The following is a 115,343-nucleotide window of genomic DNA, read 5'->3' as shown; positions in this document are numbered from 1 at the left end:
CCAGAAACTGTTGGTCGAGAGCGTAAGGGGCTAGCGTGCTGCCCAACACACAGAGTAATAATAAACCCAGTACGCCATAAAACCCCACCATTGCCAAGCCATCGGCATAGAAAAGCCGCCAGGTATACAGCAGCGGGCTGGGCATTTTCTTCTCGCGGTAGACATTATCGAAGGGCATACCATTCCTTATGCTTTAACGGCGTCATCATCGCGCCCAGAATATCCGACAATACGTTAATGACGATAACCAACGAACCGACCACCATTACTCCGGCTGAGATTGCTGCATAATCTTGTTGTCGAATCGCATTGATTAGCCAACGACCGAGTCCCGGCCAGTTAAATACCACTTCGGTTATCATCGCCAATGTCAGCATGGTCGAGAACTGTAATCCTAATTTTGGAATGATGGGCGGTAAAGCATTGTGCAACACATGGCGGCGAATAATTGTAAATCGGGACAAGCCACGGGTTGCCGCCGCTTTAATATAGTTTTGCCCGATAACATCATCGGTACTGGTGCGCATCAGACGAATGACTTCAGTGGTGGGGGCGACGGCCAGTGCCGTGATGGGTAAAATCATATGTTGCACCGCACTGAGCATCATCTCTTTACGATACGGCGAGGGTGACAGCCACGCATCGACTAATGCCAATCCGGTGACGGGTTTGACTTGATACAACAGATCAAAACGCCCAGAAACTGGCAGCCAACCCAAATGCAGTGAAAAGAACAACATCAATAGCAGGGCCAGCCAAAATACCGGGATTGAGAAACCGATAAGTGCAATGGAGCTGATGGCAATATCAGCAAATTTACCGCGCATTACTCCGGCAATAATTCCCAGTGGAATACCGACAAACAGTGCCAAGGTAAAGGCCAGAACACACAGTTCCATAGTGGCAGGGAAAGCTTCGCGCAACTGCTCACTGATTGGCTGACCATTAATGCTGGACACACCAAAGTCCCACTGAAGCAGGCTGCTGAAATAAAAACGGTAGGCATCAAGCAGAGATGCACCATTCAAGGGAGCGTGAGGCGTAAAATAGCTCAGGCTAAAACTGACCAATGACAACATAAATAAAGTTATCAACAGCAGTAGTAAGCGCCGCAATGTGAAGATTATCATGGCTTTTTGCCCTCATCGCGAATGCTTTCGTGAGACTGGCTTTCTCGAAGCTGATTTTCTCGAAAGACCCCTGCAAAAGAAGAGTTGCCAAACGGGCTTAAAACTAAACCTTTAATATCATAGCGGTATGCTTGTAGCCGCAAGGATGACGCCAAGGGTAATAGCGGCAGTTGCTGCTCCAGAATGCGTTGGGCTTGCTGATAATATTCAATACGTGCCGATAATTGTTGGGAACGTAAGGCTTTTTGCAGCAACTCATCAAACTCAGGGTCACACCAGTGAGCATAGTTTGTTTGCGAACGGATTGCTGCACAGCTGAGTAGTGGGCGGAAGAAACTGTCGGGATCATTACTGTCGGTTGACCAGCCAGAGAGTGTCAAATCGTGATTCATCTCCATCAGACGAGCTTCCTGAAAACGGCCTTCGACCGGCACGATATTCACCGTAATCCCAACCTGCGCTAAGTCTGCTTGTATCAACTCTGCCGTTTTTAAGGGGCTGGGGTTATAGGATTGCGATGCTGTCGGCACCCATAAGTTGAGTTGTAGCTTGGTAATATCCAACTCTTTGAGGATTGCTTTGGCTTTTTCCGGATTATATTCAGTGACCTGGGCCTGATTATCATAAGCCCATGATGCACGCGGCAAAATGGATGCCGCAGTTTCCGCGGTGCCGTAATAGATTGATTGCATCAATCGTTGGTTATTAATAGATAAGGCGATAGCCTGGCGGACACGTTGATCATTCAGCGGCGGTTTGCGGGTATTAAAGGCCAAATAGGCCACATTCATCCCCGGGCGCAGTGTTAATCGCAGCCGCGGATCATCGCGTAAAATAGATAACTGGCTAGCTGCGGGATAGGCCAACACATCACATTCGCCAGTCAATAACTTGGATAAACGGCCAGTCCCACCCGCCCCGAGATCAATGACGACCTGTGGCATGCGTGGCAAACCTTTCCAATAATCACTGTTACGGAACAAACGGATATATTGCCCAGACCGATACTCGTTTAACAAAAAGGGGCCTGTACCCACTGGCTCGCGGTCTATCTGCTCTTGTCGACCTTTTTGGGTTAATACATCTGCATATTCGGCAGAAAGGATCGGCGCATAATGGGTCGCTAAATGCCAAAGAAATGATGCATCAGGCGCTTTCAGTTTAAATTCAACGGTATAGTCATCAAGCTTTTTGACGCTTTGCACCGCATCAGCAAATTGTAGACTATCAAAGTAAGGATATTCACCGCCGTTGACCTCATGATAAGGATGCTGTGAATCAAATACCCGTTGGAAGCTGAACACGACGTCATCAGCATTCATTTTGCGCGTAGGGGTAAACCAATCGGTAGTCTGGAACGGGACATCTTTACGCAAATGAAAACGATAGGTGGCCCCGTTATCCAGTACTTGCCAACTTTCCGCCAATTCAGGAACTAACCGGTAGGTGTAGGGGTCGACATCCAATAAGCGGTCATAAAGCTGTGCCGCAAGGGTGTCGATAGTTAATCCGCTACTGGCCATCTGTGGATTGAAAGTATTCAGTATCCCACTGACACAATAGACAAAACCACGCTGACGGATGTCCGGCAGAGGTTGAGTCGGTTCAGCTGCTGGGGCAGGTTGCGCCAGCGCTGGGGTCGCAAGGCAAGCCAGCGACAGCATCCAAATTAGTAGAGCACGCATAAACGCTTTCGCAGTAAGTAAGCAATACACTTAGTGTACCGTAATCTGGCACGCCTCCCAATCCATTGAGTAAAACAAGTGCGCTGTCTGCTGTTTGTTGCAGCAATTGAGAGTAATAAACAGCAAATTATTGTTTATACACCGAGAAATCGTGAATGCATCATTGGCGGAAAAGTTTTTTCACTCTGAGTCTGTGTATGATTCCATCATCATGAGTATGGGAATGAGAAAAATTCTCAACAAAGTGATTGCAAGTGCTATTGATAACTATTATCATCTATTTGCTGTTCGAGACAAAGCCAGTTGTTTCAGGCTTTTGACAGAAAAGCACGACATTGCTCACATTGCTTCCAGTGTTTTTTTAAGCCAGCTCGGGTGCTGGCTTTTTTTTTGCCTGCCGCTGACATTTCCCCTTCAAATAACATGTGTACTTACGCTCGTTCACGATTTAATTTTAAATGATAATGATATTTATCATGTATGTACCCAGATATTTTGGATTATGCGGTCAATATATTAATTGCTATATTCATACATGAAATATATGAATAGCAAAACGACATTAATATGTTATTGGGGGGCATCATGAGTCGATATCTGTTAATGATTTCATTACTCGTTTTCTGTCTGATAAGTTTTAATAGTAGATCTAAACCTCCGGATATCGTCTGGCGCGTTGATACACGTGACCATAATGAAATATTCCGTAAGGGGTTTTATTCTTCAGGTGATAATGATCTTGTGCTAGAGCATCTTAGTGGCAGGAGTTGCCGTAGTAACTACCCGCAATTGGCAGATAGTGCATTTATTTCTACTACGGCTGATAGGGCTTTCGCTTATAATTATTTAGAGCGCGTATTAAAAAACATACAAACAACCATAACCAGTAATACAAAAGCTTATATTTATCAGATACGAGCTGATACTAATATGTATAGCGCAGATCATACCCTGGACTTTTTATTACGACTTGGGGCAAGTGAAATTCAACAGGAGATTCATCGTATTTTTCGCTATGCGCCTTACTTATCAGAATGGATGGCACATCGTAGAGTTCTGTCTGAACAAATCATGTCTGCAACCTCATATCTATTAGAGGAGGGTAGCATTATCGTTGATGGATTCATGACCAACCCGCTATATCGGCAAACACGCTCGAGTGCCAGTATGAATCCTTATCATCGTGCTTTTATTTTACCTTCAACTCTGAATGTTATGCGAGTCTGGATGTTGAGAATGGGAATCAGGCCCATGATTAGGGCCTGTTTTGGTAGTATGGATTCAATTAGCTTCAAGCGGAGTATAAATTTGAATGATGAAGGAAACAAAAAAATGTTTAAACTAATAGTCGTTTTATAAGTATAAGACTAGTAATGCCTGGGGGGTGTTTTATGAAATTAATTATCTATGGCGTTGTTGTGTTTTTTTGTGCTCCTGTGCTAGCAACTAAATCAGGGGATTTAAAATCGCAATGCGATATTGATAATGGGACTATGATTTATAAGAGAGTAATTAAAAATTATAACGCGAGCATTATGTGGCGCCCTGATGATATATCTCTTGATGCAATTAATATTAAAATAGATGATAAATGGTATGGAGCCATTGCAGATGATAGAACAAATGGTAATGTATTAAAAGGGATGTCAAGTTTTGCGCAGGCTGCATATTTAATTAACCTCCCAGTTAATATTTGCGTCAAAGATAAATATTTACGAGGAATTGAGGGTGCCGACTGACATTCCAGCCAGAACCTTCGTTTTTAATAATAGGTAATTTATTTATTGTTCGCCTGCCAATATTTGATGCTTTTTCAACATGCCACGCAACTGATGATAAGTTAGCCCCAGTAAGCTGGCAGCTTTGCGTTGATTAAATCGCGCCTGCTCCAATGCCTGTATGAGCATCTGTTTTTCACTATCATGCAGCCAATCTTTAAGATTGAGCGGTAAGCTGGGCAACTTGCCGGTTTCGCTATCCGAGTCATTGCGTTGAATACCTTCGTTCTCTGCGTTCTGCTGGCGTGCAAAAGGGTCGATAATCATGTTATCCAGCGCCTTGCTGCTATCACCGTGGCGATATACTGAACGTTCGACGACATTCTTCAGTTCCCGCACATTTCCCGGCCAACGATATTCCAGTAATTGCTGTTCAGCTTGTGGGGTAAAACCGGGGAACAGTGGTAAACCTAATTCTCGGCACATTTGAATCGCAAAATGCTCTGCCAGCAGCATGATATCTTGCTGGCGTTCACGTAACGGCGGCAGTTGCACCACATCAAATGCCAGACGGTCGAGCAGGTCAGCGCGAAACTTCCCGGCGGCGGCCAGTGCGGGCAAGTTATCATTGGTCGCGCACACTAAACGAACATCCACTTGCAAGGGCTGGCTCCCACCAACACGCTCCAGATGACCATATTCAATCACCCGTAATAATTTTTCCTGTACCAGCATGGGTGCGGTTGCCAGTTCATCTAAAAATAGCGTGCCGCCATCTGCGCGTTCAAAACGCCCAAGATGACGTTTCTGCGCGCCAGTAAAGGCTCCCGCCTCATGACCGAACAGCTCTGAATCGAGTAAGTTTTCATTAAGAGCAGCACAATTGAGTGAAATAAACGGCCCTTGCCAACGGCCTGATAGATAATGTAAGCGGTGGGCTATCAGCTCCTTGCCGGTTCCCCGTTCACCAATCACCAGCACCGGCTTATTCAGCTTTGCCAGCCCTGAAACTTGCTCCAGCACTTCAACAAAAGAGTTGGCTTGGCCTAACAGATTTTCTAATTGCTCACTCATGATGAAATTCGCCAATAGTTGGTTAAAGTAATCACTCTACATTTTATCTTCAAACAGTCAAAAAAATATTTTGTTTTATTTTTCAATCCATTAACTTTATAAAAAAGTTGGCACGACTCTTGATATATCTCTACTGAAATTATGTGAATCGGCGCAATCAAACGCCAATCAGTTAAAGAGGATGTAAATTATGGGTATTTTTTCTCGTTTTGCCGATATCGTGAACGCCAACATCAATACATTACTGGATAAAGCCGAAGATCCACAGAAGTTAGTGCGGCTGATGATTCAGGAAATGGAAGATACTCTGGTAGAGATCCGCTCAACATCGGCCCGCGCATTGGCTGAGAAAAAACAACTGCTTCGCCGCATTGAGCATTGTGAAAGTCAGCAGCAAGAGTGGCAAGATAAAGCCGAATTAGCTTTGCGCAAAGATAAAGAAGATTTGGCTCGTGCCGCACTGATTGAAAAACAAAAAGTGGTGGCACTGATTGAAACCTTGACACGGGAAGTCGCAACAGTTGATGAAACGCTCACCCGCATGAAGCATGAAATCACTGAGCTTGAGAGTAAGCTGACTGAAACACGCGCCCGGCAGCAAGCTCTGACACTGCGTCATCAAGCGGCCGCATCATCTCGCGATGTTCGCCGTCAGTTAGACAGCGGCAAACTCGATGAAGCAATGGCACGTTTTGAACAGTTTGAGCGCCGGATTGATCATATGGAAGCTGAGGCTCAAACTGTGGGTATTGGTAAACAAAAGTCATTGGAAAGCCAGTTTGCCGAACTGAAGGCTGATGATGAAATTAGCACCCAACTGGCCGCACTGAAAGCAAAGATGAATTCAGCGCAATAAGTTATCGCTAAACTTCAGAAAAATACCTCGTCAGGCCGCCGCTATACAGGCGGCCCGTCATGATGAAAATGCGGATATCCGCGAGCATATATACACCAATAATTCGAGTTGCAGGAAGGCGGCAACTGAGTGAATCCCCAGGAGTTTACACAAGTAAGTGACTGAGGTGAACGAAGGCAGCCAACACACATGTAGCTTGAAGTATGACGGATATAATTGAGGGGAACGAATGAGTATCCTATTTCTTGCCATACCGCTGACCATTTTTGTGTTGTTTGTAGCACCGATTTGGTTATGGCTGCATTACAGCAATCGCCAGCAGAGCGGTGCTCAACTTAGCCATCAGGATTTGCAACGTCTATCGCAGTTAACTGACGATGCGCGCCGTATGCGTGATCGCATCCAGGCATTGGAAGAAATTCTTGATGCTGAACATCCGAATTGGAGACAGTCATAATGGGCGATATGTTTAAAAACAATTCTTTTAAGAACAATTACTTTAAAAATAACGTGTTAAGTAAGAAGAAACTCTATCGCGTGCCAGAAGAAGGTATGATCAAAGGTGTTTGCGCCGGATTAGCACACTATTTTGATATTCCGGTGCGGCTGATTCGTGTGATGGTAGTGTTATCGCTGTTCTTTGGTCTGTTCGTTTTCACCATTGCAGCTTATATCGTACTGACTTTCGTGCTGGAACCTGCGCCCGCATCCAGTTTTAGTGAGCATCGCGAGGCGACGCCGCGCCAGCTTCTTGATCAACTTGAGTATGAACTGGGGGCAGGAGAGCAACGTTTGCGCCAGGTCGAGCGCTATGTCACTTCCGAAACCTTCGGAGTGCAAAGCCGTTTTCGTCAGTTGTGATATGACTGATTCAATTAACGCTAAAGTCTGCCGGAGGGCATAAAGATGAACAATAATCCCGCCCGAAGTCGTGCAGGTGTAGTATTAACCACACTAATTAAAATTATTTTTAGTGTCGCATTGACCTATGGCCCGGCAGGTGCAGCAGGTTTTATCGTCAGAAATGTTAGCCGCAAACCCCTGCGCTGGTTGCTGCTGATGATGCTGGAACCAATGCTAAAACGTGCAATAGGGGCGGCAGCGAGGCAATTTGCCAAGGAGAAGCATGAAACGACTGCAAAATGAGATTACGTCATTGGTCAATCGCGGGGTGGATAGGCATCTGCGGTTGGCCGTAACTGGCTTGAGCCGTAGCGGGAAAACTGCATTTATCACTTCTCTGGTGAATCAATTACTTCATGTCCACAGCGGCGCGCGTTTGCCGCTGTTTTCAGCTGTGCGTGAAGAGCGTTTATTGGGTGTAAAACGAGTGCCGCAGCGTGATTTGGGCATTCAGCGCTTTACTTACGATGAAGGTCTGGCCTCGTTATATGGTACGCCGCCTAATTGGCCAACCCCAACCCGGGGTGTTAGCGAAATTCGTTTAGCTTTACGTTTTCGCTCCAACGATTCCCTGTTGCGCCATTTTAAAGACACATCAACGTTGTATCTGGAAATTGTTGATTATCCGGGTGAATGGTTGTTGGATTTACCCATGCTGGAACAAGATTATTTGAGCTGGTCGCGGCAGATGGCTGGGTTGTTACAAGGGGATCGCGCTGAGTGGGCCAAACCTTGGCTGACTCTATGTCGGCAGTGCGATCCATTGGCCCCGGCTGATGAAAATCAGCTGGAGGCGATTGCTCATGCTTATACTGATTATCTGATTCGTTGCAAAAATGAAGGCCTACATTTCATTCAACCGGGTCGTTTTGTGTTGCCGGGTGATATGGCGGGCGCGCCTGCATTGCAGTTCTTCCCGTGGCCGGATGTCAATGATCTTGGCGATTCGAGGTTGGCTCAAGCCGATAAACACTCCAATTTGGGCATGCTGCGCACCCGTTTTAACTATTACTGCAATTCGGTCGTGAAAGGTTTTTACAAAGAACACTTTGTGCGTTTTGACCGACAAATCGTGCTAGTGGATTGCCTGCAACCCCTGAATAGCGGGCCGCAGGCGTTTAATGATATGCGTCTGGCCTTGACACAATTGATGCAGAGCTTCCATTACGGAAAACGCACGTTATTCCGCCGCCTATTTTCGCCATGTATCGATAAGCTGATGTTTGCGGCAACCAAAGCCGACCATGTGACGGCCGATCAACACGCTAACCTGGTCTCCTTGCTGCAACAATTGGTGCAAGAAGCCTGGCAAAATGCTGGATTTGAAGGGATCAGCATGGATTGTGTTGGGCTGGCGTCGGTACAGGCGACACAAAGCGGCATTGTTGAACATCAGGGACAGAAAATGCCTGCATTACGCGGCAATCGGCTAAGTGATGGTGCACCGCTAACGGTCTTCCCCGGCGATGTTCCAGCACGCTTACCCGGCCCAGCTTTTTGGCAACAGCAAGGGTTTCATTTTGATGAGTTTCGTCCACAAGCTGTACATGTCGACAGCCCATTGCCCCATATTCGCCTTGATGCCGTGATGGAATTTTTATTGGGAGATAAATTGCGATGAGCGAGCCTTTAAAACCCCGGATCGATTTCGAACAGCCTCTGCAACCTATAGACGAACCGGTATTAAAAGCGGCGCAAGCTTTTGACCAACATACAGCCGAGAATTTCTATCCTGCGGATCCAGTACTGGACGCAGAGAATGAAGAAGGGCGGGTAGAAGGGCTGGTTAATGCGGCATTGAAACCTAAGCGCAGCCTGTGGCGTAAAATGGTGACGGTGGGGATAGCCCTATTTGGTGTCAGTGTGATTGCTCAGTCAGTGCAATGGGTTAATCAGGCGTGGCAACAACAGGATTGGATTGCACTAGGGGCTACCACTGCGGGGGGACTTATCGTGCTGGCGGGTGTCGGTTCAGTGGTGACGGAGTGGCGGCGTTTGTACCGGCTGCGCCAACGTGCTGAAGAGAGGGATATCGCGCGCGAACTACTGATGAGTCACGGTATTGGCCAAGGGCGTGCGTTCTGTGAAAAACTGGCACGTCAGGCTGGACTGGATCAGGGGCATCCTGCGCTACAGCGTTGGCAAGCCTCGCTACATGATACTCATAATGACCGTGAAGTCGTTGAACTGTATGCCAAATTAGTTCAGCCTTCGCTGGATAATTTGGCACGGGCCGAAATCAGCCGCTATGCCGCCGAGTCAGCTTTGATGATTGCCGTCAGTCCGCTGGCACTGGTGGATATGGCGTTTATCGCCTGGCGAAATATTCGTCTGATTAATCGTATTGCTGCTTTGTATGGTATTGAGTTGGGGTATTTCAGCCGCATCCGTCTGTTCCGTTTAGTACTGCTCAATATTGCTTTTGCCGGAGCATCCGAATTAGTGCGTGAAGTGGGTATGGATTGGTTATCGCAGGATTTAGCCGCGCGCTTATCTGCTCGCGCCGCGCAAGGTATTGGGGCTGGCTTGCTGACCGCTCGACTGGGTATCAAAGCAATGGAGTTGTGTCGCCCATTGCCGTGGTTGGGAGATGATAAACCTAAGTTGGGCGATTTCCGGCGGCAATTGATGGGTCAATTGAAGAATACCTTGCCAAAAAAAGACAAACTGGCGCAGCAGTAGCGCTATTTTAGCCGTGGATCAAAGGCAAAAGAGAGTGGTTGAACACTGCTTAAACAGGCCTGAAAATTTTTGTGTCGAGGATTGAGTAGCAGATTATTCTCTGTCGGCACCAGAGTGGATGGAACCAGTAATCCAAGTGATGACTTTGACTCCAGCCATTCTGTGCCGATATCCATTGTGGTCGCAGGTGCAGGGTCGCTGCGCCAGTCCGTGGGCCAATCCTGCGGCTGAAGCAGCATAATGTTGCTATCTTCGATTTCAATTTGGAATAACTCGAACTCACTCAGTGTTGAACTGTCCTGAATATGTACCAGCGTCTCCAACATCGCCAGTGACACACTACTGGCTAAGTAGATGGCGGCGTGTCCCTTATGATTCCAGCGGCCCCCATAGATTTCAGCGCCATAACCGGTCCAGGTTGAGGCAAGATAGCGGCGCATCACAATGCGGTAAAGCATCATAAATATAAGCCTACCGGATTTATATCCATAAGTTACTGATCCTTATAGCATACAGTTATGAAAATACGCCGTGCTCGAGGCGTCCAATCAAATCACAGACTTCCAATGCACCGGTTTCGGTTTCCAGTAAGGAATCCGGACTACGGTGACCCAGACCTTTAATCGGGGTCGACATCCACGTGATAGCTTTGCCTTTATCTCCGCCAAAGAGATCAACTGCGGCGTCCATAACCCGAACGAAACGCGCAATTCGTTCACTCTCTTCGGGAGTAAAACGGCCATCATGTGTGCGTCTGCGAGTCAAACTGCGGCTGGGGATACCGGTCGCACGCAAGATTTCAGCTTTGGGAATAGATGCCCATAGATGGATGCTGTCAATGACATCAACAGAAAAACCCATTTTGATGCTATCGACCAATACAGTACCGCGGCTGGCGGGCAAACCAAGCTCTCGCCATAGCGCCCTTGCTCTGGTCACTGGGGTGGGGTGATATGCTCTCATGTAACCTCCTCGGTCAATTGGCTACATATACTATAGCCAGTTGGCTGGTATAAAGCAAAATGTCACCGATTCTTGACGATAATGCTGGCGGCATTCGTCATTATATAATTCTAAATTATTAGTATAAAAACTAATAACTCGCTATATACGGTGCTGATAGGGGGTGATGATCTTATTTTTGTGAGTCCAATTGGAAAGAAAAACAGCAAAAAGCCGCTTCCTGTCAACTTTTGCTGACAGACTGCTTCATCAGTAAGGGGGGACAGGGTATTATCATAGGCAGATATTCCGCACCTGCCCTACATAAGGTCGATACTGATGCGCTTGGAAGTTTTTTGCGAAGACCGAATCGGTCTCACCAGAGAGTTACTTGATCTCTTGGTTTTACGCGGCATTGATTTACGTGGGATCGAAATTGATCCGATTGGCCGTATTTATCTGAATTTCTCACAGCTGGATTTCAGTATATTTAGCGCGTTGATGATGGATATTCGACGTATTGATGGAGTGACTGATGTCCGCACCGTCTCTTTTATGCCATCTGAGCGAGAACACCGCTCACTTCGGGCGCTGCTTGAGTCCATGCCAGAGCCGGTATTTTCCATCGATTTAAAAGGTAACCTTGAGTTAGCTAACCCGGCTGCCCGTGAGCTTTTCTCCCTTAATGAGGAGAAGGTTCGTCATAAAACTGCGGGTAGTTTGCTGGGTGGATATAATTTTGCTCGTTGGTTCGATGGAGGGGAAACTGCACCTCATACCGAACGCGTATTGATCAATAATCAGGATTACCTGATGGAGATCACCCCGATTCAGCTTGAAGACGAAAATCAGCAGAGTCAGACGGTAGGCGCTGTGGTGATGTTAAAATCGACCGCTCGGATGGGGAAACAACTGCAAATCTTATCAGTAAATGATGATGGCGAATTTAAACAGATTGTTGCTACCAGCGTTAAAATGCGTCAAGTGCTTGATCAAGCACGTAAATTAGCCATGTTGGATGCACCTCTGCTGTTGGTTGGTGATACTGGCACCGGAAAAGACCTGTTGGCTCGAGCTTGTCATCTACGCAGTCCTCGCGGGAAAATGCCCTTCCTCGGGCTTAATTGCGCTTCTTTACCCGATGATGTAGTAGAAAGTGAGCTATTCGGCTATGCCGCAGGAGCATACCCCAATGCTATTGAGGGTAAAAAAGGCTTTTTTGAGCAGGCTAATGGCGGCTCAGTACTGTTAGATGAAATCGGTGAAATGTCGCCTCGCATGCAGATCAAATTGTTACGTTTCCTTAATGACGGAACTTTCCGACGTGTGGGAGAGGAGCATGAGGTGCATGTTGATGTGCGGGTTATTTGTGCCACCCAAAAGAATTTGGTGGAATTAGTACAGCGTGGCGAATTCCGCGAGGATCTCTATTACCGCCTTAATGTATTGACTATCACTTTGCCGCCTTTGCGTGAACGTCAAGCAGATATCATGCCACTGACAGCACTGTTTGTTGCGCGGTTCTCTGATGAACAGGGTGTGCCACGGCCGAAATTAGCGCCTGAGCTGAGTAGTTTTCTGACCAATTACGGTTGGCCAGGGAATGTCCGCCAACTGAAAAATGCGGTTTATCGTGCTTTGACCCAATTGGAAGGGGCTGAGTTACGGCCACAAGATATCGTCTTGCCGGAGTTTGAGGTTGAAGCGGCTCTGGGAGATGAAGTGCTTGATGGTTCGCTCGACGATATTAGCAAGCGTTTTGAACGCTCTGTTTTAACTCGGCTTTATCGTAATTATCCCAGCACACGTAAACTTGCTAAGCGCCTTGGTGTTTCCCACACCGCTATTGCCAATAAACTACGTGAATATGGCCTGAGTAGTAAACGCTCCGCCAGTGATGAAAGTGAAGAAGAGTCGACCTAAAAGAGAAAACCATAAAAAACGGCTGCACCCAAGAGGGCCAGCCGTTTATTTAAAAAGTCTTAAACCAAAGTAGTACGAATTACTTCAGTGCTGCCAGTGCGGCATCATAGTCTGGTTCAGAGGTGATTTCGTTAACTAACTCACTGTAGATAACGTTGTCTTGACCATCCAGAACCACTACAGCACGAGCGCTCAAACCTGCCAATGGGCCTTCAGTAATTGCCACACCGTAAGCTTGTTTGAAATCCGCGCCGCGCAAGGTTGACAGCGTAGTCACGTTGCTCAGACCTTCAGCACCGCAAAAACGTGATTGGGCAAATGGCAGGTCAGAGGAGATACAAAGAACAACAGTATTCTCAAGTTCGCCAGCCAATTGATTGAATTTGCGTACAGATGCGGCACAAACACCAGTATCAATACTTGGGAAAATATTCAGAACCTTACGTTTACCCACGAAGCTGCTCAGAGCAACATCAGATAAATCTTTCGCAACCAAAGTAAAATCTTTAGCTTTATCGCCGGGTTGCGGTAGTTGACCTGCAACGGTCACTGGATTGCCTTGAAAATGTACTGTCTGTGTCATTATTCGATCCCTTTTACAGATGTGTAACACGAAGCTCAGTTTAAGGTAACAATAGCGGCTTGGATATGAGAAATTTGCTAAATAATTTAGATTTTACTGACATTCGGTTCTAATACTGACAGTCAACCCCTGAATTCTTCTGAGGAACCATAATGAGAACCCTGCGCTGCTATCCAGAGTCCTGGCCTCTACATTCCGCATTTGTTATTTCCCGCGGAAGCCGTATCGAAGCAAAAGTTGTGGTTGTCGAGATTGAGGACGCGGGCATTCATGCTTTTGGTGAATGTACTCCATATCCACATTATGGAGAAAGTGAATCTTCTGTGATGGCACAGTTGGCCTTAGTGACCAAGGCTGTTGAGCAGGGCGTTTCGCGTGAGGGCTTACAACAGCTATTGCCTGCTGGGGCTGCAAGGAATGCGGTCGATTGTGCGTTATGGCAGTTGGAGTGTTTGCAGAGTCAGCAGAGTTTATGGCAGTTGACGCAGACCGCACCAGTTCTCCATATATCTATGGCCCAGACAGTCAGTGTTGGTACTCCTGAAGCGATGGCGTACAGTGCAAGTGCATTGGCACATCAGGGAGCCAGGTTATTGAAAATAAAACTGGATGACCATCTGATTACTGAGCGTTTGGTGGCAATCCGCAGTGCGGCACCAGAAGTGACATTAATTGTTGATGCCAATGAATCCTGGCAGCCTGAGGGTTTAGCTGCACGTTGCCAGCTGTTAGCAGATCTTGGGGTGGCTATGTTGGAGCAGCCATTACCCGCAGGGAATGATGATTCTTTGCAGAACTTTATCCATCCTCTGCCTATTTGTGCTGATGAGAGTTGCCATACTCGCGCTGATCTGGCGGGATTGGTTGGCCGTTATGACATGGTCAACATTAAACTGGATAAAAGCGGTGGGTTAACCGAAGCATTGCTATTGGCCAAACAGGCAAAATCGCTTGGATTTGCCATTATGCTTGGCTGTATGTTGTGTACCTCTCGCGCCATTCGTGCCGCATTGCCACTGGCTCCAGGTGCCCGCTTTGTTGATCTGGATGGCCCGACGTGGTTGCAACAGGATGTCGAGGATGGGTTACATTTCTCGACCGGCGCTATCGATTTATCGGCTTAATCCAGTCTTGTGAGTAAGTCTATCAGGGCAGCCAGATAACATTCACTGGCTGCATCGGCAGAGACGGGGGGCAACTCTGCAGTAATACAAGGTAATTGGATGTCGGCGCACCAACTGCCGAATGACCCCGGAGTGGCGTAACCCACATTTGTCACCAGTGGTAAGTTAAAGTTTGTCGCCAACTGTTGCCCTAATGCTGAACTATCAGGGTCTTCAATACAGGCTAATGGTTCATGAAAAGAGACAACCCAGCGCGGAGACAACTGCATAATCAAAGCGCACAATGCTTGAGTTTCGGGTTCGGAGGCTGCGCACTCTCCAGTTGATAACACTACATCTCTTGCATCCGCCGCACTGTTCCAGCGATATACCGTTTCGCCAGCCTGCCAGTTTTTCGCCGGAAAATTACGATTAAGATCTACGCCATTGGCATTAGCCCGCAGACCCAATTGGCAGCCATCGGGATTGACTGCCAATATCACATGGTGGCGCTGTTGCTTAGGGGAAATACTACGTAACGCGCAGGAGAGGGCTACAATTGCCGCACTTTCATCGCCATGAGTCCCCGCGATAATCAGCCCGGCTCGCGCTGATGGCGCGGGTGCGGGGAAATACAGCAGCGGCGCACCTAAACGTGATGTACCGTAGTGCTGCCCTAAGGTTATCAGGTTTCCGCGTGTGGAGCGGGGGCGATATGAGGTCATGCTATTCTCTTTATGACAAATATGTACGTATTGCATTTAACATAGCATTTAACAATATTATTTTGAATCAAGAAGATAAGTTATTTTGTAATAAACCAAATACTCTTTGATCAATGCTAAGTACTGTATTTGCTGTCTGATTGCTTGGTTAACTTTTATAGGCCAACGAATACAGTATTTTTATTTTACCATCGTCATTATGGCTCTGAATCTGCTAGTTTATGTTTAATAGAGTTTGTTACTACTTTCGCTGAAATGGAACGACAACGAAAAGGTTAATCATTATGCGCTATTTCCGTTATGCATTATGTGCCGCATTGGTGGGGGCAGCGCTGGGTACAGCAAATGCTGCTGTTATCCCTGCCGGCACTGTATTGGCTGAAAAACAAGAACTTGTTCGTCATATTAAAGATGAGCCTGCATCCCTTGACCCAATGAAAGCGGTTGGGTTAATCGAAGCTCAGGTTGCCCGTGACCTATTCGAAGGGCTGGTTAACCAGGATTCACACGGACAGATAATTCCAGGCGTTGCGACAAATTGGAATACGTCAGATAACCAAACCTATATATTTACGTTACGTAAGGATGCTAAATGGTCGAATGGTGACCCGGTGACCGCACAGGATTTTGTATATAGTTGGCGTCGTCTGGTTGATCCTAAAAGTTTATCTCCTTTCGCCTGGTTTGCCGAGTTGGCCGGAATGGAGAATGCGCAACAGATTATTGCTGGGAAAATGCCACCAGAAACTCTTGGGGTCAGTGCTGTTAATGATTACACCCTTAAAGTTAAACTCAGCAAACCGGTACCTTATTTCCCCAGTCTGACCGCTAACTTTAGTTTATTCCCGGTGCCATCAACCATAGTTAAGAAATACGGTAGTGACTGGACGAAAGTCGGCAATCTGGTGGGGAACGGCGCATTCAAATTACAAGATAGAGTAGTGAATGAGAAGTTAGTATTGGTGCCAAACGACTATTATTGGGACCATGCTCATACAGTTCTCACCAAAGTGACTTTTATTCCTATCAATCAGGAAGCCAATGCCACTAAGCGTTATCAGGCAGGCGATATTGATATTACGGAATCCTTTCCTAAGAATCTGTATCAGAAACTATTAAAAGATATCCCGGATCAGGTTTATACCCCCGACCAGTTAGGCACTTATTATTACGCATTTAATACCCAGCGAGCGCCAACAAATGATGTTCGGGTGCGCAAAGCATTGTCTTATGCAATAGATCGTAAAATTATCGCTGAAAAAGTCTTGGGTACCGGGGAGAAACCTGCCTACCACTTTACTCCTGATGTCACGGCTGGCTATCATCCGGTGACCAATTTATTACAACAACAAGATCAGGACGAACTGAATGCACAAGCTAAAGCTCTGCTGCATGCTGCGGGTTATGGGCCTGATAAACCACTAAAATTATCGCTGTTGTATAACACATCGGATAATAATCAAAAGTTAGCCATCGCCATTGCTTCAATGTGGAAAAAAACATTGGGTGTGGATGTTAAAATGATTAACCAAGAGTGGAAGACCTATATTGATAGCCGCAACACCGGCAATTTTGATGTGGTTCGTGCTTCATGGGTTGGGGATTATAATGAGCCTTCTACATTCCTGTCATTACTGACCTCGACCCATAGTGGTAATATCGCTAAATTTACGAGTGTAGATTATGACCGTTTACTGAATGAAGCCGGTAAACAAACAAATCCAAAAGCACTAAGTGATGATTATAATAAAGCGGAACAAATTATTGCAGAGCAGGTACCAATAGCACCTATATATCAATTTACTAATGGGCGCTTAATTAAACCGTGGGTAAAAGGTTACCCGATTACTAACCCGGAAGACGTAGCATATAGCCAGATGATTTATATCATCAAGCACTAGCTGTTATTAGCCAATTAATCCACAAGAAAATTAAATCATGCGGATTAATTGGTTGTAGCGAAACTCTACCTGTAATTTACTTATATTTGGCTAATGATTTTTTATTTTTGTATTTCGATTATTTTATAGTGATAGGAACCTATCCGCATACATCACCTTTAAAGATCAGTGGGGGGGCGCTACACTGAGCTAATTGCATGATAAATGCTGAAATTGAGGATGTTGTCGTGGATGCAGACGAAGGAAAAGCACTTCAAGTTTCTGATGCGGTCTATTCTTATCAACTCGATGGTAAAGGGGGCGTAACATCAATCAGCCCCGATGCTGTTGCTACAGCAGATCAGCCATGTTGGCTACATCTGGATTACACTCATCCTGACAGCGCCGCTTGGCTGCAGAATACCTCGTTACTGCCTGAAGTTGTCCGGGATGGGCTGGCGGGTGAAAGTGTCCGTCCCAAAGTGACCCGCTTGGGTGACGGCACGATGATCACTCTCAGAGGGATTAACTTCAATAATGATGCCCGCCCTGACCAGCTAGTCACTATCCGGGTCTACATGACAGATAAACTGATAGTCTCAACCCGACATCGTAAAATTTACTCGATTGATGATGTACTCAACGATTTACAAAGCGGCACTGGCCCAACCAACAGTGGTAATTGGCTGGTGGATATTGCCGATGGTCTGACCGACCATACCAGTGAGTTTATCGAGGACTTGCACGATAAGATTATCGATCTCGAAGATGATTTATTGGAGCAAAAAATCCCCGCGCGTGGGCAGATGGCACTGTTACGTAAACAGTTGATTGTACTACGGCGGTATATGGCACCGCAGCGAGATGTTTTCTCTCGGTTAGCCAGTGAGCGCTTGCCGTGGATGAATGATGATGATCGGCGTCGCATGCAGGAAATCTCCGAGCGGCTGGGGCGGGGGTTAGAAGATTTAGATTCCAGTATTGCGCGAACTGCGGTGCTGTCCGATGAAATTAGTTCATTAATGGCTGATGCGATGAACCGGCGCACTTATACCATGTCACTGTTGGCTATGGTATTTTTGCCCACCACCTTTTTAACCGGGCTGTTTGGTGTCAACCTTGGTGGCATTCCTGGGAATACCTATTCTTTTGGTTTTGCGACATTTTGTATGATGTTGGTGGTGTTGGTGCTTGGTGTTGCATGGTGGTTAAAGCACAGTAAATGGCTCTAATTAGTTATTCGTGAGCGAATAAGAGAGTGTGCCAGGTCGCATGCTAATCACTGCAAAATTGAGCGATATCAAGAATTGAGAGTGATGACTCAGGCATTATCACTTTGCAGGTGAATGCAACGTCAAGCGATGGGCGTTGCGCTCCATATTTGTAATACTTTTATTTTTGAATTACTGCATAGCACATAATTGTTACGATGCCGATGTTGTCTCAACATCGGCATTTTTTTGTTTTTTAGGAAAAAAACTGGGTAGGGTAGAAATAGGGCATTGCCCCTGCACCTGAACGGCGAGAAGCAACACCCGATACTTGCTTATTTGATTTCCAGTACGTCGAGGCGAACCAGCGGTTGTGTCTCGCCATCCTCAACATCTTCTGGCTGCCAGCCCACCGGTTGTAGTGGTAACTCTTCACGATCAAAAGCCAAATCACCACCATCAACAATTTCACTATTGTGAGTGATATTTTTGAAATCAAACAATTTGTGATCATTTAAATGTGATGGCACCACATTTTGCATGGCGCTGAACATGGTTTCGATCCGCCCGGGATACTGTTTATCCCAATCACGAAGCATATCTTTGATCACTTGGCGTTGCAGGTTAGGCTGCGAGCCGCATAAATTACAAGGAATAATCGGGTACTCTCTGGCAACAGCGAAACGCTCAATGTCTTTTTCGCGACAGTATGCCAGTGGGCGAATAACCACGTGTTTGCCATCATCGCTCATCAGTTTGGGTGGCATGCCTTTCAGTTTGCCGCCATAGAACATATTTAGGAATAGCGTCTGCAGAATATCATCGCGATGGTGACCAAGTGCGATTTTGGTTGCACCCAGTTCAGTCGCGGTGCGGTATAAAATCCCACGACGTAGACGCGAACAGAGTGAGCAGGTGGTTTTCCCTTCCGGAATGATCTCTTTTACAATCCCATAAGTGTTCTCTTCTACAATCTTGTATTCAACACCTTGCTTATCCAGATAGGCTGGCAGAATATCTTCTGGAAAACCTGGCTGTTTCTGATCCAGATTAACCGCAATGAGAGTGAAGTTAATTGGCGCACTTTTTTGCAGGTTCTGCAAAATATCCAACATGGTGTAGCTGTCTTTGCCCCCAGACAGGCAGACCATGACGCGATCACCTTCTTCAATCATATTAAAATCAGCAATCGCCTGGCCGACATTGCGGCGCAGGCGTTTCTGTAATTTGTTCAAATCGTATTGTTCTTTTTGGTTAATCACTTGTTTCTCTTGCATTTGTTCTTGACTCATATCCAGTTAGGGGCATGACGGACAGTGCTGCTATGACATAAGTTTATCATTCAATAAGCATATATATTAGTGTTTTAGTTTGTGAGTGAATCTTTTTTACGTCCAATCAGAGACGTGGGTTATACGAAAACATTTGAATTCACGACTGTTTTAATTATTGCACCGTCTTCAATATCCACAAAGTCAGCAACAATGATCCCCATTTTTTGTTTTTCTCTGTATTTTTTGCAAAACCAAATATTTATTCCATCTATTAAATGATGGCCGCGAGCGCCAGTATAAGGTGTTAACATTCCGGATACGCTGGTGAAATTAATATACAGATCTTGAGGGCGATTATTTTTTGCTTCTTTAAGTAAGCTCTCAATAAACTTTCGCTTGAAATTTATACTTAGCGCTGTAAAACCATCATAATTGTCTTGAATATAGATGTTAAAATTATTGTTTTTAATATCGAAGGTTGTATCATTTTTCCAATGAGAAACATCAATACCTATCTTATCGCCAGAGTAACGGCGTAAGAGCACGATTTTTCCTCTTATATCCCGAAGAGGAGGGATCTTGTTTTCTAGATAAAATATTTTACTGTGTGGCCCCACATAACTATCACGCATAATTTTACTAAAACTTTTTGTGCTACTTTCAGTGGTATGTTCCTGTTTAACTGATAACAGAATGAATTCAGAAGGATTTCTATTTAAAAAGGCAATACAAGTGTTGAGCAGGTCGCCAAACTGCTGTTTTAGAAATACAGCTCCGTGGTGCAGCGTGAATACATCATTAATAAGGCGACATCGAGCATCCAGAAACCTGATCCCATGATCAAGCTGCTCTCTTATATTCCATGATTGTGTTTGCGTAAATCCGGCACCATATACGTTGGAGCGAAATGATGCTGAATCATGTGTTCCTGGGATAGAAAGTTGGCTTAATAACTGCGTATCGTTAATTTGGGACATCCAATTTTTCATGTTCATAATATCGTCCTTGTTTATTGAGAACTGAAAATAACGCAGATGGTTATTTTAGGGATATTACAAATTTAGACGCATGTGTCATTCATATCGTCACACAACAAAAAGCCAGTCAGTGGAAAGCTGACTGGCTTTTTGGGTTGGAGTATTATATTAGAAGATTACTCTGTTGGTGTTTTTTCGGTTTTCCCTGCAAGCAAACTTAGGAAGTCATAACGTTTTTTCAGGTCTTTTTCAGCCGCAGCATACAGCTGTGCCGCAACCTCTGGCTCTTGGGTATTGAGCCGGCGGAAACGCTGCTCATTGAGCAATGTGGTGGTCAAGTCACTGCTTGGTGGGCGAGAATCCAGAGCCAAGGCCATTTTACCTTCGTCGGTACGACGTGGGTCAAAGCGATACAGTGGCCAGAAGCCGGTGGCTGTTAGTTGCTTCATTTGGTCATGGCTGTAGGCCAAATCATAACCGTGCTCTTCACAAGGGCTATAAGCAATAATCAGAGAGGGGCCAGGGTAGGCTTCCGCTTCCTGAATAGCTTTAACGGTTTGATTCAGCTGTGCACCTAGCGAAATCTGCGCGACATAGACATGGCCATACATCATCATGCTAACGCCCAAATCTTTACGTGCTTTACGTTTGCCATGCTCGCCAAACTTGGTTACCGCGCCCAGTGGCGTGGCTTTGGATTGCTGACCACCGGTATTGGAATAGCATTGGGTATCCAATACCAGCACATTGACGTTTTCCGTCAGGCTGAGCACATGGTCCAAGCCACCGAAGCCAATATCATAGGCCCAACCGTCACCACCAATCAGCCAGATGGATTTGTCCACCAGATAATCTGCATCGGTTGCCAATTGTTGTGCGTCATTACCCGGAATATCTTTTAACAGCTGGCGTAGTTGCGTGACCTGCTCACGGCGAACTTCGGGTGCCGCCTCCTCATTCAGGAGTTGGTTGACCAACTCCTGCGGCAATTGCGCTGCCAATTGATTGATCAAACGGGCAACCCGTTGGCGATGTTGGTCAACAGTCAGGCGGAAGCCCAAGCCAAACTCGGCGTTATCTTCAAACAGTGAGTTAGCCCAAGCGGGGCCACGGCCATCAGCATTGGTGGTATAAGGCGTGGTCGGTAGGTTACCACCATAAATTGAAGAGCAACCGGTAGCATTGGCAATTAACAGACGATCGCCATACAACTGGGTGAGCAATTTAATGTATGGGGTTTCACCACAACCTGAACAAGCACCGGAATACTCAAACAGCGGCGAAATCAACTGTGAGGTACGGATATCGATACGCTCCATTTGTGTTTTATCGATTTCCGGCAATTTGAGGAAGAAATCATAGTGAGCTTTTTCTTCCACCAGATGTTCCAGCCGCGGTTTCATATTGATGGCTTTGATTTCTGGGTTCTGCCGGTCTTTCGCCGGGCAGACTTCATAACAAAGATTACACCCAGTGCAGTCTTCTGGTGCAACTTGCAAGACATACTTCTGTCCACGCATATCGCGGGCTTTCACATCCAGTGATTGTAAGCTGTCTGGTGCGCCTGACATGGCATCCGGCTGAACTACTTTGGCGCGAATTGCCGAGTGCGGGCAAGCAGCAACACAGTGGTTACACTGGGTACAGAGATCAGGCTGCCAGATAGGAATATCTTCAGCAATATTACGTTTTTCCCACTGCGTGGTGCCCACCGGCCAAGTGCCATCAGGTGGGAAGGCCGAAACGGGCAGAGCATCCCCCAAACCGGCGAGCATGGTGGCAGTCACAGTTTTAACGAAATCAGGCGCTTGATCCGAGACAATCGGTGGGCGCATCGGGCTATTTTCATCAATCGGTTGCAGTGGGATTTCGACCAATGCATCGAGGGTGGCATCCAGTGCCTGCCAGTTACGAGTAACAATTTCCGGCCCTTTATTACTGTAGCTACGGTCAATGGCCGCCCGTAATTGCTCTTGCGCCATAGCCGTTGGCAATATTTGCGTCAGATGGAAGAATGCCATCTGCATCACGGTATTGATACGCGCACCCAGTTTGCATTCGCGGGCAATTTTTGCCGCATTAATCACAAACAGACGGGCATTGCGCTGATGCAGTACCGCCTGAACTTCTTGTGGCAGACGTTGCCACATTTCGTCGGCGCTGAACGGGGTATTAATCAGGAAGATACCGCCTGGTTTAAGGCGCTCCGCCATTTGGTAGGTATCAATAAACTGTAACTGATGGCAGCCGACAAAATCGGCCTGACTGACCAGATAAGCTGAATTGATAGGGGTTTCACTGACACGTAAGTGAGAGACGGTCAGGCCACCGGCCTTTTTCGAGTCGTAAACAAAATAACCTTGGGCATACAGCGAGGTACTGTTGCCGATAATCTTAATGTTATTTTTTGTCGCAGATACCGAACCATCACTGCCGAGGCCGTAGAACAGGGCCTCCAATGTGGCGCGCTGTTCGATTTTCTCATCGGTGAGTGATAAGGATAGACCCGTCACGTCATCAAAAATCCCTACGGTAAAGCGCGGGCGAGGTAAATCAAGCGATAATTCTTTGAACACCGCCAGCGCACAATCTGGGCCAAATTCTTTGGAAGATAACCCATAGCGGCCGCCAATCACTTTCGGTAATGTAGCGCGTTCACCACGGCTATAGGCTTCAGCCAGCGCTGTCATAACATCAAGATAAAGTGGCTCGGCCAGTGCCCCGGGCTCTTTGGTACGATCCAGCACCGCAATTTTGCTGACAGATTGCGGCAAAACACTGAGCAGATGTTCAGCAGAGAAGGGGCGGAATAAGCGCACTTTCAGTACGCCTACTTTTTCCCCGCGGGTTAGCAGGCTATCAATCACTTCTTCACAGGTACCAATCGCTGACCCCATCAGAATGATAACGCGCTCCGCCTGTGGGTGGCCGTAATACTCAAATGGCTTATATTCACGTCCCGTCGCTTCAGCAAAGGCCTGCATTGCATCGGCAACATGTTGATACGTATTGTTATACCAAGGGTTAGTGGCTTCACGCGACTGGAAATAGGTATCCGGGTTAGCGGAGGTACCCCGTACTACCGGATGATCCGGTGAAAGCGCCCGACTGCGGTGGCCGTCTATGCCTTTCTGCGGCAGCAATTGGCGCAGCGTGTCATCACTGAGCGGTACAATTTTATTGATTTCGTGTGAGGTGCGAAAACCATCAAAGAAATGAATAAATGGAATGCGACTATTGAGAGTTGCTACTTGGGAAATTAGAGCGAAATCTTGCGCTTCCTGTACACTGCTGGCACACAGCATGGCACAACCCGTTTGTCGCACAGCCATGACATCTGAGTGATCACCAAAAATAGACAGAGCATGGGTCGCAATAGTACGCGCCGCCACATGCAGAACAAAAGGTGTCAGCTCGCCAGCCAGTTTGTACAGGGTCGGGATCATTAACAGCAATCCCTGCGAGGAAGTAAACGAGGTAGATAATGCGCCAGTTTGCAGTGCGCCATGCACCGTCGCAATGGCCCCGCCTTCAGACTGCATTTCAACCACGCGGGGAACATCACCCCAGATATTGACTTTACCATCACCAGACCAGGCATCAGCCTGTTCTGCCATGGTGGAGCTTGGCGTAATAGGGTAGATGGCAATAACTTCACTGGCACGATAGGCCACAGAAGCTACTGCACTGTTACCGTCAGTAGTAATCATTAATTTATACCTTCACATTGCAAGTCATGCAGAGAACAAAAGAAGTGCGGGGGTGTCTCTGACTATTTGAACTAATAATGAAATTCTAGCAGAGAGTATTTTTGCTCGTTATCGCTTTTGTGTGGCGGCGGCCGACAGGTTGTGTCGTGAATAAGACGAATTGCGGGTTTAGGCTTATATTGTGGCTTTCAGATAATAATTATTACAATTAGAAAACTATTGATAACAGCGATTAGTTATTGTTTGCCACTTCGGCGAACAATAATTGCGCGAGCATTGAGTTTGTTTGTGAAACAATGGTGAAGTGTAAATAGATTTAATGACCATTTAATCTTCAATAGGCATAATGTCGACCCAATACTGAATTGAGAGGCTGATAATGAGTGGTTTCATGTATTTAATGATGGCAATTGTTGCCGAGGTGGTAGCCACCACAATGCTAAAAGCCTCTGATGGCTTTACCCGCTTAATGCCCTCTATTGTGGTGGTAATTGGTTATGGCATTGCTTTTTGGGGATTATCACAGGTAGTAAAAACCATGCCATTGGGTATTGCTTATGCTATCTGGTCAGGATTGGGGATTGTGTTGGTGTCCGTCGCTGCCACTTTTATGTACCAGCAGAAATTAGACTGGGCGGCCATTGCTGGCATGACATTGATTATTGCCGGTGTGTTAGTCATTAACCTGCTGTCGAAGACACCGATGCATTAGTCATATGCCCGTTATACCGCCGGCTGTATAGCATTTAGCTGCTTTCCGCGTTATCGCCACAGGATACGATAACGCGGAAGGAGATCACTATGTTTTTATACTCGTCATACAATACTTGCAGTACAACTATTTAATGTCCAACTGGTGTATTCCCTCGACGGCCAATAATGATTCATAAACCTGATCCAAGTTTTTTCTGGGTGGCAAGGTGACTTCCATCGTAAGCTCACATTCATGTTCACCTTTCTCAGGTTTGTGAGTAACCGACAAATTAATAGGATGTAATTTTAATTTTTGCATCGCAATCAGAATACGTGGCACGCTGTCCGCGAGTAGCTTAATAGAAACAAAATGGTGTTGACCAATAATCCGGTTACTTAACTGGCGGAAGATCTCCAGCACAACTAATGTCACCACCGTACCGTAAATCCCAATTTCATATAGACCACTACCAATCACCAGACCAATAGCGGCGGTGACCCACATCCCGGCAGCGGTGGTAAGCCCTTTGACCATCTGTTTTTGAATCATGATGGTACCGGCACCAAGGAAGCCCATGCCACTGACGACCTGTGCCGCAACACGGCTGGGGTCAAAACTGACGTGTTCTAATGTCAGTAAATCTTCAAAACCATATTTTGAAACAATCATAAACATGGCACTACCAATACCCACCAGGATATGAGTTCTTAACCCAGCATCTTTAGCACGCAACTGACGTTCCAGCCCAATCAACCCTCCCAATGCACCCGCCAAAGTAATTCGTAGTAGTAAATCAGTGATCATAATTATTCCTGTCGTATTTTGTCCAAGCTGTAGGTGTTTGATTCTTTGCCATGATTAATATAGTTTGCTTATTTTTTGCCAAACCTTAGCGCCAGAATAGCGCGGTAACTCGATTGCCAGTTTTGATCTGAGCTAAATTTAATTAATGTATTTATGCTTATTTCTGTTGCGTTTTAATTATAACAGTTATTATATAAAACAATTATACCGCTATATATTTCTCATGCCGGAGCAAAAGAATGAAATTATTATCCTGGTTTGTGGGCGGAGCCGTATTATTTTTAGCCGCCTGTAGCAGCAATAATCCAACAGATACCGCATCCACCTCTCGATTTTTAAACAATAATGATACTGCTGAGCCAGTACAACAAGCCACTAGTGCCAATGTTCATAATCTCAATATGGCGAATCCTGCGGCCGTCAATTGTACTAATGCGGGCGGTGTATTGACCATTGCCAAGCAACTTAATGGTGGAAGCGTAGGCATGTGTCAATTGCCGGATGGGAAACGCTGTGAAGAATGGGCATTAATGCGCGGCGCTTGTCCGGTTCGCTGATACCCGTCATCTTGCAAACTGCATGTACGTTGGCTGTTCTCAATATGTGGCCCATCCATGGGCCCCGCCTCTACGAGGCCGCTGCTTGCCGCCTTCCTGCCACTCGAATTATTTAGGGTATATTAGACCGAAACAATATTCGGACAAGGTTCGCCCTTTTTCAGTTGCGCAATATTCTGCATGGTGGTGTTAGAAATGCTGGTCAGCGCTTCTTCTGTCAGGAATGCCTGATGCCCAGTAAACAGCACATTATGGCAAGAAGACAGACGGCGGAAGACATCATCCTGAATCACGTCATTAGATTTGTCTTCAAAGAATAAATCGCGTTCATTTTCATACACATCCATGCCAAGCGAACCGATTTTCTGTTGTTTCAGAGCATCGATTGCCGCTGTCGAGTCAATCAGACCACCACGACTGGTATTGATGATCATTACGCCATCTTTCATTTGTTCAAAGGATTGCTTATTGAGCAAATGGTGGTTTTCCGGCGTCATCGGACAGTGCAGTGAGATAACATCAGATTCAGCGTACAAGGTTTTGAGGTCGACATATTCAGCTCCCAAATCCAGCGCCGCCTGACTTGGGTAAGGGTCATAAGCTAACAAGCGCATACCAAAACCTTTCAAGATACGCATAGTCGCAACACCAATTTTACCGGTACCGATGATCCCCGCAGTACGGCCATGCATATTGAAACCAATCAGGCCTTCCAGCGAGAAGTTGGCATCACGGGTGCGTTGATAAGCTCGGTGAATACGGCGATTAAGGCTCATCATCATACCGACGGTATGTTCAGCGACGGCTTCAGGTGAATAGGCCGGAACGCGAACCACCGGAATCCCCAACTCTTTCGCTGCATTCAAATCCACATTATTAAAGCCGGCACAGCGTAATGCTAAAATCTCAACGCCGACTTCTTTCAATTCAGTCAGGGTTTCGCGACACGCATCATCGTTGACGAAAATACAAACCGCATCACAGCCCGCAGCCATTTTTGCGGTTTTTGGGCTTAACAGAAAATCGAAAAACTCTAATTCAAAGCCAAAATCTTTGTTGACCAATTCGAGGTATTTACGGTCATACTGTTTGGTACTGTAAACGGCTAATTTCATCATGATATCTCCGCTAAAATATTGTGATCAATCTAGCAGATTTGAATAAATCATACAATTTGCCACAATAATAAGTTAAATAAGGCGCTTGCAAGTTTCTCATGCCAATGAGGTAAGGTTTTTCTTCCCATTTTCGATGGCAGCGGTTCTGCTTATGAGTCATCAGAGCATAGTTTGTTATTATGGTATCTTGCAGTAGTTTAGTTGCAGTGATTTTAGTGGTAGAGATTAAAGTACATCGGATGTCGGGTTAGTGATTACACAAGGCAAGTCATGACTAAATGCGCAAAAACAGTGGGTTGGTTGCTATTAATCAGCGCAATTTTCTTGGTGGTTTTATGGAAAATGCTACCGCAGTGGTTACCGAAAATCGCACAATTTTGGTTGCCAGCGGGTAGCCAACTGGTTTTAACCCATCCCCCAGTTTGGCATGATGGCGCATTGCGTCTGCCACTGCTGCGCTACCGGGTACAAGATTGCACATTGGCCGATATTGACCAGTTAAGTATCGGTTTCCATCAAGGACGTTGGCAGTTAGCGGCTAATAACGTCGCCGTGGATACCGCATGTCTGAGTAAGTTACCGAGCAGCGATGAAGGTGCGCCGCAAGATTTGGCTTACTGGCAGCAGCAGCTGTCAAAGCTTGATCTAAATATCGGCAATTTGCAGATTACGCCGTGGCAGCAATACGCAGGTAAACTGACCTTAACCTCGCAAAAATTCACCCAAGAGTTGCGTTATCAAGGGCAGCAATTGAGTTTCGCTGCGACACTGGATGCGCAGCAACAACTTAGCCTAAATCAACTCTCTATTGCCGTTCCCGGCACCCCACACCCATTCGAACTGAGCGGTAAAATTAAAATCCCACTGTCGCTGGACGATTGGCCAGCGCAGGGTGCGCTCGACGGCGTATTGACGACAGGCTATCTGTCTAAACCGTTACTATTGAATTTGAGTTGGCAACAGCAAGAGGGCGTTTTAACTCTGACAGCGCGCGGTGATGACGCTCCGCTCGCGCGGTTACCTTGGCGCGTTTCCGCGAATAAAATTCAAATAGCTAACGGCCAGTGGCAATGGCCCTACCAGCTACAACCCTTGAATGGCGGCATTAATCTGACTCTCTATGACTGGGATCAGGGATTGGATCAAACCTCGATCGAGGCGCGCATTAATGTCATCACCTCGGGGAAAAGTGGTAAAGGTAATGCTGTCCTGACTCTTGGGCCAGGCAACCTAAGCATGATAAACAGTGACTTAAAATTTCAGCTCAGTGGTCAAGCTAATCTGGACAGAATGGTTTTGAATGCCACCATTCCCGGCTTACTTAGCGGTTCGATATTGAATCCGACCTGGGTACTGCATCCCGGTGCTTTGTTGCGTGCTCATGGTAATGTGACACCGGAGTTACGTATCAGAGATGCGCGCTGGCCTTTGGCGGGGGTCAAGGTGACGGCTGCTGGGGTGACAGGGCGGCTACAGGCAATTGTAGATGCACAGGACAGTTATTGGGGTGATTTTAATCTGCATTTAGATGGGCAAGCACAAGAGTTTTGGCCTGACAAAGGCCAATGGCAGTGGCGATATTGGGGTAACGGTCAGTTACCTCCTTTGGCTGCGCGTTGGGATATGGGCGGCAGGGGCAATTGGCAGGGGACGTTGATCACTGTCGATAAACTCTCAACCGGCTTCGATCGGCTGCGATATGGGGTGGTTTCAGTCGAGGCACCCCGGCTTACTTTAGCTAAGCCTCTGACCTGGCAGCGCGATAATCATCACCCCGCTTTTATTGCTGGTTTTGAACTGGGCGCCAAAAAAGTCGCGTTTAGTGACGGTGGCGGTTATCTACCTCCAGCCGTGCTTTCACTGCAACTGAATGGGCGCGAGCCGGACAGCTTTTTGTGGCAGGGTAAGTTACAGGCGCAGGCTATCGGGCCAATTGCATTGCGTGGCCGTTGGGATGGCGAGCGTTTACGGGGAGAGGGCTGGTGGCCAAAACAATCGCTGACAGTATTCCAACCGCTTATTTCAGAAGAGTTGGGCATCAGGCTGCGTGATGGTGAGCTGTATGCTCAGGCCGCTTTTTCTGCTGCTCGCCAACAAGGTTTTACTGCGGGTGGACATTGGGTTGTCAACAATGGCGGAATGTGGCTGAAAGACGGCGAACTCAGTGGGTTGGATTTTGTCATGTCTTATCGCTTTGAAAATCACCACTGGCTGTTGGGGCCGAAAGAGCCGGTTATGCTGCGTATTGCCTCAATAACTAATTTGTTTGAAATGCAGAATATCACCGCCGATTTACAGGGGACTTATCCCTATTCGGAGCAAACCCCATTGACCTTAAGTCACGTTGGCATGGATATTCTGAAAGGGCATTTAAGTTTGTCGGCTTTGCGCTTACCCCAACATGACGCGGCGGTGCTGAAATTAAAATCGATTGATTTAAGTGAATTATTTACCGTGCTCAAACCCAAGAAATTGGCTATGTCGGGCAAAGTGAACGGCGAATTACCACTTTATCTCAATAATCCACAGTGGTTGGTGCGCAATGGTTGGATAGCGAATGACGGCACAGTGACATTGCGCCTGGACCCTGATTTGGCTAATTCTATTGGTGAGAGCAATTTTGTTGCTGGCGCGGCGATTGACTGGTTGCGTTATATGGAAATTTACCAATCTTATGCCACCGTCAGTTTGGATAATCTAGGCCAATTAACGCTGCGTTCAAAGATCCATGGTGTTAATACGCAGAAAAATGCAAAACGAGAGATAGTGTTGAATTATCAGCATGAGGAAAATGTATTCCAACTCTGGCGCAGCCTGCGTTTTGGTGACAATTTACAAGAGTGGTTACAGCAAACACTTTCAATACGACCAACAGAATCTATACCGGTGAGGGCTAAGGAATGAAGATCTTAACATGGGAACCTGTGGCAATCGTGCTGGGCATTTTTATGCTGAGTGGCTGTTTGCGCCTTGAAGTAGCAACCCCGGAAAAACCGATCACGATTAATATGAATGTTAAGATTGAGCATGAAATCCAGATCAAAGTTGATAAAGATGTGGAAAATCTGCTTAAAAATCAATCTAATCTATTTTAAGGGGCCATCATGAAAAAGCTAACGTCCAGTTGGATTGGCTCATCACAACAGTTAGTTCGCGTGATAGTAGGCTGCATAATATTGAGTTGCAGTTTACTGTTTAGCTCAGGGGCCTTTGCGCTGACATTAGAGCAGGCTAAACAGCAAGGTCGGGTGGGCGAAACCCTCAGTGGTTATCTGGCTCCGGTGAAAAAGGATGCTGAAACCCTGGCGCTGGTAGAGCAAATTAACATCGCCAGAGCAGAGAAGTATCAGGAAGTGGCGCAAAAAAACCATATTTCAACCGAGGATGTCGCCAAGCTGGCGGGGCAAAAGTTGGTTAACCGCGCGGCGGCAGGGGAATATGTTCGTGGGATTAACGGCCAGTGGATGCAGCGCTGATCATCGCTATCCTGCCGCGCAATTGATAAAAACGCCCGCCAAGAGATGGGCGTTTTTTATGGTAAATAGTCCCACTTCTGCTGCAGAAAACAGCAGATTAGCGCTCAGCCTGCAAATTCGCTGCAACAGGAGGCGTATTGATGCTGTTTAGAGACTCTTTGCGGTAATAGGTATCCACATGGCCCGGTTGTTCCACTTTGACAATCAAGGTCAATACCGCTGCAATCAGGTACAACGCGGTATAAACCCACACCACGCCCACAATGTCGAAGAAAGGTAATACCAGCGATGCGATAGCCGGCGCAACAAAATTACTCAAACCGGCAGACAGGTTATAAATCGAAATCGCTGCACCTTTGTGTTCGGGCTCCAATACCGGGAAGACTGCGGTCATTGGAACAAACGCCGCCACAGTTATTCCTAGCATCACTGCCGGGATAAGTGCTGCCCAGAAGTTATGGCCAAAATGCATCGGAATATAGTAAAACGCCAGGCTGGAGATTGCGCAGCCGATGCAACCAAACCAACGCACCTGCCGCATCCAACCGATTTTTTCGCCCAAAATCCCCCACATGATGTTAGTGAAAATGGTGACAAAGAAGAATACTGCCCAGATCTGTAGCCATTCAGACATCGTGAAGCCGAGTCTGCCAACAAACAGCAGCGGCATGATCACGGCAAATCCAAACAGTGATAGTGTGTTAATGATGCGAATCAAACAGGACAAGAAAATATTCTTGTTGGTAAATAGGATGGTAACCGCCCGCGACAACTCTTTGATTTTTTCCTTATTGGACAGCGCCGCCTTTGGGCTGGCCGTACCGACATTGCGCAGCAGTATCAGGGCCATCATGCCACCGACGGCGACCCACACGATGGCCAACCACAAAGTGCCTGTTTCACCTATCATCGGAATGGTGAAGCTCGGTAAATAGCTGCCTACCACGCCAATACCGACCGAGTACATTGCCCAGAACCAGCCCATCGCCGAAGAGAGTTGCTGTTTAGGCACGTTTTGCACAATAAGCATGACAAATGAATAGATAAATAGTGGGTAGGCCAGGCCACGGATCCCATAGAATACCAGCATCAATGGGTAGCTTTTCATCCCCAGGCCAAACAGCATAAACAGGCAATGCATCACCACCCACAGGATAAAACCTATCCGCATTGCGCGTTGTGGCGTGATAATTTCAGCCACCACTCCTGAACTCCAGGCGGCAATGGCTGCCGCTAACCCATAGAGGGTAAAGACAAAGGCCGATTGCGCTGGTGAAAACCCCATATCGGTAATGTGCTTAGATAAGAAGGCCATTTCAAAGCCATCGCCGCTCATAAATATGGCAATAGCAACGTAGCCCCAGAATAAATTCATCGGCAAGCCAAGCCAATGAGTCGATTTTTCTTGCATAGTCAGTTCCTTTGGCGTTTGAGCGCCGGCTGCTTATTTGTAGGGACAGCAAATGAAAGGGCGATGTGCTCGTCCGGGCGTAGGTGTATTTTGGTTTTATCGTGTTAACGGTTGGCGAAGTTGGCGTTGCTGTTGATAGAGTCGTCGGTAGCGCTCAAGGCGGACGAATAAGGCATCTTGCCGGTTAACATCAGGGATAAAACGCTGGTCAATGTGCGGCTTGGCACACACCAGTTGTTCATCACCACCGGTCGCTAGCCAGCCTAAACGCGCTGCGCCTAAAGCACCGCCAGCCTCTCCACCGCTGTGGGTCACAATCGGCAAGCTCAGCGTGTCGGCCATCAATTGCCCCCACCAGGCACTGCGCGCACCGCCACCAATCAGTGACGATTGGCTCAGCTGAGTACCCGCTTCTTGCAATACCGCCAAACCATCAGCAATGCCAAAAGTGACACCTTCCAGCACCGCATAACCCAATGCCGCGCGATCAGTAGCATGTGTCATGCCGTGAAAAGCGCCGGTTGCCAGCGGATCGTTATGGGGGGTACGTTCGCCGGAAAGATACGGTAGGAAAAGAGGGGCCAGCCGTTGTTCAGCCCGACTGAGTTGAGCCACTTCGGATAACAATGTTGTTTCATTGGTACCCAGCAGTTGGCATAACCAGCGCAGCGCACTGGCAGCGGTGAGCATCACGCTCATTTGGTGCCAACGATGCGGCAAGGCATGGCAAAAAGCATGTACCGCCGATTGTGGGTTAGGGCGGTAGCAATCATTAACCGCGAACAACACGCCGGATGTGCCCAAAGAGATAAATCCATCACCGGGATTAATAGCGCCAATCCCAACGGCACTGGCGGCATTGTCGCCACCGCCACCGGCAATCACTACCTTATCGGACAAACCCCATTCGCGGGCGATATCCGTTTTCAGATAACCGCTGGGCTGATTACCCTCAATCAGCCGTGGCATCATATCCCGCGATAATCCACAAGCTGCCAGCAGGGAGTCTGACCAATCCCGTTTTGCTACATCCAGCCACAGTGTTCCGGCGGAGTCGGACATATCGCTGACCTTATCGCCACTCATCATCCAGCGCAGATAGTCTTTCGGCAGTAGCACGGTAGCGAGTTGTGAGAAGATCTCTGGCTCATGGCGAGCCACCCACAGTAGTTTTGGCGCAGTGAAACCCGGCATTGCCAAATTCCCAGCTATCTGATGCAACTGCGGAGCATTGCGCGTCAGCTCCTCGCACTCGTCGGCACAGCGCGCGTCATTCCACAGAATCGCTGGGCGCAAAATGTGGTCTTCGCGGTTAAGCAACACTGCACCGTGCATTTGGCCTGATAGGCCGATGGCGAGGATCTCGCCCCAGCGTTGCGGTATTTTATGACGCAGGCGGCCAATCACACGTTGCGTCGCCTGCCACCAGTCAGTCGGATTTTGTTCTGACCACAGCGGATGCGGGCGTTGTACGGTAAGCGGCTCACCTTCGCTTGCTAAGATCTGCCCATGATCATCAATCACCACGGCTTTAATTTCTGATGTGCCTAAATCAAGTCCAAGATACATAGCCATTCCTTGTCGCTGATTAACGGTTAGCCATTACCCAGGCATTAACCCGGTCAATGGATTGTCGTAATAACTGTTCAAACTGGCTGTCACTGGCCAATGCGCCAAACAATTTGTTATCGCGGGCAAACAGACCCACAGGGTCAGCCGACTGGAACATGGCATGCACGGCAGAGGCATCTAACATGCCATCTTGGTATTCATATGGCAGGGTGTCTTGGTGCCAACTCTCCATAAAGACAAAGAATAAGGCCGGCAGCATGGCGGTGGCGGCGGGTGTGCAACCTCGTTGGTAGCACTCCATCAATGTCGGTGTAATAAAACCTGGGATTTTAGAGAAACCATCGGCGGCGACGCGCTGATTGGTGTCGCGAATAAACGAGTTACTGAAGCGATCTAACACCACATCACGATAATTCGCTAAATCCAACGGGCTAGGTGATAGAGACGGGATGACATCTTGGGTCACATAGTCATAGGCCATCTGGCGAATAGCGTCTGTTTGAGTACTTTCGTGAATGTAACTCTGGCCTATCAAAGTACCAGCCCAGGCGATACAACTGTGGCTGGCATTGAGGATACGAATCTTTGCTTCTTCATATGGCAGCACCGATTCGACCATTTCTACTCCCACATTTTCCAACGCGGGTCGCCCGGCAATAAAGTCATCTTCAATAACCCACTGAATGAATGACTCACCCATAACAGGCGCTTGGTCGGCAAAACCAGTTTGCTGCAGCACGCGTGGGGCGATATCGTCAGATGGACGAGGCGTAATACGATCAACCATGGTATTCGGGCTGCGAGTCTCATCGGTTGCCCAGCTGAGCAAACTTTGCTGATCGCGCAGTGCCAGAAACTGCAATAGGCAGTGGCGAAAACGCTCGCCGTTATGGCGCAAATTATCGCAGTTCAGCAGAGTCACTGGGCCGCTGTGCAGTTGTTGGCGTTGCAGTAAAATCCGACTGATTGCGCCATAAATTGTCCGACAATCCCCATTAAGATCGGCCTGAATATCGGCGTTATCCTGTTGCAGATTAAACTGGTTATCCAGATAGTAGCCGCCTTCCGTCACGGTAAAGGAGATAACGCGAGTTTCCGGTTTACTACCTTGCTCAACCAGATTGTGCAGTTCTTTATCCCACGGAATGATTTTGCGTAGTGACGTGATTTTTTCATATTGGCGTTCACCGGCGGGTGTGACAGTTTCCAGCATGTATTCGCCATTCTGGGCCGCTAAAGCTGTCAGCAGAGGGGTTGCATCATCACGAATATTCGCCAGCGCAATAGACCAGCGATTATCACCCGCAGCCCGTAAACGATGCAGGTACCAGGCCTGATGAGCGCGGTGAAAAGATCCCGCACCAATATGTAGCCACACAGCAGGGGTTGAGTTCAGTTCAATATTCATCATGTTCTCCGCAATCTCAGTCGGCATTAAGATAATTCTTGGGCACAAGCCCTTTGGTTGGGCATTTGCTCTAATGGCGATAGGTTAGTGTAACTTTTGCCCTTAAGTTGGGCTTTAGCTCACATAAACGTTAGCTGAGATAAAAATCTGCCAAACAACGGCGTAAAATGTTTAACATTGCTCCTTCACCACTAGCGCGTAGAAAACCCATGCATAAGAGTGACAAAAAATTGGATCAAGCGGCCAGAGCGGCTTGGATGTATTACGTAGCGGGTCAAACACAGCACGAAATTGCTGAAGCGCTCGGGGTTTCTCGCCAGGTAGCTCAGCGATTGGTGGCCTGTGCCATAGATAACGGGCTAGTGAGTGTTAGCATCGCCCATCCGGTGGGGCGCTGTATGGCGCTGGCGGATCAACTGCAAAAACACTACGGATTACATCAATGCCAGGTAGTACCAAGCCAGGGAATGGACAATGCGGGCGTGCAACGGGCTATCGCCGTGGCGGGGGCCGAGGTGATGACGCAATTTCTGCGGCAAGAGCAACCACTGGTTATTGGTGTGGGCTCAGGACGCAGCTTAAAAGCGGCTATTGATGAACTGCCGGATTTTGAACGCCCTCAGCACAGCTGCGTTTCCCTTATTGGGGCAATAGCTGCTGATGGTTCTTGTACCCGCTATGATGTGCCGTTATGGATGGCGGAGAAAACCCAAGGCCGCTATTTTATTTTACCCGCGCCGCTTTTTGCGGATAGCGCCGCAGATCGTGACCTGTGGTGTAATCATCGGATTTACCGTACGGTGACCGAGAAGGCGGCTCAAGCTGATGTGACTTTTATTGGCATTGGTTCAATGGGTTATCATTGCCCGCTGCACAAAGATGGCTTTATTTCAGAACATGATGTGGCGCAACTGACGGCATCTCATGTGGTTGCTGAAATGTTGGGTAACTTCATCGATATTGATGGACAGCAAGTGAGCTATAAGCTGGATCAGCGTTTAACCAGTGCCAGCCTGCGTATTCTGCCAGAAAAACCGGTCATTGCTATTGCGGGTGGTGTAGAGAAACATCAAGCTATCAAAGCCGCTCTTAGTGGGCATTGGGTGAATGGTTTGGTGACGGATGAAGAGAGCGCCATCGCGCTGCTGGCATAGTAGCAGACAGTAGCAGACGATAAAAAAACGCGCCCAAGGGCGCGTAATGATTCAATAACACTACTGGGTAAAACGAGGGTAATACAAGGTCATTCAGTCATGTATCAACAGAGACACCTGCCGATGCATGAAAGTCATTCATTAAGCGCTAACAACCTGAGTCAGTAACTCTTTGGCATCAGCTTGCGCTTTGGTCGCTACTTCAGGACCATAAGCAATACCTTCTGCGAACACGAACTCGACATCGGTAATCCCGATAAAGCCGAGGAACAGACGCAGGTAAGGCACAACCAGATCCGTTGGTGTGTCTTTATGGATACCACCACGGCTGGTCAGAATAATGGCACGTTTACCGGTAATCAGGCCTTCAGGCCCTTTTTCGGTGTAACGGAAAGTCACGCCAGCACGAGCAATCAGGTCAAAGTAGTTCTTCAACTGAGTGGGGATATTAAAGTTGTACATTGGCGCCGCCATAACTATCACGTCATTCGCCTGCAACTCAGCAATCAATTCATCAGACAGCGCCAGTGCTTCTTGTTGACGCGGTGTCAGTTCGGCATCGGAAGGGCGTAACGCGCCCACTAATTCGCCATCTAATACCGGAATCGGCTGAGCTGCCAGATCACGTACGGTGATTTCATCGCCAGCGTGAGCCGCTTTCCATTGTTCAACAAAAAAGTCAGCCAATTGGTTAGATTGTGAATAGGTTGCCAGAATGCTTGATTTCAGAACCAGAACTTTGCTCATCGTAATTCCTTAACAGGTAACAGAGACTCAGGCGGTACGCCCTTTCAATGAGATACACTTTATTCAACTTTTTCTATCAGTGATAGCGCAATATTTTGCGTTCTTTGTTCGATTTTATTGAATGATGAGAATTAGATAGCTCAGTATCCGCCGGTTACAGCAGCAACCCTGGCTGTGTTACCCTATATGGCAAGGGTTTATACCCGTCATACTTCAAGCTGCATGTGCGTTGGCTGCTCTTGTTCACCCGAATCACTTACCTGAGTAAGTTCATCGGGATTCACTCAATTGCCGCCTTCCCGCAACTCGAATTATTTTGGGTATATATAATTAAAAACTATGGATTACTCGTAGAGGATTAGTCACTCGAAAATTGATATCAATTAATAAAAAAAACAATGGCTAATCAAATTCATAGTATGAAATCATTGAGCTGATACCTTGAGTCTCAGCCGCATCGCAACAAGGAATATTGAACGTGAAATCTTCGCTCGCAGCATTATCCTCCCAACTCGGTGAGTTGATGCTCCGTGACCAACAGCGCATGCGGCGTCGGCTGCAAGGCGCACGAAAAATCCATAATCCCGAGGCCGTAGAGGCGATTACCGGCGAAATCGAAGCTGAGATTGCTACTGCAATGCAGCGGGTTAACAGCCGTCGGGCGGCGTGTCCGGCTATCTCGTATCCTGAGAATTTGCCGGTCAGTCAAAAGAAACAAGATATCTATAATGCTATTCGCGATAATCAGGTAGTTATTGTTGCCGGTGAAACCGGTTCCGGTAAAACCACACAATTACCGAAAATCTGCCTGGAGTTGGGGCGTGGTGTCAAAGGGCTCATTGGTCATACCCAACCGCGCCGCCTTGCCGCTCGTACAGTGGCAAATCGCATAGCTGACGAGCTAGACACCGCACTTGGCAGTTGCGTCGGTTATAAAGTGCGATTTAATGATCAAGTGGGTGAAAACACCCTCGTTAAGCTGATGACTGACGGTATTTTACTGGCTGAAATTCAGCAAGATCGCCTGCTAATGCAATATGACACCTTGATTATTGATGAGGCACATGAGCGCAGCCTGAACATTGATTTCATCTTGGGGTATTTGCGGGAGTTACTGCCAAAGCGCCCTGATCTGAAAGTTATTATTACCTCGGCGACCATTGATCCGCAGCGCTTTTCCAGCCATTTTAATAATGCACCCATTATCGAAGTCTCTGGCCGTACCTATCCGGTTGAAGTGCGCTATCGGCCTATCGTGGATGATGCCGATGATGTTGAGCGTGATCAGTTACAGGCTATTTTTGATGCGGTAGATGAATTGGGGCGCGAAAGTCCCGGCGATATCCTGATTTTTATGAGTGGCGAGCGGGAAATTCGTGATACTGCGGACGCGCTGATGAAGCAGAATTTGCCTCATACCGAAGTGCTGCCGCTGTATGCTCGCTTATCCAACAGTGAGCAGAATAGGGTGTTTCAGTCTCATCATGGGCGGCGTATTGTGCTGGCGACTAACGTGGCAGAAACTTCACTCACCGTGCCGGGCATTAAGTATGTCATCGATCCCGGAACTGCACGGATTAGCCGCTACAGTTTCCGTACCAAAGTTCAGCGCTTGCCGATTGAGCCGGTTTCTCAAGCCTCGGCTAATCAGCGTAAAGGCCGCTGTGGCCGTGTCTCTGACGGTATTTGTATCCGTCTTTATTCCGAGCAAGACTTTCTTTCACGTCCTGAATTCACTGATCCGGAAATTCTGCGTACCAATTTGGCCTCCGTTATCCTACAAATGACCTCATTAGGGTTAGGGGATATCGCAGCCTTCCCATTTGTGGAAGCGCCGGACAAGCGCAACATTCAAGATGGTGTACGGCTGCTGGAGGAACTTGGGGCTATCCAGACTGCCAGTAACGGCCATCAACAATTAACACCGCTAGGTCGTCAATTGGCCCAATTACCCGTTGATCCCCGTTTGGCTCGAATGGTGTTGGAAGCCCAGAAAAGTGGCAGTGTGCGGGAATTGATGATCATCACCTCGGCATTGTCTATCCAGGATCCGCGTGAACGTCCGATGGATAAACAACAGGCCTCCGATGAAAAGCATCGACGTTTCGCCGATAAAGACTCTGATTTCCTTGCATTTGTTAATCTATGGGATTACCTGAAAGAGCAGCAAAAAGAACTATCATCGGCGCAATTCCGTAAATTATGCCGTAGCGATTTCCTGAGCTATTTACGGGTGCGCGAATGGCAGGATATCTATACCCAACTGCGTCAGGTGGTGAAAGAGCTGGGCATCCCGGTCAATAGCGTTGCCGCAGACTATCGCAGTGTTCATACCGCCATTCTAACCGGCCTACTATCGCATATTGGTCAGAAAGACGTTGAAAAGCAAGAGTATACAGGTGCGCGCAATGCTCGTTTTGCTATTTTCCCAGGCTCCGGTTTATTCAAAAAACCTCCAAAGTGGTGTATGGTCGCCGAATTGGTCGAAACCAGCCGCTTATGGGGGCGCATTGCGGCTCGTATTGAACCGGAATGGATCGAACCCTTAGCACAGCACTTGGTTAAACATCACTATAGCGACCCGCATTGGGAGAAAGCGCAAGGGGCGGTGATGGCCAGTGAGAAAGTGACCTTATTCGGGTTGCCAATCGTCACTGAGCGTAAGATCAACTATGGGCCAATTGATCCGCCGCTGTGTCGCGAGTTGTTTATCCGTCACGGCTTGGTTGAGGGTGATTGGCAGACACGGCATGCTTTCTTCCGCGCCAATTTAAAACTATTGGCTGAAGTTGAAGAATTGGAGCACAAGTCTCGCCGACGCGACATTCTGGTTGATGACGAGACATTGTTTAACTTCTATGACCAGCGTATTAGCCGTGATGTTATTTCTGCACGTCATTTTGATAGCTGGTGGAAGAAAACCAGCCAGACACAACCGGAGTTGCTCAACTTTGAAAAAACCATGCTTATCAAGGATGGCGCGAACAAAGTTAACCCGCTTGATTACCCGAACTTTTGGTATCAAGGGTCACTTAAACTACGACTTTCTTATCAATTTGAGCCCGGTACCGATGCTGATGGGGTCACTGTCCATATCCCGCTTCCTATCCTCAATCAGGTTCAGGAAGAGGGGTTTGACTGGCAGATTCCGGGGATCCGCCGTGAGTTAGTGGTGGCGCTAATCAAGTCTTTACCTAAGCCGGTTCGACGCAACTTTGTACCTGCTCCTAACTATGCCGAGGCATTCTTAGCGCGGGTAACCCCGTTGGAAACCAGTCTGCTGGATGCATTAGAGCGCGAGTTACGTCGCATGACGGGGGTGACAGTGTCACGCGAGAGTTGGCAGTGGGAGCAAGTCCCCGACCACCTAAAAATGACGTTTCGTGTGCTGGATGATAAAAATCGAACTTTACGTGAGGGGAAAGACCTTGCCGCCTTGAAGCTCCAACTCCAGGAGAAAGTACAAGAAACGCTTTCAGCGGTTGCCGATGACGGTATTGAGCAAAATAACTTACATATCTGGAGTTTCGGCTCACTTCCCGTGTGCTACGAGCAACGCCGGGGAGGATACGAAGTTAAAGCATACCCGGCATTGGTTGATGAGAAAGACAGTGTCGCGATTCGCTTATTTGATACTGAAGCCCAACAACAACAGGCCATGTGGCAGGGGACACGCCGTTTATTGCTGCTTAATATTCCTTCTCCGATTAAGTATTTACATGAAAAGTTGCCGAACAAATCCAAACTCGGTCTCTATTTCAATACTTATGGCAAAGTGATGGATCTAATTGATGATTGCATTGCTTGTGGAGTGGATAAACTCGTCGCGCAATATGGTGGGCCGGTATGGCAAGAGGCCGATTTTGCTCAGCTTCAAGAAAAAGTTCGGGCCGAATTAAACGATACTGTTGTGGATATTGCCAAACAAGTTGAACAGATCCTGACTACCGTATTCAGCATAAATAAACGTTTAAAAGGCCGGGTTGATATCTCGCAAGCATTAGCACTTTCCGATATCAAAGCACAGCTTAGCGGCCTGATTTACCGAGGTTTTGTCACGAATAATGGTTGGAAACGTTTACCGGATACATTGCGCTATCTGCACGCCATTGAGCGACGGATGGAGAAGTTAGCTGTAGATCCTCATCGTGATCGTGCCCAAATGCAACGGGTGGAACATGTACAGCAGATGTGGCAGCAATGGCTCAACAAGTTACCGCCTAAACGTCAACAAGATGAAGATGTTAAAGAAGTTCGTTGGATGATTGAAGAGCTGCGAGTGAGTTTATTTGCACAACAATTGGGAACACCGTATCCCATTTCAGATAAGCGTATTTTACAGACTATCGAACAACTCTCTGCCTGATGGCTAATCAATACGACTCCGCGCCTGAAATAATGGCTCAGGCGCGGAATGTTTCAACCGCCAGACTCCACTTCGCCGCAGCATTTATATAATTTAAATCCTCTCTTTTTTGTCTCAACTATGTAATCGATGAAACCTACTGATTTTCATGCGAAGCCACTCGAAAACTATCAATTAACACTCCTATTGTGCTGCAACGTTATTGCCTCAGCCCTTTAACTAAGGCTATATCTGCCTTGGCATTCAGGCAGCTTACTCAAAGTTTATCTGATTGTAGGTCACCATATTTGATTACATTTGGTGTGTTTGATAGAGTTTTCGGGAGCAGGGATTGCTTATGTATACGATTTGTTTGTTGAGGTTGGCGCAAAGAGAATTGTTTAAATTACCCGTGGGAATACAGGCGGCTCTGATTAAGGCTCTAGATGAGTTAGAGGTTTATGGTCATGAGTTGAGAGAACCTGTAGTGCGGGATATAGGGAAAGGGCTGAAAGAATTGAGGGTCAGTGCAAAGGAAGGTTGCGGGCGTGGTTTTTTCTTTTACCAGGCAGAACAGCAGATTTATATCATTCATATCTTGCAGAAGAAAACGCAAAAGGCCTCAAGACGGACACTGATGTTGGCTTATCAGCGTATGAAGGAACTCAAACGGAGATTGTTGCCATGAAAAGACAAGATGATTTTGACATTCTTCCTTTTTCTGAGGTTAAAGCTAACGCTTTAAATCACCCTCAAGTAAATGAAGCGTATTCTGACTTGCAGATCAGGCAAGCCATGATGACGGAGCTTAAAGCTGCCCGCCAGCGATGCAATTTGACTCAAGAAGATATTGCCAGGAGAGCGGGGTTAAGGAAACAAAATATCAGTCGGATGGAAAAAGGTATCATTTCGCCTAATCTCACGACGTTAAGTCGATATGCCGCTGCATTAGGCGGGACTTTTGTTTTTAAATTTACTCAAAAGCCCCGTTGTACCAGTAAGGAGTAGTCGCTGTTAGGTTCGTTGTTAATCCATCAATACCTTTTGCCGAATTGAGGCATGACTATTTGCTTGTCTTAGCAGTCTTAGTAGCGAGCGTTTTTAACCGATTTTTTATGGCAGTAACTGCTAGAGCCCGGTTATCTGCCAAATAACGGTCTTTAGCGGCGGGGGCTGAACTTTGAATGGCAATCAAAGACCATTTCTCGCCATTTTTCAGCAACAAGGGCGAGCCGCTATCACCTGGTAATGTATCGCATTGATGAGAAAGCACACCTTGCTGCGCCCAACCGGTGATCAGGCAATCTTCATGGCTGTAGAGGGTATCCAGATGGTCAAGTGGATAACCCGCTTGTGTTATTTTACGGCCAACTTGTTTAAGTGCTTGAGTCAATTCATTAGCGGTTCCATCCCACAATGGTAACGGCTTGATAGGAAGTGGCTTTTTATTGGTTAGTCGAATAAGAGCATAGTCATATGCAGCTGCTGCGGGTGGAACTATCCAGCCATCGCCGTCAGGTTTGAGTTTCTTACCCAACCTGGCATCAACCAGTGTTTCCAGACTCGTAACTTGATACTTCCAATGACCGTCGTGCGATATAAACCGTAAGGCTACCGCACGATCAATCTTACCAGGAGGCGCTAATACACAATGCCCAGCGGTAAGTGCTAGGCGGGGAGAGATTAAGGTCGCAGTACAAAGGTTGCCACTGGCAGTTTCAACCTGGCCAATGGCTTGCCATGGCCATTGAGAGCCATTAGTGACCGCAGTACGATCATCTTTACCAAAAAATAGAGTGGTTTGATCGGTAACACTGCTGTCGTCATTTGACGTGCCAGTGAGGGGAAGGGCATGAGCCACGGAAAGAGGTAACAGACTTAATAGTAATAATGAAGATAAACGCATAAATGATTAGCCTGCCTTATTCCCTAAAAGGGTATTTATTCACAAACCTGAGACCTACTGGTTAAGCTGTTAATCACAAGCTTCCCTATTGATAACTATAGACACAATTAGCTATGTAGTATGTTGTCAGCATTTGATTTTTCGATAATTTTAGCGCGATATAAGTCGCTTATACTCTAAGCAACCAACATGCTGCTTGAAGCATTACGGATATATATTATAAATAAAAAAACAGAGCGATCAGCCCGCAAATAATTAATGTAGCCAGAGTGATTTCAAATAAATAACGGCGCAGCATTATCAGCACTCCTGATAAAAAACACCCGGAGAACCGGGTGTTGAGCGAGTGAAGTTGTTGCAGGTCAATCGTAAAGAGCTGGCTTCAGCTAGCTTTCTCGACTTTATTTTACGGCGGGCACTGCTGCCGGGGCAGATTTAGTGTGAGTCGTTTTTTTGTGGTGTTTCTTAGCAGCTTGCGCTTTTTGCATTGGAGCGGCTTTCTCTGCTTTTTTCACCGATTTTGTCGCTTTTTTGTGATGCATGGTTTTGGCTGGAGCACTATGGGCTGCTGGTGCCTTAGCCATTGGAGCGGCAGGTGGTGTCACGGTATCGGCAGCGAATGCGATAGAAGACATACCCAAGGTTGCAGCAACAATCAGAGCTAGTACTGTTTTCATGATTTATTCCTCAGTGTTCTGTTTGTATATCGGCCCCATTGGGTCGTTGAAATGAGAATAGGACAAATGGTTAATGGCTTCCGTAAGTCATTGGTTTCGGCTTGTAACCGATTGTACAGAGTTGATTATTATGACTAATAATCAACCTTATGACGTATCGTTAAATGTATTTTACTGCGCAGATAGCATGGAAGTGTAGAAGGTTAATAATAGCTATGAGGATCATTACTTTTGTACCTTTTTAGTTACAACATACATTAAGTTGTTATCTAAAAAGTGATCTCTTTAGGCACATAGAAATTTGCAGCAAAACGGAATTTATGTTCAGCAGAACGATACTGCCCCCTCAAAGGAAGGGCAGTATTCAAAAGAATATGGGGTTCGAGCGTAATTATAAATAACGGTGTTCTAAGTGCTGACGGAAAAAACGCGGGTTAAGTGATTCACCGGTTGCTTTGGTCATCAGCTCTGCAGTTGAGTAACGGCTTCCATGTTGCCAGATATTTACCTGTAACCAATTGAATAGCTTGCTCAAATCACCATTGGCAATATTGCGATCTAATTCAGGGATAGCGCCACGCGCAGTTTGGAAAAGTTGAGCGGCATACATAGCACCCAGAGTGTAGGTTGGGAAATAACCAAAGGCGCCATCCGTCCAATGGATATCTTGCATACACCCATAGCGGTAATTACCTTCGGTATTTATCCCGAGGTATTGCTGCATCTTTTCATTCCAAAGCGTCGGGATATCATCAACCTCGATTTCACCACTAATCAATGCTTTTTCAATTTCATAGCGCAAAATCACATGGGCAGGGTAGCTTACCTCATCAGCATCAACCCGGATAAAACCGGTCTTAACGCGTTGATTCAAGGCTGTGAAGTTTTGCTCATCAAACGCAGGTTGTTCACCGAATTGCTGTATAACCAGAGGTCGAATGACTTGCAGAAACTCCTTGCTACGAGCTAATTGCATTTCAAACAATAAGCTTTGAGATTCGTGAATTGCTGTAGAGCGTGCATGCGCTATAGGCTGACCCAACCATTCACGGGGCAAATTTTGCTCATACCTCGCATGGCCCGTTTCATGAACAATCCCCATTAACGCACTGAGAAACTCTTGTTGATTATAACGAGTAGTGATGCGTACATCCTCGGGAACACCTCCGCAGAATGGATGCACACTCACGTCGACTCGTCCGCCATCAAAATCGAAGCCCAATACTTTCATCACGTTCAGCCCAAGTTGACGCTGTTTTTCCAGGTCAAATGGCCCCTGTGGTATCAAGCAGGTTTCATTTTCTTGCTTAGCGATCACTTTTTGTAATAACGTCGGTAACCATTGTTTAAGGTCGCCAAAGATACGGTCCAAATCTGCACTATTCGTTCCCGGCTCATATAAATTCAGCAATGCGTCATAGCGTGATGTCCCAGCAGCTTGAGCCCGAATTTCTGCTTCTTCACGACTTAACTTGACCACTTCACGTAGATTCTCAGCAAAACCATTCCAGTCATTAGCGATACGCTGCTGTCGCCATGCGTGCTCGCATCGAGCACCTGCTAGTGATTTTGCTTCAACTAAGTCTTCTGGAACTAGCACCGCATTATTATAATGCCGCTGCATCTCACATAGATTTGCCTGCTCAATATCATCGAGAGTTTCTTGTTCCGCTTGCTTCAACCACGCGCCAACCTGTTTGGTCGTCAGAATTTGATGTTGCAGCACATTTAGCTCAGCCATCGCTTCTGAGCGAGCAAGATTTCCTTTGGGTGGCATCATTGTTTGCATATCCCACCCAGCAATGGCTGATAAGTGCCCAAAGCGGGAAAGGCGTGTGAATGTGGCGCGCAGGGATTGATAAGCTGTGGTCATTAAGTACTCCATTTAAACTATTTTCGCCATTCTTCAAGCTGCATATATATTGGTGCTTGCATTGGTTCGATTGCGGCGTTCCTGCAACTTGAATTATTTAAGGCTATCTTGGTCGATAGTGAGTGAATAAAGCTCTTTCACCGGCCAGCAAAATCTGAAACTGGCGCCGCCCAGCGAACTGGCATCGACAGAAATGCTGCCCTGATAAGCTTGTGCGATGGAATGGACGATAGCCAGACCCAATCCACATCCACCTGTTGCTCGATCCCGACTAGGATCCAGTCTAACGAATGGTTCAAATACGCGCGCACGCTCTTCAAAGGGAATGCCCGGTCCGTCATCTTCAACTTGTAAACATGCGTTATCACCGTCAAACCATAATCCAATACGTAATCGCTGAGTCGAGTAGCGCAGAGCGTTATTGACCAGATTATCCAATACTCTTTCCATTAGACGGAGATCGACTGCACCAAAGTCGCCGCGATGAGGTATATCAAGCTCTATCTCGCGCTCACTATGAATCAAACGCATATCTATTACTTTTGCGGTGAGCCACGCCGGTAAGTCTATAGGTTCAAGATTGAGGGAGACTTGGGGGCGATCCAGCCGAGCATAGGTCAGCAATTCATCAATTAGGGCCTCTAACTGGCCAATATCATGATTCAACGCCAGTTGCTCACTTTCAGTTAGGTTATCACTCATGGCTAGCCGATAGCGCAAACGAACAAGTGGGGTGCGTAACTCGTGAGCAATTCCATCAATAAGCAGCTTTTTACTGACTATCAATGTGCTGATATTGTCGGCCATTTGATTAAACGCAACACCTAAGCGGCTTAGGCTGGAGGTGGGATCAAAATGTGTCCGTTCGTCCAGATGTCCTGCCCCAAGCCGCTGGGCGGCATTTTCCAGTTTCAGCAAGTCTTTCCAGTGAGGGCGCATCCATAGGAACACCGGTAGCGCCAGAGAAAGACCAATCAGGATGAGCAAGATTAAATCTAGTAGCCGCATTTGGTGCAAATAAAACAAATAGGGAACCGGGCCGACAGCCAGGACATAGTGGCTGCGGGGAATCCGTTGCAGGAAGGTGTATTCATCATCCAAGGCAATAATTTCACCTGCTCGCAGGCGCTTATTTAATCTTTCGCCCAGTTCCCGTTTATCCAGAGGTTCAATATGTAATTGAAACGAGAGATTTAAATCCAGTGTTGCGATGGTTTTATTCCAATCTTTTAGCGGGATCTCTCGTAACTCACTGCGCATCAATGATAGAGAGCTTTTCATCAAATCATCTAATGACTGGCGACCCGCGCGTTCAGCCGTGACTTTATAAACTAAGCCAACCAGCATCGCCATCACCATAAAGCAGACGAACAGCAATAAGAAAAACTGAATAAATAGCTTCCTCATTGCTGCACCGACTCCCAGGCATTGGGGGCGAACAAATAGCCTTTATTGCGCACTGTTTTGATTCTAAAAGGCTCGAGAGCATTGTCATAGAGTTTGCGGCGCAAACGCGAAATGGCCACATCAATACTGCGATCCATTCCATCGTAACTGACGCCCCGCAAATTTTTTAATAATGCCTCTCTATCCATGATAATCCCGGCATGTGTTGCAAGTTCCCACAACAGATCAAAATCTGAAGTCGATAATGTAATCTCTTCATCGCCAAGGTTGACTTGGCGATTAACCGGGTCGATACAAAGTAAACCAAAGTGAATGGCATTATAACCAGTGAGTGGAACATGGGGCGTTTCTTTGGTTTGTTGCTGATTATGCTGACGTAAATGCAAACGTAACCGTGCTAACAACACTGCGGGAGGCGTAGTTTTCAGGATATAGTCATTGGCGCCCATTTCCAGAGAGAGTATATGGTTCATGTCACTGTCAAGCGAGGTTAGCAGCACTATCGGGCCGTCATAGCTTGGTCGTAAATCACGGCATAACGTCATCCCATCTTTGCCGGGCAACATAATGTCGAGCAACACCAGATCGGGCTGTTGATGTTCAATAACCGCTTGTGCTGTATCTCCACGCGGTTCCACGAATACATCAATGTCATGCTTGCCCAGATAGGCTGCAATCAGTTTTCCGACCTCCGGGTCGTCTTCTACAAAAACAATTTTGGTCATGTTTTTCAGTTTTTAAAAATGCCGGAATTCAGCATAGCGCGCTGTTGGTAGCAATGCTATGCACCTTACTTTATTCTTCATGCAAATAAGTGACCAATGACTGATTGGTAGACAACGAGCAAATTATTTCATTATATTAATGAAAGTGATTATATCGTCATCTCTGTTTAGTTGTGCCCATCGTTTATATATCAATACTTATGATTAATGAATAGCTGTATCGATCAGCTAAGGACTGAGGGATGAGTGGCGAACGCATTGATGTGCCAGCACACAGTGAAAAAGTCTGCTTTGATTACACGGAATTTCTAGCTGTTTCTTGCAAAAAGCGGTGGAGTTTTATTGATGCTATTTATGGTGTCATGCCAATTTTCGGGATGGTGGTGAAGTCCCAGACTGAACTGGAGAAAACGCCTCAGGAACGGCTTACCGTCTTGGCGCTACAGGTGTTATCAACTCAGCTTAGCGATGAAACTAATATTATTAGATTGATTCATCTCGCTGAACTACAAGGAATTACTGAGTTGGATATTCAATTACCTTATCCGTTAGAAACTGCACAACTGGATCAAATCAAACAAAAATTTCCATCTTCAATGCGGCTAAATCAAAAGGATGAATGTTTATCTGTAGATATATCCGAAACAGAACACAGTTAGTTATCTGCCAATAGATGTACATATGGGCAGCCAGTTTAACTGGCGTACCCATTGATTTTGCTGGTTTTATAGGGGATTAGGTTTAATGCATAACCAGCCAGGTTGCCGGAATAGTCGCAATCAGCACCAGGCAAATAGCCGCGCGCTCCACAGTATTGAGTAACCTAAGGCCTTTATGCCCTTTGCGCGCATAAATAAAGACCAACAAACCGGGGGCGTATAACAGTGCGGATAGCAACAGGTACAGTAAGCCGGCGGCATAAATTAGCCACAAACCATACAAACACGCGCCACTGGCGGCAATAATCAATCGCCAGTCCTGGCGCTTTAAGGCCACTTTAAATAAGAATGCTCCCACTAGGAAATAGGGCACTAAAATCATCTCTGATGCAATTGTCAGCAATGTATTGTAATTGCTGCCCGTCAGCCAGATAAGGATCAGAGCGACTTGCACGGCACAGTTAGTCAACCACAGTGATTTCGCCGGAGCATTGTGCTTATTCTGATACTGGAACATCTTAGGAAATGCGCCATGTTTTGCGGCGACCATTGGAACTTCTGCAGCCATAATGGTCCAGCTAAGGTAAGCACCGCACACAGAAATAATCAGCCCAGTGGCGATAATCACTTCTCCCCAGGGGCCAATCATCTCAACCATAATGCCAGCCATTGATGGATTCCGCATCTCCGCGAGATCAGCGCGCGGCACCACGCCAAGCGACAGTAACGTAATTAGCAGATAAACACATAAAGCCGAAATCACGGCCAGCATAGTTGCCCGACCTACATCTTTCTTATTACGTGCTCTGGCAGAAACCACAACAGCACCTTCCACACCAATAAAAACCCACAGTGTTATTAGCATAGTGTCTTTCACTTGCTGCCAAACGGGGGTGTGCAGGGCCAGGCCGGTAAAATCAAAACTGAATGTGTCGAGGCTGAATGCGATACCGGCTAAAACAATAAAGCCCCCGATCGGCAACAGTTTTGCCAGTGTCGCCGCCAAATTAATACTGGCGGCGGTTTGCACACCACGCAATACCAGGGCATGAACCAGCCATAACAGGAAAGAGGCACCCAGTAGCGCCTGCCAAGTATTGCCTTCACCGAAGACAACTTCGCCAGATTTATCGGTAAAAAAGCTCAATGCGGCAAAAACAATCACCAGATAAGATACGTTGGCAATAACAGCGCAAAGCCAATAACCCCAGGCAGAGAAGAAGCCAATAAGGTCACCAAAACCTTCTTTGGCATAGGTGAATATTCCCCCATCCAGATCAGGGCGCAGACGCGTTAGCAGTAACATGGCAAACGCCAGAAAAATAATCCCGATGCCGGTAATACTCCAGCCAATAAGTAATGCCGCAGGGCTGGCAACCTCTGCCATATTTTGTGGCAGGCTGAAGACACCCGCACCCAGCATTGAGCTGAGAACCAGCGCAGTGAGCGCGGTCAGGCCGAGTTTTCTTTCCAATTATGGATCCTGGTTTTTAGAGTATTAATGAATGGTTACTGACTTGTAAGCAGCATTATATGAGGCAAAGTTATTGATACTTGACAGATAATAGCCCCAAGATTTTCGGAGGATTTTACGGAGTGGGGCGCGATCATGCAATGATTGGTTATGCGATTTAGGCAAAAAATTATTCAGTCAGTACTCATCAAGTTCATCACCATAACTAAAATATAAAAAAGGACAGCCTATGGCTGCCCTTATGGTGAGAATTTAAACAGATTTATTTGAACAAGTCAGCGCTAACTGTCAGGTTACCACCACTTTGGTTTTGCCACTGGCGGGTAATATGGTAATACTTCGCGCCTTTGGCAGCGGCACGCTTAGCCACTTCATGAGAGACGTCGGTCATGCTGTTATAACGACCATTGAAGGTCACAGAATCAAACGGAACCATCTGCGCAGCAGTGGTATTGTTTAATTCCTGGATCTGGGTACCATCATTCAAGGTGACAGTGTAACGTTTACCGGTTGATGATTGAGTTTCAAAGAAACGGCCCACATCAGCACTTGGCGTGCCGGAAGAAGCAACACCTGGGATCTCGACATTTGCAGCAGCTGCGCCGCCAGCCGCTAATGCAGCACGGCCCGCATCTGAATCCGCAGGGATAACATCAGGGCTTTGAACGGTGCGCTTAGGGGCATCTTGTTTGTAAATATAAGCCGTCACAAACTGGTTGCCGCCTTGGTTAGCATCCACCTGACGCACGATGAAGAAGGAGTATGCACCTTTCTCTTTCGCGGCTTTGGAAATGGCGTCGTTAATATCTGGCTGGCTACGGAAGAAACCATTGACAGAGACAGTGTCATAAGGTTCTAAGATGAAGGCTTCATCTTTGGGTAATTCTTTGATGCCATTAAAGAAACGATACTGGGTATCTTTGTTCACTTTCTCAGCATCTTTATGATAAACATCGGCCGTTACACGCCAGTTGCCACCATTATTGTTGCTGTTTAGATCCTGAATATAGAATGAATCAGCACCTAATTTATCAGCATGACGGGATACCGCATCAGCGGCTTCATTGATTGCATTAAATCTGCCGGTAATAGTTATACGATCAAATGGCTTAATGGCTGCTGCTTGCTCTGGTGTAAGTTCTTTTGCCGCATGTGCAGCAGAAAGCGCCGAGAGTGATAGCAATGCCGACGCGATGATCGTGTATTTCAGCTTCATAAAAAATCCTTTCGCCTTGCGCATTAACGTTGATACGTGCGGAACAATTGATGTGTAACAGAATAGCAGATGATTATTACATGTAATAATGGCGGGTGTCTCCGCAATTTATATGACTAAATAATTTATATGACTAAATATATGAATTTCGGAGTTAGGTCTGATAGCAAGTTACATCAATAATTGGGATAAGCTTTGCGAATAATGCCTTTAACGTCATAAGCGTTATTTATTTACATTTTTCTAACCTGATGCCGCGCTATGACTGGGTTGCCTTATTATACTAAAGCTTGTTATTTTGGCTCAAAGTTGCAGGACAAGCCGCTAGTAAATATTATTTTTATAGTGAATTATACAGAGTTCTTTCCGCCTGCCAGTTTTAGTGCAAAAACTGCTTCAGAACCGCATACAGATATGGATCATAAGTTACATTTTCAGTAGGTTATATGGAGCCGTAACAAAGCAGGTTGTCAGTAACCCAATAGAACATGGCAATACTTATCATCAAAGACAGGTAAAAAAGGGAACATTATGCGTATTGGTGTACCAAGAGAGCGGTTGGCCAATGAAGCCCGTGTTGCAGCAACGCCGAAAACGGTGGAACAATTGCTGAAATTAGGCTTCACCGTGGCGATTGAAAGCGGAGCTGGCCATTTAGCCAGTTTTGACGATGCGGCGTACCAGGATGTGGGTGCCACCATTACGGATACCACCGATGTGTGGCAATCCGACCTTATCCTCAAAGTGAATGCTCCACTTGAGGAAGAAATTTCTCTGATGCATGCGGGGAGCACTTTGGTCAGCTTTATCTGGCCAGCTCAAAACCCGGAATTACTGCAAAAGTTGGCAGAGCGTCAGGTTACGGTATTGGCAATGGATTCTGTGCCGCGCATTTCTCGTGCACAATCGATGGACGCCCTTAGTTCAATGGCTAACATTGCAGGCTATCGCGCTATCGTTGAAGCTGCACATGAATTTGGCCGTTTCTTCACTGGGCAAATCACGGCTGCGGGTAAAGTTCCCCCAGCTAAAGTGATGATTATCGGCGCCGGTGTTGCCGGGTTGGCAGCTATCGGTGCGGCAGGGAGCTTAGGGGCTATTGTTCGCGCTTTTGACACCCGTCCGGAAGTGAAAGAACAAGTTCAGAGTATGGGCGCTGAATTCCTTGAACTCGATTTCGAAGAAGAGGCTGGCAGCGGCGATGGTTACGCCAAAGTCATGTCTGAAGCGTTTATCAAAGCCGAAATGGCGCTATTTGCAGCGCAAGCGGCTGAAGTGGATATCATTGTGACCACCGCGTTGATTCCGGGTAAACCCGCGCCACGGTTGATTACTAAAGAGATGGTTGCTTCAATGAAGTCGGGCAGTGTGATTGTCGATCTGGCAGCACAGACCGGCGGCAACTGTGAATTGACCGTGGCCGACAAAGTGACGGTGACTGAAAATGGCGTAAAAATCATTGGTTACACCGATTTGCCAAGTCGCTTACCAACACAGTCATCCCAGCTTTATGGTACTAACCTGGTTAACTTGCTGAAATTGCTCTGCAAAGAGAAAAATGGCGAAATTGACATTGATTTCGAAGATACCGTGATCCGCGGTGTTACCGTGGTCAAAACGGGTGAGGTCACCTGGCCAGCACCGCCAATTCAAGTATCAGCACAGCCTCAGGCGGCAAAAGCCGCACCGATTGTCAAAGAAGAGGCTAAACCTTCCTCGCCTTGGCCTAAATACATCATTATGGCGTTGGCTATTGTGCTATTTGGGTGGTTGGCCAATGTGGCCCCGAAAGAGTTCTTATCTCACTTTACGGTCTTTGCACTGGCGTGTGTGGTTGGATATTACGTGGTTTGGAACGTCAGCCATGCGCTGCATACACCGCTGATGTCTGTCACAAACGCTATTTCCGGCATTATTGTCGTGGGCGCATTGTTGCAGATTGGTCATGGTGGCTGGGTGAGTTTCTTATCCTTTATTGCCGTTTTGATCGCCAGCATCAACATTTTTGGTGGTTTTACCGTCACCCAACGCATGCTGAAAATGTTCCGTAAAAACTAGGTTTCAATGAGGCCGAACTTGCCTAAAGCGCAAGTTGATAAAGCTGAGTGGATAAAACAATGTTTATAAAAACAACAATGTTTATAAAGACAACGTTATACAAAAATGAAGGGGTAACTAATGTCTAGTGGTCTCGTTACAGCTGCGTACATAGTTGCTGCGATTTTATTTATTTTCAGTTTGGCTGGGCTGTCGCGCCACGAAACATCCAAACAAGGTAATACTTTCGGCGTGACCGGTATGGCCATCGCGCTTATTGCGACCATTCTGGGGCCAGACTCGGGTAACGTTGCCTGGATTATCATCGCCATGGTAATTGGTGGCGCTATTGGTATTTATCTGGCGAAAAAAGTCGAAATGACCGAAATGCCGGAGTTAGTCGCCATTCTGCACAGTTTTGTAGGTTTGGCGGCGGTTCTGGTTGGCTTTAACAGTTATCTGGATCATGGCCCGGTGGTTATGGATGCAGTGATGGTGAATATCCATCTAACTGAAGTGTTCCTGGGTATCTTTATCGGTGCGGTGACATTTACCGGTTCTATTGTTGCCTTTGGCAAATTACGCGGGATTATTTCATCCAAACCGTTGATGCTGCCGCAACGCCATAAACTGAACTTGGTCGCGTTGGTTGTCTCATTCCTGCTGATGATTATGTTCGTCAAAACAGATAGCGTGGCTCTGCAAGTAGTCGCACTATTATTGATGACCGTAATTGCTTTAGCCTTCGGTTGGCATTTGGTTGCATCTATTGGCGGTGCTGATATGCCGGTTGTCGTTTCAATGTTGAACTCCTATTCAGGTTGGGCAGCGGCGGCGGCAGGTTTCATGCTGAGCAACGATTTGCTGATTGTGACCGGTGCGTTAGTCGGTTCTTCTGGTGCGATTCTGTCGTACATCATGTGTAAAGCGATGAATCGTTCGTTCATCAGCGTTATCGCCGGCGGCTTTGGTACCGATGGTTCTTCTACTGGCGATGCTGAAGAAATGGGCGAGTACCGCGAAACCAATGCAGAGGAAGTGGCTGAACTGCTGAAAAATGCTAGCTCTGTCATCATCACCCCTGGTTATGGTATGGCGGTTGCGCAGGCACAGTATCCGGTTGCTGAAATCACAGCAAAACTACAGGCTCGTGGGATCAAAGTACGCTTTGGTATTCATCCAGTAGCAGGGCGGTTGCCAGGCCATATGAACGTATTATTGGCTGAAGCTAAAGTGCCTTACGACGTGGTGCTGGAGATGGACGAGATCAATGATGATTTCCCAAGCACTGATGTGGTACTGGTGATTGGCGCTAATGACACCGTAAACCCAGCAGCACTTGAAGATCCTCGCAGCCCGATTGCCGGTATGCCTGTGCTGGAAGTATGGAAAGCGCAAAATGTTATTGCCTTCAAACGCTCAATGAACACCGGCTATGCTGGCGTCCAAAACCCATTGTTCTTCAAAGACAATACTCAGATGTTATTTGGTGATGCCAAAGACAGCGTGGAAGCCATTTTACGCGCGTTATAATGGTGGCAGGGTATGGATTAAGGGCCACTAAGGTGGCCCTTTTTTGATTTAATTCGAATAGCTTCTTGTGAAGGGGGTTACGCTTCATCCTCAGAATCTTCATCACTTTCCACCGGGCAGTTAAAACCTTCCGGTTTAATGGCCAACAAATCACATTTCAGATGATCAATTACATGCTCCGTGGTATTTCCGATAAAGGCGGCAGATAGGCCCGTACGGCCCAGGGTTCCGAGAACTACCACCCCAGCATGTAAATGTTCCGCCAAATCAGGTATGACCTCTTCAGGTAAACCTTTTTCAACATGAGTGAATTTCTCATCGATACCAAATTGCTGGCGCAACGCTTTCATCGCGACCAAATGTTGGCCACGAATAGCATCGTTATAAACGCTCGGATCAAAATCAGGTAATTCAATGGCAATGTTAATCGGGGTAACCGGATAGGCGCTAATCAAGTGCACCGGGGTTTGGTTGAGATTTTCAGCGAGCTCTCTGGTTTCATTAACTAAACGCAGATTAAGTGGGTCATGCAGTGGGTCTTCACTTGAGAGATTGACGGCAACCAGTGCAGTGCCATTTTCCGGCCAAGGTTGATCTTTGACCATCCACACCGGACATGGGCATTTACGCAATAAATGCCAGTCAGTGGGGGTGAAGATAATTGATTCGAGACGGTCGTGCTGATGTGCCATTTTCAGCAATAAATCGTGCTTAAATTTCAGGACCTCCTGAATAATGGCTTCGTAGGGCCGATTGTGCCACACCACTTTGATTTCAATCGGTATCCCTTCATCAAGATAAAATCGACACTGTTCACTGATCCATGCTGAACGTTGGCTGATAACCCCTTTGCGCATTGCAGTGCGCTCATCAGGCGACAATAGGGTAGTCATGTCATAGGACAAGTCGTAAATAGCCAAAAATGCTTTAATGGTGCCGCCATTACGCCGTACAAGATAAACTGCACGCCTTAATGCAGGCTGATCATCCTGATTGGGGTCAATAGCAACCAGAATATTCTGATACTTTGCCATAGAGTCTCCTTACAACCGTGAATTAACAGTATGTTAGTTAAAGAGTAAACCATGAGAGTGAAAGAGAACAGGTGAGAGCACGAACCAAATAAATTATACAGGAATGACGGTGACTGATAAATCCAATTTGTGAGTCAGAAAGTGGCGGGGCAGCTATACCGTTCGGCTCACGCCGCTACACACATCCGGTACATATCCCCGCCTACCTATTTACTGACGCCATAGAGCAATAATATTAATTACAGCTTGGTTTTGGGTTACCCGCCAGTTGAGCCAGTGCTTCGGTATTCTCGATAGTGATATATTTACCTTTCACACTCAGAATATCGCTTTTCTGGAAACGGCCCAATAAGCGGCTGATGGTTTCTACCGTCAGGCCTAAATAGTTGCCAATATCACCCCGAGTCATAGTGAGGCGGAATTCACGTGGTGAGAAGCCACGTTGAGCAAAGCGGCGCGAGAGATTATAAATAAACGCGGCCAGACGCTCTTCTGCATTCTTTTTAGAAAGCAGCAAAATCATGTCTTGATCACCTTTAATCTCGCCACTCATTAAACGCATCATCTGCTGGCGCAGATTTGGCATTTTACCGGATAAGTCATCTAAGGTATCAAACGGGATTTCACAAACCATTGAGGTTTCGAGAGCTTGTGCAAAGCTTGGGTGTTGCAAATTACTAATAGCATCAAATCCGACTAAATCGCCCGCCAGATGGAAGCCGGTAATTTGCTCATCACCTTCTTCGGTAATGGTGTAACTTTTGATGGTCCCGGAACGAATGGCATACAGGGATTTAAGCTCATCACCTGCTTTAAACAACGCCTGTCCTTTCTGAATAGGTTTTTTTCTTTCAATGATATTATCAAGCTGATCCAGCTCATTTTCATTCAAAGTAAAAGGAATACAGAGCTGACTTATACTGCAATCCTGGCAATGGATTGCACAACCGCCAGACTGAATACGTCGGATTATTCGTTTTTCCGGGATCATAGGGTATTCCCATTAATATTGATATGCGTCAATTTTAACATCTTTTCTTGCATCTGATAAGAGCAACAATAGTTAGCGCGCTAAAAGATAGCCCTCATGCATTAATAACCAACGTTTTCGTTCTACGCCTCCCGCATAACCGGTCAATGCACCTTGTTGCCCAATCACCCTATGACAAGGCACAACAATCGATATGGGGTTTAAGCCGTTGGCCATCCCTACCGCTCTGGATGCGGTGGGGCGGTTAATACGTTTTGCTAACTCGCCATAAGTAATGGTCTCACCACAGGGGATTTTACGCAGCTGCTCCCAAACTTGACGCTGAAAATCGGTACCCGCGGTTTTAACCGGTAAATTATCAATAATGTTCAGTTCGCCGGCAAAATAGCGTTGCATGCTGTCACTCAACCCACCAGGGTTGCGCTGTTCCACCAGAGTAAAAGTATTTGCACCGTAATGATTACGTAGTAATTTCATCAGGCGTTCATAGTGATCGGTCCAATCAATGGCGCGTAGCCGGTGCTCTTCGTCTGCAATTAACAACAGTTCACCCTGAGGGGTTGCCATTCTATCAATCAAAAACGTTTCCATAGTTCTCCACGATCTTGCTGCCACTGGTTGAGCGAATTGTTTGCTTAAAAACTTTGTCGGCGATTATTACATGAAAAATAACATCAATAGATGACTAACCGAGCCGAAAAGCAAAAACCTGCTTTTATTGCGGGACTAATCGCATAAACCATGAAGTTTAGATATAAGGTCGGGGTGGGCGAAGCCAGTGTAAACCGCTAGGATAAAAGTCTGTTCTTTACGAAATTAATTCATACTAGGTATTCAATTCATGTCCAACTTCACTTTGCATCCTTTATTACGTGAAAACGAACCGCCAGCTGCGGCTATCGAACGAGCTGAGAGCCGTTCGCCTTTTATCTTATTGGCAGACCATGCTGGGCAGCGTATCCCAGCTCAACTCGGGGATTTAGAATTACCGGCAGGAGAAATTGATCGTCACATTGGTTGGGATATTGGCTCATTAGCCACCGCGCAGTTACTTAGCCAGTATTTGGATGCCACATTAATTCATCAGCGTTATTCGCGTTTAGTTATTGATTGTAACCGTACTCCCGGCATCGCCAGTTCTATTCCTGAAATATCCGAAAACACAAGGATCCCGCGTAATATCGGTGTCACGGTGGAAGAAGCTCAAGCTCGTCGGGCAGAGGTATTTCAGCCGTATCATGATTTGATTACTCAGACACTTAATCAGCGACGTGATAGTGGCCAACCTAGTGTCATTATTTCCATGCACAGTTTTACACCATCATTTAAAAATATTGATCGGCCTTGGCAAATTGGTACTTTATTTCACCGAAATCCTGAGTTTGCGTTGCAGTTAGTGTCGTTTTTACAGCAAGAAGATGCCTTAAATGTCGGGATCAATGAACCCTATGCTATGACCGATGCAACAGATTACACGTTGCCATTCCATGCTGAGCAGCGGCAGTTACCTTATGTTGGCATCGAGATTCGACAAGATCTCATTACTGATGACAGCGGACAGGAGGAATGGGCCAGACGGCTGGCGCGATTATTACCGCAAGTCTTATCTGCCTATACCCGCCATGCTTCAATCTGAAGATGTGTTGGCTACACTCAATAACCCGAATCACTTACTTATGTAAGCTCATTGGAATTAATGAGCCTCGTCCATGAGGCTCACCCTGCGGCAGTATAAATGCTGTTCAAATCGGTTCCAGAACGCTTTTTATCTCGCTTACCGCCTTCCTGCAACTCGAATTATCTAGGGTAGATAATCTTGTCACCTATTTAGCGATCCCAGAAAAGTCTGCTTTACGCCAATTATTTTGCTGGGTTTATGACTGGCCACTATTAATTAGTTATTATCAGTGGCTATAGTTATTTTTATTTAATCGTTAATTATTTATTACGCAACTTTAAGGTTAATAATCTTGTGGAACCCAAACCCGCGCGTATCTTGATCAGTGCCTGTTTGATGGGCAAACCTGTTCGTTATAACGGCAGTGCCCTGTCTGTCCATCATGAAATCATTCAGCGTTGGCAGGATGAAGGGCGGTTGGTCATTGTATGTCCAGAACTGGCTGCTGGAATGCCAGTACCTCGGCCTCCTGCTGAAATTCAGCAAGGTAATGGTGAGGCGGTATTGCAAGGTCAGGCCCGGGTGATTGAAAAATGGGGCAATGATGTCAGTCGGGAATTTCTGCAAGGGGCATACCAGACATTGGCGTTAGCCCAAAAACATCAGTGCACCTTGGCTATTCTGACTGAGGGTAGCCCGTCATGCGGCAGCAGCCGTATTTATGATGGACATTTTAATGGTACTCAACGTACAGGACAGGGCGTAACAGCGGCCTTATTGCGTCGCAACGGGATCACCGTATTCAGTCATCTTCAACTTGAGCAAGCGGATGATTTTTTGCGAAGCGATTCACAGATCCAGGTTGAAAATTAATCAAAAGTCATAAAATGCCGCTATACTGTATAAATAAACAGTACTCGTATCTTTAGTCACTTAACTTTATTGAAACCATTAAGTCGAGGTAGCGATATGGCATTTAAGATAATTGAAAAACAAGCACAACAGATTGTGAGTATCCGCGTCGTCGGGCCTTATCACGAAACTATTCCAAAAGGTTTTGACCAACTATCATTACTCTATACCCAATACCAAATTCCGGGAAAAGATTGGTTAGCGCTTTACTGGGATAATCCTGAAACCAATCCACCGGCCGAGTTGCGGGCTGATGTCTCATTATCTGTTGCGGATGATTATGTCTTGCCGGCTGAGCTCAGTGATCACCTGCAATTACACGTGATTCCCGCTGGTTTGTATGCGGTGTACCACACCCGAGTATCAGATGATGATTACGCCAAAGCTTGGGGGGAATTATATAACCAGCATCTGCCACAAAGTGGCTATCGCCCAACAGAAGGGGCGTGCTACGAGGTTTACCTCAATGACGGCAGGGCTGATGGCTATTTTGATATCGATATTTATCAATCAGTTGAGAAAGCCCAATAAAGTGAGACAAGCAGCCGGGCCTGAACAGTTCGGCTGTTTATTGCTTCAGTACATTGGCCTCTAATCGCTATTTGATTTGGCCAAGAAGATCTGGCTCAACCAGTCGCTGAATGTTCGCACCCGTGGTGACAATTGCCGATTGTGCGGATATAGGAAAGAAACTGGCATTGGGGGCGGTGCATATTCTGGCAGTATCTCAACCAGCGTTCCGGCGCATAAATCAGGTTCAACGTGATAGCGTGGTACCTGAATGATCCCAAGTCCGAGCCGGGCAGCGGCAACGAAGCTCTCTGCACCACTCACCGACAGAACTGCGGGTAATTTTACTGTTTGAATTTCAGGTGTTGGACGAGGAACTGACCGTGGCGATGAGTCTTCTTTTCTGGGTTGGGGCGCTAATGTGGTGCCGACACAAAACTCTAATGGCATCAACCCACCGGTTGCGCTGGAGCGAAACCCCACCATTTGGTGCCCGGTCAATTCAGCAAGTGAGTGTGGTGTTTCGTGTTGCTGCAAATAGTGTGGTGCGGCACAAGTCACTTGGGGCAACAGGGCTACTCGGCGCGCGACCATATCACTGTCTTGTAAATTGCCGACTCGCAATACCCCGTCAATACCCTCGCGAATCAAATCAACCAGCCTATCGCCTTCACTAATAAATAATTCGATATCGGGATATTGCATTATAAAATCAGGTAGTTGTGGTAACACGAAATGTCGAGCTAAGGTTCCATGCACATCAATTCGCAGTAAACCTCGTGGCTTGGCATTGGCAAACGCCATTTCAGCATCTTCTATATCAGCAATAATACGTAGGCAGCGCTGATAATAAGCCTCACCATCCAATGTCGGACTGACATATCGGGTTGTGCGCTGTAATAATCGGATATTCAATCGCTGCTCAAGCTGTTTAATTGCATCCGTCACAGTTGACCGTGGCAAATTCAAGTCTTGGGCTGTTTGGGTAAAACTGCGTTGTTCAACGACTCTGATAAACACACGCATTGCATCAATTCTGTCCATGCCAGTGTTCGCTTTTTTCGGATAGTGTTGGCGAATAATAGGTAATTATCCGAATTGATAACAGTGGCATTCTCTCACTAGAGATTTATGTGGGCTGGAATTTAATCATTGCCCACCACCTATATAGATGATGAAACTCGTATTCAGGAGAATATTATGACAAATACCATCCAGCAGGTTGCGATTGTTACCGGGGCATCACGGGGTATTGGCGCGGCAATTGCCGAGCGTTTGGCTCAGGAGGGCTACACCGTTTTGATCAATTACTCCCGGGCTGATGATGAAGCCGAAGCCTTGGTGCGTAAAATTCAACAAGCGGGTGGCAATGCATTGAGTGCCAAAGGCGATATTAGCGACCCCGCTGCCGTATCCCAATTATTTACTAAAGCTGAAACCGCCTTCGGTGGGGTTGATGTGTTAGTTAATAATGCCGGTATTATGTCACTCAGCACGATTGCCGATAGCGACGATGAACATTTTGACCGCCAAATTGCCATTAACCTGAAAGGGAGCTTCAACGGAATGCGAGAAGCGGCGAAACGGCTCAGAAATAGCGGCCGAATTGTTAATTTCTCAACCAGTGTCGTGGGCTTAAAGTTGGAAAAGTATGCTGTTTATGCTGCCACCAAGTCTGCGGTTGAAACGATGACGGCAATTCTGGCAAAAGAGTTGCGAGGCCGTGATATTACTGTCAATGCTGTGGCACCAGGGCCGACCGCGACTGATCTTTTCCTCAACGGAAAATCCGCTGAACTGATTGAAAAAATGGCGAAAATGGCACCATTAGAAAGATTGGGCACACCAGAGGACATTGCAGCTGCTGTGGCATTTCTGGTCGGAAAAGACGGCGGTTGGATCAATGGGCAAGTGTTGCGTGCCAACGGCGGGCTAATTTAAGACTATTGTGGGGCGTTGCGGCGGGGCCAAGGAACGCCTCTGAAAGATAAGGAATAATAATTAATTGGGGTGCCATAAATACGTGGACTGTCATAAAAGCGTCATTCGCCTGTTCTAGTATCCGTTGTAACCAATCAATACAAATTGTATTACTGTTTTACAACAAGGAACTCTACTGATGCAGAATCGCGTATCCACTTTGTCCGGCATAGCGTTATCCACCTTGATATTGAGCAGCTCTCTGTTCGCACCTAATGCTGTTGCAGCCGCTACCGGTTTATACGATCGCAGCGCCCACGGTGATATCACTCAATTTGGGGGGGCTCGTCGTTTAACAGAAGACCAAACTCAGGCTCTTCGTGACTCGCTATCCAACAAAACGGTAAAAAATGTCATTTTACTGATAGGCGATGGGATGGGTGACTCAGAGATAACCTCGGCACGTAACTATGCTATGGGCGCAGGTGGCTTCTTCAAAGGGATTGATGCATTGCCGCTGACCGGACAATACACACACTATTCATTAGATAAGAAAACACAGAAACCGGATTATGTGACTGACTCGGCCGCGTCTGCTACCGCATGGTCTTCTGGTGTGAAAACCTATAATGGCGCTTTGGGTGTCGATGTGTTCGGGAAAGATCACGTCAGCCTGCTGGAATTGGCTAAAAAAGCAGGTAAAGCTACTGGCAACGTTTCAACGGCTGAACTGCAAGATGCAACGCCTGCGGCACAATTTGCTCATGTTACTGGCCGCAAATGTTACGGTCCTGAAGAAACCAGTGAGAAGTGCAGCACTAATGCGCTGGAGAATGGTGGTCGTGGTTCCATCACTGAGCAAATGATTGAAGGGCGCGCTGATGTTACCTTGGGTGGCGGCTCAAAATCATTCAGCCAACTGGCTAAAGCGGGTGAGTGGAAAGATAAATCTTTGCGTGATCAGGCACTGGCTCGCGGTTATGTGATTGTCGAAAATCTGGATGATTTGAATGCCATCACACAAGCAAACCAACAAAAACCGCTGTTGGGGTTATTCAGTTCTGGCAACATGCCGGTGCGTTGGCAGGGGCCAAAAGCCTCTTATCACGGCAATATTGATAAACCGCCGGTGGTTTGTGAGAACAATGCTGAGCGAACTCAGAGTACGCCAACCTTGGCCGTCATGACGGAAAAGGCCATTGACCTGCTCAAAACCAACAAAAATGGCTTCTTCTTACAAGTCGAAGGGGCATCAATTGATAAACAAGACCACGCCGCTAACCCTTGTGGCCAGTTTGGCGAAACCGTTGATTTGGACGAAGCAGTGCAAAAAGCATTGGAATTTGCCCGCGCAGATGGCAACACACTAGTTATAGTGACCGCCGACCATGCTCATTCCAGCCAAATTATTGAGGCTGATGCCAAAGCTCCGGGCCTAACTCAGGCTCTAACCACCAAAGATGGCGCAATAATGGCCATCAGTTATGGTAACTCAGAAGATGATTCTCAAGGGCATACCGGTACACAATTACGCATTGCCGCTTACGGCCCACATGCTGCGAATGTTGTTGGTCTAACAGACCAAACTGATTTGTTCTTTACCATACGCGATGCCATGGCGATTAAATAAGTATCCGAAATTTTTGTTTAGAATCCCGGTGCGGTAGTGGCCGGGATTTTCCATTTCTGAACGTTGCCCGACTTTCTGCATCACTAGCGAACCTTCATTTACATCACTGCCGCTTACCAATTGTTATAATTATAACATTATACTTGCTCTGGTTAAGGCCGTAACTCGGCAAACCCTGCTTTCATTGATGCGATCATTGTCACATACATAACATTTCATCCCTGCTAATGTTATTGCAATAACATTTAATGATAAAAAAATAGCATAGAGGAATAGACAATGGATATTGCAGTCATTGGCTCGAATATGGTTGATCTGATTACTTATATTGATGACATGCCACAAGTCGGGGAAACATTAGAAGCACCAGATTTTGAAATCGGGTGCGGGGGAAAAGGAGCGAATCAAGCGGTGGCAGCTGCCAGATTAGGTGCCAATGTCATGATGGTTACCCGCGTAGGTGATGATCTTTTTGCTGAAAATACCATTAAAAATCTGCAACAAGCAGGGGTAGATACCCAACATGTTAAAGCTGTAGCGGGAACCTCCAGTGGTGTGGCCCCGATTTTTGTCGATAAGTCGTCACAAAATCGCATTTTGATTATTAAAGGCGCCAATAACCATCTATTACCAGCAGATATTGACGCCGCCGCAGATGCCTTAAAAACGTGCCAACTGATTATCTTACAACTCGAGATCCCGTTAGAAACGGTTTACGCAGCCATTGATTTTGCGAGACAGAATAATATTAAAGTTATCCTTAATCCGGCTCCTGCCTCCAAAGCATTGGATATTGGCTACGCCTGCCAATGTGAATTCTTTATGCCAAATGAAACAGAACTGGCTATTCTGACAGGAATGCCAGTAGACAGTGTGGATAATATCTATCGGGCAGGGCGTAGTTTATTAGATAAAGGCCTACATAATCTGATTATTACTTTGGGGCATCGTGGTTCGTTATGGATGCATGGCGAAGAAATTCATCATGTTCCACCGGTCAGTGTTCACGCCATAGATACCAGCGGTGCGGGAGATGCTTTCATTGGGTGTTTTGCTCATGAATATGTCTTGCATGGCGATGTATTAAAAGCCATGGAAATGGCATCTGCTTTTGCTGCATACAGTGTCACCGGCAAAGGAACGCAACGTTCTTACCCTGACGCGTCGCAATTTATTGATTTTTTAAAAACCCTACACCAAGGAAAATAAAATGCGCCTTAATACCGTTCAACTGCCCGATGGCTATTTAAATAAAACACCTTTATTTCAGTTTATTTTGCTTTCCTGTTTATTCCCTCTTTGGGGATGTGCAGCCAGTCTGAATGATATTTTAATTACCCAATTTAAAAGCGTTTTTGCACTTAGCGATTTTGCCAGCGCACTGGTACAAAGTGCTTTTTATGGTGGTTATTTTCTGATTGCTATCCCTGCATCATTAGTGATCAAAAAAAGCAGTTATAAAGTCGCTATATTGATTGGGCTAACACTTTATATTGTGGGTTGTACTCTATTTTATCCGGCCTCTCATATGGCAACCTATACGATGTTTCTGGCGGCTATTTTCGCCATTGCCATTGGGTTAAGTTTTCTTGAAACAGCCGCGAATACCTACAGTTCGATGATTGGTCATAAAGATTATGCAACGCTGCGGCTCAATATAAGCCAGACTTTTTATCCTATTGGCGCCTTGATGGGGATCGTATTAGGGAAATATCTGGTATTCCAGGAAGGTGACAGTTTACAGAATCAAATGGCATCAATGACGCCAGAACAGATTCATGAATTCCGCCTAAGCATGTTAGAACACACATTAGAACCTTATAAATACCTGATTTTTGTCCTGTTATTGGTCATGCTGCTTTTTGTCATTACCCGTTATCCTCATTGTAAACCGCAAGGTGACAATAATAAAAAAGTGGTTCAGCCTTCATTAAAAGAAACACTGAAGTATCTGGCAGGAAACAGTCGCTTCAAAAAAGGTATTATGGCGCAGTTCCTCTATGTGGGAATGCAGGTTGCGGTATGGTCCTTTACTATTCGCTTAGCGCTAAACCTGGGCGCATCCAATGAGCGAGATGCATCAAACTTTATGATTTATAGCTTTATCTGTTTCTTTATCGGTAAATTTATTGCCAACTTCCTGATGACTCATTTTAAAGCTGAGAAAGTATTAATTGCCTATTCCATCTTAGGGGCGTTAACCCTGTTATATGTGGTATGCGTACCTAACTTTACTGCAGTTTATGCGGCGGTATTTGTCAGTGTCTTGTTCGGGCCTTGCTGGGCGACTATTTATGCTGGCACTTTGGACACTGTGGATAATAAATATACCGAAGTTGCTGGAGCCATCATTGTCATGTCAATAGTGGGTGCCGCCGTCGTTCCGGCATTGCAAGGCTTTGTCTCTGACCATCTGGGTTCAATGCAGCATGCTTTCATTGTCTCATTACTATGCTTTGTTTATGTAGGTTTCTATTTTTGGGGTGAACTGCGCAATAAGCAGCGGGTCAATGCGGCAATATTGGCAAATAATGAATCCTAATTAACCGGAGAGTAATCATAAATGACCGCCAAAATAATGCTGTTTCGTGAACAATTCAGCCGTCATGAGCAGGAAATTTATCACAGCGATAATTTTACTGTGACCAGTTTTAAATATGCATCAGGTATTGAAGCGTTAAAAATCACCAACTCAAGAGGTTATGTAACTCTGTTACCTTATTACGGCCAGATGATTTGGGATGCAGAATTTGATGGTCACAATCTCAAAATGGATAACATGTTTTCTCAGCCTAAGAGGGGGGAGAATATTGTCGATACTTACGGTTGTTTTGCGTTCCATTCAGGTCTGCTGCGCAACGGTTGCCCATCACCTGAGGACGATCATGTATTACATGGTGAAATGCCATGCGCCGAAATAGATCAAGCCTGGTTACTTGTTGATGGTGATCGACTGGCATTGACGGGCAGTGTGGAATATGTAAAAGGTTTTGGTGACCACTATTGTGCTCAGCCGCTAGTTCGGCTGACAGCAGATAGTGCACAATTCGATATTGAAATGAATATCACTAACTTAGCCAGTATCGCTATGCCTCTACAATATATGTGTCATATGAATTACGCTTATATTCCAGGGGCCACTTTCCGGCAAAATTTACCTGGATCAGCCTTAAAATTACGTGAGACGGTGCCCGCACATGTTCGTCCGACACCACAATGGCTGCAATACACTCAGCAATTACGGGAACGCCCGGCGGGACTTACTGATTTAAATGAGCCTGAGTTTTATGATCCGGAAATTGTATTCTTTGCTGATGATCTTTCGCAATATGTTGATAATGCAGAATTCTTTATGCTTGCCCCACAAGGACATCGGTTTGTAACGCGTTTTTCAACTGAGCAGTTTAATTATGGCACTCGCTGGATACTGCATAATGGCGATCAGAAAGTGGCTGCTTTTATTCTACCCGCAACCTGTCGCCCTGAAGGGTATTTAGCTGCAAAAGAAAAGGGCACTTTGCAGATGTTATCTCCAGGAGAAACTCGCCATTTTAGCGTAACCACAGGGGTAGTTTAATACCGGTTTTTTCTTTATTAAAGCGGGCATGGAAGCCCGCTAGTTGTCTTAAATAAAACTAAAGTCGGCCATAAAACGTCATTCTGGCGCTTTCAGATAACGAAATGTCGGGCTGTGAATTATAAGCTAGAACCACCAGCATTCGGGTGATATCACCCTGTGTTGGCGTCACTCGATGAATGGCATTTCTGCCGCGGAATAGGACTAAATCCCCCGGTTCAATGTGCAATGTTTTGGGCGCGATTTGATGGTTTAATAGTGCTTCGACTCCGGAGTAATTCATCTCACCTTTATCGGCATCTCTCATCTCTTTAATATATTCAAACACGCCACCCGCCTGAGGTTTTTGTATTAATAAGGTGATGGCAAAAGATGAATTATCAAAGTGCCAGCCTAATTCCTGACCTTGGCTGGCGTAGTGTAAATTAATTGAAGAAAGAGAATCGGCGTAGGGATAGAGCTGATCTTCGCCTAAGACAGCACAGAGAAAAAACTGAAAATCAATAGCACCATAGAGTTTTCGTAGTGCAGAACCAACGGGGATTTCCTCATCGGTAATGCAGCCTTTTGATGAGGTGACCAATCGATTCCGTGGGTGATCAGTGGCAAATTCCGGATCAGTTTTGGTCAAATAAACATTGTGTTGATTAGCCGCGTAGTAAGCTAAATGTTTATGCTCAATACCTTCTTGCTTAATACTATTCAGGGCCAGTGGTAATAAAAAATCAGATAAAACCAAGGCACCGTAGGTTTCTAAGGTACTTTTACATTGTGCAATGAATGCCGGGTCGTTGATCGGATGGGCAGTCATATCAATTATCTCAGCGAGTTTCTGCATATATCCCCACAATTGTGCTAAATGTCACTTGGTTGCTACATCTAACCATATAGGATTATTTGCAACCAGAATAATAATAAAACGTTACCGTCAGATTGAGTTTAGCTATGGGAATGGGGGTGAAGCATAAATATCTTTGCTAGCTGAATGCATAGTGAACTGGCATAATTGGTTTATGACCTTTTGGGCATGCACTCTACTGAGCGCGCCATTATATAAAATATAATACGACTTATTATTTAACCTATAAATTGGACTTAAGTGCAATTTATAGGTGACCTCTGTGTTTTTACGGTGCTTAATTTGTGTAAAGAGAATCAGTAAGAAGAATTATTTATTAAAAATTGCCCTTAAAGGCAGAATAAAAATTATTATTTTAAGATAGGGGCATATAAACCATCGTGGCTAAGAGAAAATCTACTGGTACCGTCTGGGTTATCCTACTGATCGTTGCTTTAGGGCTGATGACAGGGATCCCAAGAGAGGCGTGGATTGCACTGAGTGCGGCTATCTTATGCATGTTTTTTGTCTGGCAGAATCTCAACGGAACCAAGAAGCCCGCAATTCCATCGATTAATACTGATATGCAAAAAACCGCGGCGGTTCCGGACCTGGGTGATTATCAAGTTGCCGCTTCTCAATTAGAATCAGAGCAAACCATCACGCCAGACGAAGTCAAGAAGAAACACACTGTTGATGAAACAAAAAAAGACAAGAAAAAACAGCCTGATGTATCGCGAGGTTCTTTAGCTCGTGCGTCATGGTTACGCCCTGGGGAACTGGCAGTGGTTGCCGGAATAAACTTACCTGATGGTATGATTTATATTGGTAATAAATACAAAAGTAATCGCACCGGCGCAGAGCCAGCATTTATTAATCCATCAATGGATGTGGCGACAGAAGAAATAGATATCTCATTGCCACTTATTGATAGTGCACCTGATTACTCGACTTGTTCGCCTGAAGCGAGAAGAGGGTATTTACAATGGCTAGCCGAAGGACGCAAATCTCCCACAGCAGATATTGGCTATGTTTTCTTATTTTTCTATGGCTTAGAGCATCGTGTACTCATTGATGCGGCTATCGACCCAATAGCAAAGAAAGAACTTCCTATTATTGAAGCTGAAATTAATCGCCTGCTGAATATTTATGGGAAAAATAACGCGTTTAATCATTATGCACAGAATTTATTAGTTTATATCTCCCGAGTGAATATAGATGAAAAACTCTATCTCTCAGCTCCTCCTACAACTCGCGAAGCTTCAACTGAACTGCCACTAGCTTTATTGGTTGGGTTGGGGCAATTAGCCCTTGACCAGAAACCACTACCGGCACCATGGGCACTTGCATGGGGAGAAGCTGACCCGGCAATTAACCAAAATATTTCTATGGCACATTGTGCGGATGTTTTTGCCACTCTGTTCTTTCAGCGTTATCAGGAGCAGTATGGCGACGGATTTTTATTACCGGTTAATAAAACCAAGTTGCAAATATTCTATCGGCCTGCATCAGCGGGTTTGATGGGGCAAGAGTTCTTCCAACAAATTGCCGATCTACCCAATGTTGCTGTGTGTAAAGCGCATCGCGATAAGTTGCGAGCGATATTTGAAGCATGCCAACAAGAGCTTGATATTTATAACCGCTTTGCCAGTGTTAATCCGAAGAAAAAAATGTCACTGGAAGGGCAGTTATTAATGCCGGGGGCATTGTGGTCTGTGGCATTAAAAACTGAATTAGAGAATATCAAAGCTCGAGTCGGTTATGGGTTATTGATGGTCACATTGGGTGAGCTGTTTCTTCAACTCACTACGGCCTGTGGCATCAAGCCATTAGAGCGCTTATCACGCAGCCATGTTATGGCATTAACTTATGCATTAGCGTCTTTGCAAGTGGGTATTGAGCCTGATGTCCGGGCAGATAATCGCACGCCTGTATTACAAGATGCTGTTGCACTGTTTCCTATTGAATCTCTGGTTGCGGAGTCGGCAACCTTCGATACCTACCGTGTCACGATGCTGACTGTCGAACTTGCCTGTGCTGCGGTGATGTTTGATGGAAGTATCGGTGAACCTGAATCGCAAATATTGACCCGACATATTGATGCATGGGGCTTCCTGAGTCCCGGTCAACGGATGCGCCTGAAAGCCTATTTGCAACCGGGTATTCGGAAAACTAATACACTGCTAGCGCTGAAGAATAACTTAGAGCCGCTTTCACTGGAAAATCGCCGAATTATAGCGCGGTTCCTGGCTCACTTGATTCAGGTCGAAGGTACTATTACGCCACCAGAAGTGAAGTTCCTTGAGCGGGTATATAAACGTTTTGGTCTGGGCAGTAAATTGGTTTATACCGACCTTGATAGCCGTGCAACGCCAATGACATTAAGTCTACCGTCTGCGGCCATTGATGTGGTGACTGATGTCGATCGCGTCAATCTGCTGAAAAAGGAAAGCCAAGGGTTGGTAACATTACTTGAGGATCTGTTTGTGACGCAAATGGCTGCGGTGCAAACAGCAGAAGAAATTAATCCACGCTCGATGGCAGCAATAACAACTAATTTAACTGATAGCGTTGCGACATTCTTAAGACTACTGATTTCACGCGATTCTTGGGAGCGCGAAAAATTGGTGGATATCGCCGCTGATATGGAAGTTAAACTTGATGACGCGCTGATTGAAATTAACCGAAAGGTATTAGCTGCGTTTGATACCCCGTTAATTACCGGTGATGCCACTATCATGATAGATCGCGATATATCCGCTGCGCTGCTGCTATGAAAGGTCTCTATCTATACACCAACCGCAATACTCGCTACCATGGCGCGCCTAATAATGCCAAAAGCCAGAGAGACAATAGTAATGAAATATCAATGGATACTGTTCGATGCGGATGAAACTCTATTCCACTTTGATGCTTATCAAGGACTAAAGCTGATGTTCTCGCGCTTTAATGTGGATTTCTCCGTACAAGATTTCGAACATTATCAGTTGGTTAACAAACCACTCTGGGTTGATTATCAGGACGGTAAAATATCGGCATCCGAATTACAAAGCACACGTTTTGAAATGTGGGCTGAAAAGCTGGGTGTGGCAGCGACTCGCCTGAACAGTGAGTTTTTAATTGCTATGGCCGATATCTGTTCACTGCTACCTGGTGCGCGTGAGTTAGTCGATGCTTTAAGCGGTAAAGTTAATATGGGTATAATTACTAATGGTTTCACCGAATTGCAGACTATCCGATTGGAGCGAACCGGGTTAAAAAATATTTTTTCTCCGTTGATTATCTCGGAGCAAGTCGGTGTGGCTAAACCCGATGTGGCTATATTTGAACATGCATTCAATTTAATGAATAACCCCGCGAAAGAAAATATTTTGATGGTGGGAGATAACCTCCATTCGGATATTCAGGGAGGTATCAATGCAGGTATTGATACTTGCTGGCTTAATACCAGTGGTGCAGTGGCGGATGAGAATATTGCACCGCGTTATCAAGTCAGTTCACTGGCCGAATTGCAAAAATTATTGTTGGCATAATTTAACGCGACTTCATGAAATAAGGGCGGTTAACGATATAATATCGATACCGCCCTTATTATTTTCTCCATACCAGCCGTTGTGCTAAGCAGGATAGAGAAATGCGACTGCGCTATTACCGCTGATTGGCGACTAAGTCTTCAACTTGATCAAAAATAGGCATTTCAGAGTCAAAACGGCACACCTGAAGCACGTCTTCGAGTTTTTCCAATTGGCTTATCATTTGCTGTAAACGTTGATCATCTAATACCTGCAACCATATACGGCTCTCTTCTCCGCCAGCCAGTGGCATACATAATATCCCATCAACGTTAAAGGCGCGGCGGGCGAATAAACCACAAATATGCGACATAACCCCAGGGTGGTTGCGTACCGTTAACAACAGCGTGACGCGTGCAGAAGAGACGAGTTGACTAGTCATATTATTCACCTCCAATCATATCGATATTTGCCGCACCCGGCGGCACCATTGGATATACTTTTTCATCTACATCAATCAGAGCATGAATAAGTACCGGGCCAGGGCGATTTAATGCCTCATGTAATGCGCTATAAGGGTCACTGGCGGTATTGAGGTCACAAGTTGAGAAACCAAATCCTTCTGCAATATGAATAAAATTGGTGCGATAAGGGTAATCTGCGGCAAAAATTCGCTTACCGAAGAACAGGTCTTGTTGCTGATGGACTAACCCGAGTGACTGGTTATTCATCAAAATAATCTTAACGTTAAGTTGCTCTTCCGCAGCCGTCGCCATCTCTTGAATATTCATCATCAGGCTGCCATCACCGGAAAAACACACTACTTTTGCCAACGGTTTGGCCAATGCTGCGCCAATTGCCGCGGGCAGGCCAAACCCCATAGTGCCCAGCCCACCGGAGGTTAACCACTGGCGGGGGCGATGCAGAGGATAGGCCTGAGCTACCCACATCTGATGCTGGCCGACATCGGTTGTAATGATGGTTTCATCATCCAATGCGGCGGCAGCAGCACGAATCAAACCATAGTGGCACAATGGATTTTCGCTATTGGGCTGATTGAATGGGAACTCGCGTTGCATATCGCTAACCTTGCTACGCCATTCACTGCGCGCTTGCGATTCTATCAAGGGCAGCAAGTGAGTTAATACCTGTTTGATATCCGCATTCATCGCCAAATGTGGTCGGCGAATCTTACCCAGTTCAGCCGGGTCGATATCAATATGAATGATACTGGCATCAGGGCAGAACTGTTCGGCTTTTCCGATAGCCCGATCATCAAATCGAGCACCGAGTACAATCAATAAATCCGCTTGTTGCATGATGAAATTGGTGGATCGCGCAGCATGCATTCCTAACATGCCTAATGATAATGGGTGGTCAACTGGCATAGTGCCTAATGCCATTAATGTCATAGTGGTTGGCAAACCGGCTTGTTCAGCCAGTTGGATGGCTTGCTCATGAGCCTCAGAGCTGACTATTCCGCCCCCGAGATAGAGCACTGGCCGCGCTGCGCTGTTGATCATTTGCGCAACTTTCGTAATGGCAATGGGGTCAATCGGGCAAGGTTTATCGGCAATCCCTAGCTCAGGCAAGTAATCAAGCTCGATTTCCGCTGTTTGTACATCTTTGGGAATATCAATCCATACCGGGCCGGGGCGGCCAGATTGTGCAATGCGAAATGCCGCCGGGATGACCCGTGTCAATTCACTGATATCACGCACCAGATAATTGTGTTTGGTTATAGGAATCGATATGCCGTAGGTATCGACTTCCTGGAATGCATCAGTGCCGATCATTGAGGATGAGACTTGTCCGGTGATGCAAACCAGTGGAATTGAATCGAGCTTGGCATCGGCGATTGCGGTAACCAAGTTGGTGGCGCCCGGGCCACTGGAAGCCAAACAGACAGCAGTTTGCCCCGTGGCTCGGGCCATGCCCTGAGCCATAAAGCCAGCGCCTTGTTCATGTCGCGCCAGTACATGGCGGATAATGCGACTTTGCCCCAGAGCATCATACAGCGGAAGCGCGGCTCCACCTGGAATACCTGCAACAGTGGTAATGCCTTGCTGTTCCAGCAAACGAACTATTAATTGGGCGCCTGTATAACGCATGGTTATATCCTTCATCAGGGCCGGTAGCTAACAGAGTGGGGCTAAAAAGAAACCCCGCTCGGCTGGCGCCGGCGGGGTTTGGGAATCTTTCTGGATTCGGTACCCGTTACGGCGCGCTGCCGACCACCACCACGCGCACGACGACTACCGCGTCAACATGCGCGGTGTTTAGTAGAGCGAAATGGGCAGTGGAATAGTTCACGGGATATCTCATCAATAAGTGTTGTAAGTGTAATAAGTCTGATAAATGAAATCAGTGTAGTAAGCTTTAAGAGATAAACACGCTTTCATCAAAGGTGCAAGAACGCCGAATAGCCAGAATGCAAAAACCGAAGATTGATCACAAAGCGACGTAAGGTGATATCAAGTGAATAATTATTTAATTAACTGAAAATCAAGGATAAATCACTTAAAATAAATACCCTTCCCAGCGTTGCGCTGGAAAGGATGAAAAAATAGGTTATGACATAGCTATTGGCTGGATGGGTTTTAATATGGCCGCTAATTGCGCTTGATGCTGCTCGCTAATTTCACTGCTAGCAGAATAACCCTCATTATGAATAATCATTTCACCTAAGCCAACCAACCAATCATAAATATAAAATGCCGTGTTATTGGTGGGTGTGGGGGCCAATTTGGTCAGCCTTTGCGAAGCGCCTATCGGTGATGCGGATGTAGGGATGCGCGCAAAAATCTTATAGCCCCGGTTAATACGGCTATCTGGCCGTTGAGTTTCATTGATTTGCAGGAATCCTAGCCAGGCCACGAAATCACCCAACACCGTCAGGGCGCGAGAGACTTGACGATCGGCCTTAGTATCGCGATGCAAACTGACTTGCTCATTATCAGCCAGTATTTTAACCAATTGCCCAGTGACATCTAATCGAATGCTGGCGGTGATTAACTCAGCAACCAGCAACTCAATAGTCGGTTTGGTGATCCCCAACAACTCAATAAGCGGCCCGTTATCGGGTAACTGCCGCAGGTGATTAACCCAGTAGCGTTGCACATTCACAGCGTATTGAGTTTCATCATCCCCACCAGACAGTATCGCGGTAGACGTCGGTTGTTCCGGTGATAAAGATGAGTCGCTGAACAAGTCAATATCAATGCCAATACTGAATGGATCGTGATGACTGTCACCAGCGGATATCAGCTCAGCAACGCGGTTTTGTTGTTGTAAATACAAAGCCCGTAACTCATCACGCGCAGGTAATAATCGCTCCAGCAATTCGCCATGCAGGCCAGTTCGGGTTTGCAGTGCTTTAAGTAAAGTTTCTGCAATACGCTGCTTCTGTTGTGATTCATTGGTGACTGGCTGATACCAACTGGCGAGCATGTTCTCGGTCAATTCGCGTTGCAGTTCATTAAGCTGCTCGGTGATGCGTTCGGCCTTAATATCACGGCCAATTTCTTGTGTCAGATAACTCACCATCCGTTCTATGCCGCGAGTATCCCATGCCAGCAGGGTACCCCAACTGCTATCACCGGGTTGGCCAACATAGCGCTGTACCGCTTCATCATGGTTTTTTGCGCTATCAGAAGCTGTTGCGCCATCTGAAGCAATACGCGGGTCGAAAGGTGTTAGCGCCCAGATGAGGCCAGGATTGCGGCGCGAGCGCACTTGGGCATTTTCGCCCTGAGACTGTTTAACCCAATAATCCAGTGATTTACCCGCGGTTTTAACGTCACTACGGTGGCTCACTGCATTACAGATCAATAGCATATTGATTTGTTGCCTCTCCGTATAGCGTTCAAGGAGATAGGCGTTTTTTGCCCATGATAACGACCCAGCCAGTGCATAAGGCGAATGCGCTACCTGCGCGGGCGTATCGAATTCGTCGCCAAAATCAGGAAAATCTAATAATTCTACTGATTCGAATACATTATCAGTGGCAGACATACGTAATGGGATATGCAGTTCCACGGCTAAAAATGTCAATTCAGCCAGTGACAACGTCACCGATTTCCCGGCGAGAGTATCTTTCAACGGCAGTACTTGGATCTGAGTATCAGCTGGGGTATTCAGGTCATTGAGCGTGGCGACATTCATGATGCCGTTGGCGGGCAACAACATGTCGTCAACTAACACACTTAGCGGGGCCAGTAGCAGTGGCGCGCTATCCAGGTGCTGAAATGTGTAGGCAAAATGACGATAAGCATCCGTCAAGGGCTGCGATTCAGCCCACAGCAGTGAGAATAAAATGGCCCGATCATCAATTCGTAAATACGGTGCCAATTCAATGGCGATCGGCCAGAAATAGGCTTCCAATCTCTTTTGGCGTGGGGCGTCATGGCGAGCCAGATAATCCCAAAGGCTAATGACATCATCAGCGGTTATCCCTGCAATCGCAGTCTGTTGCTTGCGCATCGTCAATTGCTGGAGATGGTCGGTAATATGTTGCTCACTCAGTGAGTGCTGCACCATGTCTTGCTGACTATCGTGCAAATAGGCTCCCACCACTATTTTGGCCAGCTCAATTTCATTCAGTAGCGAAAGTTGTACTGGATGAGTTTCATGATTGATAGCCACTTGGTGACTAAACCGCGTCACCAGACCACTGGCTTGGTAGCCAGGTTTGATTTGCTGCCAAAAGTTAAGTGTCTTTCCCGCTAGAGTGGTTTCTAACTGACCGTTTTCATCGGCAATCAGCGCTGAAATCAAATGCTGTTTTCCGGCAGGAGATTGCCCAAAAAAGCCAATACTCATGGGCGTTAATGACACTTCAGACAGATGGAGAGCCTTGTTACGCTGGCGACGCAGTTTGACGGTCAGTTGATCAGCTTCAATATCCAGACGAAGGGCATGTTGACGCGTCGTGTTAATCCAATCAATCGTCTGATCAATGCCTTGGGTAACCTGTTGAAGCTGGCTTTTAAGCTGGCGGCTGGTTAATGATTTCATTTTTTAAATACGCTCCCACTATCAATCCAATAATGGGTTGATGCTGAGCCATTACTGGCGAGTGTGTTTAGCTTGAGACGCAGATGATGTAGTGGAACACGGCTGCCATCTTGCAGTACCGCGTCAGCTATCTCAAAACGTTCCGGACTCTTGTTTTTATCAGAGACAGTTTTATCACCTTTAACGAGTTTCAACCTGACATACAAGGCACCGTCTCCGGCAACTTTACGGGCCAGTTCTTGATCGATAATCGATAAGGTATAGAGCGGGGATGCTGGCCAGCGGTCATTATCAAGCTGGCGGAAACCCAGACATGACGTGCCTCTGACCTGAAAACGCACGTCAGATGGTAGGGTGAAATCCGTACTATCAAGATCGATATCGCGATAGTAGACATTTTCATCGGTCAGGGCATCGTTGTTGCCCAGCATGCCAAGATAGCGGATAGTCGAATAAGGCTGGAAGTCACCGGCTTTGAAGTAAAAACCGGCTAGCCGTAAATCAAGTGACAACAAACATAGCATTGCCCCCACCGCCGCGGTGGATTTAGGATTATCGATTCGGCCCTGTTTGTTAAATGGATACCAATCGTTGGTATGGTATCCATCCAGAGAAAGAATACGGTTATTCGGCAGCGGCTGTAAGTGACGGAATAGGGCCTGAATACCTGGGAAGCGCGAAGGGCGCCCCGTCAATAACAACACATCGCAACTGTAGAGCGACACCACTTCGGACAGCGAACGCAGGTTTTGAGTAATACTCATCCGGTTAGATAAGAACTCGCCGTGCAATTTACTTAATTTCAATACCAGCGGCACCTGCAAGATATCGAATGCTCCAGCATCGGCGGCCAGTTCACGCTGAACTTCGCTGTTAATGTATTCCAACACCTTCGATGTGGGATGCTGCGATAATAGCTCACCAAAGCTGGCGTCGATTTCTGCATTGGTATCCAATGGGTCAAAGCGTTCATAAGCTTCCAAAATAGCCCGGCCTACTGGCATAAATATCTGTAACGTGGCTTGCTGACGTAACGCCGATTGTCCATCCATTCGTCCATCATTACCGAACAGCCGATCCATCAGTGCATCAGTATTGGCAATAGCCACTTTCTTAAGCCGAGCCTGTAGGGCTGGCAAAATATAGAGCTGAATAACATCCAGCAAAATATCGTCACCCGCGACTTTAAACCCCTCGCGGAACAGTAAACGCGGGCTGATTTTGACATTATTGCCCATACCATCATCCAGCCAGTATTGCGTAATGGCCAGATCCGTGGTGCCGCCACCAATATCAATTGAGGCGATTCGTAAGGTTTTCCCTGCGGTTTCGCCCGACTCCAGTTGCTTGTCTGGCCGTGCCATGCTGGCAAAAAACGCGGCAGTACGCCCACCGAAGTTAACCTGGGTTTCGTTATACAGATAAACCATCTGACCACAGGTGGCTTCATCCCATTCCATCTGAACTGTCGGCACCAAGACTCGGTTTTTAGTCCGGTCTTGCTCAGCGACCTGTTTTTGCTCAAAGATCGGTTTTTGCTCAAAGATAAAGTCCTCATCTGCTGAATGCCAACCCATGGACTTCCACACCAGTGCAATAGCTTCATTCATCCGACGGCGGAAAATCTCCCGCTCAGGTTTGGGCATAGCTGACGGCAGAGTGAGAATAATGGCCCGCAGCTGGCGCGGGGCGTTGGCATGAGTCATTTTCAAGCGCTGTGCTGCGCTGTTTATTTGCATCAGCGCCTGCGCCAGTAGCTCCGATAACATGAATGTCATCAATGAGCTGCGGCTATAATGTGGCGAGAATACTGGCAGCCGCTCATCGACTGGTATGCTGTATAAGGGCTGGCCGTCATCATTCACCAGATGTGTCAGCGGCAATGCGGTGGCTAAGGGTTCATGTATTTGCGCAGTTTGCGTTTCATTGAAACGCCAGCCTGGAGTATAGGTTTCTTCATCCCATAAATAGCGGCGTGGGCTGGAAATACCGGTAGAACCTTCGGTTCCCAATCGGTGCAGCGCCATACGGCTGGCTTCATTCCCGACACGGGTAATCGACGGCCAGACAAAGGCATCATCGCGGCCACTTTCTACTGAAAAATTCTGTTTGCCGAACTTAGCTTGGGCGAATTCAACCCGGCTCTCAAACAACTCATTATAGAGGTGGTGAGGCTCACTCAGATCGCGGATTTGCAATTCATAGGTTTGTTTCAGTCCATGACTTTCGTCGCTACTGTCTTCCACCAAAATACCGCAGGTATGAGAGTTACCGACATCAAGAATAAGATCGACATTCACTGCAGGTTCTTGCAGGGTGCTGGTATTGATTTTGATTTCTGGCACACCCACCTGGCGGCCCAATAATTCCAGCAAATTAAGATAGTGAGCTTGATATTCGAACTCGCGTAACGATGCACTAATATGGCGAGCGGTGCGTTCTTCCTGCTCAGAAGCTTGCTGAATAAAGACTTCGCGTAACCAGCCATCCACCCAGGTCAAATCAAGAAATTCGGCTAATTCTTCATTATGGTAAGCCAGGGCAAAACTTAATCCGGTTTTGATATCGTTTTCATTGGGCGCGAGATATTCGTTAGCATGGCCTTCAGCGTAAACCTTGGTATCAAAAGCAAGAGTAACCCTTAAGGTATTCCCATCTTGATCAGGGCTATCCAACACTAAAATTTGTACTCTGGCCCAATTATCCGGCCCATTAACGAAGCTACGCGGGGGATTAAAACGCAAGAACGGCAGGGGAAGCCAAATTTTATTCAGCAGCTTAAGTGACTGTTCCAGCGGGAAGCTAAATTCCGGTTTTACAATCTCAGGGGCCGCACCCGGTACCATCAGTGAATATTTGCCATTATGTTCATGGTAATTCAACCGTAATAGCGGGCCATTGGCACTTTTGCGCACAAATTTATTCGGCAGTTCGCTATCAAATTGAGGTTTTAATGCGAAATCCAAAAACTGGATACCACTATTCTGAATCAGCGAAATTTTCTGTTTATAGTCAGTGATCGTTGCCAGCATAATATTATTTAGTCTCGCGCTTCATCGTCATTGGAAGTGTGGTATTGGCATCATAACGGCCTTTGCAATCAGCAATACCGGTAAGGCCTTGCTTACAGACGATCTCAGGCATTTGATATTTTGAACCATCACTACACTGCGCCCTATAGCGGCTGTTAATCACCAAATTCCCCGATTTCATCAGCCCGGCGGTAATATTGGCCTGACAGGTGACGTTGTCACCATGGGTGATTTTTGCCGTGCCTTTACCATTCTTAATCTGATATTTCAGGCTCGGTGCTCTACCTGTCTGGGCGGCTTTAATATCGGGGCTGACGCGCCAATTGCCATTAAGGAAGGTGGTTGAACCCACCTTGACCGCGTCGAACGGGAGTATCAGCGCACTCTTGCTCTGCGCGGCAGTTAACTCTGGCGCAGCAACCGGTTGTGCTACTAAAACAGGTGCCGGGGGAACAATAGTGGCATGTGCTAGCGGGAGTTTTGGCTCCAGCAGCGGCTGAGCCATCTTGATAATCGGGGTGCTGGGTTCAGGCTCGGCTTTATCTTTAACTGTCTTATCTTCAGCCATCTCATTGTTAGCCTCCGCTGGCTTAACCTCGGGAGACGCCGAAGCACTTTCCGGTATTCCGCCACTGAATTGCACGATTAATGCGATAATTAATGCCAGAACGGGCAATGCCCAGCTGAACCGCAGCCAATGAGATGTTTTTTTCTCAGGCAGGGAGGGCGGTACAGCTTCTGGAGTCGGCTCTATGGCAGGTGCAATATCAGCTGGCGGTAATGGTTCGCTAATCGCGGCAACCGGCGGCGCGACCGGTGCAGATTGCACAGCGCTCAGTGGTGAAAAAGTCGGCTCAATAGCTTCAGCTGTTTGCCGTAAGCAATCAAGTGGGTCGGTTCGTGTTTTTTGATCCTGACTGACAAATCCCCAAAAAGTCAGTACCGGTTTGCCAGCCACCAGATAAACATGATTCTGATCGGGAAATTGCAGGGCTTTGGCCAACAACACACCGAATAACCGCTGAGCGGCTTTATCTGACTTTTGCGCACGCTGACATAAATCATTGGCACTGGAGAGGCAGGCAGATAGTTGTTTTATCGCGGATTTTCGCTCTGTGGTGCTGGCCGCAACCCATGAGGTCACTTTACCTTCAATAGGCGCATACCAGTCAATGCGATCACCTTGTTCATTGAGTTGAGGGATCGCCAGGCAATCGGCAATCGGCTGCTGTTTCTTGAGACGCAATGCCTCTCTAATCTGAAGTGCAGCAGCATAAACCGGCTGTCCGTTTTCGCCCAATGCCAGAATATCGTCCAAACTACCACTGCGTAAAAATGATTTCGCCACGCAAAAGAGACCTTTTCAAAGCAGAAAATAAAGTGTTATCTGCGACAGCGACTATTTTAAGGTCGGCGAAGGGGAATCAAACGCGGGAATAAGTGGCAAAATAGTGCTATTTCTATTGCTGTTCGGATTTATTGAGTAAGCTAAACACTGCCTTTACGCGTATTGCAAGGAGATATCTTGAATCAATCACAAGCGACAACTCATCTCTCGGCCGTTGAGGCGATAGAGAGGCTGGAGACATTATACGCGGCGGCGCTGGCCGCATTGCGTGATGCCATCAGCGCCTATATTCGCGATGGGGCTTTGCCCGATGTGGGTGACCGGGCGAAGGGCTTATTTTCATATCCACAGCTGAGTGTCAGTTGGGATGGTCGATTCCGAGATCATCAGCGCACCAGAGCTTATGGCCGTTTTTCGCGCACCGGCCAATACAGCACCACAATCACTCGGCCAACATTATTCAAAGAATATCTGACTGAACAGCTGACATTACTCGAAAGTGAGTACAATGCCGTGTTTGAAGTGACACCGTCACAACAAGAAATGCCGTATCCCTTTGTTATCGATGGCTCAGACCTGATTCTCGACCGTTCGATGACCGCAGGGCTGGCCCAGCATTTTCCGACCACCGATTTGGCTAAAATCGGTGATGGCATCACTGACGGTATTGATATTGCCGGAGCCGATTTCCCGCTATCGCATTTTGATGCGCTACGGACAGACTTTTCCCTGGCACGACTCAAACATTACACCGGCACACCGGCAGAACATATTCAGCCCTATATTCTATTTACCAATTACAGCCGCTATGTTGATGAGTTTGTCAGTTGGGCCTGTCAGCAGATTCTGGATCCATCTAGCCCTTATAAGGCGCTATCTTGTGCCGGGGGGAGCTACATCACTGCTGAAACTGCCGATCCAGAGAAGACAACATCTGATTTGGCATGGAAAAAATACCAAATGCCGGCCTATCATTTAATCGCTGAAAGCGGGCATGGCATTACGCTGGTAAATATTGGCGTCGGCCCCTCTAATGCCAAAACCATTTGTGACCATCTGGCGGTGATGCGGCCACACGCATGGCTGATGATCGGGCATTGCGGTGGTTTACGTGAAAGCCAGGCGATTGGCGATTATGTATTGGCTCATGCTTATTTGCGTGATGACCATGTATTGGATGCGGTGCTGCCACCGGATATTCCGATCCCCAGTATTGCTGAAGTTCAACGGGCATTATATGACGCCACCAAAGCGGTCAGCGGTATGCCGGGGGTTGAAGTCAAACAACGGCTGCGTACCGGAACGGTCGTGACTTCCGATGATCGTAACTGGGAACTGCGTTTCTCGGCCTCGGCGCTGCGTTTTAGCTTAAGTCGTGCAGTGGCAGTTGACATGGAAAGTGCCACGATTGCGGCACAAGGGTATCGATTCAGGGTGCCTTATGGCACATTACTGTGTGTGTCAGATAAACCGCTACATGGTGAAATCAAGCTGCCGGGGCAGGCGAATCACTTCTATGAAGGTGCCATTTCCGAGCATTTGCAGATTGGTATTCGCGCCATAGATTTGTTGCGCGCGGAGGGTGACCAACTGCATTCTCGTAAATTACGCACCTTTAACGAGCCACCGTTCCGTTAATATACCCTATAATAACGAGCAAGATATCCTTGGATATTTTGTTCGTTATTCACTGGCTACCATCTTAATAAAGTTATCTCGCGCCAGATCCGCAATAGCACTATTCCAAGCGATGCCCACTTGCCAACTGATATTATTTCCACTGAGTGGCATGATATTTATGCCAGGCGGGGCAATATGCATCACACTTTGCGGTAATAAGGCCACGCCGAGACCAGCAATCACCAGCGCCAGTATGGTCTGAATATCTTCAACCTCTTGCGTCGCGGGCGCATGCCATTGGTTTGATTGCAAAAATAGATCGGTTTGTGTATTGAGTCCACGCCCACGCTCAGTATATAAGCGCAGTAATGGCAGATATTTTAACCACTCATCGGGAGTGTGTGTTTTATCTTGCGGCTTCACCAGCACCAGGCAGTCTTCAAATAAAGGATAAAAATCCAATACCGCTATAGGAGGAGCACGAACAAAGCCAATTTGCAGTTCACCGCGCGTTAATAACGCATATTGTTGCGCCGAGGGAATATCTTCCAGGGTGATAGAGATCGCGGGAAATTGCTGTCGGAATTTGGCGATACAATGTGGCGCGGTATAGAAAGTCGATAGGCCAAATCCAATGGCGATCAGCCCTTCAATACCCTTAGCAACCCGGGCGGCAGATTGTAAAAAGAACTCAGATTGGCTGACTGTTTTCTCAGCTTGAGCGAGTAATTGTTCCCCACTGCGGGTCAACATCGCGCCATGTCGCCCACGGGTGAACAAGTGAATATTCAACATCGATTCCAACAAGTTAATCTGCTTGGTCAGTGCCGGTTGCGTCACGCAAAGGGCCTGTGCGGCATCTCCGTAGTTGCCTTTTTGTGCAAGCATCACAAAGGCTTTCAGCAACTTTATATTCACTTATCCATTCCTGCTGGTAATCAAAAAAGGAAAATCATTCATTATAAAGTTATCAATAGCGCTGCTGTAATACCAGTCATGAAAATCAGCAATAGATATCCTTGGAGGATAAGGTGACTGAATTACCATTAATCACAGCAGCAACAGTACAATTCCAGCATCAGGCCAACAATAAGCAATACAACCTATTGGTTATTGAAAGGTTTATTGAGCAGGCAGCCCTGAAAAACATCAAAATATTGGCTTTCCCAGAGATGTGCATTACGGGATATTGGCATGTGCCTAAATTGGCGGCAGCGCAAGTTATCGCTTTGGCTGAGCCTATCGAAAGTAGCCCATCGATTGCCTTGGTGCGGGCTTTGGCACTGAAACATCAAATGTTGATTGGCGTCGGCCTGATAGAACAGGGGAACGACGGGCGACTCTATAATGCTTATGTCGCCTGTATGCCTGATGGGTCGGTACGCACGCACCGAAAACTGCATGCTTTTGAACACCCAGCTATCAGCAGCGGTGATTCCTACACGGTTTTTGATACTCCCTGGGGAGTCAAAGTCGGTATTCTTATCTGCTGGGATAACAATTTGGTGGAGAATGTGCGCGCAACGACCTTGCTTGGCGCTGATATATTATTAGCACCGCACCAAACTGGCGGAACGCATTCACGCAGCCCATATGGTATGAAGCCCATTCCGCTCGATCTCTGGGAACAACGCGCGGAGAGAAAAGCGGAAATGACAGCAGCTATTCGCGGGCTCAATGGTCGGGAATGGTTAATGCGATGGCTACCGGCCCGTGCACATGATAATGGCCTGTTTATTCTATTCAGCAATGGTATCGGTGCGGATGACGATGAGGTTCGTACCGGCAATGCCATGATACTGGACCCATATGGCCGTATCATCAATGAAACCTGTGAGGCCGCCGATGTCATGGTCAGCGCTGAATTAGATCTGTCGTTAATCCCACTCAGTACGGGACGACGCTGGATTTATGGCCGCCGGCCTGACAAGTATTCTATTTTAACTCAGCGGCAAGGTTATGAACGGGACGCCATTTCAGCTCGTTTTTCCGATGACATTCCTGACGTGAAAAAACCATAAACTCACCAACAGTAGCGGGCTGGGAAACCAGCCTACCTGCGAACGCCAGTACCAATACTGATACTCGATATGCCGCTTGAGCCACCACTCACCCCAACATGGCCAGTATTAGCACAGGCGACGAGTAATAGTGTGAGCATCACGAGGGTTAATGTTTTCATTTGAAGCCCTTGGTTAAACCAATATAAACAGCTTGAGGTTAATGACAAAGTGCCCGTAGTGGTGAAAACAGGCAGATCGTAAAGACGCCACACTTATTTTGTTAAAACAAGCCTTCCCTGGGGGCTCGACCCGCGCCATCCCTGGCGCGGACGCTTTACTCTTCTACCTGTCCTCACCTTGCAAGATCGCGTTGTTGAGGTTTGTCAGCAGTCTGAATAGCTTGATCATATCATTCAGTATATAACTAAAGCGTATGGGGATCGGTGGTTTCATTTTGCTGACAGCGGAATAGGTCGTGTGGGAAATTATAAACAGCGTAAATGTATAGTCGTAACAAGCTTATTCAACCTGATTGGTGACAGTATCTGTTTAATAATCAGATTAATATTTTCGCTCCCAATCAAGAGAATCGCTTATGCATTTTACACAAGCCATTGCCAGACTTCCTGCTGACACCTGTGGTAGCGGTCAGACAACATCCCAATTGGGCGCGCCGGATATTACCGCCACCGGGCAACAATTTCTGGCTTATGTGGATACTTTGCTGCGACTTGGCCTGAAAGTGACCATCTTACCGGCGGCTCCCGCCTTCCCGGACGCTCACTTTGTCGAAGATACTGCGGTGGTCATGCCCGAACTGGCGGTGATAACTCACCCCGGTGCGCCAAGTCGCCAAGGCGAAGTTGACACCATTGAGCCACTATTCACCGATCGTCCTGTTTTTCGCATGAGCCATCAGGGGCATCTTGATGGCGGTGATGTGTTATTAGTGGATAAACAGTTCTTTATCGGACTGACGTCGCGCACCGATAAAGTTGGAATTAGCGAGTTTAGCTCTGCAGTTGGTCGCTATGGTTATCAAGTGACCGCCATTGAAGTGAGCGCCGGTCTGCATCTGAAATCTATTGTGAACTACGTGGGCCGTAACACCTTGTTGCTAACCGAAGATTACCAACACCATCCGGCCTTTGCTGGCTTTAACACTATTGTGATTTCCGATGCTGAGTCTTACGCCGGTAATACCTTATGGATCAACGATACGCTGATTACTCCGCAAGGTTATCCTGATACCTTGGCGCAAATTAAAAAACTGGGGATGCCTATTGTCCAACTTGATACCAGTGAATTTAAAAAAATGGATGGCGGCTTGACCTGCCTCTCACTTCGTTTCTAATCTTTGCCAACACCGGGATTTTAATAATGAAAAAGACATTCGCTGCATTATTGACTGGCTTGATACTTTCCGCTCCCGTAGCGGCTCAGACGATAGAAACTATTAGTTTTGGTGTGGACGGCGGATATCCACCGTTTGATGTGCTGGCGCCCAGCGGCGAGATCACTGGCTTTGATATTGATATCGCAAATGCATTATGCGACAACCTGCATGCCAAGTGTGTGTTCGTCAAACAACCTTTTGAAAGTATGATTGCCGCGCTGAATGCACATAAGTTCGATGCCATCATTGCCTCACTGAGTATCACTGATGAGCGCAAAAAAGAAGTCGACTTTACTGATCGCTACTACCGCAGTGCGGCACAATTAGTGGCGCGTAAAGGCAGCCCATTGTCACCTGATGTTGCCAGCCTGAAAGGGAAAACTATCGGCGTGCAGACCGGCTCCATTCATGAAACTTACGCCAAAAAACATTGGGGTGGGCAAGGAGTCAAAATTGTCTCTTACGCCAATCAGGATAATGTCTATCTGGATCTGATGTCAGGGCGGATCAACGCCTCGCTACAAGATAATATTCAAGCTGCCAGTAGCTTTATCGATACGCCACGCGGGCAGAAATTTACCTTTGCCGGGCCGGTTATTCAAGACGAAACCATCTCATCTGATGTGGGTATCGCCGTCGGTAAAGATAATCCGGCCTTGCGCGATGCACTGAATGGGGCCATAAAAGCTATCCGTGCTGATGGCACTTACGACGCTATTCAGAAAAAGTATTTTAGTTTCGATATTTACGGCGAGTGATTTTTTGCCGTGAACTTTGCGACAACCGGGCTCTGGCACACAGGCCCGGTTGTCGTTTGTGAGCCTTGGGAGGTCGATAATGGTCGCAGACTATTTGCCGTTACTGGCACAGGGGGCGGGCTTATCACTGTGCGTGATGTTGTTGTCACTGGCCGTGGCACTCGCACTCGGCCTGATCAATGCGGTTATCAAGCTGTTTGGCCCACGCTGGCTGCGTTGGATCTCTACCGGCTATACCACATTAGTGCGCGGTATTCCCGAACTGGTCATTATGCTGCTGCTTTTTTTTGGCGGCGAAATGTTGGTAAATGGTTTTCTGGGTCTGCTGGGGTTGGGGCCGCTTCGCTTCAATACTTTTGTTTCCGGTGTGCTGGCAATCGGTATTGTATTTGGTGCGTATTATACCGAAACCTTCCGTGGCGCTTTTCAAACCGTGGATCGCGGTCAGTTGGAAGCCGCGGTGGCTTATGGCATGCGCCCCGGACAAGTGTTTCGGCGGATTATGCTGCCGCAAATGCTCAGTTTTGCTATTCCCGGCATCAATAATAACTGGCTCGGTTTGATGAAAGCCTCTGCCTTAATCTCGATTTTGGGATTGGAAGATATGGTCTGGTTGGCCGAGCAGGCAGGGCGCGCCACACAAAAACCTTTCCTGTTCTACTTCCTGGTGGCGATGATTTATATGGTGATTACCGCGCTGTCCAGTTGGGGCTTTAGTCTGTTGGCGCGGCGTTATGCACTGTCAACCTCAACGGCGGCGAGGGTGCGCTCATGAATCTGCAAACTATTATGGAAGCAGTGCCGACATTCCTGTACAGCGACGGTTCTGATATGACCGGTCTGGCGGTGACTGCCAAGTTATTTTTACTGTCTGTGGTACCCGGTTTACTGCTGGCGCTAGTCATGGCTGTCGGGCAAGCATTCGGCCCACGTCCGCTGGCCTGGTTGATTCGCAGTGTGACTTATTTCTTTCGTAGCACGCCGCTCTACCTGCAACTCATGCTCATCTACTATGGTCTGTCGCAGTTTGACATTGTGCAGTTGGGCTGGCAGGACGACCAACCATTTTGGCTACTGTTCCGTGATGCCACTTTCTGCGCCACACTGGCGTTGGTGCTCAACACTAGCGCTTATGTTGCGGAGCTGTTAGCGGGCATGATGGTGACTTTTCCGCGGCAGGAGTGGGTGGCTGGCGAAGCATTTGGTATGAGTCAGTGGCAAATCATTCGTCGCTTGGTATTACCGGCGACATTACGTCGAGGTATTCCGGCGTTAAATAACGAAATGGTGTTCTTGCTGCATGCGACCTCTCTGGCCAGTACCGTCACATTGCTCGATATCACAGGTGTGGCAAGGGCTTTCTATGCTGCCACTTATTCACCATTTATTCCTTTTCTGATGGCGGCGGCGCTTTATTTGCTGTGCACCTTTATGCTGATTTTCTTGTTTTCACGCGCGGAACGGCGCTGGTTGGCCTTTGCCCGCCACGATTGAACCCTAGCGAGCAATCCAGCTTTAAGTATTATTAACAAATTGCAGCATTTTTAATAGCTTTAAGCACGTTTAATAGCTTGTAACTCGGTGATAGTAACGATTTTATCGACGCGGAATTTTTTGCTGGTTAGCCAGGTGTCGGCCAGCAGTCGGTAGTGCTCCATGTTGCGACAGCCAATTCGCACCAGAAAATCAAAACTACCGCCGACCAGCCAGCAATCCAGTACTTCTGGTGTTTTATGCACTTCTTGCTCGAAGGCCGCCTGAGAGTGCCCGTGGTCGGCTAGGGCAATTTGTGCCTGGATAACAAAGGCATGCTCGGGTTCTGGTAGTTCAATAATCGCACTGTAACCACGGATAATACCGGCTCGCTCCAACAGCCGAACGCGCTCCAAACAGGGGCGGGCGGTCAAATTGACCTGCTCGGACAACTTCTGATAAGAAATACGGCCATCCTGGCCCAGGATTTCGAGGATTTTTTTGTCAATTCGGTCAAGCCGGGGTTTCTTTTCCACAGATAGGACGTCCAATGAAAATCAATAACCATAAGTTACCTGAACATGCCCTGAGTGGGCAGCGTCAATTAACCAGTTTTCATTTCGGCCAGCCGGGTGTGGGCGAGAAAATCTACCTACAGGCTGGCCTGCATGCCGATGAGCTACCCGGAATGCTGGTATTACATTATCTTAAAAGATTACTGAGTCAGGCGGAACGGCGCGGAGAAATTCAGAGCGAAATAATTATTGTGCCCATCGCTAACCCTGTCGGTATGGCGCAAGTGCTGTTAAACAGTGGAATAGGCCGTTTTGATTTGGTCAGTGGTCGCAACTTTAATCGTGATTTCCCTGATTTGGCTAAATTAGTATCACTGCGTCCAGAGGTAGCAACATTAAGCAAAAAAGAGACGACGCCGCAACAGATACGCAGTGCGATGACCGATGCGTTACACGATTTACCCGCGATCAGTGAAGTGGATGCTTTGCGTCAACATTTGCTCATGCTGGCCTGTGATGCTGATTTGGTGCTGGATTTGCATTGCGACGACAGCGCTATTTTGCATCTGTATGCAGATCCGGTCTGGCGAGCATCAGTGGATGTGCTCGCGCGTTTTTTGCATATCGACACCGTGTTACTTTCACAAGATAGCGGTGGCGGTTCGTTTGATGAGGCATGTGGTTTGCCGTGGCATCGGCTAGCTACACATTATCCTAACCTTCCCCCCGCCTGTATGGCCGTAACGGTTGAATTGCGCGGACAACAGGATGTCAGCCACCCGTTGGCCAGCGCGGATGCCGAGCGTATTTATCAATATTTACAACATCGAGGCGCTATTGCGGGGATTGTTCCTGAAATTCCGCAGCGAGAGGTGGTGATGTTACCTTTTTCCGCCGGGGAAATCGTCAATGCACCCGCCAGTGGTTTGCTGTTGCTATTGCGTCAGCCAGGTGAATGGGTAACAAAGGATGAAGTCGTCGCTGAAATAATTGACCCGATTACTGATACAGTTAAAGCAGTGCGGGCAAAAGCGGGCGGGATCATCTATGCCAGCAGGCGAGCTCCGTTTGTGACGTTGGGGGCTGAAGTGATGAAAATTGCTGGGAAAACCCCCTACGCCGATGGCGGGGGGTTAGCATCCTAAGAATTAAAAAGGCTTAACTCGCGTAGCAGCAAAAATGCCTGTTGAGTACTCTTCACTGACCACAAAAACGCGTAACTGATACTGGCTGTTGCGCGCGTGAAATTATTCCTTGCGACATTAAATTTAAAATGGTCGGCCTGTGCCCGCGCGCTTGAACTTGATACGGGTAGCCTTCTACCGTCTCGCCTAACGACTGGGTATAAAACAATAAAAAACGTGGATAACTCCCTATTTTTCCACAAAAAATGTTTATCCTAAAGTGATGCTGGTTGATTGCACGGTAGAACTTCGCTGGGCTATAGTCACGCCACAGCGGCAAAATCCGCTGTCGGGTTTGGAACCCCGGAAATGACCAAAGCGCACGACCGTAGACACGGCTATTATGTGCGGGCACAGTGACACCTGTAATATGCAAGAAACGGTGAACTGGGTGAGGGCATCGCAAGATACGCCGGGTTCTTTGGTAACCGGTAGTTCCAACCTCGCTCAGTTCACCACCTATAAAGAGATTGGAACCTCTAGGTGGTGATTAGTCCCCCTACCAAAGAGGTAGTCATCATGGATCTGACGACTAAACGCCTGTCATTATTTACCTGTACTATCGTTGCTATTCCCATACCTGTTTCTTCATCTGTCCCTCTGCTGCCGGAGGTGCGCTATGTACGATGACACCCCCTGTGAAGTAGAAGAACTTATCGACCACTGTCGTGCGTTGATTTATGCCATTGTCACCATAGATCGAGCCGATGCTAAAGAGGTTCTTTCTCTTCTTTTGTGGCAACAAATTGATGCGTTACGCAGTACTTATCTGCGGGATAGCGAGGAGCCACTAGAAGTAGCTTAAACCTCATAAAGCAATGGATAGGCCACCACTAGAGCGGATTTATTGATGGTGAGCCTATCTGTAATTAGATAAACCACAACGCTTGTCATGATATCAATTTGTGATATCATGACAAGGCTTTGGCGAGCAAAAAACGCATAAATTAAGGACAATGATGTGATTAAATTGAACGCTAAGCATTACAAAACGCTACGAACTATTTTTGTCACACCGACATCAACAAATTTAGAGTGGCGCAAAATTGAATATCTATTCATAGCGTTGGGCGCAATAGCTACAGAAGGGAGTGGCTCACGGGTCCGCTTTGAAATTAATAAGATAGTTGCTTCATTTCATCGGCCACATCCTGACAAGGAAGCGAAAGTCTACCAAGTGCGTGATGCCAAAACATTTCTTGAAGCTGTAGGAGTGGTACCATGAATACAATGACATACAAAAATTATGCCGCAAAAATTGAATACAGCAATGAAGATCAATGCTTGATTGGTCATATTGCCGGTATTCGCGACGTTATCGGTTTTCATGCAGATAATGTAGCTGATTTACGTATTTCCTTTGAAGAAGCTGTAGATGACTATCTGAGCTATTGCGCTGAGCAAGGCCGTGAACCGCAGCGACCAGCCAGTGGCAAAATTAGCTTACGCATACCGCCAGAAATTCATTCAGCAATCAATATTGCTGCGGAAGTTTCAGGGAAAAGCACCAATCAGTGGATCAGTGAGACACTTGCGAAAGCAGCACACTGTTAATTACCGTTCCTTATTGTCATTAGCAATGAGGGCAACATTCATCCCACAAACGTTTATCGGCAATCTGCTATTAGTCATGGTGAATTAAATGCAACCGGGTTATTCAGGTTACTATTATGAACGATGAGCTATATACCGATCTGATAGCGGTAAAGTCTTAAAACTTCTTTATCAACCCGGTGAAATGATCCCGGCAGGTGCACCGGCTGTGCTGCTAGAAACCGATCGCAGTTAGACGCGGGCTTAATAAGCGCCCTCAACCCTGAGAAAATCAGGCTTGAGGGCGGATATATATTATTTTATCAGTCGGTCAAAATCGGAGGCATCATGGCGCTCAGCTAACTGCTCTTCTGGCGCTCCCCAGGTTTTATTGACGATACGGCCGCGCTGGACAGCAGGGCGCTTACCAATGGTTTCGGTCCAACGTATCAGATGAGTATAGGATTTTACATCCAGGAATTCGCCCGCTTCATATTGTAAACCCAGCACCAAATTGCCGTACCACGGCCAGATAGCAATATCCGCGATAGAATACTCATCTCCCGCAATATATTCATGAGTCGCGAGCTGTGTATTGAGCAAATCGAGCTGGCGCTTGGCTTCCATTGTGAAACGGTCGATGGCGTATTCAATTTTCACTGGCGCATAGTGATAAAAATGGCCGAAACCACCGCCCAAATAAGGAGCTGCACCTTGCAGCCAGAATAGCCAATTGAGCGCTTCGGTTCTGCCAGCAGGGGATTTTGGCAAGAAATGACCAAATTTATCCGCCAAATACAGCAGAATGGCACCAGACTCAAAAACCCTGACTGGCGGGGTGGTTGAATGGTCCATCAAGGCCGGAATTTTTGAATTTGGATTAACAGCAACAAACCCACTTGAGAACTGATCACCTTCACCGATACGAATCAGATGGGCATCATATTCCGCACCTTTCTCGCCCAAAGCCAACAACTCTTCCAACAAAATGGTGACCTTCTGACCATTCGGCGTGCCCATGGAATACAACTGTAATGGGTATTTGCCAACCGGCAGGTCAGCTTCATATCTGGCACCCGCAGTCGGGCGATTGATTTTGGACCACACACCACCGCTGGCATTGTTTTCCACCCAGACTTTGGGCGGGTGATATTCGTTATCTTTCATCGTGAATGACCTTATTTGAGAATGAAGACGAACTGAATAATACTTATAGTGATTATGCCTCAATCATAAAGAATAACAGGGATAATATTTCTGTCATTCCGGTTCCCTATAGTGAAGTTGCTTTTTACCTTTGGGCAATAAAAATCATTAGGGAACTTAACATGCAGATGAAAAAATTCAGATTGGCATTGCTGGCCAGTGGCATTGCGTTCAGTACCTCATTGTGGGCGCAGACTGTTGAAGTTCCAGCAACACTGGCCGGGCATGCGGTTTTGCCAGTGAAATCAATGGTTGCAACTCCTGCTGATGCGCCGATTGATTTACAACAAAGTGGCAAATACACCAGTGGTCAACGCGTGAGTGCATTGGGCACCGTCGCCGGTAAATCTGCCGATCGCCCAACAGGAATCGGTTTGCCAATCACCGGCCAGCCACTGCAAGGTCATTCTGGCATAAAACACATGCCCGACGGCACCTATTGGGTGCTGACCGACAATGGATTTGGTAGCAAAGCTAACTCGCCGGACGCCATGCTGTATCTCAATCACTATGATATTGATTTCAAAAATGGCAGTGTCACGCCACTGCAAACCCTGTTCTTGCACGACCCTGATAAAAAAGTACCTTTCCATATCACCAATGAAAGTACTGATAAACGCTATCTGACCGGCAGTGATTTTGACCCCGAAAGCTTCCAGTTTGCCGATGATGCATTATGGATTGGTGATGAGTTCGGTCCTTATCTAATATCGCCTGAGATATGTACTGCTGACAGTTGCGATAATCGCGTTCTCTGCGGCGAGCTTCAACCTCGGCTTTGCGCAAGGTGCTTTCCGCCAACTGCTTGCGCAAATTAAGAATTTGCTTCATCAACGGGCCGAGACGCACCAGGTAAAGGTCATTAAAATCATCTAGCAACTGAATACGTTCATTACGTTTATCGATTAAATCGCTTAACTGTTCCTCCAGCGCTTTCAGCTCAAGCTTGCAAGCCGATAGTTCTATATCTTGCCACTGCGTAACTCCTTGCTTGCTTCCCAGCCACGCAGAAATAGCCTCCAGAGCATGGGTGAATTTTCCCTGTTCGATCGCCATGACGATAAAAACCAGTACGGCATCCTGAGTCTCACCTTTAAGATAAGGGAGTTGATGTCGAATAATGTCGTCATCTTCAAGCTCAATACCGCTTTTAATGATCTCCAGCCGTTTAATGAGTTTTTTCATAAATATAGAATTTGCTGATCGCGAGACAGAATACCTACATACTAAACAACGGCTTCACATTGTTCCAGATGAATGAGGAGTGATCTGGCCTGGATGCTCAGATAGTTAGGTGGGCATGTGCTGTAAATCACATTCGATGCGCAGCAGGAAAAATCACAATGAAGGTTAAGGGCAGGGAGTCACTATTTCCAACACTGCTACGCGAATTCTGCAGCACTGTAGCACTGCAACAAATACAGAATTCACGTAGCGCGATCGTTCAAATATTATTGTTTAAATTCAATTGATTAAAGATTTATTCGCTTCAATTAGCGGTCTAGATAAACTCTCTAGCCCATTGAACAGCAAAATATTGAAATAGCGTTTTAAAAAAAGTAAGATCTCAATAAACTACCCAAAGTTACCAAAATGAATAAGACGAAGATCGCGGTAACACGGCAACCGCTAATAACACTTAGCTCGGGGAAAAATGAGTGAATCCGAATACCTCCGTCTCCACTTCTCGGCATCCGTTTCACTATGCACCGTTTAGACATTTATTCTTCGCCCGACTTCTCACTGTATTAGGTAATGGTATTGCACCTATCGCATTGGCATTTGCTGTATTGGATATTGGCGGTTCCGCTACCGATTTAGGCTTAGTTGTTGCTGCGCGCTCAATTTTCAATGTGGCCTTTTTATTAATTGGTGGGGTACTGGCGGATCGCTATTCCCGAAGTATTGTTTTGTTATCTTCCTCGGCCATTGCTGCATTATCCCAAGGGGCGGTTGCCTGGTTGGTACTTGATGGCAGTGCAACAATCATGGGATTAGCTGTACTGGCGACGATTAATGGCGCAGCTGCGGGCATCGCTCTACCAGCATCTTCAGCCATGGTTCCTCAGACAGTACCAGCGCATAACCTCAGGGCCGCAAACGCTTTTATTCAAGTGGGCGTCTACGCCGGAACAATAATTGGTGCCTCATTGGGCGGCATTCTGACTAGCACTATCGGGCCGGGATGGGGCCTGGCGGTTGATGCTTTGGGGTTTGCAGCCGCCGCACCGTTATATTTCTTTATTCGCGTCAATTCAACGCTGTCTCTGCAATCCAACACCAATATTTTGCAAGATTTGCGTGATGGTTGGAAAGAGTTTATTGCCCGTTCATGGGTTTGGGCTATCGTCGCCCAGTTCACAATTATTAATGCGGCTTTTAGCGGCGTAGTGATGATCCTTGGCCCAATCATTGCCGATGCTTCATTTGGCAGGGCAGGTTGGGGCATTATTGTGGCAGCGGAGAGCGTTGGTCTGATTGTAGGTTCATTTCTTGCTCTACGATGGCGTCCACGGCGCGACCTATTTATTGGTGTCATATTAGTTTCGCTTTGCGCTGTGCCCATCATGCTGCTCAGTATGATTTCGTCGACATTTATTCTAATGGCAGGTTTCTTTATTGCTGGCGTCGGCTTTGGGCAGTTCGGCGTGGTTTGGGCCAATTCGCTACAAACGCATATTCCTGCTGATAAACTCGCGCGAGTTTATGCCTATGATGCGATGGGGTCATTTGTGGCCATCCCGGTTGGAGAACTGGCAGCCGGGCCATTTGCTATGCATTACGGCAACTCAACGGTTTTGTTAGCCGCCGCCGTTGCTGTGGTGATAGCAACAGTGGTTGCCAGTTTTACTCCGGCGATTCGGCAGCTTGATAATACGGCCAAGGTTAAAGCTCTGCACTCATAGATTTAATGGCCAACAGATAGAAAAGGAGAGGCCACTGAACGGAAAACCTAGATGATAGTGAGTATGTATGTGTACTGATATTCAATTTAACATAATATACATTATACGCACCAATATAAAGATAGGCAGGATCTGTGGTTTAAACCGGCCCCGAATATCATTATCTATATTGCTGACCGGAGACTCATCTTCAATCTGTGTCTCCGACAACACTGTTCTCCAGCTTTGCATAACCCTCCATGACACTCCTCAACAATTACTCAGCTGATGTTCTGATGGTCAGTCATCTGATATGTCTTTGTGCAGGTCACGCCGCCAGTCCCGCAGAGTTGCTCTGTTGCTTTGTTGCTTTTTAGCTAAAAACGCAACAACCAAAATATACATCAATGTCCAATCCCAGAGTAACAGTTAAGAATCCAAACAGTATCTCGAAAAATCCCTCCCTAAAATCTACCTTTTCACCAAAGTGATCTTCTCTATAGCAAATCCTGTCAGACAACTGAACGTGCTCTTTTCATATTCTCTACATGCTGATTGATCTTATTTGTATTAATATTGTTAATGTATTTAAGGATTGATTGTGTGAATTTAAGGAAACAATATGGGTATCACTCGTCGTGATTTTTTAAATGGTGTGGCAATTGCCGTAACCGCTGGTATGACGCCATTTGAGGCGCTAAAGGCGTCGCCACAGACGGCGGCGCAGACACTGTATTACCCACCTTCCCTGACCGGAATGCGCGGGAATCATCAGGGGTCTTACGAGGCAGCGCATATTCTCGGGCGCGAAGGTAAAAAGGTCGATCCCTCCAGTTTGCCGGTGGAGGATGATTTTGATCTGGTCATTGTCGGTGCTGGGATCAGCGGTCTGGCGGCAGCGTGTTTCTGGCAGGAACAGCATGGGAAGCAGCAGCGGATTTTGTTGTTGGATAACCATGATGATTTCGGAGGGCACGCCAAGCGTAATGAATTCTATGTTGAAGATAAAACCCTACTCGGCTATGGCGGTAGCGAATCTTTTCAGTCACCGCGCACCAACTTTAGTCCTGTGACGATGGGTTTGCTAAAAACGCTGAATGTAGATATCGAAGCAATGGCGAAAGACTTCGATCAAAATTTCTACCCGGATCTGCACCTGAGCCGTGGCGTATACTTTGATCGCAAAAATTTTGGCGTCGATAAAATCGTCAGCGGCGATCCGGGTCGTGCGGTGGCCGATGATATTCCGCCAAATCGTCTTAACGGGCGTGATATCAGCGATTTCATCAATGATTTCCCACTGTCAGAATCTGACCGTAAGGCGCTTATTGCCCTGCATACCGAAGAAAAAGATTATCTGCATGGGATGAGTCAGGAAGAGAAAATCGCTTGGGTGGATGGGCACAGTTACACGCAGTTCCTGCGCGAGAAAGTCGGATTGAGCGAGATGGCTATCCGCTATTTCCAGCAGCGGACCAATGATTTTCAGGCGGTAGGAATTGATGCGACGTCGTGTAGCGATGCGCGCATCTGCGCCCTGCCCGGGCTGGAAAACATGGGATTACCACCGCTGGATGAGGAATCGTTGGAAGATCTCGAACAGCCTTATATCTTCCACTTTCCTGATGGTAACGCAGGTTTAACGCGTTTGATGGTACGTCATCTAATCCCGCAGGTCGCCCCGGGCAATACGATGGACGATGTCGTGCTGGCAAAATTCGATTACAGTCAATTGGATAAGAGTGGACACCCGGTGCGTCTGCGCTTGAACAGTACCGGTATGCATGCCGCTAACGTGACTCATGAGGGGAAACCGGCGGTTGAGGTGACTTATATGACAGGCTCAACCCTGCATCGCGTCCGCGCCGGGCAGGCCGTGATGGCCGGCTACAATATGATGATCCCGTCTCTGGTGCCGGAAATGGCCGAAGACCAGAAAGCCGCGCTGAAGGAAAATGTCAAATCGCCGCTGATGTATACCAAAGTGGTGATCCGCAACTGGCAGCCGTTTATCAAACTCGGCGTCCACGAAGTCTACTCTCCCGCCGCACCTTACAGCCGCGTGAAGCTGGATTATCCGGTGAATATGGGCGGTTATCAGCATCCGCGCGATCCGAATAAACCTATTGGCCTGCACATGGTATATGTGCCGACGCTACCGGGAAGCGGCCTCAGCCCGCGTGAGCAATCCCGCAAAGGCCGCGCGCTGTTGCTCGGTACCTCTTTCGATGCGCATGAAAAAATGGTGCGAGATCAGCTACAGGGCATGTTTGGCGAGGCTGGTTTTGATCACCAGCGCGACATTATGGCGATCACCCTTAACCGCTGGTCGCACGGCTACTCCTACTTCCTCAGCGGAATGTTCGACGACGAAGAACAGTCGCAGAAAACCATTCAGCTCGCCCGTCAACCTGTTGGACGCATCACAATCGCAAACTCAGACGCCGACTGGAGCCCGTATGCTAACTCGGCGATAGATCAGGCAAGCCGAGCGGTGAACGAGTTGACAGCCATGAATAAGGTAAGCGCATGAAACAACTGATAACTTTCGCCACGCTGATGGTAACAGCGGGTTCTGCGATGGCGATGTCAGACGGTGAATATGTCGCCAAATCCGCCGACTGTGTAGCCTGCCATACATCATCGACAGGGCCAGACCTGGCGGGTGGCGTACGTTTTGCTACGCCGCTCGGCGACATTTTCTCAACCAATATTACGCCAGATATTGGACACGGTATTGGTGACTACAGCTTTGAGGATTTTGAAAAAGCGATGCGCGAGGGTATCGCCAAAGACGGGCATCCGCTATATCCGGCCATGCCGTACACTTCATATGCGAAAATGACGAGTGAGGATATTCGTGCGCTGTACGACTATCTGATGAATGAGGTGAAACCGCAGCCGGTCGCCAATCCCGATAATGAGATCAGCTGGCCAATGTCTATCCGCTGGCCGCTTCACGTGTGGAACAGCATGCTTCTTGAGAAAGGTGAATACGTACCGCTGGCGGATCAAAGTGCCGAATGGAATCGCGGCGCGTATCTGGTTCAGGGCGCGGGCCACTGCGGCGCCTGCCATACGCCACGCGGCTGGGCGCAGCAAGAGAAAGCGCTCGACGATAAAGACCCGGCGTTTCTTAGCGGCGGTGAATTGGATGGTTGGTCTGCGCCTTCACTGCGCGGCCTTAATATCAGTCAGTCAGAGCTAGTCACGCTGTTGAAAACTGGCCGTAACACGAAAGATGCTGTCAGCGGGCCGATGGGAGAAGTGATCACCCACAGTATGCAGTTTATGACCGATGCCGATCTCAACAATATGGCGGTGTATCTACTAAGCCTGAAAGCAGAGGAACAGAAACAATCAGGGAAAAAAGCGGTGGCAACCCCTGCCGGACAGCAAACCTTTATGCGCTATTGCTCAACCTGTCACGGCGTGGAAGGCCGCGGGAACGAAAAGACCATACCTGCGCTGGCGGGAAATATGACGGTCAACGCTGAAAATCCGCAAACCTTGCTGCGGGTGCTCCTGGGCGGCGGCCAGACGCCAGTGACGGCAGAACATATGTCCAACACCATGCCTGGCTACGGCTGGACATTGACCGATCAGCAGGTCGCAGAGTTAACCAACACCTTGCGTGCCAACTGGGGAAATCACGCTACGGAAGTCACCCCAGAGGATGTCGCGAAGGCGCGGAAAGCAGGAAGGTAACAATCAGGGGCAAGGACGCCCTTTTGTTTTATTCCTTCATCTGCTACCCGCCCGACTGGCTAAAACAGCACTTACGCACAATACTTAATAGGGTTTCATGTGTTGTTAATGATCTTTACAGAGGAATATTATGAAATTATTGAAAACAATGACAATGCTAGTTGTTCTGGGTGCATTCTCTTCCGGTGCCATATCAGCCGAATTACTCACAAAGGAAGAGCTCAATAATAATCCGCAGCAGTATGAAAAAGTTGGCAATATAGTTACTGCTAACGAATTAGCCCCAATGGATGCTAAAGCAGAGTTGTCGAAAAAGGCTGATGAATTGGGCGGAGATTATTATGTAATTACTTCAGCTAACACAGAGAATAAGATCCACGCAACAGCTGATGTATATAAGAAAAAATAGTTATGCTTATTCCAGTATTAACGTAAACAATGGCTGTTATCTTAACAGCCATTTTTTCTTTCACCGCCGCATAAAGACGTGACATTGTCACAATAAAAAGTGGATACATTAGCATTTAGCCGTGATGTGGGTGATGAAGTGCGGAAGAGATCGTCCAGACTAAAATGAATTAAAGCTGGAGAATGGCGTCTCTCGGTACTTAAGAGTATGTTAATCATATCAATTTGTTGGCAACGAAAAATAAGGAATGAATATGATCGTTTTCGTCACAGGCGCAACCTCCGGATTTGGTGAGGCTATCGCTCGCAAATTTATCAGCCACGGTCATCAGGTTATTGCCACTGGGCGTCGTCATGAAAGGCTGGAAGAATTAAAGGCCGAGCTGGGTGAGCAACTGCATATTGTGCAGTTAGATGTTCGTAATCGCGCGGCTATTCAACATGTTATTGACGAACTCCCCGCTGAGCTAAAAGACATCGATGTGCTGGTGAATAATGCTGGTTTAGCATTAGGCTTGGAACCGGCTCACAAAGCCAATGTTGAAGATTGGGATACGATGATTGATACCAACACCAAAGGTTTGGTGAATATGACACGTGCGCTGCTTCCCGCAATGGTGACGCGTGATGTCGGCCATATTATTAATATTGGCTCTACTGCGGCTAACTGGCCTTATGCTGGCGGTAATGTGTATGGCGCGACCAAAGCCTTTGTTAAGCAATTCAGTCTGGGTCTACGCGCCGACTTACATGGCACACACATTCGCGTCACGGATATTGAACCAGGTATGGTGGGTGGCACGGAATTCTCTGCGGTGCGTTTTAAAGGCGACGGCGAGAAAGTAAATAAAACTTACGATGGTGCTAACCCATTAACACCTGAAGATGTTGCCGAAGCGGTATATTGGGTGGCCACATTGCCTACTCGCGTCAATATTAATACTCTGGAAATGATGCCGGTCAGTCAATCTTTTGCCGGATTGAACATTCACCGCGAAGGTTAACTCGTGTTTGGGGCGTTCACCGCCCCCCCCTTAATTGACCCGCCAGCCCGCGACAATAATCAACATTCCGACTAGCGCCACTCCTGCGCCAACCCAATCAAATAGAGATAGCCTCACACCATCAACAACTCTCAGCCAAATTAATGCCGTTACGACATAAACACCGCCATAAGCCGCATAGACCCGACCACTGGCGGCAGGATGCAAGGTTAATAACCAGACGAACATGGCCAGGCTGGCAGCTGCTGGTAGTAATAACCACATGCTTGCCCCTTTGCGTAGCCATAAGTAAGGCAAGAAACAGCCAATAATTTCAGCCAATGCAGTGACAAAAAACAGCAACGACGTCTTTAACATGCACACATCCCTTTTGATACTGATATTAAAAACAACACCCTATGGGTTTGCCAGACTGCTGAGAAAGTCAAATAAAGGGGAAACGCGCTGTTGGGAGCCCTTTTCGTTTTAAATACAAACGACTCAAGTCGCCGGAGTGCCCCTAGGTACGATAGTCCCTTCACTCACAGAGTTATCAGCAGCTTTGTCATTATTCTTCCACACCTGTTTTCATAACGAACCTCCTTCCCAACTTGGTGATAGCCCAAAATGTATAGATGATCTACGTAAGAAAGCCTGATAATACGTCAGTTGTTGTTGACTGGTTTATATACCATGACCAATGATATGATTCTCTCTCGCTGATGGTGTGCCAGTAAATTATATGATGATTTCGCATCACCGACTCATAAAGGACTTAAGACGATGAAAATAACTAGCTTGCCCCACCTGATGCGCGTTTTTCTTCCCGTAGCGGTGCTGGCTTTGCCGCTGGCATGGCAAACTGCCGCATTGGCGCAATCGGCAACCTGCACCCAAGGTAGTACCTGTGTTTCTGTTGGCGGGAATAATGACCCAATGTCAAAAGAGCAAGCGCGCCAAAGCCAGCAACAGTGGGATGATACCCATCGCTTGCGTAATAAAGTGAATAACCGGGTCGAGAAGAATTTTGATAAATATGATCGTGCCGAAGACGCAAAAGATAATTGCGATCGTAGCACAAACTTCAATGCCTATTGGGAACCGAATACGGAACGTTGCCTGGACCGTTTGTCCGGTCACCAGATTAATCCGTAATTGTCGGTAATAGCTCGGATTGACTTGAGGTTATGTAAACCAGAGCTATTCTTAGGTTTGACAAGCTATTCATCCACATAAGGATTTTATGATGAAAAAAACGCTTCTTATCGGCACATTGTTATTATCTCTGGCCCCTTTGGCTGCTTTGGCATCGTGTGAAAGTGTCAAAGCAGATATCGCACAAAAGATTATCAATAATGGTGTACCTGAATCTGGCTTTAAACTGGATATCGTCCCTAACGATCAGGTACAAAATGCGCGTGGTCAAGTGGTTGGGCATTGTGAAAACGATACTCAAAAGATTGTTTATACTCGCATAACTGACAGCGAATAATTTATCCATTGGATTATCAGGGCGTACCTCTCGGTGCGCCCTTCTACTTTATAGCGACCATAGTTTGCTTTATATGAAACGGCCTGCACATTGGTATTACTATCGCGCCATGCTGCGCAGGCTGATGATTGCCATCATGCTGGGCATCATTTCTGCATTAATTGTCTGGTTGTTCCATCAAGCCATGTTGGGGCTTGAGTGGTTATTATTTACCCGAACCGACGGCAGCCTGGTTGCGGCCGCATCTTCTATTAGTGGCTGGCGACGTGCATTAACCCCCGCATTAGGAGGATTGGCAGCGGGCTCATTATTGTGGGTGTATCAGCGTTATCAACATCGAAAACCCAGTGCCCCCACCGATTATATGGAAGCCATTGAAACAGGTGATGGCCGATTAGACATTTCTGCCAGCTTGGTCAAATCGCTGGCTTCGTTGCTGGTGGTATCCAGCGGCAGTGCCATTGGCCGTGAAGGTGCCATGGTGCTGTTGGCGGCATTGTTCGCTTCTGTATTTGCTCAGCACTACGCAAACCCTAAAGAGTGGAAACTGTGGGTCGCCTGTGGTGCCGCTGCCGGTATGGCCAGCGCCTACCATGCACCACTGGCCGGTAGTTTATTTATTGCGGAGATTCTATTCGGTACATTAATGTTGGCTTCCCTCGGGCCAGTCGTGATTGCTGCTGTCAGTGCATTGCTCACCACCAACCTGTTGCATGGAGGGCAAGAAACGCTGTATCAAGTACAAACGCTGCCATCCCCGTGGCCGATACAATATCTCCTAATGGCACTATTGGGATTATTCGCCGGTTTCTGTGGTCCACTGTTCCTTAAAGGTATGACAGCCAGTGGGCATGCATTTCGTTCCCTGAACTTATCACCACCACTCCAATTAGCGCTAGGTGGGATGATTGTCGGGCTATTATCGCTCATTTTCCCTGAGGTATGGGGCAATGGCTACAGTGTGGTGCAATCATTATTGACCGCCCCGCCGGGAATTTTGTTGATTGGCGGTATTTTGGTTTGTAAGTTGTTGGCGGTACTGGCCAGTAGTGGTTCGGGTGCTCCTGGTGGAGTATTTACGCCAACACTGTTTGTTGGTGCGGCGTTGGGAATGTTATGCGGTCAGATATTTGCCTGGTGGCCCATGTTGGGTGACAATATTGCTTTATTAATGGCATTAACGGGTATGGCGACATTGCTGGCCGCGACCACTCACGCACCTATTATGTCTGCGCTAATGGTGTGCGAAATGACAGGAGCCTATACCCTGCTGCCAGGGCTACTATTATCCTGTGTTATTTCGACAACAATAGCCCGTTGGTTACGCCCTATTTCGGTATATCACTCACGCTAAATTAAAGTTTGATGGATATTTTACTTGGCTATTGCAGTGAGATCTAAATACTTTGCTAGCGGCTTTTGTTCTGCATGGGGCAGATAAGGTAGTTGCCCTAATTGTGGTGCAGGTAAACGTTCGCGTAACATTGCAATAGTTTCAGCGTAATGTGCTAATCCTGGATTAATACGATTGGCAACCCATCCTAATAATGGCAATCCATCATTGAGAATGGCTTGAGCCGTTAATAAGGCATGATTAATACAACCTAATTTAATGCCAACCACCAAAATAACCGGTAACTGCTCTTGAATCACCCAGTCAGAATAAAAACGTTGGTCATTCATCATCACTTTCCAGCCACCGCAACCCTCGACGACAACCGTATCGGCTTTCGTTGATAATAGCTGCAGTCCTTCCGTCATTTTATTGTAACTAATCAGGGTGTCGGAGCAGGCATGAATAACATCCCCGACTAATGGGTATGGGTTAACATCCTGATAATCCACTTCAATAGAGGATGAAGCTTGTAAAATCAGTGCATCTTGGTTGCGTAATCCATCGGGAGTTTCTTTACTCTCCGTCGCTACTGGCTTATAGCCAACAGCTGTTCTGCCATTTTGGCTTAAGGCCTGAAGTAAGGCCCGTGACACTACGGTTTTACCAACAGCAGTGTCGGTACCCGTCACAAAAACACGCGTTAACATAACAATACTCCGCAATCTGGCCACTTCGACTCACGTCTTTCCGCCTAATATTAGCGAAATTGGTAACATGGATAAAAGTCTAGGCGATGCCAACAACAGACAGCTTGCGTTAGCGCAATGTTTTGCCGAACTGAGAGAGGTTTTTAACGAATAGCGCTCAATAATATGGGGAATATACTCAATATACCTACTAATAATTAACTCTTAATTATTAGTAACACTCTATCCTTGCAGTAATTTCACCAATAAAGAGCCATTATATAATGCTTCTTTTACCAGAGCAGCTCCTGGCATTGTCCCCTGATTAAAAAATGCCGTTGGCTCAACTAAAATATGCTCGCTATAAGCAGGTAGAGCTTGTTGGCGAATACAAGATGCAATGGCGGGATGCAGAATAGAAGCCGCTTTATTTAATGGCGAACCGACTAGAATCTTTTCCGGATTAAATAAATTGACCATAATAGCAATAATGCGCCCGACACTGTGGCCAACACCCAGAATAATATCTTTAGCTAATTGATCACCGGCCAACGCCGCATTACATAAAGACTCAACCGTGAGTGGTGAGCCATGTAATAACGAGCTCATTGAACCATTTAATCGCTGTTGGACAATTTCCAGCATATTCTCAATACTGGCAACCGTCTCCAGACAACCATGATTACCGCAATAACAACGTTTTCCATAAGGGTCAACTTGAGTGTGGCCAATTTCAACCACACTGCGGCTGCCTGCATGTAATACCCTGCCCGCGGTAATAACCCCTGCACCGACATTATGGTCAATCACGACTTGAATCACATTCTGACAGCCACGCGATGCGCCATACAAGGCCTCTGCCATCGTCCAGGCGCAAATATCATGTTGCAGATAAACAGGTAACCCCGTTCGCTGCTCCAATGCCGGGCCAAGTAGCATCTCATCCACTTTATAAAATGGCATTTTATGCACAATGCCCGCAGGTGCATCGATGATACCGGGCATGGTAATAGCGATAGCCGTCAGCCTTTCAAGTTTTTCCTGATGCCGGATAAAGAATTGATCGACTTCGCTGAGAATGCGATTGAGTAAGGGCTCTGAATGGCTATCCGGTAACGGAATTTGATCTTCAACCACCAGTTTACTGCTGAGGTCGCGCAGCGCGAGAGTTATCGAACCTCGGCTGATCCGCCCGGAGACATAATGCCAAGCCTCAGTATCCAGAACCAAACCAATTGCTGGTCGTCCACGACTACCAACATCTTGATATTCGGTTTCTTTTACCAAGTGAGCTTCAACTAATTCCCGCACAATCTTGGTGATGCTGGCGGGGGCCAGTTGCGCCCTCTTAGACAGTTCAATACGGGATATCGGGCCGAACAAATCAATCAGCCGATAAACGGCCCCTGCATTGGTCTGCTTGATTTGATCAATATGCCCAGGCTGTCCATCCGTTATCACTAAACCGGCTCCTTCTCTGTCACCGAGTATTTTTCGCGCTTCTAAATAAAGATTATCGGCTATGTTGGGGCTTTTAGCATATGGCGTCAACTATTTGATTAGTTATGTGATTTACTGCACATAATCAACGATGCCCTCTGACTATGCGCTGATTATTTAGACGAATAAAGAGCAAAAATTAGTCACCAATGTTATTTAACCTTAGCAATCAAAAATACCTTTATGCTTCATCAATTGGGCTATCAGCCACCATTAGGCGGATCAATGCTTCCGCCGGCGCGGTCACTGGGCGATGTTTATGATTCACTAACCACACCTCAGTTGTCGCACTGCTTTCTGCTAACGGTAAGTATTTCACCCCATCCACTTTTACCCGAGTGAATGACGCCGGTAAAATAGAAACACCTAAACCGGCGGATACCAGTCCGACAATGGTCATCGCCTCCCCGACTTCTTGCGTGATATAGGGAGTGATCCCAGCACGGGCCAGCAGTGTAAGGATCTCATCATAAAGCGCAGTACCCACCTCACGAGCAAAGAAAACAAAAGGTTGATCGGCCAACGAACTAAATTTGACGCTGCCAGGAGGTAAAGCGGCTAACGGACTTTCTTCGTGGACTACCGCAACTAAAGGCTCGCGTAACAATAGGCGATATTGCAACGCATCAGGCAAGCGAGTATTGCGCATCACACCAAGATCAAGATGACCATCCAACAAAGGTGCAATCTGCTGCTTGGTATTCACTTCCTGCATTTTAATATGAACGTGCGGGTGCAACTGGCGAAAAGCGCGCAAATTCTTTGATACGGTGCTGATAAACGGTGCCGACGAGGTAAAACCGATGGTTAACTCTCCCGATTCCCCACGATGCAAACGCGCTGCTTTCTCAGCGGCCGAGCTGACCTGCGCCAGAATTTGGTAAGCCTCCTTTAAAAACAATACACCGGCCTGCGTCAGACTGACGTTACGGTTATTGCGGGCAAATAACCTGGCCCCGATTTGCTCTTCCAATATCCGGATTTGTTGGCTCAGCGGGGGCTGAGAAATCCGCAAACGCTCTGCTGCGCGCCCGAAATGCAACTCTTCCGCCACCGCGATGAAATAGCGTAAATGCCTGAGTTCAATACTCATTCAACTCCAGTGATATTTTTAAAGTCTTATTATGAATAATTAATATATTAGACAAAAAACTCTGCTATTTCTATCATCCCTTTATTACGCCGAACCAGGATTGAGCCCGCGCTCTTACGGCGAACAAACTGTATTGATTGTACTTGTTTTTATTGTGTTAATGATAAGGAAATACCGTGACCACCTCTTTGCGCACTCCGGATACCGCAGTGTCGAACCTCGCCGCAAATGACGATGCAACTGCTACCACACCTAAAACCACTCGTTTAACTAAACGCCCTTATATTCAACGCGGTACACCTGAATTTATTCGCGTCACCCTGGCTTTCTTTTCAGCCGGATTAGCGACCTTCGCCCTACTTTATTGCGTGCAGCCAATTCTGCCATTGTTATCACAAGACTTTAATATCTCACCGGCGAGCAGCAGCTTATCGCTTTCAACTGCCACCGGGATGCTAGCTTTTGGCCTGATGTTTACTGGACCACTTTCTGATGCTATTGGCCGTAAATCCGTTATGGTAGTGGCATTGATGCTGGCCGCTATCTGCACCTTGATTTGTTCTTTTATGACCAGTTGGCATGGGATTTTGCTGATGAGAGCTTTGATTGGCTTGTCCCTTAGCGGTGTTGCTGCCGTAGCGATGACCTATCTCAGTGAAGAAATTCACCCCAGTTTTGTTGCGCTCTCGATGGGACTTTATATCAGCGGGAACTCGATTGGTGGGATGAGTGGTCGTTTGATTACCGGGGTGTTGAGTGATTTCTTTTCCTGGCGCATCGCTCTGGCGGTAATAGGTATATTTGCTTTGGCTGCCGCTTGTATGTTCTGGCGTATTCTTCCGGCCTCTAAACACTTTCGTCCCACGTTATTACGGCCCAGAACGCTAATGATCAATTTCAAACTGCACTGGCGTGATTCTGGCTTACCATTGCTGTTCGCTGAGGGTTTTTTAATCATGGGCAGCTTTGTCACTTTATTCAATTATATTGGTTATCGCTTGCTGGCACAGCCTTATTATCTCAGCCAAGCGGTAGTGGGATTATTATCGATAGTTTATCTGACCGGCTCGTATAGCTCCCCCAAAGCTGGTGCCTTAACCGCTCGCTATGGCCGGGGGCCAATATTAATGGCTGCAATAGGTATGATGCTGATTGGTGTCATTATTACCGGTTTCTCTCCAGTAATAACAATCTTTATTGGCATGATGGTATTTACTGCCGGTTTCTTTGCCGCGCACTCTGTTGCCAGCAGTTGGATTGGCCGTCGCGCACGCCGCGCTAAAGCCCAAGCATCTTCACTTTATCTATTTTGTTATTACGCAGGTTCGAGTGTTGCAGGAACATTAGGCGGTATTTTCTGGCTTAATCTAGGTTGGGCCGGTGTTGTCACATTTATCACCACCCTATTGTTACTCGCATTGTATGTTGGCGAACAGCTACGGAAATTGCCGGAAGCGGCCAAAATTTAATCTTAAATGAGGTAAAGCCGATTGGATGCCAAATTACAATTTGACGTCCTCTCTGCTATGTACCTATTATTAAGGGGAGCTTAACGACCCTAAGTGATTGTTGCTTGAGATATAAATTAAATATCTAATGTATTAAGGGATTTATTACGAGATATTTCCTTAATTTATGTAATGTCAGGAGAAAATATGACAAACCACTTCCTCACGCTTTGGGACATACTCGCAACAACATTTTCCATTTTCTTTTTCATCGCATACTTGCTGATTCTGTTTCAGGTCATTTCCGACCTTTTCAGAGACCATGAATTAAGTGGATTTTATAAAGCGATTTGGATTCTGTTTTTACTCTTCATCCCACTGCTGACGTCTTTGGTATACCTTATCACACGAGGCAAAGGTATGGCTCAGCGCTATCGAGCCTCGGTACAAAAATCAGTATCCGAAACTAATGAGTATATCCGTCACGTTGCGGGTAAATCGCCAGCAGAGCAGATTGCTGACGCGAAAAAATTATTAGATGAAGGGACTATTACTGAAAGTGAATACCAGCAATTAAAATCGAAAGCACTGTCCTGATATTTTGATCCATCACTATAGTCAACACATCTACAACATTGAAAATGTGTTGACTATAAAGGCTAAATGTCACTTTTCCTGCCATTTAGCCTTTTTTATTTCTGAAATAAAACGATAAAAATAATAGGCAGTGGTGCTCCGCAATCTCACCCCTTATAATCGTGTTCTATGCTTATAGTACTTGCGAGACTCAGGAATGAAACACTCTTCGTTACGGCGTTCGCTATTATTGGCCGGTATTACCCTGCCCTTAGTCAATTTTGCGCTGCCAACCTGGGCCGCTGCGATTACCGGATCATTAGACAAGCAATTGGCTGCACTTGAGCATAGTGCTAACGGTCGTTTAGGCATTGCGATGATTAATACCGGCAGTGGCACCAAAATTTTGTATCGTGGAGCTCAACGTTTTCCATTATGTAGCACTTTTAAGTTTATGCTGGCCGCTGCTGTATTAGATCAAAGCCAGTCTCAGCCAAATTTGCTCAATAAGCCTATAAATTACCATGAGAGCGATTTGTTATCATATGCCCCCATAACGCGTAAAAATCATGCGCATGGCATGACCATCTCTGAGTTATGTGCGGCCACCATTCAATATAGTGATAACACTGCTGCGAATTTATTAATTAAAGAGTTGGGTGGTTTAGAGGCTGTTAATCAGTTTGCTCGTAGCATTGGCGATCAGATGTTCAGATTAGATCGCTGGGAGCCTGATTTAAATACCGCACTACCTAATGACCCACGAGATACCACCACTCCTGCGGCTATGGCAGCGAGTATGTATAAATTGGTGCTGGGTGATGCATTGCGCCCTGCTCAACGAAGTCAACTCGCTGCATGGTTGAAAGGAAACACTACCGGGGATGTTACAATCCGTGCGGGCACTCCTACTGATTGGATTATCGGTGATAAAACGGGGAGTGGCGATTACGGAACCACCAATGATATTGCGGTGCTCTGGCCGACTAAAGGCGCGCCGATTGTTGTAGTCGTCTATTTCACGCAACGTGAAAAAGACGCGAAGCCACGCCGCGATATATTGGTCTCTGCGACTAAAATAATTTTGTCGCAAATATCCTGATTTCTTGGGCACGTGTCGTCATCCGCCTTTTAACCGCTACAGATGTTTTTAACGATTTGGTAAATACCCCATGACTAATGGCAACTCGGGGCTTTCAGATGCATGGTTTTACTGATATAATTTAATGTATGTTGTAACTAAAATAAGCTCAATTTAAAATACGATGAACAAATATGATCTGATAGAGCGGTTGAATAACCGTTTTACCATGTTGGAAACCGGATTGCAGGAGCTCCACCAGCAGCTCGAGGATTTACCTTTACTCGCTGCCCGCGTCTTTTCCTTACCTGAAATAGAGAAAGGGACAGAACATCAACCCCTTATGCATATCCCCGTGAGTGCAACAGTGGGAACAGCGGCTAGAGATTTGGCTATACAACATTATCAGCGACTGTTTATTCACCACCAAGGTCAGAATATTAGCAGCAAAGCAGCCCTCCGCCTCCCAGGGGTGCTTTGTTTTTCGGTGACAGAAAGCCAATTAACCACTTGTAAAAAAAGTATTCAACACATTAATCAATTAAAAACCGAACTGGAACATATCATTACCGTTGAATCTGGCTTGCCGAGTGAGCAACGTTTCGAGTTTGTTCACACCCATCTACATGGGTTGATCACGCTAAATACTTATCGCACCATTACGCCATTGATAAATCCCAGTTCGGTTCGCTTTGGTTGGGCGAATAAACATATTATTAAGAATGTCACACGTGAAGACGTCCTGGCGCAGTTAAATAAAAGCCTAAATGCAGGCCGTGCTGTTCCCCCCTTTACCCGTGAACAATGGGTGAATTTGATTAGCCAAGAAATTAATGACGTGAAGCAACTGCCTGAAAAAGCACGCTTAAAAATAAAGCGTCCAGTAAAAGTACAACCTATTGCGCGAGTTTGGTATCAAGAAGAGCAGAAACAAATTCAACACCCCTGCCCTGTGCCTTTGATTGCATTTTGCCACCTTCAATCGGCAGTCGGATTACCTAAATTAGGCGAATTAACTGATTATGATGCCAATCAGATTAAACATAAATATAAACCAGATGCCAAACCATTACAGTTATTGGTACCCAGATTGCATTTATATGTCGAAATTTAGGTAAAAAGTCTACGCTAACTACTTATTTCCATAAAAATTGTAAAATTACGGTTCTTCTGGCGATTTTCATGAATAAGCAACGCAATCACCAGAAGAAATTAACACCCTCACGTAGAACCTTTTTAGGTACGTAGTGACTTAAACCTGAAGCATGGCAATACTCAATCAAATCTTTCAAAGAGTGACATCCCACTTTGTCATAAATAAATCTAAGCCGATTTTCAATTGTTCTATTGGATAAGAATAGTTTTTCTGCTATTTCTTTTGCAGTCATTTTTTGAATTGCATAAAATATAATATCAAGTTCTTTTTCTGAAAAATTATCTACCGGCGGAGTTAGTGTAATGACTGAGGGTTTTAAACTTTTAAAAAAATCACATACAGAAATAAAATTAAACTTTTTACCAAAAAAAACAGTCCCTAACACATCGCCATTTTGATTATAAATAGGAAATTTTGGGAAATACCAGGGTGAAAGAATCTTTTCGCGTCCAAAAGGCGAAGTTACAATGATCTCTGCACCCTCTCGGCTTTGCTCTGCCTGTCTATCGTGAGCCTTAAAGTCATCACTATACTCAGACCAAGAACATGGCATTTCCTCATCTAAGCGCCCTTCAAAATCAAAGTCGGGCTGAATATCAAACAAATCAAGACAAGATTCATTTAAATAGACAAATTTGGATTCATTATCTTTTATCGCCCAAGGAATACGAGCTTTTTCCATTATGGAAATGAGCGATATTTCACTGAGTGAATTAACAGTTAAACCACATTCGTCTGGAGGACTACTTTTTTTACCTTCCATAAAATAAACTCCTGCCGAGTCAAAATAACACCTTCATAAATACAAACCACATTATCCATAGCCACCTGGTGGTTCACATATAAACAGAATCAATCAACATAATCATTCACGAAAACAAAGAGCCAGTTAATTTAAAATACATCTTAGATATATATAAATCAAAGAAGCAGGTATTATTCTATGCTAAAAAAGAAAAAAGACACTACCTAAATAAGATGATTTATTCTTTTTTAATATCCTCACCCCAATCAATTTTAATTATCACACTTATTACATTCTGATATTCTAATTCAGCCGAACTATCCTCCCTAACAGCGCTGGAAACATATACCAACGCTGCAAGAGAGTGAGAATGGCGATTACTTCATACTGCCAACCATATCTTCTGGTCTAACCCATTCATCGAACTGCTCATCAGTAACATAACCTAGCTCTAGAGCCGCCGCCTTGAGGGTCAGCCCCTCTTTATGGGCTTTCTTCGCAATTTCTGCCGCTTTATCATAACCAATATGAGTATTTAGCGCAGTAACCAACATTAGCGATTCATTCAGTAGCTGAGTGATGCGGTCACGATTAGGTTCAATACCCACCGCGCAATGCTCATTAAAACCGCGCATACCGTCGGCGAGCAGACGAATAGATTGCAGGAAGTTATGAATCACCAGTGGACGAAATACGTTCAGTTCAAAGTTACCAGATGCCCCGCCAATATTGATTGCCACATCATTACCCATCACCTGCGCACATAACATCGTCATCGCTTCACATTGTGTCGGATTGACTTTACCCGGCATGATAGAACTGCCTGGTTCATTCTCAGGAATAGCGATCTCGCCAATACCACTGCGGGGGCCAGAGGATAACCAGCGCACATCATTAGCAATTTTCATCAATGAGGCCGCTAACCCTTTCAATGCGCCGTGACCATGCACTAATGCATCGCAAGTGGCTAATGCCTCAAATTTATTCGGCGCGGTGACAAATGGTTGCTGGGCTAATGCTGCAATCTCATTGGCGACGCGCACCGCATATTCAGGATGAGTATTCAGCCCCGTCCCAACGGCAGTACCGCCCAACGCTAGCTCACACAGATGAGGAATAGTGGCTTCAATATGTTGTACGTTGTGCGCCAACATCGCCACCCAGCCGGAAATTTCCTGCCCCAGCGTCAGTGGCGTAGCGTCTTGTAAATGTGTCCGGCCAATCTTAACGATGTCACGAAAAGATTCGGCTTTATCAGCAAGAGTCTGTTGCAATACTTTCAGCTCTGGCAACAGATGCTCTCTTAACCCAATAACTGCGGCAACATGCATTGCGGTTGGGAATACATCATTTGAACTTTGGCTTTTATTCACATCATCATTAGGGTGAACCAGGCGATCATTACCTCGCTCGCCCCCTAGCAATTCACTGGCTCGGTTTGCCAGCACCTCATTCATATTCATATTGGTTTGCGTGCCAGAACCGGTTTGCCAAATTGAAAGTGGGAACTCGCTCGCATGTTCGCCATTCAAGACCTCTTCAGCCGCACGCATAATCGCTTTTGCCCGCTCAGCGGGGAGCAACCCCAGATCCATATTGACCTGAGCAGCGGCACGTTTAGTCAATGCCAGCGCATGAATCAGTGCCGTTGGCATCTTCTCTTGTGAAATACGAAAGTGCTCTAGTGAGCGCTGGGTTTGTGCGCCCCATAATTGACTGGCCGGTACATCAATAGGCCCCATTGAGTCCTTTTCACTGCGGGTGGTCACCATCACTGTCTCCTTAGCATATGAATAGAAGGTTGTAGTATGACAGGTATATGATGGCATATTTATCACCACCTTTATGCGATTGATTCGCATTTCTATCATTTAGTTATTCCTGCCAACAAGACGAATTGCATTACCACTTGCAACCCCTATTGTCCCATTGTTTACTAAGGGACGATTTTTATCAGGGCGATGAATGTCGCCAGATACAACGGCAGATGGCCTATATGCAAAAAATGAAGAATGCAGTACAAAACTACGCCTGGGGCAGTACCAATGCGCTTACCGAGCTTTACGGCATAGCCAATCCGCAAAGCAAACCTATGGCTGAGTTATGGATGGGCGCTCATCCCAAAAGCAGTTCTGAAGTTGCGGATGCCAGTGGCCAATGGCATTCATTGCGCGATGTCATTGAGAGAAACCCTGATGCCACTTTAGGTGACGACGTTTTTAAACGTTTTGGTGAATTGCCATTCTTATTCAAAGTGCTATGCGCTGCCCAACCATTATCGATTCAGGTGCATCCAAGTAAGGCTGCGGCAGAAATTGGCTTTGCCAAAGAGAATCAGGCCGGTATCCCGCTGGATGCCGCCGAGCGAAATTATAAAGATGCAAACCATAAGCCTGAGTTGGTTTATGCCCTAACACCTTTCCAGGCCATGAATGGTTTCCGTACTTTGGATAATATTGCGACCCTGCTCCAGCCATTAGCCTCCGCTCATCCGGATATCGCGGCGTTTTTACGCGCCCCTGATACCGAACATTTAGCCATCTTATTTGCCAGTTTGCTGAGTATGGCGGGCGATGAGAAAACGCGTGCTTTGGGGATATTGAAAGCGGCGCTGAATAATCAATTGGGTGAGCCGTGGGATACTATTCGCAGTATTTCGCGTTTCTATCCGGATGACAGTGGTTTGTTCTCTCCGTTGCTGCTTAATGTGGTTACCCTACAACCGGGTGAAGCCATGTTCTTGTATGCTGAAACTCCTCATGCCTATCTTAATGGCGTGGCATTGGAGGTAATGGCAAATTCGGATAACGTATTACGCGCGGGGCTGACCCCTAAGTTCATCGATATTCCTGAATTAATGGCTAACCTGCAATTTATTCCGAAACCTGCGGCTACCCTGCTCACCACTCCTCAACAGCAAGGCAACGAGTTGGTATTCCCCATCCCTGTCGAGGATTTTGCTTTTTCACTGCATACATTAACGTCAGACCCACAAGAATTGGCGCAAAACAGTGCGGCCATTGTATTTTGTGTTCAAGGTGAGGCGATATTGAAAAAACAACAGCAAGAAATTACCTTGCATCCCGGTGAGTCCTGTTTCATTCCGGCTAATGAATCGCCAATCACTGCTCATGGAATAGGCTCAATTGCCCGCGTTTATAACGCAGGATGAACGAAGTGACTTATTTTGTTGTCTATTGCTGGCCTTTTGATGCTGCGCTGGTTAAATTTCACCAGCGCAATAAGTCATTATCTTCGCAATAATATTTGTGTACGGTTAATCTAGGCCTATATTAATTTGGGGGATGCTGTTTTTGTGTATCTCTTTGGTGTTATTTAACTTGCAACTCATTACCGCGTTCAACAGTGAATTTGGTGTATTAGAAAAGGATGAACAGAACAATGAAAAAATCGTTAGTGGCTGTCAGCGTCATAGTCGTACTTGGCGCAG

At 46.7% G+C, this 115,343-nt stretch carries 103 protein-coding genes and 2 pseudogenes (2 of these 105 running past the window's edge); 59 read left to right on the top strand and 46 right to left on the bottom strand.

From position 1 onward, the window contains the following. The 3 genes in view from sapC to sapA are tightly spaced (each overlapping or abutting the next) and all read right to left on the bottom strand, a layout consistent with a single transcriptional unit that may run on beyond the window. Window positions 1-178: the 5' end (the start) of a putrescine export ABC transporter permease SapC gene (gene sapC, locus ACF3VQ_RS10605; protein WP_005169515.1), read on the bottom strand. 713 nt of this gene lie to the left of the window's left edge; only the first 178 of its 891 coding nucleotides appear in the window; its start codon is at window positions 176-178; its stop codon lies off the left edge, out of view. Then, window positions 165-1,130, bottom strand: a complete 966-nt coding sequence (sapB, locus tag ACF3VQ_RS10600; protein WP_392435317.1) for a putrescine export ABC transporter permease SapB — start codon at window positions 1,128-1,130, stop codon at window positions 165-167. Before sapB ends, sapC begins: the two co-directional genes overlap by 14 nt. Continuing rightward, the gene (gene sapA / locus ACF3VQ_RS10595) at window positions 1,127-2,815 is read right to left on the bottom strand and encodes an ABC transporter substrate-binding protein SapA (RefSeq protein WP_392435315.1); all 1,689 of its coding nucleotides are present in this window, start codon (window positions 2,813-2,815) and stop codon (window positions 1,127-1,129) included. The genes sapB and sapA overlap by 4 nt, the downstream gene beginning before the upstream one ends. 585 nt (window positions 2,816-3,400) lie before the next feature. On the opposite strand from sapA, the gene ytxA reads away from it, so the two are divergent. Together ytxA and ytxB are read left to right on the top strand one after the other, a co-directional pair. Further along, on the top strand, window positions 3,401-4,174 hold the full coding sequence (ytxA, locus tag ACF3VQ_RS10590) for a putative AB5 enterotoxin ADP-ribosylating subunit YtxA (protein ID WP_392435313.1): 774 nt from the start codon (window positions 3,401-3,403) through the stop codon (window positions 4,172-4,174). A 32-nt stretch (window positions 4,175-4,206) separates the two neighbouring features. Further along, window positions 4,207-4,554: a putative AB5 enterotoxin binding subunit YtxB gene (gene ytxB, locus ACF3VQ_RS10585; protein WP_392435312.1), complete on the top strand. Its 348-nt coding sequence runs from the start codon at window positions 4,207-4,209 to the stop codon at window positions 4,552-4,554. Between the two features lie 42 nt (window positions 4,555-4,596). On the opposite strand, the gene pspF is transcribed toward ytxB, so the two are convergent. Further along, window positions 4,597-5,607, bottom strand: a complete 1,011-nt coding sequence (gene pspF / locus ACF3VQ_RS10580) for a phage shock protein operon transcriptional activator (protein WP_392435310.1) — start codon at window positions 5,605-5,607, stop codon at window positions 4,597-4,599. A 190-nt stretch (window positions 5,608-5,797) separates the two neighbouring features. On the opposite strand from pspF, the gene pspA reads away from it, so the two are divergent. The 6 genes from pspA (at window position 5,798) to ACF3VQ_RS10550 (ending at window position 10,048) form a co-directional block, all read left to right on the top strand. Then, window positions 5,798-6,463 carry a phage shock protein PspA gene (pspA, locus tag ACF3VQ_RS10575; protein ID WP_392435308.1) on the top strand — a complete coding sequence of 222 codons (666 nt, stop codon included), beginning with the start codon at window positions 5,798-5,800 and terminating at the stop codon, window positions 6,461-6,463. Between the two features lie 229 nt (window positions 6,464-6,692). Continuing rightward, a complete protein-coding gene (gene pspB / locus ACF3VQ_RS10570) occupies window positions 6,693-6,920 on the top strand; it encodes an envelope stress response membrane protein PspB (protein WP_392435306.1) in 228 nt (75 codons plus the stop codon). Beyond that, window positions 6,920-7,324, top strand: a complete 405-nt coding sequence (gene pspC / locus ACF3VQ_RS10565) for an envelope stress response membrane protein PspC (RefSeq protein ID WP_392435305.1) — start codon at window positions 6,920-6,922, stop codon at window positions 7,322-7,324. Before pspB ends, pspC begins: the two co-directional genes overlap by 1 nt. 45 nt (window positions 7,325-7,369) lie before the next feature. Next, window positions 7,370-7,609 (top strand): phage shock protein PspD, encoded by a 240-nt coding sequence (gene pspD / locus ACF3VQ_RS10560; protein ID WP_392435303.1) that lies wholly within the window; start codon window positions 7,370-7,372, stop codon window positions 7,607-7,609. Further along, window positions 7,590-8,987 (top strand): YcjX family protein, encoded by a 1,398-nt coding sequence (locus ACF3VQ_RS10555; protein ID WP_392435301.1) that lies wholly within the window; start codon window positions 7,590-7,592, stop codon window positions 8,985-8,987. Before pspD ends, ACF3VQ_RS10555 begins: the two co-directional genes overlap by 20 nt. Then, on the top strand, window positions 8,984-10,048 hold the full coding sequence (locus tag ACF3VQ_RS10550; protein WP_392435299.1) for a YcjF family protein: 1,065 nt from the start codon (window positions 8,984-8,986) through the stop codon (window positions 10,046-10,048). Before ACF3VQ_RS10555 ends, ACF3VQ_RS10550 begins: the two co-directional genes overlap by 4 nt. 2 nt (window positions 10,049-10,050) lie before the next feature. Here ACF3VQ_RS10550 and ACF3VQ_RS10545 read toward each other — a convergent pair whose 3' ends face one another. After that, window positions 10,051-10,509 (bottom strand): RES family NAD+ phosphorylase, encoded by a 459-nt coding sequence (locus tag ACF3VQ_RS10545; RefSeq protein ID WP_392435297.1) that lies wholly within the window; start codon window positions 10,507-10,509, stop codon window positions 10,051-10,053. Between the two features lie 55 nt (window positions 10,510-10,564). Continuing rightward, window positions 10,565-11,011: a type II toxin-antitoxin system antitoxin Xre gene (gene xre, locus ACF3VQ_RS10540; RefSeq protein WP_392435295.1), complete on the bottom strand. Its 447-nt coding sequence runs from the start codon at window positions 11,009-11,011 to the stop codon at window positions 10,565-10,567. Window positions 11,012-11,329: 318 nt separating this feature from the next. On the opposite strand from xre, the gene tyrR reads away from it, so the two are divergent. Next, window positions 11,330-12,913 (top strand): transcriptional regulator TyrR, encoded by a 1,584-nt coding sequence (tyrR, locus tag ACF3VQ_RS10535; RefSeq protein WP_392435293.1) that lies wholly within the window; start codon window positions 11,330-11,332, stop codon window positions 12,911-12,913. A 79-nt stretch (window positions 12,914-12,992) separates the two neighbouring features. On the opposite strand, the gene tpx is transcribed toward tyrR, so the two are convergent. Beyond that, window positions 12,993-13,496: a thiol peroxidase gene (tpx, locus tag ACF3VQ_RS10530; protein ID WP_392435291.1), complete on the bottom strand. Its 504-nt coding sequence runs from the start codon at window positions 13,494-13,496 to the stop codon at window positions 12,993-12,995. 152 nt (window positions 13,497-13,648) lie between these two features. On the opposite strand from tpx, the gene ycjG reads away from it, so the two are divergent. Beyond that, the gene (gene ycjG, locus ACF3VQ_RS10525; RefSeq protein ID WP_392435290.1) at window positions 13,649-14,620 is read left to right on the top strand and encodes an L-Ala-D/L-Glu epimerase; all 972 of its coding nucleotides are present in this window, start codon (window positions 13,649-13,651) and stop codon (window positions 14,618-14,620) included. Here the strand turns inward: ycjG and mpaA are convergent. Further along, a complete protein-coding gene (mpaA, locus tag ACF3VQ_RS10520; RefSeq protein ID WP_392435288.1) occupies window positions 14,617-15,324 on the bottom strand; it encodes a murein tripeptide amidase MpaA in 708 nt (235 codons plus the stop codon). The two genes, ycjG and mpaA, sit on opposite strands and share 4 nt — an antisense overlap. A 284-nt stretch (window positions 15,325-15,608) precedes the next feature. Between mpaA and ACF3VQ_RS10515 the strand changes: the two genes are divergently transcribed. Beyond that, window positions 15,609-17,225 carry an ABC transporter substrate-binding protein gene (locus ACF3VQ_RS10515; protein ID WP_392435286.1) on the top strand — a complete coding sequence of 539 codons (1,617 nt, stop codon included), beginning with the start codon at window positions 15,609-15,611 and terminating at the stop codon, window positions 17,223-17,225. 227 nt (window positions 17,226-17,452) lie between these two features. Then, window positions 17,453-18,436: a zinc transporter ZntB gene (gene zntB / locus ACF3VQ_RS10510; RefSeq protein WP_392435533.1), complete on the top strand. Its 984-nt coding sequence runs from the start codon at window positions 17,453-17,455 to the stop codon at window positions 18,434-18,436. A gap of 314 nt (window positions 18,437-18,750) precedes the next feature. Here zntB and ttcA read toward each other — a convergent pair whose 3' ends face one another. The 3 genes from ttcA to nifJ form a co-directional block, all read right to left on the bottom strand. Continuing rightward, window positions 18,751-19,692, bottom strand: coding sequence for a tRNA 2-thiocytidine(32) synthetase TtcA (ttcA, locus tag ACF3VQ_RS10505; protein WP_392435531.1), 942 nt, complete (start codon window positions 19,690-19,692; stop codon window positions 18,751-18,753). A 134-nt stretch (window positions 19,693-19,826) separates the two neighbouring features. Next, window positions 19,827-20,684, bottom strand: coding sequence for a phosphatidylinositol-specific phospholipase C (locus tag ACF3VQ_RS10500; protein ID WP_392435284.1), 858 nt, complete (start codon window positions 20,682-20,684; stop codon window positions 19,827-19,829). A gap of 158 nt (window positions 20,685-20,842) precedes the next feature. Beyond that, window positions 20,843-24,376 carry a pyruvate:ferredoxin (flavodoxin) oxidoreductase gene (gene nifJ / locus ACF3VQ_RS10495; protein WP_392435282.1) on the bottom strand — a complete coding sequence of 1,178 codons (3,534 nt, stop codon included), beginning with the start codon at window positions 24,374-24,376 and terminating at the stop codon, window positions 20,843-20,845. 379 nt (window positions 24,377-24,755) lie between these two features. Here nifJ and ACF3VQ_RS10490 point away from each other — a divergent pair, with 379 nt between their 5' ends. After that, window positions 24,756-25,088 (top strand): multidrug efflux SMR transporter, encoded by a 333-nt coding sequence (locus ACF3VQ_RS10490; RefSeq protein ID WP_025378329.1) that lies wholly within the window; start codon window positions 24,756-24,758, stop codon window positions 25,086-25,088. 126 nt (window positions 25,089-25,214) lie between these two features. On the opposite strand, the gene ACF3VQ_RS10485 is transcribed toward ACF3VQ_RS10490, so the two are convergent. After that, window positions 25,215-25,874 carry an MgtC/SapB family protein gene (locus ACF3VQ_RS10485; RefSeq protein WP_392435279.1) on the bottom strand — a complete coding sequence of 220 codons (660 nt, stop codon included), beginning with the start codon at window positions 25,872-25,874 and terminating at the stop codon, window positions 25,215-25,217. A 239-nt stretch (window positions 25,875-26,113) separates the two neighbouring features. Here ACF3VQ_RS10485 and ACF3VQ_RS10480 point away from each other — a divergent pair, with 239 nt between their 5' ends. Then, complete coding sequence (locus ACF3VQ_RS10480; RefSeq protein WP_392435277.1) at window positions 26,114-26,431, top strand: DUF333 domain-containing protein; 318 nt, start codon at window positions 26,114-26,116, stop codon at window positions 26,429-26,431. Window positions 26,432-26,553: 122 nt separating this feature from the next. Here the strand turns inward: ACF3VQ_RS10480 and ACF3VQ_RS10475 are convergent, their stop codons facing one another. Continuing rightward, the gene (locus tag ACF3VQ_RS10475; RefSeq protein WP_392435529.1) at window positions 26,554-27,546 is read right to left on the bottom strand and encodes a 2-hydroxyacid dehydrogenase; all 993 of its coding nucleotides are present in this window, start codon (window positions 27,544-27,546) and stop codon (window positions 26,554-26,556) included. A 273-nt stretch (window positions 27,547-27,819) separates the two neighbouring features. Here ACF3VQ_RS10475 and ACF3VQ_RS10470 point away from each other — a divergent pair, with 273 nt between their 5' ends. From ACF3VQ_RS10470 to ACF3VQ_RS10460, 3 genes are read left to right on the top strand one after another with little or no spacing between them, the layout of a single operon-like run. Further along, entirely contained in the window at window positions 27,820-30,453 is a 2,634-nt protein-coding gene (locus ACF3VQ_RS10470) for a YdbH family protein (RefSeq protein ID WP_392435275.1), read from the top strand. After that, window positions 30,450-30,644: a YnbE family lipoprotein gene (locus ACF3VQ_RS10465; RefSeq protein ID WP_392435274.1), complete on the top strand. Its 195-nt coding sequence runs from the start codon at window positions 30,450-30,452 to the stop codon at window positions 30,642-30,644. The genes ACF3VQ_RS10470 and ACF3VQ_RS10465 overlap by 4 nt, the downstream gene beginning before the upstream one ends. Before the next feature lie 9 nt (window positions 30,645-30,653). Then, entirely contained in the window at window positions 30,654-31,025 is a 372-nt protein-coding gene (locus tag ACF3VQ_RS10460) for a YdbL family protein (protein ID WP_392435272.1), read from the top strand. Window positions 31,026-31,122: 97 nt separating this feature from the next. Here ACF3VQ_RS10460 and ACF3VQ_RS10455 read toward each other — a convergent pair whose 3' ends face one another. The 3 genes from ACF3VQ_RS10455 to dalD form a co-directional block, all read right to left on the bottom strand. Then, window positions 31,123-32,436 (bottom strand): MFS transporter, encoded by a 1,314-nt coding sequence (locus ACF3VQ_RS10455; protein WP_392435270.1) that lies wholly within the window; start codon window positions 32,434-32,436, stop codon window positions 31,123-31,125. 96 nt (window positions 32,437-32,532) lie between these two features. Then, a complete protein-coding gene (xylB, locus tag ACF3VQ_RS10450) occupies window positions 32,533-34,005 on the bottom strand; it encodes a xylulokinase (protein WP_392435268.1) in 1,473 nt (490 codons plus the stop codon). A 19-nt stretch (window positions 34,006-34,024) separates the two neighbouring features. Then, the gene (gene dalD / locus ACF3VQ_RS10445) at window positions 34,025-35,416 is read right to left on the bottom strand and encodes a D-arabinitol 4-dehydrogenase (RefSeq protein ID WP_392435527.1); all 1,392 of its coding nucleotides are present in this window, start codon (window positions 35,414-35,416) and stop codon (window positions 34,025-34,027) included. A gap of 209 nt (window positions 35,417-35,625) precedes the next feature. On the opposite strand from dalD, the gene ACF3VQ_RS10440 reads away from it, so the two are divergent. Further along, window positions 35,626-36,570 carry a sugar-binding transcriptional regulator gene (locus ACF3VQ_RS10440; RefSeq protein WP_392435266.1) on the top strand — a complete coding sequence of 315 codons (945 nt, stop codon included), beginning with the start codon at window positions 35,626-35,628 and terminating at the stop codon, window positions 36,568-36,570. A 141-nt stretch (window positions 36,571-36,711) separates the two neighbouring features. Here the strand turns inward: ACF3VQ_RS10440 and azoR are convergent, their stop codons facing one another. Beyond that, window positions 36,712-37,317 (bottom strand): FMN-dependent NADH-azoreductase, encoded by a 606-nt coding sequence (azoR, locus tag ACF3VQ_RS10435; RefSeq protein ID WP_019083088.1) that lies wholly within the window; start codon window positions 37,315-37,317, stop codon window positions 36,712-36,714. A gap of 478 nt (window positions 37,318-37,795) precedes the next feature. On the opposite strand from azoR, the gene hrpA reads away from it, so the two are divergent. From hrpA to ACF3VQ_RS10420, 3 genes are all read left to right on the top strand, one after another. Beyond that, window positions 37,796-41,683, top strand: coding sequence for an ATP-dependent RNA helicase HrpA (gene hrpA / locus ACF3VQ_RS10430; protein WP_392435264.1), 3,888 nt, complete (start codon window positions 37,796-37,798; stop codon window positions 41,681-41,683). 337 nt (window positions 41,684-42,020) lie between these two features. Continuing rightward, complete coding sequence (locus tag ACF3VQ_RS10425; protein ID WP_392435262.1) at window positions 42,021-42,350, top strand: type II toxin-antitoxin system RelE/ParE family toxin; 330 nt, start codon at window positions 42,021-42,023, stop codon at window positions 42,348-42,350. Then, on the top strand, window positions 42,347-42,670 hold the full coding sequence (locus tag ACF3VQ_RS10420; RefSeq protein ID WP_392435260.1) for a helix-turn-helix domain-containing protein: 324 nt from the start codon (window positions 42,347-42,349) through the stop codon (window positions 42,668-42,670). The genes ACF3VQ_RS10425 and ACF3VQ_RS10420 overlap by 4 nt, the downstream gene beginning before the upstream one ends. Window positions 42,671-42,725: 55 nt before the next feature. Here ACF3VQ_RS10420 and ACF3VQ_RS10415 read toward each other — a convergent pair whose 3' ends face one another. The 5 genes from ACF3VQ_RS10415 to rstA all read right to left on the bottom strand — a co-directional run bounded on the left by ACF3VQ_RS10415 (window position 42,726) and on the right by rstA (window position 48,250). Continuing rightward, window positions 42,726-43,568, bottom strand: coding sequence for a trypsin-like serine peptidase (locus tag ACF3VQ_RS10415; protein WP_392435258.1), 843 nt, complete (start codon window positions 43,566-43,568; stop codon window positions 42,726-42,728). 401 nt (window positions 43,569-43,969) lie between these two features. Then, window positions 43,970-44,245: an acid resistance repetitive basic protein Asr gene (gene asr, locus ACF3VQ_RS10410; protein WP_392435256.1), complete on the bottom strand. Its 276-nt coding sequence runs from the start codon at window positions 44,243-44,245 to the stop codon at window positions 43,970-43,972. A 391-nt stretch (window positions 44,246-44,636) separates the two neighbouring features. Further along, the gene (locus ACF3VQ_RS10405; protein ID WP_392435254.1) at window positions 44,637-46,118 is read right to left on the bottom strand and encodes a carboxypeptidase M32; all 1,482 of its coding nucleotides are present in this window, start codon (window positions 46,116-46,118) and stop codon (window positions 44,637-44,639) included. A 93-nt stretch (window positions 46,119-46,211) separates the two neighbouring features. Further along, a complete protein-coding gene (gene rstB, locus ACF3VQ_RS10400; RefSeq protein ID WP_392435252.1) occupies window positions 46,212-47,525 on the bottom strand; it encodes a two-component system sensor histidine kinase RstB in 1,314 nt (437 codons plus the stop codon). Beyond that, the gene (gene rstA / locus ACF3VQ_RS10395; RefSeq protein ID WP_392435250.1) at window positions 47,522-48,250 is read right to left on the bottom strand and encodes a two-component system response regulator RstA; all 729 of its coding nucleotides are present in this window, start codon (window positions 48,248-48,250) and stop codon (window positions 47,522-47,524) included. Before rstA ends, rstB begins: the two co-directional genes overlap by 4 nt. 242 nt (window positions 48,251-48,492) lie before the next feature. Between rstA and ACF3VQ_RS10390 the strand changes: the two genes are divergently transcribed. After that, a complete protein-coding gene (locus ACF3VQ_RS10390) occupies window positions 48,493-48,909 on the top strand; it encodes a hypothetical protein (protein WP_392435248.1) in 417 nt (138 codons plus the stop codon). Window positions 48,910-48,991: 82 nt separating this feature from the next. Here ACF3VQ_RS10390 and ACF3VQ_RS10385 read toward each other — a convergent pair whose 3' ends face one another. Next, complete coding sequence (locus tag ACF3VQ_RS10385; protein WP_392435247.1) at window positions 48,992-50,383, bottom strand: amino acid permease; 1,392 nt, start codon at window positions 50,381-50,383, stop codon at window positions 48,992-48,994. A 262-nt stretch (window positions 50,384-50,645) separates the two neighbouring features. Continuing rightward, window positions 50,646-51,599, bottom strand: coding sequence for a DUF1471 family protein YdgH (gene ydgH / locus ACF3VQ_RS10380; RefSeq protein WP_392435246.1), 954 nt, complete (start codon window positions 51,597-51,599; stop codon window positions 50,646-50,648). Between the two features lie 531 nt (window positions 51,600-52,130). Here ydgH and pntA point away from each other — a divergent pair. Beyond that, window positions 52,131-53,657: a Re/Si-specific NAD(P)(+) transhydrogenase subunit alpha gene (pntA, locus tag ACF3VQ_RS10375; protein ID WP_392435244.1), complete on the top strand. Its 1,527-nt coding sequence runs from the start codon at window positions 52,131-52,133 to the stop codon at window positions 53,655-53,657. A 120-nt stretch (window positions 53,658-53,777) separates the two neighbouring features. After that, complete coding sequence (gene pntB / locus ACF3VQ_RS10370; RefSeq protein WP_005160918.1) at window positions 53,778-55,169, top strand: Re/Si-specific NAD(P)(+) transhydrogenase subunit beta; 1,392 nt, start codon at window positions 53,778-53,780, stop codon at window positions 55,167-55,169. 77 nt (window positions 55,170-55,246) lie between these two features. On the opposite strand, the gene uspE is transcribed toward pntB, so the two are convergent. From uspE to ogt, 3 genes are all read right to left on the bottom strand, one after another. Beyond that, complete coding sequence (gene uspE, locus ACF3VQ_RS10365) at window positions 55,247-56,203, bottom strand: universal stress protein UspE (RefSeq protein WP_392435242.1); 957 nt, start codon at window positions 56,201-56,203, stop codon at window positions 55,247-55,249. A gap of 235 nt (window positions 56,204-56,438) precedes the next feature. Continuing rightward, window positions 56,439-57,194 carry an FNR family transcription factor gene (locus ACF3VQ_RS10360; protein WP_005160911.1) on the bottom strand — a complete coding sequence of 252 codons (756 nt, stop codon included), beginning with the start codon at window positions 57,192-57,194 and terminating at the stop codon, window positions 56,439-56,441. 72 nt (window positions 57,195-57,266) lie between these two features. Beyond that, on the bottom strand, window positions 57,267-57,785 hold the full coding sequence (ogt, locus tag ACF3VQ_RS10355; protein ID WP_075338517.1) for a methylated-DNA--[protein]-cysteine S-methyltransferase: 519 nt from the start codon (window positions 57,783-57,785) through the stop codon (window positions 57,267-57,269). Window positions 57,786-58,035: 250 nt separating this feature from the next. Between ogt and ACF3VQ_RS10350 the strand changes: the two genes are divergently transcribed. The 3 genes from ACF3VQ_RS10350 to sbmC all read left to right on the top strand — a co-directional run bounded on the left by ACF3VQ_RS10350 (window position 58,036) and on the right by sbmC (window position 60,255). Next, window positions 58,036-58,830 carry an N-formylglutamate amidohydrolase gene (locus tag ACF3VQ_RS10350; RefSeq protein ID WP_392435240.1) on the top strand — a complete coding sequence of 265 codons (795 nt, stop codon included), beginning with the start codon at window positions 58,036-58,038 and terminating at the stop codon, window positions 58,828-58,830. A gap of 336 nt (window positions 58,831-59,166) precedes the next feature. Continuing rightward, entirely contained in the window at window positions 59,167-59,685 is a 519-nt protein-coding gene (locus tag ACF3VQ_RS10345) for a DUF523 domain-containing protein (protein WP_392435238.1), read from the top strand. 96 nt (window positions 59,686-59,781) lie between these two features. Beyond that, complete coding sequence (sbmC, locus tag ACF3VQ_RS10340; RefSeq protein ID WP_392435236.1) at window positions 59,782-60,255, top strand: DNA gyrase inhibitor SbmC; 474 nt, start codon at window positions 59,782-59,784, stop codon at window positions 60,253-60,255. Window positions 60,256-60,315: 60 nt separating this feature from the next. On the opposite strand, the gene ACF3VQ_RS10335 is transcribed toward sbmC, so the two are convergent. Then, complete coding sequence (locus tag ACF3VQ_RS10335; RefSeq protein ID WP_392435235.1) at window positions 60,316-61,278, bottom strand: LysR family transcriptional regulator; 963 nt, start codon at window positions 61,276-61,278, stop codon at window positions 60,316-60,318. Window positions 61,279-61,434: 156 nt separating this feature from the next. Here ACF3VQ_RS10335 and ACF3VQ_RS10330 point away from each other — a divergent pair, with 156 nt between their 5' ends. The 5 genes from ACF3VQ_RS10330 (at window position 61,435) to ACF3VQ_RS10310 (ending at window position 67,361) form a co-directional block, all read left to right on the top strand. Then, complete coding sequence (locus tag ACF3VQ_RS10330) at window positions 61,435-62,175, top strand: SDR family oxidoreductase (RefSeq protein ID WP_392435233.1); 741 nt, start codon at window positions 61,435-61,437, stop codon at window positions 62,173-62,175. 178 nt (window positions 62,176-62,353) lie between these two features. Next, the gene (gene phoA, locus ACF3VQ_RS10325) at window positions 62,354-63,784 is read left to right on the top strand and encodes an alkaline phosphatase (protein ID WP_392435231.1); all 1,431 of its coding nucleotides are present in this window, start codon (window positions 62,354-62,356) and stop codon (window positions 63,782-63,784) included. Window positions 63,785-64,063: 279 nt separating this feature from the next. After that, on the top strand, window positions 64,064-64,993 hold the full coding sequence (gene rbsK, locus ACF3VQ_RS10320) for a ribokinase (protein ID WP_392435229.1): 930 nt from the start codon (window positions 64,064-64,066) through the stop codon (window positions 64,991-64,993). A gap of 1 nt (window position 64,994) precedes the next feature. Then, window positions 64,995-66,326, top strand: a complete 1,332-nt coding sequence (gene fucP, locus ACF3VQ_RS10315) for an L-fucose:H+ symporter permease (RefSeq protein WP_392435227.1) — start codon at window positions 64,995-64,997, stop codon at window positions 66,324-66,326. 21 nt (window positions 66,327-66,347) lie between these two features. Then, entirely contained in the window at window positions 66,348-67,361 is a 1,014-nt protein-coding gene (locus tag ACF3VQ_RS10310; RefSeq protein ID WP_392435226.1) for an aldose 1-epimerase family protein, read from the top strand. Between the two features lie 58 nt (window positions 67,362-67,419). Here the strand turns inward: ACF3VQ_RS10310 and ACF3VQ_RS10305 are convergent, their stop codons facing one another. Beyond that, window positions 67,420-68,199: a 2OG-Fe(II) oxygenase gene (locus tag ACF3VQ_RS10305; RefSeq protein ID WP_392435224.1), complete on the bottom strand. Its 780-nt coding sequence runs from the start codon at window positions 68,197-68,199 to the stop codon at window positions 67,420-67,422. 401 nt (window positions 68,200-68,600) lie between these two features. On the opposite strand from ACF3VQ_RS10305, the gene ACF3VQ_RS10300 reads away from it, so the two are divergent. Further along, the gene (locus tag ACF3VQ_RS10300) at window positions 68,601-70,976 is read left to right on the top strand and encodes a TerB N-terminal domain-containing protein (protein ID WP_392435222.1); all 2,376 of its coding nucleotides are present in this window, start codon (window positions 68,601-68,603) and stop codon (window positions 70,974-70,976) included. A gap of 81 nt (window positions 70,977-71,057) precedes the next feature. Beyond that, window positions 71,058-71,732, top strand: a complete 675-nt coding sequence (yjjG, locus tag ACF3VQ_RS10295) for a pyrimidine 5'-nucleotidase (RefSeq protein ID WP_392435525.1) — start codon at window positions 71,058-71,060, stop codon at window positions 71,730-71,732. A gap of 115 nt (window positions 71,733-71,847) precedes the next feature. On the opposite strand, the gene ilvN is transcribed toward yjjG, so the two are convergent. The 6 genes from ilvN to ACF3VQ_RS10265 all read right to left on the bottom strand — a co-directional run bounded on the left by ilvN (window position 71,848) and on the right by ACF3VQ_RS10265 (window position 81,107). Then, complete coding sequence (ilvN, locus tag ACF3VQ_RS10290; protein ID WP_392435221.1) at window positions 71,848-72,153, bottom strand: acetolactate synthase small subunit; 306 nt, start codon at window positions 72,151-72,153, stop codon at window positions 71,848-71,850. 1 nt (window position 72,154) lies between these two features. Next, the gene (ilvB, locus tag ACF3VQ_RS10285; protein ID WP_392435219.1) at window positions 72,155-73,822 is read right to left on the bottom strand and encodes an acetolactate synthase large subunit; all 1,668 of its coding nucleotides are present in this window, start codon (window positions 73,820-73,822) and stop codon (window positions 72,155-72,157) included. A 106-nt stretch (window positions 73,823-73,928) separates the two neighbouring features. Next, complete coding sequence (locus ACF3VQ_RS10280; RefSeq protein ID WP_392435217.1) at window positions 73,929-74,036, bottom strand: ilvB operon leader peptide IvbL; 108 nt, start codon at window positions 74,034-74,036, stop codon at window positions 73,929-73,931. Between the two features lie 246 nt (window positions 74,037-74,282). Beyond that, the gene (locus ACF3VQ_RS10275; RefSeq protein ID WP_392435215.1) at window positions 74,283-76,727 is read right to left on the bottom strand and encodes a putative virulence factor; all 2,445 of its coding nucleotides are present in this window, start codon (window positions 76,725-76,727) and stop codon (window positions 74,283-74,285) included. Then, window positions 76,724-79,759 carry a virulence factor SrfB gene (locus tag ACF3VQ_RS10270; protein WP_392435213.1) on the bottom strand — a complete coding sequence of 1,012 codons (3,036 nt, stop codon included), beginning with the start codon at window positions 79,757-79,759 and terminating at the stop codon, window positions 76,724-76,726. Before ACF3VQ_RS10270 ends, ACF3VQ_RS10275 begins: the two co-directional genes overlap by 4 nt. Window positions 79,760-79,763: 4 nt before the next feature. Next, entirely contained in the window at window positions 79,764-81,107 is a 1,344-nt protein-coding gene (locus tag ACF3VQ_RS10265) for an SrfA family protein (protein ID WP_392435211.1), read from the bottom strand. A gap of 177 nt (window positions 81,108-81,284) precedes the next feature. Between ACF3VQ_RS10265 and ACF3VQ_RS10260 the strand changes: the two genes are divergently transcribed. Further along, a complete protein-coding gene (locus tag ACF3VQ_RS10260; RefSeq protein ID WP_392435210.1) occupies window positions 81,285-82,745 on the top strand; it encodes an AMP nucleosidase in 1,461 nt (486 codons plus the stop codon). 45 nt (window positions 82,746-82,790) lie between these two features. On the opposite strand, the gene ACF3VQ_RS10255 is transcribed toward ACF3VQ_RS10260, so the two are convergent. Further along, window positions 82,791-83,645 carry a LysR family transcriptional regulator gene (locus ACF3VQ_RS10255; RefSeq protein WP_392435208.1) on the bottom strand — a complete coding sequence of 285 codons (855 nt, stop codon included), beginning with the start codon at window positions 83,643-83,645 and terminating at the stop codon, window positions 82,791-82,793. Between the two features lie 113 nt (window positions 83,646-83,758). Here ACF3VQ_RS10255 and ACF3VQ_RS10250 point away from each other — a divergent pair, with 113 nt between their 5' ends. Beyond that, the gene (locus tag ACF3VQ_RS10250; protein ID WP_392435206.1) at window positions 83,759-84,748 is read left to right on the top strand and encodes a nitrilase family protein; all 990 of its coding nucleotides are present in this window, start codon (window positions 83,759-83,761) and stop codon (window positions 84,746-84,748) included. A 32-nt stretch (window positions 84,749-84,780) separates the two neighbouring features. Here the strand turns inward: ACF3VQ_RS10250 and ACF3VQ_RS10245 are convergent, their stop codons facing one another. Beyond that, window positions 84,781-84,909 (bottom strand): hypothetical protein, encoded by a 129-nt coding sequence (locus ACF3VQ_RS10245; RefSeq protein WP_258018744.1) that lies wholly within the window; start codon window positions 84,907-84,909, stop codon window positions 84,781-84,783. A 416-nt stretch (window positions 84,910-85,325) separates the two neighbouring features. Between ACF3VQ_RS10245 and ACF3VQ_RS10240 the strand changes: the two genes are divergently transcribed. From ACF3VQ_RS10240 to ACF3VQ_RS10225, 4 genes are all read left to right on the top strand, one after another. After that, the gene (locus ACF3VQ_RS10240; RefSeq protein WP_392435204.1) at window positions 85,326-86,084 is read left to right on the top strand and encodes a dimethylarginine dimethylaminohydrolase family protein; all 759 of its coding nucleotides are present in this window, start codon (window positions 85,326-85,328) and stop codon (window positions 86,082-86,084) included. A 26-nt stretch (window positions 86,085-86,110) separates the two neighbouring features. Continuing rightward, complete coding sequence (locus ACF3VQ_RS10235) at window positions 86,111-86,884, top strand: ABC transporter substrate-binding protein (protein ID WP_392435203.1); 774 nt, start codon at window positions 86,111-86,113, stop codon at window positions 86,882-86,884. Window positions 86,885-86,963: 79 nt separating this feature from the next. Continuing rightward, window positions 86,964-87,659, top strand: a complete 696-nt coding sequence (locus tag ACF3VQ_RS10230; protein WP_392435201.1) for an ABC transporter permease — start codon at window positions 86,964-86,966, stop codon at window positions 87,657-87,659. Next, window positions 87,656-88,378, top strand: coding sequence for an ABC transporter permease (locus tag ACF3VQ_RS10225; protein WP_019083111.1), 723 nt, complete (start codon window positions 87,656-87,658; stop codon window positions 88,376-88,378). Before ACF3VQ_RS10230 ends, ACF3VQ_RS10225 begins: the two co-directional genes overlap by 4 nt. A gap of 59 nt (window positions 88,379-88,437) precedes the next feature. Here the strand turns inward: ACF3VQ_RS10225 and ACF3VQ_RS10220 are convergent, their stop codons facing one another. Further along, a complete protein-coding gene (locus tag ACF3VQ_RS10220; RefSeq protein WP_392435199.1) occupies window positions 88,438-88,893 on the bottom strand; it encodes an Lrp/AsnC family transcriptional regulator in 456 nt (151 codons plus the stop codon). 14 nt (window positions 88,894-88,907) lie between these two features. Here ACF3VQ_RS10220 and ACF3VQ_RS10215 point away from each other — a divergent pair, with 14 nt between their 5' ends. From ACF3VQ_RS10215 to ACF3VQ_RS10200, 4 genes are all read left to right on the top strand, one after another. Beyond that, a complete protein-coding gene (locus tag ACF3VQ_RS10215) occupies window positions 88,908-90,017 on the top strand; it encodes a succinylglutamate desuccinylase/aspartoacylase family protein (protein ID WP_392435197.1) in 1,110 nt (369 codons plus the stop codon). 658 nt (window positions 90,018-90,675) lie between these two features. After that, window positions 90,676-90,861 carry a hypothetical protein gene (locus tag ACF3VQ_RS10210; protein ID WP_392435195.1) on the top strand — a complete coding sequence of 62 codons (186 nt, stop codon included), beginning with the start codon at window positions 90,676-90,678 and terminating at the stop codon, window positions 90,859-90,861. A gap of 156 nt (window positions 90,862-91,017) precedes the next feature. After that, the gene (locus tag ACF3VQ_RS10205) at window positions 91,018-91,281 is read left to right on the top strand and encodes a type II toxin-antitoxin system HicA family toxin (RefSeq protein WP_392435193.1); all 264 of its coding nucleotides are present in this window, start codon (window positions 91,018-91,020) and stop codon (window positions 91,279-91,281) included. After that, window positions 91,278-91,610, top strand: coding sequence for a type II toxin-antitoxin system HicB family antitoxin (locus tag ACF3VQ_RS10200; RefSeq protein WP_392435191.1), 333 nt, complete (start codon window positions 91,278-91,280; stop codon window positions 91,608-91,610). The genes ACF3VQ_RS10205 and ACF3VQ_RS10200 overlap by 4 nt, the downstream gene beginning before the upstream one ends. A gap of 294 nt (window positions 91,611-91,904) precedes the next feature. Here ACF3VQ_RS10200 and yghU read toward each other — a convergent pair whose 3' ends face one another. Beyond that, the gene (gene yghU, locus ACF3VQ_RS10195; RefSeq protein WP_392435190.1) at window positions 91,905-92,756 is read right to left on the bottom strand and encodes a glutathione-dependent disulfide-bond oxidoreductase; all 852 of its coding nucleotides are present in this window, start codon (window positions 92,754-92,756) and stop codon (window positions 91,905-91,907) included. A 161-nt stretch (window positions 92,757-92,917) separates the two neighbouring features. Between yghU and ACF3VQ_RS10190 the strand changes: the two are divergent. Next, a pseudogene (locus tag ACF3VQ_RS10190) lies at window positions 92,918-93,517 on the top strand (esterase-like activity of phytase family protein); the annotation flags it as partial. On the opposite strand, the pseudogene ACF3VQ_RS10185 reads toward ACF3VQ_RS10190, so the two are convergent. Next, a pseudogene (locus ACF3VQ_RS10185) lies at window positions 93,504-93,980 on the bottom strand (DNA repair protein); the annotation flags it as partial. The pseudogenes ACF3VQ_RS10190 and ACF3VQ_RS10185 overlap by 14 nt on opposite strands. 473 nt (window positions 93,981-94,453) lie before the next feature. Here ACF3VQ_RS10185 and ACF3VQ_RS10180 point away from each other — a divergent pair. From ACF3VQ_RS10180 to ydfG, 5 genes are all read left to right on the top strand, one after another. Further along, window positions 94,454-95,701, top strand: coding sequence for an MFS transporter (locus ACF3VQ_RS10180; RefSeq protein WP_392435189.1), 1,248 nt, complete (start codon window positions 94,454-94,456; stop codon window positions 95,699-95,701). Window positions 95,702-96,302: 601 nt separating this feature from the next. After that, window positions 96,303-98,213, top strand: coding sequence for an NAD(P)-binding protein (locus ACF3VQ_RS10175; protein WP_392435187.1), 1,911 nt, complete (start codon window positions 96,303-96,305; stop codon window positions 98,211-98,213). Further along, window positions 98,210-99,388, top strand: coding sequence for a cytochrome c (locus ACF3VQ_RS10170; protein WP_392435185.1), 1,179 nt, complete (start codon window positions 98,210-98,212; stop codon window positions 99,386-99,388). Before ACF3VQ_RS10175 ends, ACF3VQ_RS10170 begins: the two co-directional genes overlap by 4 nt. A gap of 130 nt (window positions 99,389-99,518) precedes the next feature. Further along, the gene (yahO, locus tag ACF3VQ_RS10165) at window positions 99,519-99,797 is read left to right on the top strand and encodes a DUF1471 family periplasmic protein YahO (protein WP_392435184.1); all 279 of its coding nucleotides are present in this window, start codon (window positions 99,519-99,521) and stop codon (window positions 99,795-99,797) included. Window positions 99,798-100,050: 253 nt separating this feature from the next. Then, window positions 100,051-100,800 carry a bifunctional NADP-dependent 3-hydroxy acid dehydrogenase/3-hydroxypropionate dehydrogenase YdfG gene (gene ydfG / locus ACF3VQ_RS10160; protein ID WP_392435182.1) on the top strand — a complete coding sequence of 250 codons (750 nt, stop codon included), beginning with the start codon at window positions 100,051-100,053 and terminating at the stop codon, window positions 100,798-100,800. Between the two features lie 30 nt (window positions 100,801-100,830). Here the strand turns inward: ydfG and ACF3VQ_RS10155 are convergent, their stop codons facing one another. After that, a complete protein-coding gene (locus ACF3VQ_RS10155; RefSeq protein WP_392435181.1) occupies window positions 100,831-101,157 on the bottom strand; it encodes a YnfA family protein in 327 nt (108 codons plus the stop codon). 405 nt (window positions 101,158-101,562) lie between these two features. On the opposite strand from ACF3VQ_RS10155, the gene ACF3VQ_RS10150 reads away from it, so the two are divergent. The 3 genes from ACF3VQ_RS10150 to clcB all read left to right on the top strand — a co-directional run bounded on the left by ACF3VQ_RS10150 (window position 101,563) and on the right by clcB (window position 103,625). Then, window positions 101,563-101,934, top strand: a complete 372-nt coding sequence (locus ACF3VQ_RS10150) for a DUF1283 family protein (RefSeq protein ID WP_392435179.1) — start codon at window positions 101,563-101,565, stop codon at window positions 101,932-101,934. Window positions 101,935-102,025: 91 nt separating this feature from the next. Further along, complete coding sequence (locus ACF3VQ_RS10145; protein ID WP_392435523.1) at window positions 102,026-102,271, top strand: DUF1161 domain-containing protein; 246 nt, start codon at window positions 102,026-102,028, stop codon at window positions 102,269-102,271. Window positions 102,272-102,344: 73 nt separating this feature from the next. After that, a complete protein-coding gene (gene clcB, locus ACF3VQ_RS10140; protein WP_392435177.1) occupies window positions 102,345-103,625 on the top strand; it encodes a voltage-gated ClC-type chloride channel ClcB in 1,281 nt (426 codons plus the stop codon). Between the two features lie 20 nt (window positions 103,626-103,645). Here clcB and bioD read toward each other — a convergent pair whose 3' ends face one another. From bioD to ACF3VQ_RS10125, 3 genes are all read right to left on the bottom strand, one after another. After that, window positions 103,646-104,314 carry a dethiobiotin synthase gene (bioD, locus tag ACF3VQ_RS10135; RefSeq protein ID WP_392435175.1) on the bottom strand — a complete coding sequence of 223 codons (669 nt, stop codon included), beginning with the start codon at window positions 104,312-104,314 and terminating at the stop codon, window positions 103,646-103,648. 222 nt (window positions 104,315-104,536) lie between these two features. Next, window positions 104,537-105,754: an ROK family transcriptional regulator Mlc gene (gene mlc, locus ACF3VQ_RS10130; RefSeq protein WP_392435173.1), complete on the bottom strand. Its 1,218-nt coding sequence runs from the start codon at window positions 105,752-105,754 to the stop codon at window positions 104,537-104,539. Between the two features lie 220 nt (window positions 105,755-105,974). After that, window positions 105,975-106,886 (bottom strand): LysR family transcriptional regulator, encoded by a 912-nt coding sequence (locus ACF3VQ_RS10125; protein ID WP_392435171.1) that lies wholly within the window; start codon window positions 106,884-106,886, stop codon window positions 105,975-105,977. A 176-nt stretch (window positions 106,887-107,062) separates the two neighbouring features. Here ACF3VQ_RS10125 and ACF3VQ_RS10120 point away from each other — a divergent pair, with 176 nt between their 5' ends. The 4 genes from ACF3VQ_RS10120 to tus all read left to right on the top strand — a co-directional run bounded on the left by ACF3VQ_RS10120 (window position 107,063) and on the right by tus (window position 111,105). Beyond that, the gene (locus tag ACF3VQ_RS10120; RefSeq protein ID WP_392435169.1) at window positions 107,063-108,355 is read left to right on the top strand and encodes an MFS transporter; all 1,293 of its coding nucleotides are present in this window, start codon (window positions 107,063-107,065) and stop codon (window positions 108,353-108,355) included. 186 nt (window positions 108,356-108,541) lie between these two features. Next, on the top strand, window positions 108,542-108,931 hold the full coding sequence (locus ACF3VQ_RS10115; RefSeq protein WP_392435168.1) for an SHOCT domain-containing protein: 390 nt from the start codon (window positions 108,542-108,544) through the stop codon (window positions 108,929-108,931). A 196-nt stretch (window positions 108,932-109,127) separates the two neighbouring features. Beyond that, window positions 109,128-110,012: a class A beta-lactamase BlaA gene (gene blaA / locus ACF3VQ_RS10110; protein ID WP_392435166.1), complete on the top strand. Its 885-nt coding sequence runs from the start codon at window positions 109,128-109,130 to the stop codon at window positions 110,010-110,012. A gap of 163 nt (window positions 110,013-110,175) precedes the next feature. Then, window positions 110,176-111,105 (top strand): DNA replication terminus site-binding protein, encoded by a 930-nt coding sequence (gene tus, locus ACF3VQ_RS10105; protein ID WP_392435164.1) that lies wholly within the window; start codon window positions 110,176-110,178, stop codon window positions 111,103-111,105. Window positions 111,106-111,190: 85 nt separating this feature from the next. Here the strand turns inward: tus and ACF3VQ_RS10100 are convergent, their stop codons facing one another. Both ACF3VQ_RS10100 and fumC read right to left on the bottom strand, forming a co-directional pair. Further along, entirely contained in the window at window positions 111,191-111,910 is a 720-nt protein-coding gene (locus ACF3VQ_RS10100) for a helix-turn-helix transcriptional regulator (protein ID WP_392435162.1), read from the bottom strand. Between the two features lie 359 nt (window positions 111,911-112,269). Then, the gene (gene fumC / locus ACF3VQ_RS10095; RefSeq protein ID WP_392435160.1) at window positions 112,270-113,664 is read right to left on the bottom strand and encodes a class II fumarate hydratase; all 1,395 of its coding nucleotides are present in this window, start codon (window positions 113,662-113,664) and stop codon (window positions 112,270-112,272) included. A 224-nt stretch (window positions 113,665-113,888) separates the two neighbouring features. Here fumC and manA point away from each other — a divergent pair, with 224 nt between their 5' ends. Further along, a complete protein-coding gene (gene manA, locus ACF3VQ_RS10090; protein WP_392435158.1) occupies window positions 113,889-115,064 on the top strand; it encodes a mannose-6-phosphate isomerase in 1,176 nt (391 codons plus the stop codon). A gap of 230 nt (window positions 115,065-115,294) precedes the next feature. Then, window positions 115,295-115,343, top strand: partial view of a YdgA family protein gene (locus tag ACF3VQ_RS10085; RefSeq protein ID WP_392435156.1) — the start only. Its footprint extends 1,514 nt past the window's final position; 49 of the gene's 1,563 nt are visible here — the first part of the coding sequence; its start codon is at window positions 115,295-115,297; its stop codon lies beyond the right edge, outside the window.

The sequence above is a fragment of the Yersinia fenwicki genome (assembly GCF_043099325.1).
Taxonomy (GTDB): domain Bacteria; phylum Pseudomonadota; class Gammaproteobacteria; order Enterobacterales; family Enterobacteriaceae; genus Yersinia.
The sequence above is the reverse complement of the archived record's forward strand: the minus strand, read 5'-3'. Positions and strand labels throughout refer to the sequence as shown.

Coding starts and splice junctions, on each gene's coding strand:
- xre (WP_392435295.1), bottom strand. CDS start 11,011: ATGAGAGCATATCACCCCACCCCAGTGACCAGAGCAAGGGCGCTATGG.
- ACF3VQ_RS10215 (WP_392435197.1), top strand. CDS start 88,908: ATGAAAATCAATAACCATAAGTTACCTGAACATGCCCTGAGTGGGCAG.
- yahO (WP_392435184.1), top strand. CDS start 99,519: ATGAAATTATTGAAAACAATGACAATGCTAGTTGTTCTGGGTGCATTC.
- ACF3VQ_RS10115 (WP_392435168.1), top strand. CDS start 108,542: ATGACAAACCACTTCCTCACGCTTTGGGACATACTCGCAACAACATTT.
- ACF3VQ_RS10150 (WP_392435179.1), top strand. CDS start 101,563: ATGAAAATAACTAGCTTGCCCCACCTGATGCGCGTTTTTCTTCCCGTA.
- ACF3VQ_RS10235 (WP_392435203.1), top strand. CDS start 86,111: ATGAAAAAGACATTCGCTGCATTATTGACTGGCTTGATACTTTCCGCT.
- nifJ (WP_392435282.1), bottom strand. CDS start 24,376: ATGATTACTACTGACGGTAACAGTGCAGTAGCTTCTGTGGCCTATCGT.
- ACF3VQ_RS10210 (WP_392435195.1), top strand. CDS start 90,676: ATGTACGATGACACCCCCTGTGAAGTAGAAGAACTTATCGACCACTGT.
- ACF3VQ_RS10245 (WP_258018744.1), bottom strand. CDS start 84,909: ATGAAAACATTAACCCTCGTGATGCTCACACTATTACTCGTCGCCTGT.
- ACF3VQ_RS10200 (WP_392435191.1), top strand. CDS start 91,278: ATGAATACAATGACATACAAAAATTATGCCGCAAAAATTGAATACAGC.
- ACF3VQ_RS10310 (WP_392435226.1), top strand. CDS start 66,348: ATGACCGCCAAAATAATGCTGTTTCGTGAACAATTCAGCCGTCATGAG.
- yghU (WP_392435190.1), bottom strand. CDS start 92,756: ATGAAAGATAACGAATATCACCCGCCCAAAGTCTGGGTGGAAAACAAT.
- ilvB (WP_392435219.1), bottom strand. CDS start 73,822: ATGCGTTATACAGGCGCCCAATTAATAGTTCGTTTGCTGGAACAGCAA.
- ACF3VQ_RS10155 (WP_392435181.1), bottom strand. CDS start 101,157: ATGTTAAAGACGTCGTTGCTGTTTTTTGTCACTGCATTGGCTGAAATT.
- sbmC (WP_392435236.1), top strand. CDS start 59,782: ATGGCATTTAAGATAATTGAAAAACAAGCACAACAGATTGTGAGTATC.
- ACF3VQ_RS10515 (WP_392435286.1), top strand. CDS start 15,609: ATGCGCTATTTCCGTTATGCATTATGTGCCGCATTGGTGGGGGCAGCG.
- uspE (WP_392435242.1), bottom strand. CDS start 56,203: ATGGCAAAGTATCAGAATATTCTGGTTGCTATTGACCCCAATCAGGAT.
- ydgH (WP_392435246.1), bottom strand. CDS start 51,599: ATGAAGCTGAAATACACGATCATCGCGTCGGCATTGCTATCACTCTCG.
- ACF3VQ_RS10420 (WP_392435260.1), top strand. CDS start 42,347: ATGAAAAGACAAGATGATTTTGACATTCTTCCTTTTTCTGAGGTTAAA.
- ACF3VQ_RS10470 (WP_392435275.1), top strand. CDS start 27,820: ATGACTAAATGCGCAAAAACAGTGGGTTGGTTGCTATTAATCAGCGCA.
- clcB (WP_392435177.1), top strand. CDS start 102,345: ATGAAACGGCCTGCACATTGGTATTACTATCGCGCCATGCTGCGCAGG.
- pntB (WP_005160918.1), top strand. CDS start 53,778: ATGTCTAGTGGTCTCGTTACAGCTGCGTACATAGTTGCTGCGATTTTA.
- phoA (WP_392435231.1), top strand. CDS start 62,354: ATGCAGAATCGCGTATCCACTTTGTCCGGCATAGCGTTATCCACCTTG.
- ACF3VQ_RS10490 (WP_025378329.1), top strand. CDS start 24,756: ATGAGTGGTTTCATGTATTTAATGATGGCAATTGTTGCCGAGGTGGTA.
- pspD (WP_392435303.1), top strand. CDS start 7,370: ATGAACAATAATCCCGCCCGAAGTCGTGCAGGTGTAGTATTAACCACA.
- tyrR (WP_392435293.1), top strand. CDS start 11,330: ATGCGCTTGGAAGTTTTTTGCGAAGACCGAATCGGTCTCACCAGAGAG.
- ACF3VQ_RS10240 (WP_392435204.1), top strand. CDS start 85,326: ATGCATTTTACACAAGCCATTGCCAGACTTCCTGCTGACACCTGTGGT.
- ACF3VQ_RS10405 (WP_392435254.1), bottom strand. CDS start 46,118: ATGACCACAGCTTATCAATCCCTGCGCGCCACATTCACACGCCTTTCC.
- ACF3VQ_RS10475 (WP_392435529.1), bottom strand. CDS start 27,546: ATGAAATTAGCCGTTTACAGTACCAAACAGTATGACCGTAAATACCTC.
- ACF3VQ_RS10460 (WP_392435272.1), top strand. CDS start 30,654: ATGAAAAAGCTAACGTCCAGTTGGATTGGCTCATCACAACAGTTAGTT.
- ycjG (WP_392435290.1), top strand. CDS start 13,649: ATGAGAACCCTGCGCTGCTATCCAGAGTCCTGGCCTCTACATTCCGCA.
- ACF3VQ_RS10555 (WP_392435301.1), top strand. CDS start 7,590: ATGAAACGACTGCAAAATGAGATTACGTCATTGGTCAATCGCGGGGTG.
- ACF3VQ_RS10425 (WP_392435262.1), top strand. CDS start 42,021: ATGTATACGATTTGTTTGTTGAGGTTGGCGCAAAGAGAATTGTTTAAA.
- ACF3VQ_RS10100 (WP_392435162.1), bottom strand. CDS start 111,910: ATGGAAGGTAAAAAAAGTAGTCCTCCAGACGAATGTGGTTTAACTGTT.
- ACF3VQ_RS10465 (WP_392435274.1), top strand. CDS start 30,450: ATGAAGATCTTAACATGGGAACCTGTGGCAATCGTGCTGGGCATTTTT.
- ACF3VQ_RS10280 (WP_392435217.1), bottom strand. CDS start 74,036: ATGAGATATCCCGTGAACTATTCCACTGCCCATTTCGCTCTACTAAAC.
- tus (WP_392435164.1), top strand. CDS start 110,176: ATGAACAAATATGATCTGATAGAGCGGTTGAATAACCGTTTTACCATG.
- azoR (WP_019083088.1), bottom strand. CDS start 37,317: ATGAGCAAAGTTCTGGTTCTGAAATCAAGCATTCTGGCAACCTATTCA.
- ACF3VQ_RS10350 (WP_392435240.1), top strand. CDS start 58,036: ATGTCCAACTTCACTTTGCATCCTTTATTACGTGAAAACGAACCGCCA.
- sapB (WP_392435317.1), bottom strand. CDS start 1,130: ATGATAATCTTCACATTGCGGCGCTTACTACTGCTGTTGATAACTTTA.
- pspF (WP_392435310.1), bottom strand. CDS start 5,607: ATGAGTGAGCAATTAGAAAATCTGTTAGGCCAAGCCAACTCTTTTGTT.
- ACF3VQ_RS10415 (WP_392435258.1), bottom strand. CDS start 43,568: ATGCGTTTATCTTCATTATTACTATTAAGTCTGTTACCTCTTTCCGTG.
- tpx (WP_392435291.1), bottom strand. CDS start 13,496: ATGACACAGACAGTACATTTTCAAGGCAATCCAGTGACCGTTGCAGGT.
- ytxB (WP_392435312.1), top strand. CDS start 4,207: ATGAAATTAATTATCTATGGCGTTGTTGTGTTTTTTTGTGCTCCTGTG.
- ttcA (WP_392435531.1), bottom strand. CDS start 19,692: ATGCAAGAGAAACAAGTGATTAACCAAAAAGAACAATACGATTTGAAC.
- ogt (WP_075338517.1), bottom strand. CDS start 57,785: ATGGAAACGTTTTTGATTGATAGAATGGCAACCCCTCAGGGTGAACTG.
- ACF3VQ_RS10550 (WP_392435299.1), top strand. CDS start 8,984: ATGAGCGAGCCTTTAAAACCCCGGATCGATTTCGAACAGCCTCTGCAA.
- dalD (WP_392435527.1), bottom strand. CDS start 35,416: ATGAATATTGAACTGAACTCAACCCCTGCTGTGTGGCTACATATTGGT.
- ACF3VQ_RS10270 (WP_392435213.1), bottom strand. CDS start 79,759: ATGCTGGCAACGATCACTGACTATAAACAGAAAATTTCGCTGATTCAG.
- blaA (WP_392435166.1), top strand. CDS start 109,128: ATGAAACACTCTTCGTTACGGCGTTCGCTATTATTGGCCGGTATTACC.
- ilvN (WP_392435221.1), bottom strand. CDS start 72,153: ATGACTAGTCAACTCGTCTCTTCTGCACGCGTCACGCTGTTGTTAACG.
- ACF3VQ_RS10360 (WP_005160911.1), bottom strand. CDS start 57,194: ATGATCCCGGAAAAACGAATAATCCGACGTATTCAGTCTGGCGGTTGT.
- ACF3VQ_RS10390 (WP_392435248.1), top strand. CDS start 48,493: ATGAGTGGCGAACGCATTGATGTGCCAGCACACAGTGAAAAAGTCTGC.
- pspA (WP_392435308.1), top strand. CDS start 5,798: ATGGGTATTTTTTCTCGTTTTGCCGATATCGTGAACGCCAACATCAAT.
- ACF3VQ_RS10125 (WP_392435171.1), bottom strand. CDS start 106,886: ATGAGTATTGAACTCAGGCATTTACGCTATTTCATCGCGGTGGCGGAA.
- ACF3VQ_RS10225 (WP_019083111.1), top strand. CDS start 87,656: ATGAATCTGCAAACTATTATGGAAGCAGTGCCGACATTCCTGTACAGC.
- pntA (WP_392435244.1), top strand. CDS start 52,131: ATGCGTATTGGTGTACCAAGAGAGCGGTTGGCCAATGAAGCCCGTGTT.
- ACF3VQ_RS10485 (WP_392435279.1), bottom strand. CDS start 25,874: ATGATCACTGATTTACTACTACGAATTACTTTGGCGGGTGCATTGGGA.
- fucP (WP_392435227.1), top strand. CDS start 64,995: ATGCGCCTTAATACCGTTCAACTGCCCGATGGCTATTTAAATAAAACA.
- fumC (WP_392435160.1), bottom strand. CDS start 113,664: ATGGTGACCACCCGCAGTGAAAAGGACTCAATGGGGCCTATTGATGTA.
- xylB (WP_392435268.1), bottom strand. CDS start 34,005: ATGTATCTTGGACTTGATTTAGGCACATCAGAAATTAAAGCCGTGGTG.
- rstB (WP_392435252.1), bottom strand. CDS start 47,525: ATGAGGAAGCTATTTATTCAGTTTTTCTTATTGCTGTTCGTCTGCTTT.
- ytxA (WP_392435313.1), top strand. CDS start 3,401: ATGAGTCGATATCTGTTAATGATTTCATTACTCGTTTTCTGTCTGATA.
- mpaA (WP_392435288.1), bottom strand. CDS start 15,324: ATGACCTCATATCGCCCCCGCTCCACACGCGGAAACCTGATAACCTTA.
- pspC (WP_392435305.1), top strand. CDS start 6,920: ATGGGCGATATGTTTAAAAACAATTCTTTTAAGAACAATTACTTTAAA.
- ACF3VQ_RS10480 (WP_392435277.1), top strand. CDS start 26,114: ATGAAATTATTATCCTGGTTTGTGGGCGGAGCCGTATTATTTTTAGCC.
- manA (WP_392435158.1), top strand. CDS start 113,889: ATGCAAAAAATGAAGAATGCAGTACAAAACTACGCCTGGGGCAGTACC.
- ACF3VQ_RS10335 (WP_392435235.1), bottom strand. CDS start 61,278: ATGGACAGAATTGATGCAATGCGTGTGTTTATCAGAGTCGTTGAACAA.
- rstA (WP_392435250.1), bottom strand. CDS start 48,250: ATGACCAAAATTGTTTTTGTAGAAGACGACCCGGAGGTCGGAAAACTG.
- ACF3VQ_RS10175 (WP_392435187.1), top strand. CDS start 96,303: ATGGGTATCACTCGTCGTGATTTTTTAAATGGTGTGGCAATTGCCGTA.
- ACF3VQ_RS10330 (WP_392435233.1), top strand. CDS start 61,435: ATGACAAATACCATCCAGCAGGTTGCGATTGTTACCGGGGCATCACGG.
- ACF3VQ_RS10170 (WP_392435185.1), top strand. CDS start 98,210: ATGAAACAACTGATAACTTTCGCCACGCTGATGGTAACAGCGGGTTCT.
- sapA (WP_392435315.1), bottom strand. CDS start 2,815: ATGCGTGCTCTACTAATTTGGATGCTGTCGCTGGCTTGCCTTGCGACC.
- yjjG (WP_392435525.1), top strand. CDS start 71,058: ATGAAATATCAATGGATACTGTTCGATGCGGATGAAACTCTATTCCAC.
- ACF3VQ_RS10145 (WP_392435523.1), top strand. CDS start 102,026: ATGAAAAAAACGCTTCTTATCGGCACATTGTTATTATCTCTGGCCCCT.
- ACF3VQ_RS10440 (WP_392435266.1), top strand. CDS start 35,626: ATGCATAAGAGTGACAAAAAATTGGATCAAGCGGCCAGAGCGGCTTGG.
- rbsK (WP_392435229.1), top strand. CDS start 64,064: ATGGATATTGCAGTCATTGGCTCGAATATGGTTGATCTGATTACTTAT.
- ACF3VQ_RS10275 (WP_392435215.1), bottom strand. CDS start 76,727: ATGAAATCATTAACCAGCCGCCAGCTTAAAAGCCAGCTTCAACAGGTT.
- ACF3VQ_RS10500 (WP_392435284.1), bottom strand. CDS start 20,684: ATGAACATGAAAAATTGGATGTCCCAAATTAACGATACGCAGTTATTA.
- pspB (WP_392435306.1), top strand. CDS start 6,693: ATGAGTATCCTATTTCTTGCCATACCGCTGACCATTTTTGTGTTGTTT.
- bioD (WP_392435175.1), bottom strand. CDS start 104,314: ATGTTAACGCGTGTTTTTGTGACGGGTACCGACACTGCTGTTGGTAAA.
- asr (WP_392435256.1), bottom strand. CDS start 44,245: ATGAAAACAGTACTAGCTCTGATTGTTGCTGCAACCTTGGGTATGTCT.
- ACF3VQ_RS10455 (WP_392435270.1), bottom strand. CDS start 32,436: ATGCAAGAAAAATCGACTCATTGGCTTGGCTTGCCGATGAATTTATTC.
- ACF3VQ_RS10230 (WP_392435201.1), top strand. CDS start 86,964: ATGGTCGCAGACTATTTGCCGTTACTGGCACAGGGGGCGGGCTTATCA.
- ydfG (WP_392435182.1), top strand. CDS start 100,051: ATGATCGTTTTCGTCACAGGCGCAACCTCCGGATTTGGTGAGGCTATC.
- ACF3VQ_RS10545 (WP_392435297.1), bottom strand. CDS start 10,509: ATGATGCTTTACCGCATTGTGATGCGCCGCTATCTTGCCTCAACCTGG.
- ACF3VQ_RS10305 (WP_392435224.1), bottom strand. CDS start 68,199: ATGCAGAAACTCGCTGAGATAATTGATATGACTGCCCATCCGATCAAC.